Raw genomic sequence first — 112,752 nt, 5'->3', positions numbered from 1 at the left:
GACTTGCGAACTAAACGTGGTCTTGATCGCGGAATTTGGTTAGTATTACCGCCCGATTACGGAAGACGAGGCCGTCAGGCGTCGGCTTCCGTTAGCGCCGCGTTGTAGCCGGGCAGGTACCGGCGGGTCGACGGGCAGAGGGATACGACGGCAGTCACCCGGCTCCAGACTCCACACAACGATAACTACGATACCCGAGGAGACTCAGTCGATATGAAAATTCAGAATGTCCTGTCCAAGTTCGCCGCTTTGCTGGTTGCCGGTTCCTTGAGCTTCGGCGCTTTCGCCGCGGAAGACGCCGCCGGCGTGAAGAAAGCCACCGAAGAAGCACTCAAGGCATCCCAGGAGGCGCTGGAACAGGCCAAGAGCGGCCAGAAGGATGCAGCCATCGCGAGCGCGAAGCTCTACCGTCAGAAGGCTAAGGAAATCACCGGCGCCGGTGCAGGCATTTCGCTGCAGAAGGCCATGGGGTATGCCAAGGAAGCCGCGACGGATCTCGAAGCCGGCAACAACGCCGCTGCTGTCGAGAAGCTGACCGACGTCGTGAACCGCATGACGGCGATCAACAACGAGACGAAGTAAGCTCGTTGCATTTCGCTGGCGGCTTGCCCGCCGGAAATGGAAGGCGGGGCGGAGACGCTCCGCCTTTTTTCATTCCATTCGCGGCCGTATTCCTGGCGCTTACGGCGCGTCCCGCACCCCGGCACCGGGCAGGTAGTCGGGCGTGCCGGCTTCCGGGTGGGTTTCCATGTAGGCGCGGAAACCGGCGAATACCGGCCAGGTGACCGTCTCCATGCCGCTCGCGGCCAACAAGCCGATGCCGGCAAAGGTGCGCTCCACCCAAGTCGGATGGGTTTTCATCTGGAAGTCCCTTTGCAGGGTCTCCTCATCGTCGGTCATCAAGGCATAAGTCAGGCGCGTATTGTGGAACGCCATGGGCTGAGCCGGCCGGTCCGGCGTCGCGGGCTCCGTGCCGCAGCCGGCCAGAAGGGACATCAGCGCTGAAACCGCCAATTTCGAAGGCTTTTCCACGATAGTCTTCGGTAAAGAAGCCGCAATGTTCGGAAGCCTACCATGGATGGCATGGCGAGGGGCAGGTGCCCGTCGCATTCCAATGATTGATTGAGAATACCAGTACATCCGGCAAATGCTCGGTAGAGGAGGGCTCGATGCACCTGCCGTTCCCTTCGAAGGGACTTTACGCGATCACGCCTGATCGGTTGCGGGGCGATGCGCTGCTTGCCGCCGTGGAACTCGCCGTCCTTGGGGGCGTCGCGGTGCTGCAATACCGGCCCAAGTCGGGATCGGCGAAAGATCACTTGGCCGAAGGGGGCCGGTTACTCAACGCCTGTCGCGCCGCGGGCATTCCTTTGATCATCAACGACAGTCCGCGGCTGGCGGCGGAGATAGGCGCGGACGGAGTGCACCTGGGCAAGGACGACGGCGGGGTGGCCGCAGCGCGGAGCGTAATCGGCACCCGGGCAATCGTCGGTGTTTCCTGTTATGACTCGCTGGATCGGGCGCTCCGTGCGGAAGTCGATGGGGCGGATTACGTCGCCTTCGGGGCGTTTTTCCCGTCGTCGACCAAACCCGGCGCTCCGCGTGCCCGGCTGGAGACTCTGCGGGAGGCGAGAACCCGCTTGAGCGTCCCCGTCGTCGCCATCGGCGGCATAGACGCCGCTAAGGCCGGTCAAGTCATTGGGGCCGGCGCGGACCTGGTCGCGGTCGTCGAGGCCGTGTTCGGGGCATCGGATGTCGCACGTGCGGCATCCGAACTGCGCAGCCTTTTTCACTCTCCGCCGAAACGGCGACCGCTCCGTGACGGCGGGTGAAACAACCGTTTTGTACGATCCCATTGTCCTCGGGATAGAACGGCGGCATCATATCCGGTTAACGCTTTAATCAACCGAAGGGTCGAGAATCGCCATGATCGCAAGCAATCCATCCCTCAACTCCCAGTCCGCGGCCAACACGGATACCGATCCGGAGGAAACCAGGGAGTGGCTGGACGCGCTTGCAGCCGTCATCGAAGCGGAAGGCGTCGAGCGGGCGCATTTCCTGATAGAAAAACTTGTCGACAAGGCGCGCCGCTCCGGTGCGAATCTGCCTTACAAGGCTCACACCGCCTACATCAATACTATTCCGCCGCACGCCGAGGTTCGCAGCCCGGGTGATGCCGGCATCGAACACCGCATCCGCTGCTACCTGCGCTGGAACGCCATGGCCATGGTGGTGCGGGCGAACCAGAAATCCACCGAGTATGGCGGGCACATTTCCAGCTTCGCCTCCTCGGCCACGCTCTACGATGTCGGCTTCAACCATTTCTTCCATGCCCCCGACCGCGACCACGGCGGCGACCTGGTGTTTTTCCAGGGCCATTCCGCGCCCGGCATCTATGCCAGGGCCTTCCTGGAGGGGCGGCTGACGGAAGAGCATCTGGACCGGTTCCGTGCCGAAGTGGGCGGCGGCGGGCTGTCTTCCTACCCGCATCCCTGGCTGATGCCGGATTTCTGGCAATTCCCCACCGTCTCCATGGGCCTCGGGCCGCTGATGGCGATCTATCAGGCGCGGTTCATGAAATACCTGGCCGACCGCAAGATCCTGCTGAATGCCGAGGGCCGCAAGGTCTGGTGCTTCTGCGGCGACGGCGAGATGGACGAGCCGGAATCGATGGGCGCCATCGGCCTCGCCGGCCGGGAAAAGCTGGACAACCTGATCTTCGTGGTCAACTGCAACCTGCAGCGCCTGGACGGGCCGGTGCGCGGCGACGGCAAGATCATCCAGGATCTGGAAGCCGAATTCCGCGGCGCCGGCTGGAACGTCATCAAGGTGATCTGGGGTTCGCATTGGGATGCGCTGCTGGCGCGCGACACCAAGGGCCTCCTGCAGCAGCGCATGGAGGAGGTGGTGGATGGCGAATACCAGACCTACAAGGCAAAGGACGGCGCCTATGTCCGCAAGCATTTCTTCGGCAAATATCCCGAGTTACTGGAGATGGTCGCCAACATGTCCGACGAGGACATCTGGCACCTGAACCGGGGCGGCCACGACCCGCACAAGGTGTACGCCGCCTACGCCGCCGCGGTGGCGCACAAAGGACAGCCGACGGTGATCCTGGCCAAGACCATCAAGGGCTACGGCATGGGCCGGGCCGGCGAAGGCCAGATGGGCGCGCATCAGCAGAAAAAGCTGGACGCGGACGCGCTCAAGGCTTTCCGCGACCGTTTCAACATCCCGATTCCGGACGACAAGGTGCATGAGGCACCTTATTACAAGCCGGCCGAGGACAGCCCCGAGATGGTCTATCTGCAGGAGCGCCGCAAGGCCCTGGGCGGTTACCTGCCGCAAAGGCGGAAGGAGGCTCCCCATCTGCAGGTGCCCGAGCTGAGCATCTTCGAGACGATGCTGAAAAGCTCGGAAGATCGCGAGATGTCCACCACCATGGTCTTCGTCCGCCTGCTCTCGTCCCTGTTGCGCGACAAGGAGCTGGGCCGCTACGTGGTGCCGATCGTCCCCGACGAGGCCCGCACTTTCGGCATGGAGGGTCTGTTCCGGCAATACAGCATCTATTCCTCGGTCGGCCAGCTCTACGAGCCGCAGGATGCCGATACCGTGATGTTCTACCGCGAGGACAAATCCGGCCAGATTCTGGAGGAGGGCATCTGCGAAGCCGGTGCGATGTGCGACTGGATCGCCGCCGGCACGGCGTTCAGCAACCACAACGTGCAGATGATCCCGTTCTACATCTACTACTCGATGTTCGGCTTCCAGCGCGTCGGCGACCTCATGTGGGCGGCGGGCGACATGCAGGCCCGCGGCTTCCTCATGGGCGGCACCGCCGGACGCACCACCCTGGCCGGCGAAGGTCTGCAGCACCAGGACGGCCACAGCCACCTGATCATGGGCGCCATCCCCAACTGCATCACCTACGATCCGACCTTCGCCTACGAGCTGGCGATCATCGTGCACGACGGTCTGCGCCGGATGTATCAGGAGGGCGAAAACGTCTTCTACTACATCACCGTGATGAACGAGAACTACACCCATCCCGCCCTGCCGGAAGGGGTCGAGGACGGCATCATCAAAGGCTTGTACAAGTTCCGCGATGCCGGCAAGGACGAGGCGGTGCAGCTCCTCGGCAGCGGCACCATTCTGCGCGAAGTCATCAAGGCCGCGGAGCTGCTGGAAGCCGATTGCGGCATCAAGGCCGGCATCTGGAGCGCCACCAGCTTCAACCAGTTGCGCCGCGACGGCCTGGAAGTTTCGCGCTGGAACCTGCTGCATCCGGAACAGCCGCGGAAAACCAGCTACGTCGAGCAATGCCTGGCCGCAACCAACGGCCCCGTCGTCGCGGCGACGGACTACGTCAAGGCCTATCCGGACCTGATCCGTGAGTTCGTGCCCCGGCGTTACACCGTGCTGGGCACCGACGGCTTCGGCCGCAGCGACCGCCGTTCGGCGTTGCGCCAGTTCTTCGAGGTGGACAGCCGCCATATCGCCTTCGCGGCCCTGAAGTCGCTGGCCGACGAAGGCGGAATCGAAAAATCCAAGCTGGCGGATGCGATGACCCGCTGGGGCATCGATCCAGACAAGACCAACCCCATCGGGTGCTGAGGAGGATAAGAACAACATGGCCCAAGAACAAACCGTCGTCGTCCCCGATATCGGCGATTTCAAGGACGTCGAAATCATCGAGGTACTGGTCAAGCCGGGCGACAAGGTCGCGGCGAACGATTCGCTGATCACCCTGGAGAGCGACAAGGCGGCGATGGAGATTCCCTCGCCCTATGCCGGCACCGTCGCCGAACTGCATGTGAGCATCGGCAGCAAGGTCAGCATGGGTACACCGATTCTGCTGTTGCGGGCCGATGAGGGCGCGGAAGCCTCTGCGGCGGCCGCCGCCCCCGCCGAACCGGTGCCAGCCCCCGTACCGGCGGTGGCCGAGCCTGCTCCCCCGCCGCCGGCCGCACCCGTGCCTTCCTCCACTCCTCCTGCGTCGACGCCGGTCACCGAGGAGGGCTCGGGGCTGGCCCATGCCAGCCCCGCGGTCCGCCGTTTCGCCCGCGAACTCGGCGTCGACGTGGCAAAAGTCCGCGGCACCGGCCCCAAGGGCCGCATCTTGAGAACGGACATCCAGACCTTCGTGAAGGATGCCGTGGCAAAGGCGGAACGGCCCGGCGCCGGCGGTTTCGCCTTACCGGAGATGCCGGAAATCGATTTCGCCCAGTTCGGCCCGATCGAACGCCAGCCGCTGTCGCGGATCCAGAAGCTCTCTGCGGCCAATCTCCACCGGACCTGGATCACGATCCCGCAAGTCACCCAGCACGATGAGGCCGACATCACCGAGCTGGAAGCCTTCCGCAATGCACTCAAAGCCGAATCCGCCAAGCGCGGCGTCAAGCTGACCCCGCTGCCGTTCATCATCAAGGCCGTGGTCGCCGCCCTGAAAGCCTTCCCGCGCTTCAACGCATCGCTTGCGCCCAACGGCGAAGAACTGATCCTGAAGAGCTACTGCCACATCGGGTTCGCGGTGGACACGCCGGACGGCCTGGTGGTGCCGGTGATCCGCGATGCCGACACCAAAGGCATCTGGGACATCGCCGCCGAACTTGCCGCCATCGGCGACAAGGCCCGCGGCAAGAAGCTGCGCACCGCCGACCTGCAGGGCGGCACCTTCACCGTTTCCAGCTTGGGCGGCATCGGCGGCACAGCCTTTACGCCCATCATCAACGCCCCCGAGGTCGCCATCCTGGGCGTCTCCAAGGCGCAGCTGCGGCCGGTGTCCCAAGACGGCCAGTTCGTCCCGCGGCTGATGCTGCCCTTGTCGTTGTCCTACGACCACCGCGTGATCGACGGCGCCGACGGCGTCCGCTTCGTCACCTATGTCAGCGGCCTGCTCGCCGATATGCGGCGCGTCCTGCTCTAACTGAAGAAGGATATTCCCGATGGCTGAACCCAAGACGATTCACGCCGAGGTCCTGGTGCTGGGCGGCGGGCCGGGCGGTTACACCGCCGCTTTCCGCGCGGCGGACCTGGGCAAGCAAGTGGTCCTGGTCGAGCGCTACCCGACCCTGGGCGGCGTCTGTCTCAACGTGGGCTGCATCCCGTCCAAGGCTTTGCTGCACACCGCACAGATCATCCACGAGGCCAAGGAGGCCAGCGAGTTCGGCATCCGCTTCGGCGCCCCGGAAATCGATCTGGACCAGATCCGCGGCTTCAAGGACAAGGTGGTCAAGACCCTGACCGGCGGGCTCGACGCCCTCGCCAAACAGCGCAAGGTGACCGTTGTGCAGGGCACCGGCCGCTTCGCCGGCGACCACAGCATGCAGGTGGAAACGGCCGAAGGCCCGGTCACCGTGAGCTTCGACCACGCCATCATCGCCGCCGGCTCGCGCGCGGTGAAGATTCCGGGCTTCCCCAACGACGATCCGCGTCTGATGGATTCCACCGACGCCCTGGCGCTGCGGGAAGTGCCCAAGCGCCTCCTGATCGTCGGCGGCGGCATCATCGGCCTGGAAATGGCCACGGTTTATCACGCTTTGGGCGCCGCTATCACCGTGGTGGAACTGATGGACCAGTTGATCCCCGGCTGCGATGCCGACCTGGTGCGTCCTCTGCATCAGCACATCAAGAAGCAGTACGAGAACATCTATCTCAAGACCCGCGTCACCCGGATCGAACCCGAAGCGGCCGGTCTCAAGGTGTTCTTCGAAGGCGAAGGCGTGCCCGAGTCCGATGTATTCGATCGGGTGCTGGTCGCGGTGGGGCGCACCCCGAACGGCGGTCTGATCGGTGCGGAAAACGCGGGCGTCCAGGTCGATGCCAAGGGCTTCATCCCCGTCGACGAGCGCCAGCGCACCAACGTCCCGCATATCTACGCCATCGGCGACATCGTCGGCAACCCCATGCTGGCCCACAAGGCCACCCACGAGGCCAAGGTTGCCGCCGAAGTCATCGCCGGTCACCCTTCGGCGTTCCAGGCTCTGACCATTCCGTCGGTGGCCTATACCGATCCGGAAGTCGCCTGGATGGGCGTCACCGAAACCCAGGCCAAAGCCCAGGGCATCGAATACGAAAAAGCTGTGTTCCCCTGGGCCGCGAGCGGGCGCGCCTTGGGCATCGGCCGCAAGGAAGGCGCCACCAAGCTGCTGTGCGACAAGGCCACCAAGCGGGTGATCGGCGCCGGCATCGTCGGCCCCCACGCGGGTGAGCTCATCGCCGAAGCCGTGCTGGCCCTGGAAATGGGCGCCGACGCCGAGGACATCGGCCTCACCGTCCACGCCCACCCGACCTTGTCGGAAACCTTCGCCTTCGCTGCGGAAATGATCGAAGGGACGATCACCGATCTCTATATCCGCAAGCGCTGAGCGAGCGGGCCGCGGTCGAAGAGAAGGCGAATTCCCTATTTTGTCCACAGTTGCATCAAAGTTGGGGATCAAGCTAACGATCATGGCGACCGGCCGCCCTGGATGATGACAAATCGGCAGGAAGGCCGATTGACAGGTCCCGTCCTTGGGACCTGCCCTCCGGGCCATGCTCCGCATGTTCAAATTTGCTCCCTGCAAATTGGTGCACGCCTTGCGCCCGAAGGGTGCGATACAGGGGGTATCGCATGAGCGCGACTGCCCGCCATGATCGTTTCCCTCACCCCGGCCCTCTCCCAAGGGGGGGACAAGCTACTGCGACTTTCACGGTAACGTAAGCGTAGCCACGCGGCGGTTACGAAAGGGCTACGCTAAATCTTTCGGTTTACCCGTTCGCTCCAGTAGCCGGGCTCTCGACGACAATGCATTACCGCGACGATCAGCACGTTATCCGGCTCGATGGAATACAACACCGCGTACGGGAAAACCCGCGTCAGGTAGCGCCTGATTTCGCCATCGAAAACCCGCCAACGCTCCGGCGTCTCGGTAATCTGCTATATCGCATGTTCGACGGCCGCCATAAAGCGGAGCTCCAGGCCTTCCTGGCAACTCGCGTAATACCGCGCTGCGTCCTCGTACTCTGCCAGCGCCTCCGGATGAAACTCCAGCCTCATCGGGCCAAGTTCCGCCGCACTCGCTCTAGCGCTTCGTCGCCCGGAATCGTCTGTACGCGGCCTGCCCGCACATCACCCAGGCGTCGCTGTGCCTCCGCCGTCCAAAGTTGGCGAATGTAGCCGTCCTCGGCAGGGTCCAGGCTTTCGACAAGACGATCCGCCAGCAAGGCCCGCGCTTCGCTTGGCAAAGCAAGCGCCTCCTCAGCGATTTGTTCAACAGTCAAGGTCATTGTTTCGTTTCCTCGTAGTTCAGCTTTTGGAAGGTCTGCCAGTTCCTTCTGGGCACGTTTCAGAATGACGATGGAAAGGTCCGTCAATGGTTCCTTCACTTCATCCGGGCGATGCGTCTTCGCTGGAACCGGTTGTCCCTCCGTCAGTGCAATAGCCTCCTTCAGCCCCTGCGCGATGCTCTCGAAGCCTTGAGGCAAAGTCTTCTTGGATTCGGGTGATGAAGGTACGGCTATTGCCCGAACCTTCGCGGCGGGTTCGGTGGATTACCCCGGAAGAGGCTAGGCGGCTGTTGGAAGAATTGCCGGCGCATCTCTCAGCTATGGCGCGTTTCAGCCTGGAAAGGGGTCTCCGTCGAGCGAATGTAACCGGCCTGCAATGGTCTCAAGTCGACCTCGTGCGGCGTTGCGCATGGATACATCCAGATCAGGCCAAGGCCCGGAAAGCCATCGCGGTTCCCCTGTCGAATGGTGCGGTGGTCGTGATACGGGAGCAGGAAGGAAAGCATCCTACTCACGTCTTCACCTATCAGGGAAAGCCCATCCAGGAGGTGAATACCAAGGCTTGGCGTAATGCGCTCAAGCGTGCCGGGATCGAGGATTTCCGCTGGCACGATCTGCGGCACACCTGGGCATCTTGGCACGTTCAAGCCGGCACGCCTCTGCATGCGCTCCAGGAGTTGGGCGGCTGGGAGACGGTCGATATGGTGCGGCGCTACGCTCATCTATCCAGTGAGCATCTGGCCGGCTACGTCGACAGGGTGTCCGGCCTTCGGGTTGTCGAGGGAGAAAAACCGGCTACGATTCGGCTACGCAAGTAATCGGGGAGCCGCGGAAAATTGCCTTAAGCTATTGAATTTATGGAGCTGGTGACAGGATTCGAACCCGCGACCGGCTGATTACAAAATTCCTGCCCCACAATTAACGGTGTTTTACGAAAGACGATATGGTTTACTTTACAATGACTTAGCGTGATCCCTTATTCCCGTTCGATTGCTCAGAATTGCTCGAAATTGCTATCGCAGGGTGCAAATAGGGTGAAAAGCTGAAGCCATCGGTCAATCAGCCGACGTCAGTGGGTCCATGGAAAGCATCAAATTCACCAAGCGCAGCATCGAGGCGCTGACCTTCTCCGGCGATGCCGTCTACGTCGCCGACACCGAAACCAAGGGGCTCATGGTTCGCGTCGGCAAGACGTCCAAAGTGTTCTACCTCCGGCGCAAGGTCGACGGAAAAACCGAACGCATCAAGGTCGGACCGTTTCCAGATACGACCGTCGAGCAGGCCCGCCGACGTGCCGCGGAGCTGAATGCCGCGATCGCTACCGGCAAGAACCCGGCCGAGCTGAAGCGGGAGTTGCGACGAGAAACGGTCTTCGCGGATTTCTGGAAGGAGTACATGGAGCGATATTCCAGAATCCACAAGCGGCCGGCATCCGTGCATGAGGACGAGAAGATTTACAACAAGCACCTGTGTAGAGGGCACCTCTAAAAATTCCCCCTTGCACCGTCCCTTTGAGAAAATACCGGCATAGCCCTGCCACTGAGACTGCCGCATGAACTTCCACCGCCAGCCCGGCTTGTTTGATCTCGACGAACGTGCCGCCCAACTCACCGCCTTGGGCGATCCTTTGGTCAAGCTCAAGGCGGAAATCGACTTTGAGGATTTTCGGGCCGATCTCAACCGGGTTCGCGAGAAGGAGCGCAAGAGTAATGCCGGGGCCAAACCCTTTGACGTGGTGCTGATGTTCAAGGTACTGATCCTGCAACATCTCTACAACCTCTCCGACGACGGACTGGAATATCAGATCCGCGATCGGCTGAGCTTCATGCGTTTTCTGGGGCTGCGGATGGAACACCGGGTGCCGGATGCCAAGACCGTGTGGGTGTTCCGCGAACGGCTGAAAGCCTTGGGTCTGGTCGAGGTGCTGTTTGGCCGTTTTAACGAGCAACTGGCGCGGCGGGGCTATGTGGCCAAAACCGGACAGATGATCGACGCGACCTTCATCGAAGCGCCGCGCCAGCGCAACAGCCGGGAAGAGAACGCCCGGATCAAGGCTGGAGAGATTCCCGAGGGCTGGGACGATGACGAGAACGCCCCCATGCGGCGGCAAAAGGACACGGAGGCCCGCTGGACCAAGAAGAACCACGAGACCCATTACGGCTACAAGAACCCCATCCACGCCGACGCGGCCACCAAGCTGATCCAGGACTACAGCGTCACGCCCGCCCACGTCCACGACAGCCAGGTTTTCGAAGACCTGCTGGATACGGAAACCACCGACGCCGAAGGCCATAAGCGCCCGGTGTATGCGGACAGCGCCTACCGCTCGGAAAAACACGAAGAACGCTTGGCCGACGAGGGGATGGCCAGCCAAATCCACGAAAAAGGCACGCGCGCCGCCCCGCTGACGGAAGAACAAACCGCGTCGAACCGCAACAAATCCAAGGTACGGGCGCGGGTGGAACACATCTTCGGCGCCCAGGCCGCCATGGATGGCCACCGGGTCCGGACCATCGGCCTGGAGCGAGCGCGGGTGAAGGTGGGCCTGCTGAACCTGGCTTACAACATGAAGCGTCTGGTGCAGTTGACGGCGAACGAAGTCAGAAGGCAGGCCCGCCGGGCGGCAAGCCCGGACGGGATCGGTCTGCCCGCTGTGGCCTGAAACGGGGGAAATACCCCCGCAACAGGCCTTTGCGGACCGGATCAACCCCGAATTTTGCCGTCCTGGGCGCCGGAAACCAGGATTTTTTCCGGTACGAACGAACTGGAGAGCATGGAATTCGGATTTTTAGAGGTTCCCTAAGCCGGCGAAGCCGGAACCAAACAGGTTAAAGTTACCGTGAAAGCCCCTGATGTTTGAGGCGAGCAGGGTCCTTCCGTCGCAACGGAAATCTGGGTGTTACGCAGGCCGAGGCGAGTTACGCCGCTGCGGGAGCGGCCTTGTGCCAGAGGCCGAATTTCTTCAGTGCCTTGATCCAGCGCGGAGCGTTCTTGGCCACACTGGCCGCCTCGTAATCGAACCCCGAATCGCGATATGGCAGGCGGCGGGTCAGGACGAAGAAGATGGTGCGAATCAGCTTGTGCGCCAGCGCGACGATGGCCTTCTTGTGGCCGCGGCGAATGACCAGGCCGTTGTATTCGGAGGCGAAGACGCTCCGGGTTCGCCGGGCGGCGTTGGCCGCTTCGCAGAGCAGGTAACGGACGATGGTGTTGCCCTTGCGCGTCTTGCCACTTTTGCGCTTGCCGGCCGACTCGTTGTTGCCGGGACACAGGGCGGCCCAGGAAGCCAGCCGGTCGGCCGAGCCGAAGCGGGACAGGTCGTCCCCGATCTCGATCAGGATCATGGCGGCGGCGATCTCGTCAATGCCCGGAATCGTTTGCAGCAACTGATGCGCCCAGGCGTAAGGTTCCATTGCGGCCAAGAGATAGGCATCCAGTTTCGCCAATTCGGCCTCGAGATAGCGGACATGGTTGCGCAGGGATTCGAGCAGCAGGCGATGCCGGGCCGAGAGGTCGCCGTCGAGGCTGGCCTCCAGGATTTCGCGCTTGCCCTTGAGACTGCCCAAGCCCAGGGTGGCCAACTCTTCCGGGGACTGGCCGGCAATGAGACCTTCGATCATCCGCTGGGCCGAGACGCCGTTGATGTCCGAGACCACGCCACCGAGCCTGATGCCGGCATCGTCCAGGAGTTTGTGCATCCGGTTCTTCTCGCCGGCCAATACCCCGGCGAGTTTCTTCCGGTAGCGCGAGACCAGGCGCAGTTCGCGCAGGTCCTTGGGGGGAATGAAGCTGCCGCGCACTAGGCCGAAGCGGCCGAGCTGGGCCAGCCATTCCGCATCGGCGATGTCGGTCTTGCGGCCGGGCACGTGCTTGACGTGGTGGGCATTGACCACCCAGGCAGCAATGCCGCCAGCCTCCAGATGCGCGAAGACGCTCTTCCAGTAGATGCCGGTGCTCTCCAGGATCGCCAACTCGACCTTGAAGGCAAGCAGCCAGGCGACCAATTCCTTCATGTCCCGCTTGAAGCCACCGAATTCGCGGGTGTGTTTCGTGATCGTGCCATCCTCGTTCTCGGTGAGCACGGTGACGACGTGCTTCATGCGGTGCACGTCGATGCCGGCAACGCGTTTGTGGAGTGCTTCCATCATCGTTCTCCCGTGGTTACAGTAAACGACGGGAGGCAGGCGGCAACTTCGACCGGAGATGCCTCATGCTAAACGACCACATGGGCCACTTTACCGTGCGTTCTGCCACAACCACTGGCGATACAGTCGGGGGTGCGAGCCGGTCGGAACGGGTCCGGTTAAACAACGGGGTAAGAACCGCCAAACGTTTTGCGACCTCTCGCCGCATGCCTCCCATCCCATATACTGCGCCAACTCGCGCCGGCTTTCATGCTCAGGGGTGAGCGGGACGATCATGACTGGTTATCGTAACGATCGCCGGATTTCGCGGAGGACGACTACGATGACTACCACGCTTGTGACTGATCGTTATCATGACCGATTACACGGTGTGCTGAATTGCTATGACCGCATCGTTATCACCGGCACGGTACCGGGAGCCTGTTATGCTCAAGGCATGACGGCGTTTCTCAACAGCCGACACATCCGGATCTTCGATTACGCCCGATTCGCCGAACCCTTGCGCGAACGCATCCGGACCCGAGCCCAGGAACTCGCCGCCCAACACTGCGCTAGGATCGAGCACATCAATAAAGCCCATATCCGCAAGGAAGACGTGGTGGCTCAGGTGCTGGCTCAACGCGGCGATCACCCCGGCCTGGTCCATGTCATCTCCGCCATGGAGGCCTGTCCTTCCTATGAACCCTGGCACGACAAACAGACCCATCAGACCTTCCTGAGGTCCACCACCGGCAAGTGCCTGCATTATTACTTCTATTTCCTGGATGCCGAACTGGGGCTTTGTTATCTGCGGGTCCCGACCTGGTGCCCGTTCAAACTGCAGTTCTACTGCAACGGCCATTCCTGGCTGGCGCGCCAACTCTCGACCGCTGGGATCGGCTTTGCCATGGCCGACAATGGCTTTATCCGCATCGACGATTTTCCTCGCGCTCAACAATTGGCCGACACCTTCAAACCTGATGATCTCCATCGAATCCTCGATCATTACGCCAACCTGTGCTGCCCGGTTCTCGATGTGTTCGAGCAGCGCTACCATTGGAGTCTGATGCAGGTGGAGTATTCCACCGACCTGGTGTTTCGCTCCCAAGCCACACTCGCGCCCTGGTATGAGCAGTTGGCTCGCCAGGCCGTGCTCGCCGTCAAAGCCGAACAGGTCTCCACCTTCCTCGGCAAAAAACTCTCCCCGCAACTCGCCCAAGAAATCGGCTCCCGGTTATCCACCCGGATCGAAGGAACCTGTATCAAACATCGGATGGGGAGCGTGTCCCTCAAACTCTACGACAAGGCGGGCCGTATCCTGCGACTGGAAACCACCGCCAACGATGTCACCTTCTTCCAGCACCACCGCAAAGTGGAACAGCGCGACGGCACCACCGTCCGCAAGCTCGCCCCGGTCAAGAAAACCATCTATAGCCTGATCGATCTGCGCGACATCCTGCTCGGCTGCAATCGACGCTATCTCGAATTTCTCTCCGCCCTCGACGATCACTCCAGCGGCCAGCGCGATCTGGACCGGTTGACGACCCAAAGGCACACTCCCCAACAGACCTTCAAGGGTTTCAACTTCTTCGACAAAACCGAACAGGCCCTGCTGCGCGCCCTACAACGACCTGAATTCAATATCCACGGTTTGCGCCGCGCCGATCTCCAACCCCATTTGCCGGCGAAATCACCCGCCGCGCTGTCACGGCAAATCCGGCGACTACGCGAGTTCGGATTGATCAAGCGCGTCACCGGCACCTACCGCTATTATCTGACGCGACTTGGACGAGCCGCCATCGCCACCTGCTGTAAACTCACCGAGTTCCTTATCGTCCCAACACTGGCAACCGCCCAAGTTTGATCAGATTCTGTAAAGACTTGGTTGATAAGTGACTAACGGAGTTCTCGATGTCCGCGATGTGCAGCAGGAGATGCTCGATGACTTGGTACGGCGAGCGGCAAGAAGCGGTCTCACCAACATCTCGCCAAAGCAAGGGAACGCTCGGCAGCTCCCATATCCCGATCGAACCTTTGACGCTGCCTACCTGATCGGGGTACTCGGAGAAATCCCGGATGCCGTTATGGCCCTCCGTGAACTTCGGCGGGTGCTAAAGCCCGATGGCCGGCTGGTCATCAGCGAGTTCTTCATCGATCCGGACTTTATCTCGCTTCCGGCTCTCCAGAAGAAGGCCAGAGATGAAGGGTTTGTATTCGAGCGGAGTGCCGGCCCAAGTTTTGCGTACTCTGCTGTGTTCCGGCTTATAGTTGCTTAACCAGGGCATGCAGTGACGGCCTACAGTGTCCGCTGCATTCCCGCTTTCAGCCATGCCTGATGCCGGGGTTATTAATGGCCCCTGTTTATGATTTAGTTCTCGAACAAATTGATGGGTGATAAGCCGTAACCACTGGAGTTATTTGTGACCCGTTGGGTTACATGGTACTCCACTCCTTCGTTTCCTAATTGCCTGAATTCGGAGAGGATACCTAGTCCGGCGGTGCAGGCACGAAAATTCCATTCTTCATGGCAACACACGAAGTGGCAAAGGAAATGATATGGCACATGAATCGAATCGGCATGAACCACGGCAGTCGAGGCTGCGTCATCGCCTCGCCCTGTGGGGGTTTTTGGGGATCGCGCTGTTTTTTCTCTGGACCGAGCACCGGGCACATTTGCTCGGCGTGCTTCCCTACCTCTTGCTGTTGGCCTGCCCGCTGATGCACCTCTTCATGCACGGCGGACATAGGTCTGGTCACGGTACAGGAACTCCCGACGAGAAGGAAAATCATCCGTGAGTCACGAAGCCGCCTACGGCCTGTGGGGATTGGTCATCATCAATTCCCTGGTCTTCATCCTGTTCGCCTTCAGTTTTTTCAAACCCCGTACGTCCCGCGACTGGCGTTCGTTCGGCGCCTTCGCCGCGTTCGTCGTCGCCCTGTTCACGGAGATGTACGGTTTTCCGCTCACCATTTACCTTTTATCCGGTTGGCTGACGCGGCGCTATCCGGGCCTCGATTTGTTTTCCCACGAAACCGGACACCTTTGGCATACCCTGCTCGGTTTCAAGGGAGATCCGCACTTCGACCCGCTGCACATCCTGAGCATGGTATTCATCGCCGGCGGATTCTGGCTGCTTTCGTCCGCCTGGCGAGTGCTGTACGAGGCGCAGCGGGGGCATGCTCTGGCGCTCACCGGACCCTATGCCCGCCTGCGTCATCCCCAATATACGGCCTTCGTTCTGATCATGACGGGGTTCCTGCTCCAGTGGCCGACCCTGCCCACCCTCGTCATGTTCCCCATCCTGGTCGTCATGTACGTGCGCTTGGCGAAACGGGAGGAGCAGGATATCCGGAACGAGTACGGCGATATTTATGAGCAGTATCGGCGAAAAACGCCTGCGTTTATCCCGCGAATGCGGACTCGGGCGCATGGCACTCGCCAAGACACCGGTTGGCGATAAAGGGGAATGTCGAACTCGGCCGTTCCGGCGGCGGGTTTCCCACCGCATGGATTGTCGCGAGGCAACTCCGGGCTCGCTGTTGGAATCTCGAAGATCAAGACATGAATAACGACCGGGAGGATTGAGCGATGATGGAAACGTGGACGTATCTGATCGTGCTGGCTTTACTGGTCGGCGTGGGCATTATGTGTGCCTTGCTAAGGCGCATCTGTTTCGTCGGTGCAAATCCGACCCGGCCAACTTTCGCTCCGGCCGGAAGCACTCGGGGCGGTTCGGGAGGTAACGAACGGGCTGAAGCACTCCGAGAAAAGGTCTCCTTGGGAGACCAGCGGGCCATGCGGGCCGTAACGCGAGTGAACACTGAGCAGGCCTCGAAATGCCGTTGTGGAAGCCGACCCACCATAATGCCGGGGAAGGCCGTTGTCTTTGGGGAAGAGAGCGAAACGGGCACCCAAAGATTCCACCGGGGTAGTGGTGGCAGCACGCATGGGAGAGATCAGATGGGCAACAAGGGAAGTCCCCGCGGGTTTCCGGCGGCACCGGGCAACGGCGATCCCGTGAGGGATAGAGCCGGCCTGCGGGGATGGCGGATGGGCGCGTAGTAGTGCTGAGGCCGGGTAATGCCGGAAGAGCGAAGGCGCCCTGTTTCGAAACGAGATGGGGAAAGTGACAAGAACCAGGGGATTGACGTGAGTCTAGCAACTTCGAGTAGTACGGTTCAGACGTTACAGACCTCATTGCAGGCGAAAGCCAAGGCAGAACCGGCTTTCCGCTTCTACAGCCTGTGGGACAAGGTCTGCCGGACCGATGTGCTGTGGGTGGCTTATCGGCGTTGCCGCGCCAATCGCGGTGCGCCGGGCTACGACGACATCAGTTTCCAACAGATCGAAGACCAAGGTGTGGACGGATGGCTGGAAAGATTGCGGCAGGAGTTGATGGCGGGCGAATACCGACCTCAGCCCCTGCTGCGCGTATGGATACCCAAGGCCCAGGGCGGACAGCGTCCTTTGGGCATACCGACGATCCGGGATCGCGTGGTACAGATGGCGATGCTGCTGGTGATCGGCCCGATCTTCGAAGCGGACCTGTTGCCGCGGCAGTATGGATTTCGGCCAGGCTTAGACGCCAAGATGGCGATCAGGATGACCCACTTCGGCATTGCCCAACGAGGGAAGCGGGAGGTGGTGGATGCGGACTTGTCCGACTATTTCAACACCATTCCGCATGGCGAACTGATGCGCTGCATCAGCCGGCGGATTGCCGATGGCACGGTGCTGTCGGTGATTCGACAATGGCTGAAAGTGCCTGTGGTCGAGCGCTGCGAAGGCAGCGAGAAACGGACCACAGAAGCTAAGGACAAGAACCGAGGCACGCCCCAAGGGGGGATTGTCTCACCCTTGCTGAGTAATCTGTACTTCCGGCGTTTTCTCCTGGCCTGGCAGAAGTTGGGCTTCGGCCAAAGGCTCCGGGCGGAAGTGGTGAATTACGCTGATGACCTGGTGATCCTCTGCCCGAACGGGCGGGGGGAAGCGGCCATGGAGGCCATGCGCCAGATCATGTCCCGGCTGGGACTCACGATCAACGAGAAGAAGACTCGGCTGGTCAAGCTACCGGGTGAGCACTTCGACTTTCTCGGTTACACATTCGGCGAGTTCCATGGCAAGGATGGGCGCCCTTACTGGGGAACCCGTCCGTCCAAGAAAGCGATCAAACGGCTAAAACAGGGTATCCACGACGCCACGTCGTCACGGTGGAACGCCACCACGGTCGAAAGCCGGGTTGCCGAAATCAACCCCATGCTGCGCGGCTGGGCGAACTACTTCAATCAAGGACCGGTCACGAAAATCTATCGAGACCTGCAAGGCTACACGGACCGACGACTGCGAATCTGGTTGATGCGCCGGAGCGGAAAAAAGGGAACGGGGTATCGCCAGTATCCCGACGAGTATCTCTACGAAACCTTGAGGCTCTACCAACTGCCGCTAAAGCGTACTGACCTGCTGAATGCGAAGGCCTGAGGGTCGAAAGAAAGCCGGATGCGGGAAAGCCGCACGTCCGGTTTGACGAGCGGGATGTGGAAACGGGGTGATGGCCAGGCTAATGAGGCACCGCCAGACGAAAGGGGCGGCAACAGATAGGCCGAGCCTTAGACCACCGCGCCACATCTCGACTCTACCCTCATGCGCGTGTTCCGCGGCTCGCTGAGGATGCGCGCGAGGCAGACGGGCCCGTTTGTCGATCCGGTCTGCGGAATGGCAGTCGAGTCGGGCAAGGGCTACGTTAAACGACACCAGGGCCGCGAATTTCACCTGTGCTCGGAAATCCGTCTGGCCAAATTCGAAGCGAACCCCGAACGGTTTTTCCCTGATCAGGCTGAGTCATGAGCTTCGTCATGCTTGGACTGAAGACCAACGCGAAGTCGCGTCTTTGAAACGAATCAGGAAGGACGGATCGACGTGAAAATCCACTGCGCTCGGGCCATGAGGGTCACGGTATGCCTCGGCTTGCTACTCTGGAATTCCGCGGGGGGCGAGGAACTCGCGAGAAGCACGAAGCCTCCTCCGCAAAGGGCACTCACCCTCGCGGCGGCAATCGACTTGGCAGTACGGGACAACCCGGGGCTCGCCGACATGCGGGCGCGCGCCGAGGCGCTGGCGGCCGTGCCTTCCCAGGAAGGCACGCTGCCCGATCCCCTGCTCAGCTTCAACGCCTTGAATCTCCCGACCGATACTTTCCGGCTCAACCAGGAGCCGATGACCCAACTGCAGGTCGGCATCCGTCAGGCGATTCCCTTTCCCGGCAAGCTCGCCCTGCGCGAGGAGGCGGCGGGCCACGAGGCGGAGGCGGCCACGGACAGCGTCGCCGAGACCCGCCTGCGGCTCATTCGGGACGTCAAGGCCAGTTGGTGGCAGCTCTATTATCTCGATCGGGCGCTGCAGATCGTGCGCAGCAATCAGGACTTGCTGCGCCAGTTTATCGACATCGCCACGACCAAGTACAAGGTCGGCCAGGGCCTGCAACAGGACGTGCTCTTGGCCCAGGTGGAACTGTCCCGGTTGCTGGACCTGGAAGTGCAACTGGTGGGCGCGCGGCGTAACGAGGCGGCGCGCCTCAATGCCCTGCTCAACCGCGCCGCGGACAGCGACGTGCCACTGCCGGGAGATGTGGATAGAGGACTGCCGGACGTATTCCCCGAGGCGAAACTGTACCCCGTGGCCGAAGCGGTGCGGCCGCTCCTCGCCGAACAGCGGAGCCGGATCGACGCCGCGCGTTCCCGCGTGGCGCTGGCGGAGAAGGACTATTATCCCAATTTCGAATTGGGGGCCGCCTACGGCTTTCGCAGCGGCAAGAACACGGATGGCAGCCAGCGAGCCGACTTCGCCACCTTCGGGCTCTCATTGAACCTGCCCGTCTATGCCGGCACCAAGCAGTCCAAGGCCGTGGACCAGCGCCATTCGGAATTACTGGGCCGGACCTTCGCCCTGCAGGACACCTGGGCGCAGGTGCGCAAGGAGATCACGGCGGCGCGCGCCGACTACGAGCAGACCCGGCAGCAGGCCATCTTGTTCGACACCGGCATCATTCCCCAAGCCAGCCAAACCGTTGCGTCCATGCTTGCCGGCTATCAGGTCAACAAGGTGGATTTTCTGAATCTCGTGCAGGCTCAGATCACCCTTTACAACTACGAGATCCAGTACTGGAAGGTCGTTTCCGCCGCCAACCAGGCATTGGCGAGGCTGGCCGCCGCGGTGGGCGAGGAGGCGATCCATGAATAAGGGTATCTGGGTCGTGGGCATACTCGCCCTGCTGGTCGGTGCAGGCGGCGGCTACTGGTACGCCCAGCCAGGGGGAGAGCGCAGATGCCCTCGCTGCGTATTCCGGCCCAACGTGACCGCCGATTCCGTTTGATCGTGACCGCCCATGCCGGGTGAACGTGACCGGCGATTCCGTTTGATCGTGACCGATTTTGGCCTTCCGGCCGGAATCGGTGGTCACGATGCCGGAAATCGCGGTCACGTTCCCGGAATCACCTCAGCCGCGCTGGAATTTCTCAACCCCAACAGGCATAGAGCCGCCCTTTTACTTTCGAAGGGGGCGACATGCCGGCAAAGAGGAGTTCCATGCGACACATCACCGAGATTCTGCGCCTCAAGCACGAGGCGAAGCTCAGCCACGAGAAGATCGCCCGGGCGCTGGGCGTCTCCAAGGGCGTGGTCAGCAAGTACGTGAGCCTCGCCCAGGCGAAGGGCGTTGCTTGGCCGCTGCCCGGGGCGATGGACGAGGCGGCCCTGGAGCGGTTGCTGTTCCCCGCCCCCACGGCCCCGGCGCGCTTCGTGGAGCCGGACCTGCCGCGCCTTCACCACGAGCTCAAGCGCAAGGGGGTGACCCTGCAGCTGCTGTGGGCCGAGTACGTGGCGACCCACGGCGAGGCCGCTTACCGTTACAGCCAGTTCTGCCACCGTTACCGGCTCTGGCAGGGCCAGCAGCGGCGCAGCATGCGCCAGGTTCACCACGCCGGCGAGAAGCTCTTTCTCGACTACTGCGGCCCCACCGTTCCGGTGATCGACCCCGCCACCGGCGAGCTGCGCCAGGCGCAGGTGTTCGTCGCCGTGCTCGGCGCCTCCAGCTACACCTACGCCGAGGCCACCTGGACCCAGGCGCTGCCGGACTGGATCGCCTCCCATCAGCGCGCCCTGCGCTACTTCGGCGGCACCCCCGCGCTGTGGGTGCCGGACAACCTGCGCGCGGCGGTGAGCCAGCCCTGCCGCTACGCCCCCGAGCCCAACGCCACCTACGCCGAGCTGGCCCGCCACTACGGCGCCGCCATCCTGCCGGCGCGCCCTTACCAGCCGAAGGACAAGGCCAAGGTGGAGGTGGCCGTGCAAGTCGTGGAACGGTGGATTCTGGCCCGGCTGCGCCATCGCACCTTCCACTCCCTGGCGGCCCTCAACCAGGCCATACACGAGCTGCTGGAGTCACTCAACGGCCGCCCCTTCCAGCGCCAGCCCGACAGCCGCCGCGACCTGTTCGAGTCCCTCGACCGGCCGGCCCTCAAACCCCTGCCGCTGGTGCCTTACGAGTACGCCGAGTGGAAACAGGTCAAGCCCGGCATCGACTACCACGTCGAGTTCGGCGGTCGCCTCTACAGCGTGCCCCATGCGCTGGTCGGCCAGGTGCTGGAGCTGCGCGCCACCGCCACCAGCATCGAGGTGCTGCACCGGGGACACCGCGTCGCCGCGCACCCGCGCCAGGGCGCCGGCCGCTTCTCCACCCTCCCCGAGCACATGCCCAAGTCCCACCGCGAGCACCGCCAGTGGTCACCGGGGCGCTTCATGAACTGGGCCAAAGACATCGGCGTAGCGACGCTGCACGTGGTCGAACACCAGCTCAACAACCGGCCCCATCCCGAGCACGGCTACCGCGCCTGCCTGGGCCTGCTCAATCTCGCTCGGCGCTACAGCCGAGCGCGGCTGGAGGCGGCCTGTGCGCGGGCCTTGGCCATCCAATCACCGTCCTATCGCTCCGTCAGCTCCATCCTCGACAAGGGGCTCGACCGCCAGCCGCATGAGGCCCATGACGAGACCGCCGCGGCGCTGCCGGCCCACGGCAACGTGCGCGGTCCCGACTACTACAACTGAAACCCGTTACAACAGGAGACAAAACCATGCTCACCCAGCAAACCCTGGACAAGCTCCACACCCTGCGCCTCACCGGCATGCGCGAGGCCTTCGAACAACAGCTCGAACAGCCCGCCACCCACGATCTCTCCTTCGACGAGCGCTTCGCGCTGCTCGTCGACCGGGAGCTGCTCTACCGCGACAACCGCCGCCTCAGCCGTTTGCTCAAGGACGCCAAGCTGCGCCTTGCCGCCTGCATCGAGGATATCGACTATCGCCACCCCCGCGGCCTGCATCGTCCCCCAATGGCCGCGCTCGCCGAAGGCTCTTGGCTGCGCGCCCATCACAATCTCTGCCTCACCGGCCCCACCGGCACCGGCAAGACCTATCTCGCCTGCGCCCTCGGCAATCAGGCCTGCCGCCAGGGACTAGCCGTCCGTTACCTGCGCCTGCCTCGGCTGCTCGAACAGCTCGCCGTCGCCCGCGGCGACGGCTCCTATTCCCGGCTCATGAACCAGCTCGCCCGCACCGACCTGCTCATCCTCGACGACTGGGGCATCCAGCCGCTCACCGCCTCTCAGCGCAACGACCTCATGGAGTTGATCGAAGACCGCCACGGCCTGCGCTCCACCCTCATCGCCAGCCAGCTGCCGGTCGAGCACTGGCACGACTACCTCGGCGAGCCCACCCTCGCCGATGCCATCCTCGACCGCCTCCTGCACAACGCCCACCGGCTACCCCTGACCGGCGAGTCGATGCGCAAAACCACCGCCGGCTTGACCCAACGTGACCGGTCCAAGTAAAAAACCAACCTCCAGCGCGGCATGAGATCCCCGGCGGTCACGATCACCGGAATCAACGGTCACGTTCGCCGGAATGCGCAGGGTTCCCACCACCAGGCCCTTTTGGCAGTTTTGGCAGTGGGCAGAGTGCGCGATTTCAAAAATCAGCATGCCCACGCCTGGCGTCCGCTCGCCAATGGCGGATGGACAAGTCGCCCATCACCCGCACGTGGAGAATGTCGCCCCGTCGCCCGTGTCGCCCGGCACCCGGGGTGCGATTTCAAATCCAACCCCTCGCCCATCTGAGAATGTCGCCCAGCCATCGAGCTTTACCCCACCGGGGGAGAACCGGTCCAGCGGCCGCCATCGTCCAGATTGCAGAAGGTGCTCATCACCCCCAGAAGATGCCCACGTTTTTTGTTGGGCGCCTTCTGCATTTTTTGAGCACCTTCTGGGATGACCGAGCGGACGGCGTACCACCAGGATGCCCGGCTACGTCGGCAATGAGCATCGGATCCTCGACGTCACCATGGCGCACCGGATGGCGGATGAGGAGTTCGGGAGCGCTTTTCACCCCAGCTTTTCACCCTGGACGATGGATTTTCACCCTTGGGAGAGATGGCAATTTCTGCCGGAGGGTGCAAATAGGGTGAAAACGATTTCGAGATTTCCGCCGTCTTTCAGTAAGGCTTTGATTTTATGGAGCTGGTGACAGGATTCGAACCCGCGACCGGCTGATTACAAAATAGAAATCACGGGTTTTACGTACTTTTACCGACACGCACTAACCTTTACGATTCAATCGGATACGCCTACACTACCCACACCAAGACATACCGACATTTACCCAAAATGTAGCCCCGGTGTAGCCCCGGCGTAGCCCCGAGAGAAACGACATGGCGAATCCATTCACGAAACGCGGCATCGAAAGCCTGCCTTCTGCCCCGGCGGGAACCCGTACCACGATCCACGACCCGGCAACCCCTGGCTTGCAGCTCAGAGTGACCGATACCGGTGCGAAGTCGTTTTGCCTGATGCGGCGCATTGGCGGCAAGGTGGAGCGTGTCACGCTGGGCAGGTTCCCGGCAATGACCATCGAGCAGGCCCGCAAGATGGCGGCCGAGGTCAACGGGGCCGTAGCCAAAGGCCACAACCCGGCGGAAGTGAAGCGGGCGATCCGGCAAGAGCCGACATTCAGCGAAGCCCTGGAACACCTGATCCGGAACAAGCGGAACCGGGCCGGCCTGACATTGAGCCCGAAAACGATCCTGGACTATCGCAAGGTGGCGGGGCTGTATCTGCCCGGCATCCTGGGCGAGCGGCTTTCCAGTGTGACGGCTGAGCGCTTGCGGCGGATACACAAGGGCATCGAGTCCAAGGCCCAAGCCAACAACGTGAAGCGCATCGTGTCGAGCGTGTTCAACTACGCGGCCGAAGTCGGCATGACCGATGCGCCGAACCCGGCCGCCCGCATCAAGGAATACCTGATTCAGAGCCGCGAGCGGTTCATTCAGCCCGACGAGCTGCCGCGATTCTTCCAGGCCGTGGCCGAGTCGCCCTTGGGTGACTTCTTCCTTCTTGCGATCCTGACCGGGGCGCGGCGTTCGAATCTTCAGGCCATGCGCTGGCAGGACGTGAACCTTGAGCGGGCTGTTTGGACGATCCCCAAGACCAAGAACGGCCTACCGCAGACCATCCCCCTCCCGCCGGAAGCCGTGGCGATCCTGGAGCGACGGAAGGCCGAGGCGGTTCACAGGGAGACGTTCGTATTTCCAGGGCCGGGCAAAACCGGGCACCTGGTGGAGCCTAAGAGGGCATGGGATGCCATGCTCAAGGCGGCCGGCATCGAGAATCTACGCATTCACGATCTGCGCCGAACCCTGGGAAGCTGGCAGGCCCGCCAAGGGGCAAGCCTTGCCATCATCGGCAAGAGCCTGGGGCACAAGACCCACCAGGCCACGGCGATCTATGCCAGGCTGGACCTTGACCCTGTGCGCCAGTCCGTGGAATCCGCCACGGCGGCGATGTTCGAGGCCGGCGGGATCAAGGAGCCGGCGCAAATCATCCCGATTCGGCAGAAGGCGAGAGCATGAACTATCAGGACCGCATCACCATCGAGCCCGGCAAGCGGGGCGGAAAGCCTTGCATCCGGGGGTTACGGATCACCGTCTACGACGTGCTGGAGAATCTGGCGTCCGGCATGACGCAAGAGGAAATCCTTGACGACTTCCCGGAGCTGGAGCGTGATGACTTGCTGGCCTGCCTGAGCTTCGCGGCGGATCGGGAGCGCCATATCGAATCCCTCAAGGCCCTATGAAGCTGCTGCTGGATGAGAACCTTTCCCGGCGGCTCGTTCCCTTTCTCATCAACGATTACCCCGGCACCGAGCAAGTGGCGCTGCTGGGTATGGAGCGCGCCACGGACCGGGAAATCTGGGAATACGCCCGCGATCACGGCTACGTCATCGTCACTCGGGATTCCGACTACTACGAGCTGAGCACGCTTTACGGGCAACCGCCTAAGGTGATCTGGCTGCGCGCCGGTAACCAGACGAAAGCGGCGACCCTTGCGGCGCTGTTGAATCACCGGGCAGCCATCGAACAAGCCTTGCAGGCGGACGGGAAAGCCTGCATCGAGATTTACTGACAGTCTCCAAGGATCGGATAACATCGAGTTCAACCACGCCTAGCCCGGCCAGGCGACAAGCGGGACACCTTCACCCGCTGGCGTGGTTCCTATCTTGAAGGACTGCCTTTGAAGGAAGGCGAATGGACGACATACACGACGATTACATCTTCTCCGACCCTCGTTACAATCTTTGCAAGGCCGAATCAGACCCCGAGGCAGCGGTACAAATACTGACCGTAGCGGCTGAATATCTGAGGGAGTGCCAGGGCAAAGGGTTTCCCGCCGATCTGGCGGAATACCTTGCTCAAGCGTTCGAAGCGGCGGCGTCAGAAGACGGGGCGAAAAAGGGCCTTGCCACATTGGGCCGAAAGCTGAACTTAACAGCCGGACATAGGCGTAAAACAATTAACGCCGATTTGTTTGAAGTGGGTGAGGCTTTTCGATCTGAGCTTGATATTGGGAAGAAACAAGACGAGGCGAAGGAAACTGTTTCCAAGTCGTTAGGTATCTCAGAATCCACTGTTTTGCGCATGTGGAAGCAATACAAGGACGCGCTGGAGGAGCACGACCGAATATGCCGCGAAGAGTACGACCAATGACGCGGATCGCTAAAACAAGAATAGGAATAACGCAAACTCAAAAGCCACATGCCTTTTGAGTTTGCGGGCCATAAAACCATGCTATTGAATGTGTATCGCCCACCAACAACCATGAGGCGATACCATGACCCACCTTGTAAAAGGCGCGCCCTTCGACCTGGACGCGCTTCCCGATTCAACCCTCCTCAATGACGTCCAAGCCGCCGAAGCCGTGGGCGTTAAACCCACCACGCTGAGCGTCTGGCGCACCACCGGCCGCAACAACCTGCCGTACATCAAGTGCGGGCGGCTTGTCCGCTACAAGGCCGGAGACCTGAAAGAATGGCTGGCCCGGCATTCCCGCACCCATTCCGGCGAGGTGGCCGCATGAGCAGCGAATGCCTCAACCGATCGGCGTATCCGGTCAGCAAAATCAGTAACCTCCTCAAGGCCAAGTATGGCCTTGGGAATGTCCGCATTACCGAGGACGGCGCGATTTACGTATTCGCAGTACAGGCGAACGAGATCGCGCAGCGCTGGCTTCTTTTCGGAGACATGGGCGCGGCCGATACCGAGGCGCGGCTTGATGCGCTTGCAGCCGAGTACGGCGAGGAGGAGGCCGCATGATGCCAGCCTTCAACGACTACCCAGAAAAACCCGGCCGGCGGAGGACGCCGAAACGAAAGTGGAAACGTAAGAGACGACAAAGCCCGCGTGGCGGCGGGCTTCATCTGGGCGTTCTGAGCTTTGGGGACGGCTCAAGCGGAAGTCTAGGCCAGCCGTGGGCGGCAGGCAAGGAGGCGCGCCTATGCTGACCTCTGACCCCCTTGAGCAATTCCGCGACGCCATCCAGGCCGCCGGTCTGGAGCCACCGGACCACATCACACCCGGCAAGCTGCACCGCTTCCCCGGCGCTGGTAAACGCAACGGCGATGATGCCGGCTGGTGCAAGCTGTTCCCCGATGGCCGGGGCGGCGTGTTTGGCGACTGGTCGAGCGATCTTTCCGTCAACTGGATGGCTGGCCGATCCGGCGGCGACTGGACCGCCGAGGAACTGGCCGAGTTCAAGCGGCAAGTCGAGCAGGCCCGCAAGGAGCGCCAGGCTGACGAAGCCAAGCGCCGGAAGGATGCCGCACGCAAGGCGGGAAAGCTGGCCGCCGAGGCTGCCCCGGCCGCGGCCGATCACCCCTACCTGGTCCGTAAGAACATCGAGCCGGTTCCGGCGCTGCTGGAACTGCCGTTGGATCGGGTTAAGGCCATCCTGGGTTATGCGCCGGCATCGAGGGGTGAGGCGCTGGCCGGGCGCATCCTGATTGCCCCGGTCACCGTCGAAGGCGAGCTGTCCACCTGTGAGTTGATCGACGAGCAAGGCCGGAAGTCCGCCATTGCCGGAGGGCGGAAGGCCGGCGGCTGCTGGACGCCCGAGCCGATCCCGGAGGACGCCGAAATCATCGCCATCGGCGAAGGCATTGCGACGGTCCTATCCGTGCGGCAGGCCACCGGCTGGCCGGTACTGGCGGCGCTGTCGTCTGGAAACCTGGAAGCCGTGGCGCGGCAGATGCGGGAGCGCTACCCGGCGGCGCAGCTGGTCATTCTGGCCGATCTGGTTAAAGCGACCGGATGCCCCGACGAGCATGCGGCGGCAGCGGCGAGAGCCGTGGGCGGCGTGCTAGCGGTCCCGCAGTTCGGATACGAACGGGCACCAGGGCATACTGACTTCAACGACATGGCGACGGCGTGCGGGCTGGAATTCGTTCGGACATTGTTGAATTCAGGGGTTACCGAGGTTACCGGGGTTACGCCCACGGATGGCGCGGCTTCCAGCGGTAACCCCGAAAAATCGAATGAGGTTACCGGGGTTACCGCGACCGACAAGCCCACCATTCCCGACGAATACGATCGCCCGAAATTCGTGGCGCTGGACGACTGGACCAAACACGGAGGCCGACCGTATCGCCCCGGCGTGTGGCTGTTCGGTATCAAGGGAGGCAAGGACGACGGCCCGCAGATGCTGACCGAGCAATGGATATGTTCACCGCTGCACGTCGAGGCCATCACCCACGACGCGGCCGACGGCAATTTCGGCCTCTTGCTGCGGTTCAAGAATACCCTGGGCCGCTGGCGGGAATGGGCCATGCCGATGGAGTTGCTACGCGGATCGGGCGAGGAGCTGCGCGGCGAGCTGCTGGCGATGGGCGTGCGGATCGACCCCAGTTCCCACCGGCTTCTGGGGCAATACTTGCAGGCGGTAACCCCGAAGCGGCGCGTCACCTGCGCCTTGCAAACCGGCTGGTCTGGATCGTCGTTCGTGCTGCCGGACACCGTGATCGGCCAGGCGGCTTCCGGGGTGATCTTCCAATCCGGCGAGCGCGGGCACGACGAGTACACCACCGCCGGCACGCTGGACGGTTGGCAGGCCGAGATTGCCGGGCGGGCCGCCGGTAACCCCTTGCTGATGCTGGCGCTGTCCGCTGCTTTTGCCGGGCCGCTGCTGGCGAAGTGCAACGCCGAATCCGGCGGGCTGCACTTCGTTGGCGATTCGTCTACCGGAAAGACCACCTTGCTTGAGGCTGCCTGTTCCGTCTGGGGCGGGCCGAATTACCGCCGGAGCTGGCGCGCCACGGCGAACGGTATGGAAGGCGCGGCGGCGCTGTTCAATGATGGCCTGCTGGCGCTGGACGAAATCTCGGAATGCGATCCCCGAGAGGTGGGCGCAATCGTCTACGCCTTGGGTAACGGTCGGGGCAAACAGCGGGCCAGCCGGAGCGGCGGCGCGCGGGGCGTGGTCCGCTGGCGCTGCCTGGTCATGTCCAGCGGCGAGCGAACCATCGGCACCACGATGGCCGAGGGTGGGCACCGAGCCAAGGCGGGCCAGGGCGTGCGGTTGCTGGATGTTCCGGCAGCGCGGGAGTACGGCTGCTTCGACGATCTGCACGGCTACGAGTCCGGCGCGGCGCTGTCTGACGCCATCAAGCGGGCGGCGGCGGTTCACCATGGCCATGCCGGCCGCGCCTTCCTGGAACGGCTGACCCGAGACGACCGCGACTTCTGCGCCTTCCTGGAGCAAATCAAGGTAGCGCCGATCTGGGGCGATCCCGGCGAAGGCCAAGACAGGCGGGCGGTTGCGCGGTTCGCCTTGCTGGCGCTGGCCGGCGAGCTGGCGCGGGAGTACGGCGTCACTGGCCTGACGGAAGGCGCGGCGATTGAGGCGGCCGCCGAGGGATTCCGGCTATGGCGATCCGCGCGCGGCAGGGGTAACGACGAACGCCGGCAAGTGCTGGAGCAGGTTTCGGCGTTCATCGACCGCCATGGCGACGGCCGGTTTTCATCCGCCGATGGCGGTAATGATCCCTTGATCCGTGATCGGGCCGGCTGGTGGAAGGACGGGCCCGGCGGGCGAACCTATCTGTTCACGGCGGACGGGCTGCGCGAAGCGCTGAAGGGCTTCGACTTCAAGCAGGCGCTGGACGTGCTGGAGCAGGCTGGGGCGCTGCCGGCGGCCGGGGCGGATGGGAAGCGGGCGCGCGCCTACAAAATCGGTGGTCGCGTGGTGAAGCTATACCCGCTGGCTTCCGAAAAAGTGGGGGGCGACCATGAGCCTTGATGAGCTGTTATCCCGCCTGGAGTGGAAGGCCGCGAGCCAGGAGGTAACCCCGGTAACCCCAGCAAGAAATCAGGGGTTACCGCTGAAAGCCACGGATGGTGGGGCGGTAACCCTGGTAACCCCAGTAACCCCGAAAAAAATCGAAGCCGAGAGCAATGCACGAAACCGCCGGGCCGTGATCCGGTTCCGGCTGAAGGCGGGCCAGGGCGGCGGCGTTGCCGTCGGCGAGTGTTCCGCCGATGAACTGATGGGCGCTCTGCGGCAGCGGTACGGCCAGCGCTTAGGCTCATGCGAGGTGATCCGATGACCACACGAGCGAAGCGCCGAAAACAACGCCACGCCGATCTGCTGCGGCGAGGCCACAAGATCACCCTGGACCCGGTGGCATCCCGGCACTTGGACGCCATGACGGACCACGACCGCAAGGCGTTCGAGGATCACCCCGACCTTGCCGCGTTCGTCCGGCCGCCGTTTCCTTGCGAGCTGCCGGCCGTCGAGGTCAGCCGTACAAAATCGCCGCATGTGCGGTTGAGGAAATTTTTCTTCCGGTCGATCCGGCGCACAGGGGGTAAGCCATGCTGACGCCAGACCGCTTGCGGCGGCTACAGGGAGAGTTCCCGGAATGGCAGGCACGTATGCTGCCCGGCGGCGCTATCGCGGCCAGACCGCCACGGTACGCGGACTGGAGCGAATTCGGACGGCGGCTGGATGAGTTGGCAGCCTTGCCGATCTGGATACCCCCTGTGTTCCATGTGATCCAGCGACCCGCGAAGCCGAGGAAGTGCGGTAGCTGCCGATGGTTCGCCTTGAAGCCGGCACGGCGCTGGATGGCGCGTTGCCAGCTCCATGACTTCGACGTGACGGCCGGCCGGCGGCGATGCTGGCGGGCCGAGCACCCACCCACCGAAGGGCAGGAGTGAGCATGCCCACAACATCCGAAAAACCCACGCAACCCATTGAGGGCGAATTGATTACCGCCGACATGGGGGGGAGGTATCGGCGACGCCCCAGCTTGACCACGGCGCGAGGTATCCGCAAGGAGTTGGCGGCGCTGTACCTGGAGCACAGGCGCGGCGAAATCGACAACGACCACACCCGGACGGCCGGCTTCATCTTGCGTACCCTGCTGGAGTCGATCCGCACCGATGAACTTGAAGCACGCATTGAACAACTGGAGCAGGAGCAAAACCGATGAGTATCAAGAACCGCATAGCGAAACTGGAGGCTAAGCGCCGAGGCATATGCACGGAGTTCGACCGCGCACGGCTGGTGCTTGAGGGCATCCGGGACGATCCGCCGGAGCCTGGGGCGGTCATGCTTTCGTCGGGTGACGACATCGAGACTTGGCAGCTGGACGGGCGGCGCATCCGGGTTAAGGCGCTGCGCATCCGGTTCGTGAAGCCGGAGCCGATGCCAGGATGAGTAGGTGACCGGTTACGAAAAAGGCCCGCCATTGAGCGGGCTTTTTTTGTGGCCCCAAAGTGCCAAATTCCGTTCGAGCGTAGCCCCGGTGTAGCCCCGGAATTTTAGACACCCCGAGATATGGCAATAAGTTATTGAATTTATGGAGCTGGTGACAGGATTCGAACCCGCGACCGGCTGATTACAAATCAGCTGCTCTACCGACTGAGCTACACCAGCATGAGGACGGAGGCGATGCCTTGCAGGTGTCGCTGGGACGGGGCCTGCAGGGGGAGGTGATTATAACGCCCGGCTGAGCTATGGGAAACCGCGATGGCGCTTACCCGATTGCCGGCGTCTTGTCCGGAAATTCGCACAGGTCGGCGATGGGGCACTGCGGGCATTTGGGCTTGCGGGCGGTGCAGGTGTAGCGGCCGTGCAGGATGAGGAGGTGGTGGGCATCCTTCAGGAACTCGCGGGGGGTGTGTTTATCCAGCGCTTTTTCCACTGCCAGCACGGTTTTGCCCGGCGCCAGGCGGGTGCGGTTGGCGACGCGGAAGATGTGGGTGTCGACCGCGATGGTGTGCTGGCCGAAGGCGGTGTTGAGTATGACGTTGGCGGTCTTGCGGCCCACGCCGGGCAGGGCTTCCAAGGCTGCGCGGTCGCGCGGCACTTCGCCGCCGTGGCGCTCGATCAGCCGTTCGCAGAGGCCGATGATGTTCTTGGCCTTGCTGTTGAACAGGCCGATGGTCTTGATGTACTCGCGCAGGCCGTCTTCCCCCAGGGCCAGGATGGCCTCGGGGGTATTGGCGGCGGGGAAGAGCTTTTCGGTGGCCTTGTTGACGCCTTTGTCGGTGGCCTGGGCGGAAAGGACGACGGCGATCAGCAGCTCGAAAGGCGTGTCGTAGCGTAGTTCGGTGGTCGGTTCGGGGATGGCGGCGGCGAGGCGTTCGAAAATTTGCCGCCGCTTGCCGGCGTTCATGCTTTCCGCACGGCGGGCTCGAATGAGACTGGCTGCGGGGCTGCGGCCTGGGACCGCGCCTTGGCGCGGGCGTCGATCACGTTCTTCAGGGCGATGATGAGCCCCAGTCCGATGAAGGCGCCGGGCGGCAGGATGGCCAGCAGGAATCCGTCGTAGTCTTCGATGATCCGGAGGCTCCAGTTGCGAGCGGTCTCGCCGAACATCAGTTCGGCCCGGCTCAGCAGGGCGCCGGTGCCGACGATTTCGCGGAAGGCGCCGAGCGCGACCAGTGCCGCGGTGAACCCCAATCCCATGAACAGGCCGTCGAGGACGGCGCGATCGACCGTGTTCTTCGAGGCGAAGGCTTCGGCGCGGCCGATGATGGCGCAGTTGGTGACGATCAGCGGGATGAAGATGCCGAGGATCTTGTACAGGTCGTGGAAGAACGCGCTCATCAGCAACTCGATGACGGTGACGTTGGCGGCGATGACCAGCACGAATACCGGCAGGCGCACTTCCGTAGTGATGCGGTTGCGTACCAGCGAAACCACGCCGTTGGAGAATACCAGGGCGACGGTGGTGGCCAGCCCGAGGCCTAGGCTGTTGACCACGGTGCTGCTGACCGCGAGCAGCGGGCACAGGCCGAGCAGGGCGACCAGGGCCTGATTGTTGTGCCAGAGCCCATCCAGGGCGATCTTGCGGTAGGGGCCGAGGTTCACGGGGTCTCCTCCTGTTGCGGCGGGACGAACACGATTTCGCGGTTGTCGCGGAAGAATTGCAGCGTCTTGCGCACGGCTTTGACGACGGCGCGGGGTGTGATGGTGGCGCCGGTGAACTGGTCGAAGTCACCGCCGTCCTTCTTCACGCCCCAGCGTATCTCGGGCGGATCGAGTAGGGAAAGTCCTGCGAATTGGTGGATCCAGTCCGATTTGTTCTCGTCGATGGGGTCGCCGAGGCCGGGGGTTTCCTTGTGGCCCAGCACCCGCACGCCGGCCAGTTCGCCATCGTAGTGGACGGCGACCAGCAGGCGGATCGCACCGTTGTAGCCGTCCGGCGCGATGGGCGAGAGCACGGCGGTGACGGGTTTTCCGGCTTTGCGGGCGCGGTAGACCGGCAGCGGCTGGCTCGTGCCGAGCAGCGGGTCAGCGAGCTCGATGGCGTCTGCCAGCGGGTCGTTGTCGAAAGTCTCCGGCGGCACCAGCACTTCGATGGAGTGCAGCAGGGTGGCGCGCTCGTTGGCCTCGATCAGCGGTTCGGTGTGGCGGAAGACCGTGGACACCAGCCCGGTGCCGGCGACCGAAAACACGCCGAGGATGAAGCCGGCGACGATGACGGGGTGCTGTTTCAGGTGCATCCGGGATGCCCGTAAACCCTGGGGCGGGTGTAATGGTCGATGGTCGGGGCGGCCAGGTTGAGCAGCAGCACCGCGAAGGCCACGCCGTCCGGGTAACCACCCCACGAGCGGATCACGAATACCAGGCTGCCGATCAGCGCGCCATAGATCAGGCGTCCTTTCGGGGTGGTCGAGGCGGTCACGGGGTCGGTGGCGATGAAGAAGGCGCCGAGCATGGTGGCGCCGCCCAGCAGATGGAACAGCGGGGTCGGATAGGTCTCCGGCTCCAGCAGGAAGAAACCCAGGCTCAATGCGCCCAACGCGGCAAGGAAGCCCGCAGGGATCTGCCAGGCGATCAGCCCGCGGCGCAGCAGCCAGAGGCCACCGGCGAGGTAGCCCAGGTTCACCCACTGCCAGCCTTTGCCGGCGAGCGCGCCGAACAGGGCTCCGGACTGGATCTCGTCCATCGTCCGGCCCAGGCCGAGCTGGGTCTTGAGGGTGTCCAGCGGCGTCGCCATCGCCAGGGCGTCGAAGCTCGATCCGTCCGGCCCCGCGCGATGGACGATGGCGTTCCAGGCATCCAGCAGGCCCAGTGAGGCCGCTGCGAGGTCGGTCGGCGGCAGCCAGGCGGTCATCGCTTTCGGGAAGGAGATGAGCAAGACGGCATAGCCGACCATGGCCGGGTTGAACGGGTTGTAGCCCAGGCCGCCGTAGAGCTGCTTGCCGATGACGACGGCGAACAGGGTGCCGAAGACGGTGATCCACCAAGGCGCGATGGGCGGCAGCGATACCGCCAGCAGTGCCGCGGTCAGCACGGCGCTCCAGTCGGACAGGCCGGCGCGGCTGTGCCGGGCGCGCAGGCGCAGCATGGCGGATTCGGCCAGCAGGGCGATGGCGATCGCCAGCGCGAGGTTGATCAGCACGCCGGGGCCGAACTGCCAGAGCTGGGCGGCGACGCCGGGCGCCATGGCCAAGAGTACCCATTGCATGATGCGGCGGGTACTGGCGGTGGGTGCGAGATGGGGCGCGGGAGCGGTATTGAAGCGCATGGTCTAGTTCTCGGCCGGTTCCTGTGCCGGGGGAGATTCGTCAGGCGCGGCGTCCGTCGTTGGCGCGGATTCGGGCGGCCGCTTGCGGGCCTTGGCGCGGGCGATGGCGTCCTGGATCTCGGAAGTATCCGGCTTGGCCAGGGCGGTTTTCTTGCGTTGAGCGGCCTCGGCGCGTTCCTGCTTCTCGCGCTCCTTGCGGGCCTGCCGGGCCTCGAAGCGTTCCCGGGCATGGTCGGCCTTGGTGCGTTCGCGCTGCTTGGCGACGAGTTCGCTCTTGGCGGCGCGGAAATACTGCACCAGCGGAATGTGGCTGGGGCAGACGTAGTCGCAGCAGCCGCATTCGATGCAGTCGGCCAACTGGTATTCCTCGGCCCGCTGCAGATTGTCCGCGCGGCTGTACCAGTAGAGCTGCTGAGGCAGCAGGTTGATCGGGCAGGCCTCGGCGCAGGCGCCGCAGCGGATGCAGGGGAGGGCCTGTTTCGGGCCGGTGGTTTCGCCGCGCCCGGTCACCAGCACGCAGTTGGCGGCCTTGACCAGGGGCAGCGCGTCGGAGGGGAGGGATATGCCCATCATGGGGCCGCCCAGGATCAATCGCTCGGCCACGCCGGAATAGCCGCCGCTGTAGCGCACCAGATCGGCGATGGGGGTACCGATGCGGGTCAGCCAGTTGCCCGGATTCTTGATGCCCTTGCCGGTGACGGTGACGATGCGCTCGATCAGCGGTTCGCCCCGGCCCACCGCCTGGTACACCGCCGCCGCCGTGCCCACGTTCTGGCAGATCACGCCGGCATCGGCGGGGATGCCGCGGGTCGGCACTTCGCGCCCGGTGAGGATGCGGATGAGCTGCTTCTCGCCGCCGCTGGGATAGAGGGCCGGCACGGTGACGATGTCGATGTTCGAATAATCCCCGGCTTCTCGCGTTTCCCGCAGCGCCCGGATCGCTTCCGGCATGTCGTCCTCGATGCCGAGCAGGCATCGCTCCACCCCCAATACCCGCATCAGGATGCGCGCACCTTCCAGCACCTCGCGCGGGAAATTCCGCAGCAGGCTGTCGTCGCAGGTGATATAGGGTTCGCACTCTGCGCCGTTGAGGATCAGGGTGTCGATCGGTCGGTGGCCGGGATCGGTCTTGACCGCGGTCGAGAACGCCGCGCCGCCCAAGCCCACGATGCCCGCCTCGAAGATGACCCGGCGCAGTTCTTCCGGGGCAAGTTGGCCGTAATCGGGCCGCTCCTCGGGAGCTGGCGCGAGGTCTTCCCCGTCGGTGTCGATCACGATGGCCAGGTCGGTGAGGCCGGAAGGATGCGGCAGGGGGCGCGGCTCGATGGCGCTGACGATTCCTGAGCTGGAGGCATGGATCGGCGGATTCATCGGCCCGTCGCCGCGGGCGATGACCTGACCTTTGCGGACGTGGTCGCCGACCTGCACCACGCTTTGCGCGTTCTGCCCGCCGCGCTGCTGCAGCGGGAAGATCAGCCGCGGCGGCACCGGGGCCGTCGCCAGCGGAGCGAGGCTGGAATCTTCCTTGTGGGCGTCCAGATGGAGGCCGCCGTGGAATCGGTGTAGCGTGAACATCAGCGGGTTCCGTCGGGCTTGGGCCAGCGCCAGGTGCCGAGATTCTCCCGGACCGGCTCCAGCGCGATGCAATCGACCGGGCAGGGCGCTATGCAAAGTTCGCAGCCGGTGCATTCGGAGGCGATGACCGTGTGCATCAGCTTGGCCGCGCCGAGGATCGCGTCGACCGGGCAGGCCTGGATGCACAGGGTGCAGCCGATGCACTTGGTTTCGTCGATGACGGCGACGCTTTTCGGCTTCTCGGCGCCGTGTTCGTCGTTCAGCGGCTTGGGTTCGACCCCGAGCAGATCGGCCAGCGCCTGGACGCCGTCCTCGCCGCCCGGCGGGCACTGGTTGATGTCCGCCTCGCCCCGGGCGATGGCTTCGGCGTAAGGGCGGCAGCCGGGAAAACCGCACTGGCCGCACTGGGTCTGCGGCAGCAGGGCATCGATCTTCTCGGCCAGCGGATCGCCCTCCACCTTGAAGCGCCGCGAGGCGTAGCCCAGCAGCGCGCCGAACAGGGTGAACAAGACGCAGACCGCGAGAAACGCCAGCATCCCCACACCCCTTCAGCCTTTGACCAGGCCGGAGAAGCCCATGAAGGCGACGGACAGAAGACCCGCGGTTATCAGCGCGATGGCATTGCCGCGGAACGGCGCCGGCACGTCGGCGGCGTCGACCCGCTCCCGCAGGCCGGCGAACAGCACCAGCACCAGGGTGAAGCCGGCAGCGGCGCCGAAGCCGTACAGGAAAGATTCGACGAAATCGTGGCCGGCCTGGACGTTGAGCAGGGCCACGCCGAGCACGGCGCAGTTGGTGGTGATCAGCGGCAGGAATATCCCTAGCACCTGGTAAAGCAGTGGGCTGGTTTTCTTCACGACCATCTCGGTGAACTGGACCACCACGGCGATCACCACGATGAAGGCGATGGTGCGCAGGTATTGCAGCCCCATCGGCTCCAGCAGGAAATGGTTGACCAGGTAGCTGCTGACCGAGGACAACGTCAGCACGAAGGTCGTCGCCAGTCCCATGCCGATCGCCGTTTCCGATTTGCGCGAAACACCCATGAAGGGGCACAGCCCCAGGAACTTCACCAGGACGAAGTTGTTCACCAGGGTCGTGCTGACGAGGATCAACAGATAGTCTTTCATCTGAAGGGATGACGATGCGCCGGCGGGGGAACGGGAAATTATATAGTTGACCGCATTGCTCGGGAAATGGCCGTCAGCGCTTCTTCACATGGCGGATCATCCGCCGGCGCTTCTTGATCTGGCGCTCGGTAAGCTCGTTGCGGCGGCCCTGGAACGGGTTCTCGGCGCTTTTGAACACCAGCTTCAGTGGCACGCCCTGCAGCTTGAAAGCCTTGCGGAACTCGTTGCCGAGATAGCGCTTGTATGCGGCCGGCAGGTCCTCGGTCTGGTTGCCGTGGATCACGACGACCGGCGGGTTGTGGCCGCCCTGGTGGGCGTATTTGAGCTTGATGCGGCGGCCGCGGACCAGCGGAGGCTGGTGGGCGGTCAAACAGTCCTGGAGCACCTGGGTCAGGCGCGAGGCCGACAGATCCAGCATGGCGGACTGGTAGATCGGTTTGACCGCATCCATCAGCACGCCGACCCCGGTGCCGTGCAGGGCCGAGACGAAATATTTCTTGGCGAACTCGAGAAACGGCAGCTTGACGTCGATCTGGCGCTTGACCTTTTCGCGCTGGTCCGGGTCCAGCCCGTCCCATTTGTTGAAGCCGATCAGGAGGCCACGGCCGATTTCCAGTACCATCCCCAACAGGTTGGCGTCCTGGTCCGTGAGGCCCTCGCTGGCGTCCACCAGGTAGATCACTACGTGGGCCTTCTCGATGGCCTGGAAGCTCTTGATGACGCTGAATTTCTCCACGCCCTCGTTGACCCGGGCGCGGCGGCGGATGCCGGCGGTGTCGATCAGGGTATAACGCTCGCCGCGCCGCTCGAAGGGAATGTAGATGCTGTCGCGGGTGGTGCCGGGCTGGTCGTAGACGACCACCCGCTCCTCGCCCAGGATGCGGTTGACCAGGGTGGATTTGCCGACGTTGGGCCGGCCCACCACCGCGATGCGGATGCCGCCTTCGGCTTCCGTCTCCTCCGTTTCCTCGGCTTCCGGCAGCAGCGCTTCGACCCGCTCCAGCAGTGCCTGCACGCCGGTGCCGTGCGCCGCCGAAATGAGTTGCGGCTCGCCCAGTCCGAAGGCGTGGAATTCCGCACCGGCGATCAGCGCGTTGGTGCCGTCGATCTTGTTGGCTACCAGCAGCACCGGCTTGCTGATACGGCGGAGGCGCTCGGCGATGAGTTCGTCGCCTGCGGTCATGCCGGCGTGGACGTCGACCAGGAACAGGATGACGTCGGCCTCGTCGAGAACGTGGTCGACCTGCTTCATGGCCTTGTCGTCGATGCCCGCGGCCGCCTCGATGATGCCGCCGGTGTCGACCACGAAATAGTCGCGCTCGCCGCGCTGCACGCGGCCGTACTGGCGGTCCCGGGTCAGGCCGGGGTAGTCGGCCACCAGTGCGTCACGGCTCCGGGTCAGGTAGTTGAACAGGGTGGATTTGCCGACATTGGTGCGGCCGATCAGGGCGACGACGGGCAGCATGCTCAATCCACCGTGATCGCGGCCAGGGTGCCGTCAGTGGCGTAGACATAGACGATGTCTCCGTATACCACCGGAGGGTATTCGATGGGCTCGTCCGTGATCTGGACGCGTCCCACGATGCGTCCGTCCTCCTTGTTCAGCACGTGCACATAGCCTTCGAAATCGCCGACCACCAAGTAGTCCTTCACCAGGGCGGGCGCGGTCAGGCGGCGCTGGTGCAGCTCGGACTGCTTCCACTGGTCTTCGCCGCTCCGGATGGCGAGCTGCCAGAGATCGGCATTGGCGTCGGTGACGTACAGCTCTCTGCGGTCGGCCGTCATGCCGGCGGGAGAGGAAATGCTTTCGCGCTTCCACTGCACTTCCCCCGTGTTGAGTCCCAGCGAGGCGGTACCGCCCTGGTAGCCGGAGACGAACACCGAGTCGTTCCGCACCACTGGCGTGGCGCTGAGGTCGACCAGCCGTTCGATTTCGGAGCGGCCGTGCGGCAGGGAGACGTTGGCCTCCCAGTCCAGCCTGCCCTCCTTGAGCTGGACGGCGCTCACCTTGCCGCCCCCGAAACCGTCGATCACCAGGTCGCCGGCGATGATCGGAGCGCCCCGGCTGCGTATGGCCAGCGGCGGGGCATGGCGCTCGAAAGACCAGAGCGTGGCGCCGGATTTCCGGTCCAGGCCGGTCAGATGGCCGTTCGCACCGCGGACCACGACCACGTCGTCCGCGACGGCGGGGACGGAAAGGATCTCGCTGGCGAGCGTCGATTTCCAGATGAGCGCGCCGTCGGCCGCGTTCAGCACGATGATCGCCCCCTCCGCGGTGGCCAGGAACAGCTCGCCGTCGTCGAATACGGGGCCGGCGGACAGCTCCATTTCATGGTCGACCGACCACAGCTTCTCGCCGGTCAGGCGGTTGAAGGCCTGGACCGTGCCGTGCCGCTCCGCGGCGAACACACGGCCATCGTCCAGGGCGGGTCCGAGGTTGATGCTTTGGTCGTCGTAGCCGTTGCCGATCTCCGCCGTCCAGAGTTTGTCCGCCTTCACCTGCGGCGTGATTTCGGCCAGCGGCGCGGGCGGTTCGGCATTGTCCTTGCCGGTGAAGTAATCCTGGATTCCCTGGTAGGCGTTCTGGATGGCGTCCAGGCCGGCGCAGCCGGAAAGGGCGGCGAGCGAGGCGATGAGCAGTGCGCGGCGGATCATCGGGTGGCGGGCGTGCCGAGGTCGGTCAGCTTGAGTTCGAGCAGGGGCGAGGGCTGGCCTTCCCGGCGCGCCTTCAGATAGGCGGCGCGGGCTTCTTCGGGGCGGTTCATGGCGATATAAATGTCGCCCTTCAGCTCCTCGGCGAGCGCGGCGAATTCCGGGGCACCCTTGCCCGTTATGCTTTCCGCCAGTCTCAGCGCATCCTCCGTTTCGCCGAGCCCAAGCTGGACTTCGGCCAGCCGGAGCCGCGCGATCTGCAGGATCTTCTCGTCCTTGCCGGCCGCGATCAGCTGTTGCAGCAGCGTCTTGGCGCCGGCCAGATCGTCCGCTTCGACCTTGAGCCGCACCAGGAAAAGCTTGCCGTAAGTGGCATAGGCGGAGCCGGGGAACTGCTTGTCGATCCGTTCGCCCAACTGGATGGCGGCGTCGGCCTGCTTGTTCGCCACCGCATCGAGGAGCTGCTGGTACAGCGTTCCGCCGAGCATGGCTTTTTCGTCCTGGGAACGCTTCCAGGCGCCCCAGCCGACGATCACGGCAATCCCCAGCGCCACGCCCCAGACGACGGAGCTGGCGTTGGTTTTCCACCAGCGCTTGAGCGCCTCGAGGCGCTCTTCTTCGGTCAGATAAACTTCCATGGCAACCTCTTATTCAGATATGGACACAGGATTGGATGAGCCGTACCAGGTCGGCCTGCGCGACCGTTTGCTGGGCGCCGTCCGAGCGCAGGGGTTTCAGGCTGATGCTGTCGTCCCGCATTTCGTCCTCGCCCAGGATCAGGGCGAAGGCCGCCTCGCTCTTGTCGGCGCGCTTGAACTGGTTCTTGAAGCTGCCGCCGCCGCAATTGACCACGAGCCGGAGGCCGGGAAACGCGTCCCTCAGCATTTCCGCCAGCACGGCGCCGCGCCGCTCCGCGGCCGTGCCCGCCGCGATGAAATAGATATGCGGAGCGGTATCGGCGACGGCCTCGCCGGTCAGCTCGATCAGGCGCTCCAGCCCCAAGGCGAAGCCGATGGCGCTGGATTCGCGGCCGCCGAGCTGGGCCACCAGGCCGTCATAGCGGCCGCCGGCGCAGACGGTGCCCTGGGTGCCCAGTTCGTCCGTCACCCATTCGAACACCGTGTTGCAGTAGTAATCCAGGCCGCGTACCAGCCGCGGGTTGATCACGTACGGGATCTCGGCGGCATCGAGCAGCGCGGTCAGGCCTTCGAAGTGCGCACGCGAGGTCGCGCCCAGATAGTCGGCCAGCACCGGCGCTCCGGCGAGCAGATCCTTCATCTCCGGATTCTTGCTGTCGAGGACGCGCAGCGGATTGGTTTCCAGACGCCGCGCGCTGTCGGCATCCAGCGCGTCGTAATTCTCGCGCAGATAATCCACCAGAATCTGGCGGTAGGCCAGCCGTTCGTCGGGGGTGCCCAGGGAGTTCAGTTCCAGCCGCAGCTTGTGGGCTACCCCCAAGCGCTGCCAGAGCCGGCGGCTCATGAAGATCAGCTCCGCATCGATGTCCGGGCCGGGCATGCCGAAGACCTCGACGCCGACCTGGTGAAACTGGCGGTAACGCCCCTTCTGCGGGCGTTCGTGGCGGAACATGGGGCCGGCATACCACAGCCGATGGGTCTGGTTGTGCAGCAGGCCGTGCTCGAGGCAGGCGCGCAGGCACCCCGCGGTGCCTTCGGGGCGCAGGGTCAGCGAATCGCCGTTGCGGTCCTCGAAAACGTACATCTCCTTTTCGACGATGTCGGTGACTTCGCCGATGGATCGCTTGAACAGCTCGGTCTTTTCGACGATGGGCAGACGGATCTCGCGGTAGCCGTAGCAGGCCATGACGCCGCGGATCTGGTGTTCGACCTGCTGCCAGCGCGGCGTCATGTCCGGCAGGATGTCGTGCATGCCGCGGATGGCTTGGATTTTTTCGCTCATTGAGTCGATCTGTCTATCGGTGGGCAAACGCGGTCACGGCTTGCCGAACAGGCGCCGTGCTTGCACGGCTTCGCCGGAATCCGGGAAATCCGTGCCTATCCGGTCGGCCAGCCGCCGCGCTTCGGCGGCGTCGCCCAGGGCCAGTTCGGTCTGGACGCCGAGCCAGAGGGTTTCCGGCGTGTCTCCGGCGATGGCCTGGTAGCGCTGCAGGAAGGCGCGCGTGGACAGGTATTGCCGCGCTTCCAGGCTGACGTAGGCCATTTCCAGCAGCGCCGGAGGGTAGTTCGGACTCCTCTCCAGCGCCTGGCGCAGATACGGCTCGGCTTCCGCGGGCCGGCCCGCACGGCGCAGGCAGGCGCCGGCATTGGAGAGGGGAATCCAGGGCTGGGGGTACAGCGGAGTCGAGTACGCGACTTCGAATCTGGCCAAGGCGTCCTGGGTGTGCCCGGTGTTGCAGAGAAATCGCCCGTAATTGTTGAAGGCGCTGTAATTCTCCGGATTCAGCGACAAGGCTTCGCGGAAATGCCGGTCGGCTTCCTCGGTCTTGCCCAGCTTTTCGTACAGGATGGCCAGCGCATCGTGCGCATCGCTGTTGGCGGGGTCCAGCTCCACCGCATGCTTCAGGTCGTCCAGTGCCACCTCCAGTGCTCCCTGCGCCATGTAGCGGACGCCTTTCTGGACATAGACGTCCGCGGCGCTGAGTTCGCCATAGGGATCGTTGGCCGCGTGCGGCCTCCGTTCCGGGGCGGTGCAGGCGGCAACGGTTCCCAGCAACGCGCTCAAAGCCAGCCATCCTCTCATCGTCAATGCGCGGTGTGCAGGCGGAACTGGCGCCGGCTGCGGTCGTTGACCTTGCCCACCAATTGGCCGCAGGCCGCGTCGATGTCCCTGCCCCGGGTCTTCCGGGTGGTGGTGATGAGTCCGGCATCCTGGAGGGTCTGGGCGAAGCGGGCGATCGCCTCGGGGCGCGAGCAGCGGAACGCCGAGTTCGGGAACGGATTGAACGGGATCAGGTTGACCTTGGAGGGCACATGGCTCAGCAGACGGATCAGGGCGCGGGCATGTTCGGGACCGTCGTTCACGCCGTCCAGCATGACGTATTCGAAAGTGACTTTGCGGCGGTTCTCGGTACCGACATAGCGCTTGCAGGCGGCCAGCAGTTCCCTGATCGGATACTTTCGGTTGATCGGCACCAGTTCGTTGCGCAGCTCGTCGCTGGGCGCGTGCAGGGATACGGCCAGGCTGATGTCGCTGACCTCGGCCAGCCGGTCCAGCGCCGGCACGATGCCGGAGGTGCTGAGCGTGACCCGCCGTTTCGACAGGCCGTAGGTGAAGTCGTCCATCATCAGGCGGGTCGCGGCGACGACATTGCCGAAATTGAGCAGGGGCTCGCCCATCCCCATCAGCACCACGTTGCTAATGCGCTGTTCGTCGCCGAGACGGTGCTGCGCCACCCAGAGCTGGCCGATGATCTCGGCGGTGGTCAGGTTCCGGTTGAATCCCTGGCGGGCGGTGGAGCAGAACGAGCATTCGAGCGAGCAGCCCACCTGCGAGGACACGCACAGGGTGTTGCGCCCCTCGTCGGGGATCAGCACGGTCTCGACCCGGTTGACGGCGTCCACCTGCAGCACCCACTTGCGGGTGCCGTCGCCCGAGCGCTGCTCGAGCACCAGCTCGGGCGGCCGGATTTCGCTCACGGCTTCGAGCCGGCTGCGCAGCGCCTTGCTCAGGTTGGTCATCAGCGAAAAATCGGTGACGCCGCGCTGGTGGATCCACTGCAGCAATTGCGAAGCGCGGAACGGCTTCTCACCGATGCGGACGAAGAAGGCTTCCATGCCTTCCCGGTCCAGATCGAGCAGATTGACGCGGGCTGCCGTCTCAGCGGGTACGGGGGCAGAGTTCATCGCTCTCGAAGAAATAGGCGATCTCCTGGGCCGCCGTTTCCGGGCCGTCGGAGCCGTGCACCGCGTTTTCGTCGATGCTGACGGCGAAGTCGGCGCGGATGGTGCCGGGAGCGGCGTCCTTGGGATTGGTGGCGCCCATCAGGTCGCGGTTCTTGGCAATGGCATTCTCGCCTTCCAGCACCTGGATCATGACCGGGCCGCTGATCATGAACGACACCAGGTCGTTGAAGAACGGGCGCTCCCGGTGCACGGCATAGAAGCCTTCGGCCTCCTCGCGGGACAGTTGGGCCATCTTCGCGGCCACGATCTTGAGGCCGGCCTTCTCGAAGCGGGAATAAATCTCGCCAATGACGTTCTTGGCGACCGCGTCCGGCTTGATGATGGAAAGGGTGCGTTCTACCGCCATGGAATCTCCTTGCGTTCTCAGTGTTGATTGAAATCGTACAGGGGCTGGTCGCCCCTTCCGTTCGTGGCGATACCGCCAGGATGGAAAAATCCGTTGATTTTAACGGATTTTTGTAAGGTTTTGGAGTTTCGTGATTCGGTCGGCGCGATTTCAGACCGCGAAGCTTTCGCCGCAGCCGCAACTCGCGGTGGCCTTGGGGTTGTGGAAGCGGAAGGCCTCGTTCAGCCCTTCCCGCGCGTAGTCGATTTCGACGCCGTCGAGATAGGCCAGGTCCCCGGTTTTGACCACGACCTTGACGCCGTGCTGTTCGAAGACCGTGTCGTCCGCGGCGACTTCGTCGGCGTAATCCACGACGTAGGCATAGCCCGAGCATCCCGCCTGTCTGACGCCCAGGCGCAGTCCCACCCCATGCCCGCGGCGCTGGAGTTGCCTTGCGATCTGTACGGCGGCGTTTTCGGTCACTGTAACGGCCATGATGATGTCCTCAAGATGCGAGTGTGGGGTCTTGTTCTCAGGCCCGCAAATATCCTCCTGGTATTTCGGGCCGCCGCCCTGGCCGGTGCGTGCCCGGCCAGGGCTCACGCGGCTGATCGCCGCGCCGGGGCATCCCTGTCCCGGATTAACCAGGTCCAATTTATGGGCCGGGTTAACAGGATCGCGGGTCTGTACCGAGGATTCGACCGAGCACGGTCAGCAGTTGTTCCGCCTCCGCTTCGGTGTTGCCTCTGCCGAGGCTGATCCGTACCGCGCCGGTCGCCAGGGCCGGATCGACGCCCATGGCGAGCAGCACCGGGCTGGGTTCGCGCGCTCCGCTGGCGCACGCCGAGCCGCTGGAAACCGCAATGCCGTGCCGGTCCAGCAGCATGACGAGGGTCTCGCCGTCGTAGCCCGCCACGGCGAACTGCAGCGTGTTGGGCAGCCGTTCCGGGGTGCGGGCGAAGACCGTCGTGCCGGGCAGTTTTTCGATGCCCCGTTCCAACCGGTCCCGCAGGCGGCGAAGCCGCCGGCCATGCTCTTCCAGCTCCGCGGCGGCGAGTTCGGCGGCTTTGCCGAAGCCTACGATGGCGGCCACGTTTTCGGTGCCGCCGCGCAGGCCTTTTTCCTGCTCGCCGCCGTGGATGAGCGGTGTCAGCGGGACCGAAGGGGCGGCGATCAGGGCGCCGGTTCCCTTGGGGCCGTAAATCTTGTGTCCGGACAGCGACATCAGGTGGGCGCCGATCCGTGGGAAGCTCAAGGGGATTTTTCCCGCCGCCTGGACCGCGTCGCAATGGAGCCAGGCGCCGCTGTCCAAGGCGGCGATGCGGGCGACGTCCTGGATCACGCCGGTCTCGTTGTTGGCAAGCATCACCGAGACGATGTCGGGCGGATCTTCCGCGATTCCGGCAAGAACGGAATCTTCGATCAGGCCCTGGGCGTCCACCGCCAAGATTCGGCAGTCCCAGCCGTGCTTGGCCAGGAACCGCGCGGGTTCGGCGACCGAAGGGTGTTCGGTGGCGCCGATGCGGATGCGGCCGGGTTTCAGGCTCCAGGCCAGGCCCTTGATGGCGAGGTTGTTGGCTTCGCTGCCACCGCTGGTGAATATGACCTGGGCGGGCGCTGCGCCGGCCAGGGCGGCGACCTGGGCTCGGGCGGTTTCCACCGCGTCACGGGCGATGCGGCCCGGGCGGTGCAGGCTGGAGGGGTTGCCATGGCAGGATTTCAGGTAGGGCAGCATGGCCTCCAGCACCCGCTCGTCCAGGGGGGTGGTGGCGTTGTGATCGAAATAGATCATCCGGTCTTGGCCGGCTCCTGTCCCATCAGGAGTTCGACACGCCGCAGGCTCTGGCGGTCCTGCCGCTCGGCGACCTGCCGCACCGGCTGGCGGTTCAGCACTTCGCCCAGGCTGATGGAGGCGAGGTATTCGCGAATCTGTTCGCTCAGGCCCATCCACAGGTCGTGGGTCAGGCAGGGCTGGTTGTTCTGGCAGTTGGCCTTGCCGCCGCAGCGGGTGGAATCGATCGGCTCGTCAACGGCGGCGATGATTTCGGCGATGTTGATCTCGTTCGCGCAGCGGCTGAGCTGGTAGCCGCCGCCGGGGCCGCGGACGCCTTCCACCATGCCCGCCCGGCGCAGGCGGGAGAACAGTTGTTCGAGATAGGATAAGGATATATTCTGCCGCTTGGCGATATCGGTCAGCGTGACCGGATTCGTTTCGCTGTGATACGCAAGATCCAGCATGGCGGTGACCGCATAGCGGCCCTTCGTCGTCAGTCGCACGACATTTTTCCTCCCCAGTTGACGAAATTTCAGGATTCAGCCGATCAAGCGACGGTGGCCAGATATGCCCGAGCGATTTAGTAGATTATTCTGTGGTTTTTCCGCGCTCAATTCAACCGATCCGGGTATCGGCTCGAAAGTTTTTTCCGCTGGACGGTTCCGCGGCTCCACTGCGGGTCGATCGTACGCCGGGGCTTTTCGGCGTAGACAGCCCCAGCCGTTAATTGGACAATCAGAGACGGGACTCACAGAGTGAGGGAGGCGGAGTAAACGCAGATGGCCGATCATCACCACGCATCCGAGCTGGAGCACGGCGCCGCAGGCAGGAAGGCGGCTGCGATTGTGTTCATAGTCGGCATCACGGCGCTCATCGTCGCGCTGGATCGGTTTGGTGTGTTCGGTCCCGGCCACGAGGGCGGCGAGGAGCGGACGGAACAGGCCGCGGAGCAGACCGGCCGCCCGCTGCCGGAGCCTTCGGTTCGGGTGGACGAGGAAGCGCCAGCGGCCGGCGAAGGTGATGAAGCGCTGCTTCCCCTTTCCGTAACGGGCAATTATTCCGGCAGCGAAATCCGTACCGCCGGTTACAGCGAGGGCATGAGTTTTTCGCTGGAGATGTCCCTGGACCAGCGCGGCCGGGCGGTCTACGGGAATTATTCCAACAGCGCCGGCGATGCGGGAAATCTGAAGGGCTCGGTGGAGGGGGAGGTGTTTTCCGGGCGCACGGAATCGCTGATGCTGCCCGGCAATTTCTGCGATTTCGAGGCCGAAGCCAAGCAGGGTGGTGCGATCATCCAGGGCGAGTTCCGTTGCACCACGGGGCACCGGTCCAGGTTCACCCTCAAGCGCCGCTAGCGGACGCTCAGCGCCGGTGCGGCGGGAACAGGCGCGGGTTGCGGGCCACGAAGCGCCGCACCAGCCGGTCGGCGATGAGCGAGTCGCCGTTCTTGACGTAGTGATAGCCCATCCAGGCGGCCAGAAAAGCCCCTGCGGAGTCGACGATGAGGTCGGTCATGGTGTCGCGTGCCGACTTCTGCATGTTGAATCCGAAGCCCTGGTCCATCAGGAATTCGAAGATCTCCCACAAGGCGCCCACCGACATCGAATAACAGAATGCCGTGATCGCGACGTAGAACGGCGCCATTTTCACCCGATGGGTGCAGTGGAAGGCGTAAATCAGCAGGAAGCCCAGGAGTCCCATGACCAGCGCCGAAACGCTGTGCAGCAGCAGGTCCCACCACCAGAACCGTTCGTAGAACATCGCCACTTCGCCCAGGCCGAATGCCGCGTACAGGAACAGGCAGGTGAGGAAGGTGAACTCCACCGGCAACTGGACCTGGAACTGGCGGGCGATCATGGCGGGCAGGAAGGTCAGGGCGAGCACCGCGAGCGAAGTGAAGGCGACCAGCCATTGAGTCTCGTGCAGGGCGCCGATGAAGACGCCCAGGATCAGGGCCTGCAGGACCAGCGACAGCCAGATCTGCAGGCGGTCGGCCCAGTCTTCCGGGGCGAGCGCCGCCCGCAGGCGCGACGGTTTGCGGCGGCGCCGGTGTAGCGCTCCCATGGGGTCAGAGGGAGAGGATGTCCAGTCCGGCTCCGCGCTCCGGCGCCGCGTCCGCAGTGTCGCGGAGGGATTCGAGACCCGCGAAGTCGAACAGCTTGGCATCGGCGAGCTGCGAGGGGGCGACGTTCTGGAGCGCGGTGAACAGGGTTTCGACCCGGCCCGGATGGCGCTTTTCCCAATCCTTGAGCATGGCTTTCATGGCCTGGCGCTGGAGGTTTTCCTGCGAGCCGCACAGATTGCAGGGGATGATGGGGAAGGCGCGGATCCTGGCGTATTCGGCGATGTCTTCCTCCTTGCAATAGGCCAGCGGCCGGATCACGATGTGGCGGCGGTCGTCGCTGAGCAGCTTGGGCGGCATGGCTTTCAAGGTGCCGCCGTAGAACAGGTTCAGGAAGAACGTTTCCAGGATGTCGTCGCGATGGTGTCCCAGGGCGATCTTGGTGATGCCGTTGTCGGCCGCGTAGCGGTACAGCAGGCCGCGCCGCAGGCGGGAGCACAGTCCGCAGGTGGTCTTGCCTTCCGGGATGATGTTCTTGACGACGCTGTAGGTGTCCTGCTCGATGACGTGGAAGGGGATGTCCCGCTCCGACAGGTAGTTCGGCAGGACGTCGGCCGGAAACCCCGGCTGCTTCTGGTCCAGGTTGACCGCGATGAGGTCGAAGCTCACCGGCGCGTTGATCCGCAGTTTCAGTAGGATGTCCAGCAGGGTGAAGGAGTCCTTGCCTCCGGACAGGCAGACCATCACGCGGTCTCCCTCCCGGATCATCCCGTAGTCGGCGATGGCCTGTCCGGCGAGCCGCCGCAGCCGCTTTTGCAGCTTGTTGAACTCGTAGCGTTCCTTGGCGTAAAGAGAGGCTGCTGCGTTACCCGGCATGGCGTTGGAAGATCAGGGTCGCGTTGGTGCCCCCGAAACCGAAGCTGTTGGACATCACGGTATCGAGGTGGACCCCGTCGATTCGCTTGCGGGCGATGGGCACGCCTTCCGCGCCGGGGTCGAGGTTCCGTATGTTGGCGGAAGCGCTGATAAAGCCATGCTCGAGCATCAACAGGGAATAAATCGCCTCGTGCACGCCGGCGGCGCCCAATGCATGGCCGGTCAGGGATTTGGTGGAGCTCACCGGCGGAACATCATCGCCGAACACGGCCTTCATGGCCTCCAGTTCGCGGATGTCGCCTACCGGCGTGCTGGTGCCGTGGGCATTGACGTAGTCGACTTTCGCCGCGGACATGGTGGCCATCGCCTGCCGCATGCAGCGCACAGCGCCTTCGCCGGAAGGCTGCACCATGTCGTAGCCGTCGGAGGTGGCGCCGTAACCGGTGAGTTCCGCATAGATCCGGGCGCCGCGCGCCTTGGCGTGCTCCAGTTCCTCCATGACGAGGACGCCGCCGCCGCCGGAGATGACGAAGCCGTCGCGGTCCGCGTCGTAGGGCCGGGAGGCGCATTCCGGCGTGTCGTTGTACTTGGCCGACAGCGCGCCCATCGCGTCGAACAGCACGCTCATGGTCCAATGAATCTCTTCGCCTCCGCCGGCGAATACGATGTCCTGTTTGCCCAGTTGGATCTGTTCCGCGGCATTGCCGATGCAGTGGGCGCTGGTGGCGCAAGCCGAGCTGATCGAATAGTTGACGCCCTTGATCTGGAACGGCGTGGCCAGGCAGGCGGAGTTGGTGTTGGACATCGATCGCGGCACCATGTAAGGCCCGACCTTCTTGACGCCCTTTTCGCGGAAAGTGCTCCAGGCGGCCAGCATGTTGGAGGTCGACGGTCCGCCGGATCCCATGATCAGGCCGGTGCGCGGATCGGAAACCTCGCCGGTTTCGAGCCCCGCGTCGGCGATGGCTTCCTGCATGGCGAGATAGTTGAACGCGGCGCCGTCGCCCATGAAGCGGCGGACTTTGCGGTCGATGAGATCGTCGGGATTCAGCCGGATCGGGGCATAGACCTGGCTGCGGAAGCCGAGTTCGCCGTATTCCTCGGAGCGGCAGACGCCGGAGCGCCCGAGCCGCAGGGACTCGACGACCTCTGCTTTGTTGTTGCCGATGCTGGAAACGATGCCGATGCCGGTAACGACTACACGTCTCATGTCTGTGCTCCTTAGAAGTCGTCCGTGCTCGTGAAAAGACCGACTCGAAGGTCGTTGGCCTCATAGATGACCTTGCCGTCGCACTCCATCTCCGCGTCGGCGATACCCATGACCAGTTTGCGCAGGATCACCCGCTTGAGGTTGATGCGATAGGTCACGAGCCTGTGGTGCGGGAGGACCTGGCCGCGGAATTTGACCTCCCCGACGCCGAGTGCGCGGCCCCGCCCCTTGCCGCCGATCCAGCCCAGGTAGAATCCGACCATCTGCCACATGGCGTCCAGCCCCAGGCACCCCGGCATCACGGGGTCCGAGATGAAATGGCAATCGAAAAACCACAGTTCGGGTTTGACGTCCAGCTCGGCGACGATCATCCCCTTGTCGAAGGCGCCGCCCACCGAGTCGATGTGAGTGATGCGATCGAACATCAGCATGGGCGGGGCGGGCAGCTGGGCGTTGCCGGGCCCGAACATTTCACCTCGGGCGCATTGCAGCAACTCGTCCCACGTATAGCTGTTGTGTCTTGACATCGACTTTTCTTCTTATGGTTATGGTGGTCTGGGGAGGCAGAGAAATTTTTATATTATATCAAGAAAATACCGGTTCCAGGAATGGCGGTGTCGCTCGAGCGTCCGGGCTAGGAGTCTGTCGGACTTTCCGGTTCTGGTTCGAACCGGATTGGAGGGGCGGAAGTCCGCTGTTTCCGTTAACATAGCGGCCTATTCCGGATAGATCGCGACAAGGTGAGACCCGATGAGCCGCTTCATCCCCGTCAATCGCCACCAGCAGTATCTGCTACCGCCCTCGGTTGACGAATGGCTGCCAGCCAACCACCTGGCACGGTTCCTCGTCGAGGTCATCGATCAGCTGGATTTAAGTCGACTGACGAGCCGCTACTCGGGGCGCGGGTCGGCGGCGCACCATCCGTCGGTACTACTGGCCCTGCTGGTTTATGGTTATGCCACCGGGGTGTTCTCCAGCCGCAAGATTGAGCGGGCCACCTACGATTCGGTGGCCTTCCGCTTTCTGTCGGCGGAAACCCATCCCGATCATGACACCCTGGCCCACTTTCGCAAGACCTTTCTGGGGGAGCTGGAGGACCTGTTCGTTCAGGTCTTGAGCCTGGCGCAGGCGATGAAGCTGGTGAGGCTCGGGCAGATTTCCCTGGACGGGACCAAGATTAAGGCCAACGCCTCCAAGCACAAGGCCTTGTCTCATGGCCACATCGAGAAGTTGGAAGCGCAGTTGCGGGAGGAGGTGCAGGCCTTGTTGCAGAAGGCGGCGGAGGCCGACGGGGCGGAGGAGCCGGACGGCATCGACCTGCCAGAGGAGTTGGCGCGGCGGCAGGATCGGCTGAAGGCCCTGGCGGAGGCGAAGGCCAAGATCGTGGAGCGGGTCGCGGAGCGCGATGCCCGGGCGCAGCAGGACTATGAAGCCAAGGTAGCCCGTCGCGAAGGCCAGCGGCAGGCGGGCAAGAAGCCACGTGGGCAGGAGCCGAAGCCGCCGGAAACCGGGCCGAAGGCCAGCGACCAGATCAATCTGACCGACGAGGAATCCCGCATCATGCCGAGCCACGCGGGTTTCCTCCAGGGCTATAACAGCCAGGCTGCGGTGGATGTGGAGACGATGTTGATCGTCGCCACCACCGTCAGTCAGCAGACCAACGACAAGCAGCAGGTCGAACCGATGCTGGCCGAGATCGAGAAGCTGCCGGAAGCCTGGGGGAAGCCCGAAGCCCTGCTGGCCGACACGGGCTACTTCAGCGCCGGCAACGTGCACGCCTGCTGCGAACAGCAGATCGAACCGCTGATCGCGATGGGACGGGACAGCCATCACGTGCCGCTGGCGGAACGCCTGGCTCCGGATGCCCCGGAACCGGAAACCACCGATCCCGTGGAGAAGATGGCCTGGAAACTCAAAACGAAGGCAGGGAAGGCCCGCTACGCCAAGCGCAAATCCACGGTGGAGCCGGTGTTCGGCATCATCAAACAGGTCTTGGGATTCCGCCAGTTCTCTCTGCGCGGCTTGGAGGCAGTGGCCGGAGAATGGAAGCTGGTGGCGATGGCGTTCAATCTGAGGCGGATGCACGTGTTGGCGGCAGCGTGACAGGCTTCACGTAAAAACCAAGCGTTACACACCAATAGCGCCGCCATGGGGGAGGCGGGGCACATCTTGGTCTAGTTATCGACGCGAAACGCTGGTGACTACCCCGCCAATGCCCCCGAAAAATTCTCGATTCCAAGAATCCCGACCCGAGTAAATCCATAGTCCGACAGACTCCTAGCGGTAGAGGAGCACCGTTTCCCGCTCCTCGAGCCACGAGGTTTCGTCCGGGCGGGCGAGCGCGTCGAGGTCGGCCGGTGTTGCGGCGGGATCGTCCACCCAGAGGCGCAGCAGTTCCGAGCCGTTGATCAGGTCGATGGCGAGACGGTCGAATTCGTATTCGTAAGGGAAGTCCCGCCAGATCGGATAATCCGGTTGCAGCTCGCGCAGCGACTTGAACGCCAGCGCCATGAGCCGCCAGGGGCGGAAGCTCTCATGCCGGTAAGCGGCGGTTTCGGCGTGGATCTGGATGCCCGAGCACAGCCGGCCGGCATGCTTGTGGAATGTCGGCTCGAACCAGCAGTCCCGCAGGATGCAGCCGTCGAGCCAGTGGGGCGCCAGCGAGTGCATGGTGGTCATGAGTTTTCGCGCGTCGATGTCCGGCGCTCCGAACAGTTCTAGGGGGCGGGTGGTTCCCCGCCCCTCGGAGAGAGTCGTGCCTTCCAGCAGGACGGTCCCGGCATAGCAGCGCGCCATCGAAAGATTGGGGGCGTTCGGGCTGGGGTTCACCCAGGCGTATTCGCCCGCCGGCCAGCCGTAGCCGGGGTCCTCGGAGGGCCTCCATCCTTCCATGGCGACCACTTCCAGGTCCAGGTCGAGGCGCAGCGTGCGTACGAACCACTGGGCGAGTTCGCCCATCGTCAGGCCGTGGCGCATGGGAAGCGGGCCCGCGCCGACGAAGCTCTCCCATCCCTGCCGTAACCGCAGGCCTTCCACCGGTCGACCGGCCGGGTTGGGGCGGTCGAGTATCCATACCGCCTTGCCGCCGTCGGCGGCGGCTTCCAGGACGTAGCGCAGGGTGGTGATGAATGTGTAGATGCGGCAGCCGAGGTCCTGCAGATCGATCAGCAGCACATCGAAACTGTCCAGCATCGCTCGAGTCGGCCGGCGGGTTTCCCCATAGAGGCTGAACACCGGGATGCGGTGGCGGGGGTCGAGGAAGTCCGGGGATTCGACCATGTTGTCCTGTTTGTCGCCGCGCAAGCCGTGCTGGGGGCCGAAGGCCGCGGTCAGATCGATTCCGCCCGCCGCGGCGAGGGCGTCCAGCGTGTGGGTCAGGTCGCGGGTGACGGATGCGGGATGCGCCAGCACGGCGATCCGGCGGCCTTTCAATGGGGCGCGCAGCCCCGGGTCCTGCAGCAGGCGTTCGATGCCGAGCTTCATGCGATGTCCTGGTTTTTCAGTTGCTGTCTCGTTCCCGGGCGGTGTGCAAGCGTGAGTGCGAAGCTGTCCGGATGGTGGAAGTCGGGCGTTTCCGCCGGATGGCGGAGGGCCCAGTAGGAGAGCGCCCTCCCCGCGTCTTCGATGACTGCGCACAACGCGATCCGCAAGCTTGTATGGACACCGATGCCGGCGAGAAGTTCGGGGCTTAGGGTTGCGTCCAGCTCGAGCCGGCTTTCGGTCTGGCGGCGGGTCAGCGCGGGCTGCGGCCCTTGTCCGAATTCTTGCCCGTTGCGATAGCCGGAAAAAACGAATGCGGCCCACTCGCCCGATGGCGAAAAATTGAATTCAAGATACCGCGCGCCGTCGTCCGGCCTGAGGAAAGCTTCGAAGCAGGTATGCTCCCACAGGCCGCGGGTCCAGCGCCCGTGCGAGGGGGGAGGAAGGGAGAGTGCCGCCAGATCGCCTTCGAGCACGAAGCGCAGTTCGAGGGCGCCATCTGCTGGCCGGCGCACGCTCGCTTCGATCCGGTGGACCGGCGGACAGGATTGGGAGCGGTGGCAGACCAGGTCCGCGGTGCAAAAGCGGGAAGCCTTCATCGTGTGGGCTGCGTCAGTTTTCACCGGCCGGTTGCGTTTCTGCATCATCGGGAACGAAGCCTGGCGGAATGTGCGGCTGGCCGGAGTTTTCCTGGCGTCCTCGCATCAGCAGGGCGCGGATGCGTTCGGACAGCTCGTGCCGGGTCTTGGCCTTTTCGGCCTCGATTTTTTCCGACGCCGTCCGGGCAGCCTGTTCCTGGTAGAGCCGCCAGGTCTCGACGGTGAATTGGGACGCCAGAGTGCCCAGGAATACGCCGATCGCGATTTGCAGTACCAGTTTCATTGTGCTCGTTAAAGACGGAATCCGCGGGAATTGTTGCCAATCCGTTAATGCTACCGCGGGGAGGGGGGTCGTGAATATTTTTCCGGTGTGCTCCGCGGTGCTGGACGGTGTGGTGGTTTTCCCACAAAATAGTCGCACATGACGCATTTCACAGTCCGCCAGGCTCTGATGATCGATTTGCTGCCGATGCGCTTTCCCTCAGACCGGGGCGATTCGATCCGGAATTGGCATGGGCTTTCATCCGGGCAGGCTTCATCCCGGTTCCTCAGATATCCCGAGTACGGCAAGCCGCGATCTTGAACGCTCAATACGAGGAAAGCATCGGAGAGGTGCCCGGCGGGGTGGCGCAGCGCGCCCGCGCGGCCATGAAGCATCTGCTTTCGCTGCAGCGGCCTGCCGGTGACTGGGAAGGGGAAATGGTGTGGTGCACGATGATCCTCGCCCAGGCGGTGATCGTGCGCGCAGTCGTCGGGCGTCCCTATTCGGAACGGGAACGGGCGGAAATCGTCAAGCATTTCGAGGTTTCCCAGCTTCCCGACGGCGCCTGGGGCATGCATCCGGAAAGCCCGGGCTATGTCTTTTTCACCGCCTTGGCCTATGTCGCGTTGCGCCTTCTGGGTCTTCGGCCGGATACGCCTCTGCTCGTCAGAGCGCGAGCGTGGCTTCACGTTCGGCCGGAGGGCGTCAAGGCGGTTCCCACCTGGGGCAAGTTCTGGCTGGCGCTGCTCGGCCTGTACGGACGGGAAGGCGTCAACGCCGTGCCGCCGGAGCTGTTCCTCCTGCCGCGCTGGCTGCCTTTTCATCCGAGCCGGTTCTACTGCCATACGCGCCTGATCTATCTGGGCATCGCCTACCTTTCCGGGGGCCGGTTCGCCGCGTCCCTCCCGGAGCCGCTGCGGGATGCGCTAAGGGCGGAGCTGTATGCCGAGCCGTACGAGTCTATCGATTTTGGGGCTTACCGCCATGCCGTCGCCCGGACCGATCTCTATGTGCCGATCAGCCGCGTCCTGAGGCTGGTTTACGATCTCCTGGCGCGTTACGAGCATCGGCCCTGGAAGGCGCTGCGGCGGAGGGCGTTGGCCGTCTGCTTCGAGCAGATATTGAGAGAGCAGCGCTCCACGCGTTACCAGAGTATCTCCCCGGTCAGCGGCTTGCTGAACTGCCTGGCGATCTTCGCGCACGATCCGCGCCATCCCGATCTCGCGCCCAGCCTCGAAGGTGTCGAAGCCTGGCGCTGGGAGGACGAAGCCGAAGGGCTGCGCTATGTGGGCGCGCGTTCCAACTCCTGGGACACGGCTTTCGCCGTGCAGGCCTTGGCCGAACTGCCGCAGTTGGACGAGGAGGCGGAGCGCGCGCTGAACCGGGCTCAGGGTTTTCTCGACAAGGCGCAGATGACCGAGGAACTGGCCGATTACCGCGAGGCATGGCGCGATCCCGCGCTTGGGGGTTGGTGCTTTTCCGATGGCCGGCACCGCTGGCCGGTGAGCGATTGCGCGGCGGAGGCGGTGAGCGCCCTGTTTGCGCTGTACGAGCGCGGGGATGTCCGGATTGCGGCGCGCCTGGGAGCCGACCGCTTGCGTCTGGGCGTGGAATTCATCCTGTCCCGCCAGAACGCGGATGGCGGTTTCGGTACCTACGAGCGGCGGCGGGGCGGACGGCTGCTGGAGCTGGTCAACCCTTCCGAAATGTTCGGCCAATGCATGACCGAGCTGTCCTATATCGAGTGCACGGGATCTTCCCTCGGGGCATTGGCGCATTATTTACGGCATTATCCGGACCTTCCGGGAGGAAGGATCGCAACGGCGATCCGGAAAGCGGAGAGCTTCCTGAGAAGCCGGCAGCTCGACGACGGTTCGTTTCCGGGCTTCTGGGGCATCAACTACACCTATGCGGTGTTCCATGTGGTCAAGGGTTTGCGCATGGCCGGTGCCGAACCGGCGGACCCGGTTCTGCAATCGGCCGCCGGCTGGCTGCTAGCGAAGCAGCGGCCCGATGGTGGCTGGGGCGAACACTATTCGAGCTGTCTCGAAGGGCGCTACGTCGAAAGCGGGCGCAGCCAGACCGTGATGACCGCCTGGGCGCTGCTCGCGCTCATGGAGGTTTATCCGGCCGCGCACGAGGCCATCGAGCGAGGCATTGCCTGGCTGTCCTCTCAACAGCGGGACGACGGCGGCTGGCCCCGGCAAGGGGTGAACGGCGTGTTTTTCGGGGCAGCCATGCTGGACTATCGGCTCTATCATATTTATTTCCCGGTCTGGGCGCTGGCGCGCTACGTCCGGCTGGAAGGCGCGAAAGCTTCGCCGAGCGCTGGTTTGAACAACGCCGGTCCGGCCTATGCCGGAGCCGAAGGACATCATGACACGGGTTATCGCAGATGAGTTCGATTGAATTGGGGGAGTGGGACGTTCTGATCGCCGGCGGCAGCGTTGCCGGTTCCGCGGCCGCGGCAGCATTGTCGGGGCTGGGCTTGCGGGTCCTGATCGTCGAGCCCGATCCTGACCCCGGCCGCAGGTTGGCGGGTGAGCTGATCCATCCTCCCGGCATCGACGGGCTGCGCGAGCTCGGATTGATCCGGGACGATTCGCCACGGGGAAGCGTGGTCAACGGCTTTGCCATATTTCCCTTCAACGATGGCGAGGGCTCGCCTGCGACACTGCTGCCATACGGCGAGATCCATGGACGCCGGCGTTGCGGCCGCGTGATCGAGCACAGTCTGCTCAAGAGCCATCTGCTGAAGACGGTGCACGGTTTCGAGCGGGTCTCCGTCTGGCTCGGCGCCAGGGTGACGGGGATGGAGCACGAAGACGGCAAGGGCTATGTCGCCACCGTGACTCACGAAGGCGCCGACACGCGGGTGGAGGCTCGGCTGATCATCGGGGCGGACGGCCCGATGTCCCAGTTGCGGAAAATGGTCGGCATTTCCCACGTAACCCAGCGCTATTCCGGCATGATCGGTCTCGAGGTCGACGACGCCCATCTGCCGAACCCCGGCTACGGCAACATCTTTCTGAACCCGGCTGGCGTGTCCTATGCCTATGGCATCGGCGGCGGGCGGGCGCGGGTCATGTTCGAGGTGCTCAAAGGGGCGGATTCGAAGGAGTCCATCCGTGAGCATCTGCGTCTGTTCCCCGAGCCCTTCCGGGGCGACATCGAGGCGGTACTGGCCCAGGGCAAGCCCTTGGCGGCGGCGAACTACTGCATCGTTCCGGAGGCGAGCGTCAAGGCGAACGTCGCCCTGATCGGGGATGCGCGGGGCTGCTGCCATCCGCTGACCGCTTCCGGCATCACCGCTGCGGTCAAGGATGCCTTCGTCATGCGGGATGCCCTCCAGGCGACCGGACTGAACTTCGAGGCGGCGCTCAAGCGCTATTCGGTCCAGTGCGGCCGCTTGCAACTCACCCGCCGCACGTTGGCGGAAGAACTGCGCGAGGCGTTTCTGGCGCAGACGCCGGAAGCCGAGCTGCTCAGCCAGTGCATCTTTTCCTATTGGCGCAACAGCCCCAAGGGGCGGCAGGCATCCATGGCCCTGTTGTCGACCCTCGACAGCAGCATCTTCTCGCTGGCTTCGCAGTATGCCCTGGTGGGTCTCCAGGCTTTCCGCCTGCTGCCGCAGTGGCTGAGCGCCAAGACGGCGGGCGACTGGCTCCGCGGCGTGGCGCAGCTCGTTTCCAAGAGCCTCAAGTTCCAGCAGGACGCGCTGAGCCAAGCGCTGCGGGCGAAATGACTTCGGGCCGTTTTCGCAAGTCTACGCGGCGACCCGCGTAAACACGTCCGCCGGTGCCCGGAGCGCGGCCGCGAACTCTTCGTGGTGGTCGCGATGGCAGAGCCAGACACGGGTCTTTCCCGCCCGCAAAAAGCGTCCGAAGGCCTGATCGACCAGGCCTGAAGCCTGTGCGGCGCCGACGCTCGCTTCGACCGGCGGCAGCGGTGCGGATTTGATCAGCACGAGGTCACCGGCGCCGATTTTCCCGGCGAGCCACACGGCCAGGCTGTCCGAGGTCACTTCCCATCCCGGATTCACGGCGATGTCGTCGGGGTGGGGGAGCCATACCGCGGATTTTCCTCCCTCGAGCACCGTTCGCACCGCCGCCGGATCCCGGGCGGTTTCCAGGGCCGGCTCCAGTCCTTTCAGCATCAGGCCGTATTGTGCCATCGCCAGGATGGCCATGGCGTGAGCGGCCTCATCGCCGAAAGCTCGACGCTCCTGGGCCCGGCGCACCGTATCCGCGAATTCCCCGCCGCCGGGGACGATCGCTACCCCGGAACTTTTCAGGGTTCGCAGCCAGGGGACCAGCGTAGGGGAATCGCCAAGGCTGCCGCCGAGCTTAACGACCCACATGGTCGCCGGTACGGGCGATGCGGAAGCGCTCCAGAAGGTTCAGCAGTGCGGCGGCCTTGTCGAAGCATTCCTGGTATTCCGAGGCGGCCGAGGAGTCCGCCACGATGCCGCCGCCGGCCCAGAAGCGGATCGTGCTGTCCGACTGCACCAGGGTGCGGATGGCGATGTTGGTGTCCATGTTGCCGTCGAAGCCGAGATAGCCGATGGCGCCGCAATAGACGCCGCGCCGGTTGGGTTCGAGTTCCTCGATGATTTCCATGGAACGGATCTTGGGAGCCCCGGTGATCGAGCCGCCGGGAAAGCTGTCGCGCAGCAGGCTGATGGCGTCGTGGCCGGGCGCCAGCGTGCCGGTGACGGTGCTGACCAGATGATGGACGGTGGCGTAGCTTTCGACGTCGAAAAGCTTGGGTACCCGTACCGAGCCGGGCTGGCAATGTTTGCCGATGTCGTTGCGGAGCAGGTCCACGATCATCAGGTTCTCCGCCCGGTCCTTTTCGCTGTGCCGCAGGGCTTCCTCCTGGCGGCGATCCTCCAGCGGATCGGCGGAGCGCGGCCGGGTGCCCTTGATGGGCTTGGTCTCCACCCTGCCGTCGAGCACTCGCAGGAAGCGTTCCGGAGACGAACTGAGTATGCGTGCCTGCGGTCCGTTGATGAATGCGCTGAAAGGCGCCGGATTGGCCTGGCGCAGGGTCTGGTACAGCGTCCAGGCGTTGCCGCGGCAGGGCGCGGCGAAGCGCTGCGCCAGGTTCACCTGATAGCAGTCGCCTTCGCGGATGTAATGCTGGATGCGCTCGAAGGCGGCGACGTATTCCCGCCGGCTCATGTTCGCCCGCACCGGTGCCAGCACGTCGAAGCCGGTGCGCTGCCAGCCCAGCGTCTGGATCTGGCTGAACGACCGCACCAGATGCGGCCAGCGGGCGGAGGTGGCGGGCGAGCGGCCCTGGCTCACCAGCCAGCTGCGGCCTTGCAGATGGTCCACGACGACCGCCCAGTCGTAGATGCCGACGGCCATGTCCCCGATGTTTTCGGCATCGGCCGCGTGCTCCGGCAGTTTCTCCAGGCGCCGGCCCAGGTCGTAGCCGAAATAGCCCAAGGCGCCCCCGGCGAACGGCAGTTCGCCGAAAGGATTGGCGGTGGCGCCCAGTTCCCGCCGCAGGAGGGAAAACGGATCTTCCGGCGACAGGGCGACCTCGCCGCCCTGCCGGCGGATCTCGCTGATGTGGCCGCGGGTGACCAGCGTGGCGAGCGGGTCGGCGGCGATGATGTCATAGCGGCCGTGCCTGCAGTGCGGAAAGCCGCTGTCGAGGAATACCGCCCAGCGCCGGTCCGCCCACGGCCCGAACAGGGCGGCGCTGTCTTGGAAATAGGGAAGTTCGGCGATTCGGGGGGTCATGCTTTTTTCACGAGCGGGAACGCCAGGCAGGCCACGGCCGCCGCCGGCAGACAGTCGGAAACCGGGAGCGCCGTGACGGTGGCTGGGCGGGGAAGGATGTCGATCGCATCCAGATAATGCCGGCCCGAGCGTGCGGCGACGGCGCGAGCCAGGAAACGCCCCGCGCCGGCCCCGACCAGCGGGCTCTCCGCCGGCAGCAGGTTTCGGGAGAACTGCCGCTCGACCGCGCTGCCTATGCGCGAAAGCTGTCGCTCCCTTAAGCAAAGTGCCAAGTGTCGCCATTGCTCGGGGCTGCCGTCGTCCCGGTCTCGCCCCAGCAGCCGCGCAAGGCGCCGTTCGCTGCCTGCGACGCTCTTCTCGCCGCCGTCCGCCGCGGGCATCTGGTCGGTGTGTTCTGCGAGTTCGCCGGTGAGGCGATAGATGTCGGCGGTGGTCGCGAAGTGTTCCGCCATGAGGTTGACCCATTCTCCTTCGAAGGGAAGCTTGTCGGCCAGCGCCATGGCGGAGGTGCGCACGACGCCGGTGTAAATGAGTTCATCGTATCGCAATCTGTCATAATCGGTATAGCCTCGGCTATGGACCTCCCCACCGGCCAGTGCGATCAGATCGGTCGTCGTGCTGCCGATGTCGACGAGCAAGGCCGGCTGCCGCAGGCGGTTGGCGATGAGCGATGCGCTCGCCAGCCAGTTGGCCGATGCCACGTCGATCGCATGCGCAGGCCCGACGGCGTCGGCGCGGAGGAAGCCGGCACGTCCGGCGAAAACCATTATTCCTTCCGCGCCGAAACGCCGGAGCATCGTCGCAATCAGGGCCTGGACCCCCGCAGTGCGGTCCTCGAAATGGTCGGCCAGTTCGCCGGTCATCGTGACGGCGTGGCGGCAGGATGGGGGGATGCCGAGATCGCTCACGGCTTCGGAAAGGGCGCTTTCGAGCCTGTCCAGCCCCAGCCAGAGCGGGCAGGGGTATTGCCGGACGTCGGCGATGGCGCCGGTGTCCGTGAGGGCGACGGCCTTGAGGTGGGCCCCGCCGATGTCCCAGCCGACCAGTTCAACGCGCATCGGAGCGCTCCAGGTTCAGGGCAACCGGCGTTCCCCGTTGAGTCCGGGGCGGCGGCAGGCGGCCGGTCCGGTGGAGTTCGAGCGTCATGGCGGCGGGATTTTCGCCGGTGGCCGCCTTCAGGCCGGCATAGGACGTGGTCAGCCGGGGGTTGATTTCGAGGATGACGGGGCCGCCGGCTGTCCGGATCAGGTCTATTCCCGCATAGCCCCAGAGTTCGGGCAGTGCGGCGGCCACGCCGCAGGCGAGCGTTTGCCAGCGGCCGTCCGGATCGTCCAGGGCATTGACGGTGCAGCCGCGGAGGGTGAATCCGTCGCCGGTTTTTTCCACGTGCTGGCGGTTGCAGCTCAGCAAACGGGCGCGGCCATCGGAAAACAGTGCGCTGAGGCTGAAGGAATCGCCTTCGAGCAGGGGTTGCGCGACCCAGCGTCCCGGCCCCGGGATGACAACGCATCCGGAACGGATGATCCTGGCGCCTGCGCAGCCGGCGCCGTCATCGGGCTTGACGACGAGGGCGGATGACGCATCGTCTTGCCGTGCCTGCCAGGGCGAAGTCGGTACGGCCGGCAGACGGTGGCGCTCCAGAGTCTTAGCCGTGGCGAGTTTGCTCGCCGCGACCGCGACGGCGCTCGCGGGACTGTTCAGCAGCGGGGTTGCCGTGCGCTCCACTTCCCGGCACAGCCGTTCGAGCACGCCGCCGGTTTCCGGAGCGATGGGCCAGACCGCGTCGCAGCGTCCGATGGCGTCCTGCCAAATCCGGTCGGGATCGTCTCCCGCCGCGATGGGCGTGGCCGTGACGCCGCGCGGCAGGCAACCGAAATCCAGGCGGTCGTCCCGGAGGATGAACGGCCTGACGCCCGGTATCTCGAGCAGGTCCTCGATCAGGGCGCGCAGCATGAGTTCGCCTTCGGCGGCAAGGCCCGGCGGCAGAGGTTCCCGCCGCAGGCCGCCGCCGGTGATGAATTCGAAAACCAATATGTCCATGCGCCCGATTTCTTAAGGAGGGGCGGACAACGCCATTGAATCAATGAAGATCATTCCCGTGCTCGATCTCATGCGGGGACTTGTCGTTCATGCCGTCAAAGGGCGACGCGAGAGCTACCAGCCGCTCAGCAGTCCCCTGTGCCGGGACGCCGATCCCTTTGCGGTGGTCGAAGCCTTCCTGAATCTCCATCCGTTCGACACCTTTTATATTGCCGATCTGGACGCCCTCATGGGCTTCGGCCGCCAGAACAGGCTCGTTGCAGCGCTGCGGACGGCGTTTCCCGGTGTCGTCTTTTGGCTGGATCAGGGGGTGCCCGAAGTGAACGATGCGGCGCGGGACGCCATCGTCCCGGTCATCGGCAGTGAATCGCTCCCGACGGTGGAGCGGCTGCAGCGAATTGCGGTTCACGATTGGATATTGTCGCTGGATTTTTTCGAGGGGGGGCTGAAAGGGTGTTCCGAAATCCTGGACAAGCCGCAGAGCTGGCCGGAGAGGGTGATCGTCATGACTCTGAACCGGGTCGGCAGTTTCGACGGTCCCGATCTGGGTCTCCTCGACCGTGTCCGTCAACTGGCGCCGGACAGGGCGCTGATCGTGGCGGGAGGAGTGCGCCACGGCGGAGACCTGGAGGCTCTGGAGAGCCGGGGTGTTCATGCCGTCCTGATGGCGAGCGCTTTGCATTCCGGATCGCTCGAATTGAGTCGGCTCGGCAGTGCAAGGTCCTGAAAAAGGAAAAGCGCCAAAAAACAGCGCTTTTCCCTTTGCCGTCGCGGGACCGGCGCCAAGGCGGCGGTCCCGGCCGCGCGCAATTAGTTGTGAGCTGCGAACGGATGAGCTTCGCTGCCCTTGCGAGCAACCACGTCGGCAGCCTTCGGCTCGCCGGCAACGGCGCGCTTGATGGACAGCTTGGTCGCTTCGTAGTTGTAATCCTGGATCTTGGCGTCGTCTTCGGCCAGCCAGTGGATGAATACGCCCACGCAGATGAACAGGTCGTCGGCTTCGTCGGCCGGAATGGTGCCGTCTTCCACGCAATCGGCAACGGCCATGGCGACACCGCGCTGCGCGGGTCCGAACATCTGCGTGGCCTGCTTGCCGTTCTTGATGGTGACTTTGTTGAACATGACGGTGTTCGGCTTGCACAGCAGGTTGGGTGCAACCACTGCCAGCAGGGAGGTGAAGCCGTCTTTGTTGTTGGTCAGGGTGTTGGCGAAAGCAGCTTCCGCTGCGCTGCCGCGGGGACCCATGATCAGGTCGATGTGAGCGATTTCGTTGCCGCCGCCGCACAGTGCTTCGCCGACCAACAACTTGTTTACTTTACCCATCTGAATTTCCTCTTGTGAAAAAAACGAAAAAAACTTTTTTAATAAGGACATGGTTACTTCCCCGGGAGAGGTTCTCGAGACCGAAGTTTCTCGCGGAGTGTCCGCATCGGTCCCACGTGTCCGAAGGTTTAACCCCGGCGTGTCCCGGCAAAAATCGCCTCCAGGCGCACGGCTAGCAGACCGGCGACCGTCAGGTCGGCAGTCGTGCCAGGGTTTATCCCGCACGTCTTGAAATCGGCATCCACGTCCCGTAGAAGCCCCAAAACCGATTCAGGTCGCGCGGTATAGGACAGCGTTTTCTCGATGAGCACCATCTTCTCCGATACCCACGGGGAGTAGCGGGGCCCGAATTTGCGTTCGATGTGGCTGTCCGGTATGCGTGCGAGCACGCCGGAAAACGCAGCCACCGCCGCCCAGCCTTCATTGTCCCATCGGGACAGCGCACTATGATAACGTGGAATTATGAAATCAAAAACATCCGTATAGTCGCAGGTGTATTGATAGGCAATGCGGTCCCGGCCGGCGGCCAGCCGCATCGCATCGCGCAGCGGGATGCTCGGCGGGGTGCGCACGTCATGCTCCGGGGCTTCACCCAGTCCGCCGGGTCGGGCCAGGCAGATGGCCCGGTAGACCCATTCGGCGTCTTCGACGGTAGTGGCATGCAGCACTCGCCCGAGGCTCTCCCGCAGCGTTTCCCCGGCCCGCCCGGCCCGGGCCGCTGCGATCAGTGGCGCGGCCAGCAGGACGATGCCCAGATTGGTGTTGCACTCCACGGCGTGCCGGGTGGCCTCGACCGCCCGGTAAATGCGTTCGCCCAGGCACGGTTCCGCCCGGCACAGCTCCGGCGCGCTGACCAGAGCGCTCCGCCGGAAATGTTCCACGGTCATGCCGTGGCCTTCGGAGTGCACGCTGACGTTGCCGGGCTTGAATGCCCCCAGCTCGGTCTCGCAGGCCCAGCGGTAGGCGGCTTCGAGTGATGCGGCGGAGACGGTCATTTCGCGGTGCAACGTGCGGATTCGTCGCGTTGGCAGCGGCCGAGAAAATCGTCCGCGAGCAGATCGGCGATGACGACTTCGCTGACGCTCTGAAGGCCCTTCCACGCCGGTACGCTGTTGACCTCCAGCACGGTGTACCGTCCGTGCTGGTCGCGGATGATGTCGATGCCGGCATAGGCGATGTCCAGCGTCCGGGCGGCATCTTCGGCCAGGCGGCACAGGAGGATGTCGTCGAGCCGGGCGGGTTCGCAGCGCGCGCCTTGTGCCACGTTGTTCAGCCAGGTCACGCCGCAGCGGCGCATCGCCGCCACGGTGCGCCCGCGGATGACGAAAACGCGCCAGTCGTGAGGGGCGTTCTCGTCGCAGCAGACGTAACGCTGGAGATAGTAGATCCCGTTGGCCGAGGCCAGGCTTGCCAAGTCTTCCGGGCGGTCGTGGCGTTGCAGGCCGGTGCCTTGGGAGCCGAACAGCGGCTTGGAAACGAGGCGATGCCCGGCCGCCAGTTCGCGGCGGGCGATTTCCATGGCGGCTTCGGGATCGCCGAGCACCCAGGTCGGCGGTGTCGGAATCCCGGCCCGCTGCAGCAGGAAGCTGGTCATACCCTTGTCCACGGTGCGTTCGATGGCCCGGGCATCGTTGTAGACGGGGACGCCGAGCAGGTTGAGCCCGTGCAGGATGTCGAGGTAGAAGGTCACCTGTTCCAGCGAGCCGCCGGGAATGCCCCGTACGAACACCCCCGCCGGCAGGTGTTCGGGGAAGCCTGACAGGCGGACCGGCAGCGCCGGGTCTTCCAGGTCCAGCCGGCAGCCGGTCAACGACACGTAGGCGCAGCCGAAACCGCGCGCGGCGAAAGCCTGTTTCAGCCGCGCCCCGTGCCAGCCGGGGTCGTCCGTGATGATGGCGATACGCCCCGGTTCAGCCACCGAACGAGCGCTCCAGGAGTTCCACGTCCACTTCCCCGGCATGGAAGCTGCGGCCGGAGTCCACGGTCGTGACGATCACGCCGGCCGGGCTGAACAGCATGGCATCGACCTTGAAGAAGTCGTATTTGTATTCCTTGAATACTTCGGCGAACGGCTTGCCGTAATCGCGCGAGACCGAGCTCGGCAGCTCGTTGGCCAGGGTTTCGGCGGCTTCGTCGCTGCCCTTGACGAACAGATGCACGCGTCCGCCGAACAGGATGGCGTCGTTGGTGCGGCCCATGGCCTTGATGAAGTTCGGGTGCGGCGGCGGGACCGGGGCGCAGCCGGTGCCGTCGATGATGTTCTCCAACGGGAAGTGGAGGGCATGCGCCTTGTGCAGGGCGACTTCGAGCACCCGTGCCACCACCTGCATGCCGCCCGCCAGGCTGCTGGTCGGCGTGAGGATGACGGTGAGATGAGAGGGATCCAGCTTGCAGGCGCGGGCGATCTTGTCGGTGACCTCGACCGGCGGGATCTTGTCGACTTCCATCACGATCGCCGTTTCGGTATGGCTGTCGCGGTAGTCCAGTTCCTTGTACAGCTCCTCCACCGGCTCTTCGTTGCCGTCCTTGATCTTGGTGGCCATGGCGCGCGCGGGTCCCGAGCCGAGGGCATAGAAGCCGTCCTTGCCTTCGCCATGCGAAAGGCTCCAGCCGGCGTATTGGCTGCCCAGACAGGCGATCACCGGGTTGGAAGTGTGGACGTTGACCATCAGCGGCCATTTGGTGAAGGTGTCGGTATGGGTGAGGGTGACGCGCCCGAGCCCGCCCATGCAGATTTCGCCGATGAGGCGGCCGGCTTCCAGGCTGCCCGGCACCCTGATGCCGGCGTCGATGATGGTGCAGCCGTTGGGCAGCCGGTCGATCTGGAGGCGCAGCTTGTCGGCATAGGTGATCAGGTATTTGACGATAGGCTGGCTGTGAGCATTGACGCTGACGCGATTCTGCATGATGGTCCTCTTGAAAATAGGGAGTTACGGGTCTCTCGCGGGTCGGGTGCCGGGCGCGCAGGTGGCCGCGAGCTCGCCTGCGGCGGTCATCGTTCGCATGAGGGAGGTTTTCCGCGCGGCGAGGCTCAGAAGCACTTCGCTTTCGTCCGCTCCTTCGGCCGTAATCGTGCACAGCGGTGCGCCTTTCTCGATGCTGCATCCTGGGCTGGGCCGGTCCCGGCACCACACTGGCCATTCTAGTGTCCCAGGAGGTTCCACGTCATGAGGGGCGTAGATGATTTGGAACGCGCGGGCCGGGAATGCGGGGAGGGCAAATTCGGGCAGCCCCTCGAGACAGGCGCGGATATGAAGCCCGGCCAGACCGGATGGGAACTCGTCGTCGTAAAGCGCCATGGTGGCGCTGGGGCGCGGATTGAGTTCGAGCACACGGATTCCGCCATCCTCGTCCGTCATGAAGTCGAGGCTGTTCAGGCCGCGCAACCGCAGGGCCGGGACGAGCCCGGCCACAATCCCACGCACGACCTCCCGCTGGGGCCCACTCAGCGATGTCCGGTTGATCGCTCCGGCAAACCGGAACGGCAGGTGCGGATCGGCTGCCGAGGTCCACAGGGTATTGAAACCGATGATTCTCGATTCCGCGCCATCGGCCAGAAACAAGGCCGACATGGGAGGCGTTTCCAGGCGACGCTGGAAGTATCCATCCGGCCTCGAGATTTCCGTATCGCGGGCGAAATTCACGGCGCCTCCACCCTCGCTGCCGCCATGCTTGACCAGCCAACCGCGAACGTCGCGGGGCGCGTCGAAGCGCGTTTCCGGGAAAGATATGCCCAGGCTGGAAAGGAGTGGAAAAAACAGGCGGGGCGTCTTTGCGAGGCGGACGGTTTCCGGGGCGTTGCCGGCGAGGACGCGTCCGCGGGCGAGGCATTCGATCACGCCGGGCAGGGAATCCAGGCCGCCACCGTAAAACGCGACGTCGGTGGGTTCCATCCGCTCGATGGCCGATCGCAGGGCGGAGGCGTCGAAGCCGCTCTTGCCGAGCGGCACGACCCGGCATTCGCGGCAGTGTTCCCGGGTGTCCAGGTCACCGAATCCGTCGATCGCGAACGGCGTCCATCCTCCCCGCTTCAGCGAGCGGCCGAGGGTGGAGGCGGATGCCGCGACCACCAGGGCGGAGCCGGCTTCCTGCATCTAGACGCTAGGCTTGGACGGGATCCGGCTCGGTGGCCGGTATCGCAAGCGTCACGTCGGCCCCCCGGTTGCGGGGCCGGGCGATCTTGAAATCGAGATACGCCGCGGTGTCCAGCGCGCCGGCCGCCGTCGTCAGCCGGCGCGCTTCCTGTTCGGAAGCGGCGAGACAAAAGCCCGTAGGCCCCCATGAGCTCTGGCCGACGCCCACCGCGCCTTGCGTCGCGAGCCAGTCGAGAGCGGCGGCGACGTCGGGGCTGGTGAAGCGCCCGCCTTGCGCGGGGGCGAAATAATCGCCCACGGATCGCTGGATTTCGGCGATGCCGGCGCCGAAGGTCTCGAGCCGGTTTTCCGCCAGGGCGGGCAGCGTCTGCATCAGGATCAGATGGCTCAGGCGGGCGGCCTCCTGCTCCGGGAACGGTGGCAAAGCCCGGAACGCGTCGATTTCCTGCTTGCCGTGGAGTCCTTGCCCCCGGGAGTCGAACACCAGGATGAAGCGCCAGTCCTCCGGCACCGGCAACCGGGCGATCACCGGCGGACTGACGGTCTCCGGGCCGCGCCCGCCGTCGACGATGAGTCCGCCCTGTTCGAACGATGCCAGGCCGATGCCCGATCTCGCGCCCCTTTCGATGCGCGAAGCGAGATCCCTGGGCGTGAGCGGCAGCCCATAGGCCCGGATGAGCGCGCTGCCCAAGGCAAGAGCCATTTGCGTGCCGGATCCCAGACCGACATGCTCCGGAATCGCGGATTCGATTTCGACCGTGGCCGAGCCCGGCAGGCTCAAGGCGGCTTCGAGCTTTTCCAGGATGGCCAGTGCTTTTTCCGCCGACGGTCCGACAGCGCGCGGCTCTCGGCTCGGCCAAAGACTCAGACGCGTCGATATGTCCTCGATCGCGACGCCGATGCTGCCGAATCTGCGCCCGAACGTGCCGGAGATGTCGATGAACCCGAGATGCAGGCGGGCGGGGGCGTGGACACGGACGCGGGGAGACGGTTTCGGCATGGCGTTCGGAGGGTGATGCAGGGGCGATATCTGCGCCGGTCGGAGGGCTTGGCCCGTTCGGTCGACACGGCGCGGCAAAAGGTCTCTAGCCTAGAGGAATGGGACCGTTTTGTCGATTGTTCGCTCCCGTTCGGCAGGTTGGGGGGTCAAGTTGAAAAACGGGTCTGGATTCCCTATTCTTGCCAGCCACGCGGATGGCTGCCTGTCCCCCGCCCACGATGACGGTGGACTCGGAACCACTTCAGACTCTCCATCAGAGCATATTAAGGAAAGGGCATGACCGACAACACCTCGGCCAAGGTCTGGGACAACGTTCCCAGTCCGTTCTGCGGTATCGCCTCCGACGACCTGAAAATCGAGGTTTCCGGCTCGAGCGTGCGGGTGCTGGCGAATGGCGATGCCGTCACGATTCCCGGTTTCGAGCAGCCCGTGACCGATACCGCTCCCCGTATTGCCGGCAAGCCGGCTTCCCTGGACGAAGCGGTGCGGCGGGCGGCGGCGATACTGAAGGATGCCAGGCTGCCGGTATTCAGCGGCTTCGGAACCGACGTTAACGATACTCGTGCCGCGCTCGCGCTGATCGACAAGGCCTGCGGCGTGTTCGATCAGGCCCGCGCCGGCGGCGGCGTCCGCAACCTGCTGGTGCTGGCCGATTCGGGTTGGATCGCGACGACGCTGGCCGAGGTGAAGAACCGGGTCGAAGTCCTCCTGGTTTTCGGCAGCGATGTCGAGGCCGCCTTCCCCCGCTTTTTCGAGCGCTTCGTCTGGAACAAGGAGACCCTGTTCGGGCAGGATCCCGCCAAGCGGGAAGTGATCTGTCTCGGCCGGGCTCCAACCGGCGATGCGGCTGTATCGCCCGACGGGCGTCGTCCGCAGGTGATCGAATGCGCCCCTCAACATCTGCCGGAGCTCGCCGCTGCGCTGTCGGCCCTTGCGCGGGGCGCATCGCTCCAGGCCGAATCGGTGGGCGGCGTGCCGGTCGAGGTGCTGCAGGGCGTCGTGGACCGGCTGAAGCGGTCGAGCTACAGCATCGTGACCTGGGTGGCGGGGCAGCTCGATTTCCCCCATGCCGATCTGACGGTGCAGCAGGTTTGCCAGACGGTGACCGCGCTCAACAAGGAAACCCGCGCCGCGGTCCTGCCTCTGGGCGGACAGGACGGCGACAGGACCGCCAGCCAGGTCTGCGCCTGGCTGACCGGCTATCCCACCCGGGTGAGTTTCGCCCGCGGCTTCCCCGAATACGACCCGTACCTCAACGATGCCGCCCGTTTGCTGCAGGAGGGTGAGGCCGATGCGCTGGTCTGGGTGTCGAGCCTCTCGGTGGCGCCGCCGCCGGCGGCAGAGGTGCCGACCGTGGTGATCGGCCGCTCCGGCATGCAGTTCGACAAGGAGCCGGAGGTGTTCATTCCCGTGGGTGTTCCGGGTATCGACCATGCCGGCCACATGTACCGCTGCGACAACGTCGTGGCCATGCCGCTCTATCCGCTGCGCGACTGCGGGCTGACGAGCGCTGCCGCCGTGCTGGCGGCGATCGAGCAGTCGCTCTAGCGCGCCTGCTTCCTTGGGAGACTCGAAATCATGCTGATCAAGCTTACGGGCGGCACCGTCTACGATCCGGCGAACGGCGTCAACGGCCAGGTGCGCAACCTTTTCATCCGCGACGGCAGGATCGTCCACTCACTGAACGGCGCCACGCCGGATCAGGAGTACGACCTGCGCGGCAAGGTGGTGTTGGCCGGCGCCATCGACATGCACACCCACATCGGCGGCGGCAAGGTGACCATCGCCCGCAACCTCCTGCCGGAAGACCACCGCGCCGACCCCGAGCCGCGCCGGGGCCTGATGCGGGCGGGCTGCGGCCATGCCGCGCCTTCGACCCTGACCACCGGTTACCGCTACGCCGAGATGGGCTACACCGCCGGTTTCGAACCCGCCGTGCTGCCGATCAACGCGCGCCAGGCGCACATGGAAATGGCCGATGTCCCATTACTGGACGTCGGCGGCTACGTGATGCTGGGGAGCGACGATTTCTTCCTGCGGCTCTTGTCCTCGGGCAGCGACCAGCAACTCATCAACGACTACGTCGCCTGGACGATCCGTTCCGCCAAGGCGATCGGCATCAAGGTCGTCAATCCCGGCGGCATCAGCGCCTTCAAGTTCAACCAGCGCATGCTCGATCTGGACGAAAAGCACGTGTACTACGGCGTGACGCCCCGGCAGATTCTGAAGTCGCTGGCGCGCGCCGTGCACGAGCTGGGCGTGCCGCATCCGCTGCACGTCCACGGCTGCAACCTCGGCGTGCCGGGCAACGTCGAGACCACGCTGAACACCATCAACGGCATCGAAGGCTTGCCGATGCACCTGACCCACATCCAGTTCCACAGCTACGGCGTCGAGGGCGACCGCAAGTTCTCCTCCGGCGCGGCGCGCATCGCCGAGGCCATCAACGCCAACAGGAACATCACGATCGACGTCGGGCAGATTCTGTTCGGCCAGACCGTCACGGCTTCGGGCGATTCGATGCGTCAGCATGCCAACGCGGGCCATGCCCACCCCGACAAATGGGTCTGCATGGACATCGAATGCGATGCCGGCTGCGGCGTGGTGCCGTTCAAATACCGTGACAAGAACTTCGTCAACGCGCTGCAGTGGTGTATCGGCCTGGAAACCTTCCTGCTGATCGACGATCCCTGGCGCGTGTTCCTGACCACGGACCATCCCAATGGCGCACCGTTCACCACCTATCCGCATCTGATCCGGCTGCTGATGGACAAGAGCTTCCGCAATGACATGCTGGCCACGGTCAATCCGGAAGCGGCGGCGCTGAGTACGCTTGGCTCGATCGACCGTGAATATTCCTTATATGAGATCGCCATCATGACCCGGGCCGGTGCGGCCAGGCTGCTGGGGCTGACCGACCGCGGCCATCTCGGGGCGGGTGCGGCGGCGGACATCACCGTCTACACCGACCAGGCCGACAAGGAAAAGATGTTCACCCGGCCGGATTACGTCTTCAAGGACGGCGAACTGGTCGTGCGCAACGGCGAGGTCGTCAAGGTCGTGTGGGGCAATCTGCACATCGTCCAGCCGGAATTCGACAGCGGCGTCGAGGCGCGGTTGCGCGATTACTTCGACCGCTACCACACCATGAAGCTCGACAATTTCGTCATCAACGATTGGGAAATCGAGGGCGATGGCCGCAGCAAGATCCTCGTCCATCCCTGCCATCAGGGGGCACGGTCATGATCATCAACGGCGTACACATCGACGAGACTTTCGCCGAGGCCTTCCCGATGCGCGCCACGCGCGTGATCGTCACGGCCCAGAATCTCAAATGGGCCCAGCACGCGGCCCAGGCCATGACGGGCTTCGCGACCTCGGTCATCGCCTGCGGCTGCGAAGCCGGCATCGAGCGGGAGCTCGATCCCGCCGAAACTCCGGATGGACGTCCTGGCGTATCGGCGCTGCTGTTCGCCATGGGCGGCAAGGGGCTGGCGAAGCAGCTCGAGACCCGGGCCGGGCAGTGCGTGCTGACCTCGCCCACCTCCGCGCTGTTCGCCGGTTTAGATGAAGGCGAACAGATTCCTTTGGGGAAGAATCTGCGTTATTTCGGCGACGGCTTCCAGATTTCCAAGCGGATCGGCGGCAAGCGCTATTGGCGCGTGCCGGTCATGGACGGCGAGTTCCTCTGCCAGGAAACCACCGGGATGATCAAGGCGGTCGGCGGCGGCAATTTCCTCATCCTGGCCGAATCGCAGCCCCAGGCGCTGGCGGCGTGCGAGGCGGCGATCGATGCCATGCGCAGGATACCCAACGTCATCATGCCGTTCCCCGGAGGCATCGTCCGTTCGGGTTCCAAGGTCGGCTCCAAGTACAAGACCTTGCCGGCATCGACCAACGACGCCTTCTGCCCGACCTTGAAGGGACAAACGCGGACGGAGCTGTCGCCGGAAATCGAGTCGGTGATGGAGATCGTGATCGACGGCTTGAGCGATGCCGATATCGCCAAGGCGATGCGCGCAGGCATCGAGGCAGCCTGCGGACTGGGTGCGGCCAACGGCATCCGGCGCATCAGCGCCGGCAACTACGGCGGCAAGCTCGGGCCGTTCCTGTTCCACCTCCGCGAAATCATGGCTTGAACGCCGTCCGGCCCCGGCCAACAAGGAATCGACTATGACTGCTTTGACCTTTACGCTGAAGTCGCCGCTGCAGCAGCGGCTCGACGTCTCTCCGCTCGTTCCGGACCTTCTGTTGGGCAAGTCGCAAAAGGAAGTCGCCGCGCTGACCCTGCAATACGGCAATCGCCGGATCGCCGCGGGGGAACTGTTCGCTGTCGAAGGAGACGATGCGGAGTCGGTCCGTATTTCCGGCTCGCCGAAACTCGACTTCGCCGGCAGGGGGATGACGCGGGGTTCCCTCATCATAGAAGGCGATGCCGGGGCTTATCTCGGCATGCACATGAAAGGAGGGCGTCTGTGCGTTTCAGGTTCGGCCGGCCTGTACGCGGCGTGCGAGCTCAAGGGCGGCATCGTCGAGATATCCGGAAACGCCGGCGACCTGCTCGGGGGCGCTCTTCCCGGCAACAAGAAGGGTATGTCGGAAGGTGTCGTGATCGTCCGTGGCGATGCCGGAGATCGTGTCGGCGACCACATGCGACGCGGCTCGATCCTGATCGAAGGCAATGCCGGGACGTATCTCGGGGCCCGGATGATGGCCGGCACGATCGCCGTACAGGGGCGCATCGGCGCCTGTGCCGGCTATGCCATGAAGCGCGGAACCCTGTTGCTATACGGTTCCCCGGCGGCCATCGGCGCCACCTTCAACGACTGCGGCCTGCATACCCTGGGTTTCCTGCCTTTGCTCCTCAAGGGTTACCAGGGTTTGAACACCTGCTTCTCCGACCCTCAGGCACGCCGGGCGCGCGTGCGGCGTTTGGCCGGAGACCTGTCGGTCCAGGGCAAGGGCGAAATCCTCCTGGTCGCTTGACCCTCGCGGTCCTGTCCGGCCGCGCCGGACTTCCAGGCGCCCTGTCGCAAGCCGCCAGGAGGCCCTGGCTCCCGCCAGTCCGGATGGCGGCGGGGCGTTTCGTCCCACGCCGCCCGTTACCTTTTCCCATCCATGGGCGCAGATTCATGAAGTTAGCTCACGGCGGCGAACCTGCGTCAAAATGCCGCAGATTTTTCTTGACAGCCTCGGGGCGGGTGATAGACTGCGACGCACCAAAAGGGCCGGGCAGCCTGAGGGCTGCGGTTCTGAGGGGTGGCAAGGATGCATGAACCAAGCAGGGAAGTGAGAGAAGATTCACCGGGCAATGCGCCGGTGTTTACATCGATATAACAGTTGGAGGTAAAAATGGCAGCAACAACCATTGGTGGTGCAGCCGCGGCCGAAGCGCCGATGCTGGACAAGAAGTGGCTCACATTCGCGTTGGCGATCTACACCGTGTTCTACATGTGGGTGCGCTGGTACGAAGGCGTCTACGGCTGGTCCGCCGGCCTGGACTCGTTCGCGCCGGAGTTCGAAACCTACTGGATGAACTTCCTGTACACCGAGATCGTCCTGGAAATCGTGACGGCTTCGATCCTGTGGGGTTACCTCTGGAAGACCCGCGACCGCAACCTGGCCGCGCTGACCCCGCGTGAAGAACTGCGCCGCAACTTCACCCACCTGACCTGGCTGGTGGCCTACGCCTGGGCCCTCTACTGGGGCGCTTCCTACTTCACCGAGCAGGACGGCACCTGGCATCAGACGATCGTGCGCGACACCGACTTCACCCCGTCGCACATCATCGAGTTCTATCTGAGCTACCCGATCTACATCATCACCGGCTTTGCGGCGTTCATCTATGCCAAGACGCGTCTGCCGTTCTTCGCGAAGGGCATTTCGCTGCCGTACCTGGTGCTGGTGGTGGGTCCGTTCATGATTCTGCCGAACGTGGGTCTGAACGAATGGGGCCACACCTTCTGGTTCATGGAAGAGCTGTTCGTGGCGCCGCTGCACTACGGCTTCGTGATCTTCGGCTGGCTGGCGCTGGCCGTCATGGGCACGCTGACCCAGACCTTCTACAGCTTCGCTCAGGGCGGACTGGGACAGTCCCTCTGTGAAGCCGTGGACGAAGGCTTGATCGCGAAATAAGGAACTGTCAGGCCGGCGGGCCGGTTTTTTGGGGTTCTGGCGACAGGCTCCGTGCCGGTCCGGCGGCCGGAAAGGACTCGCGGCGATGGGTGTCCGGGGTTTTCCCGGGCACCGTCGAAAATAAGAAACGACAAATTTGGAGGTAACTTTAATGAGTGCTGCGCAATCTGCGGTTCGTTCGCACGCCGAAGCGGTCCAGTTGTCCCGGACCATCGACTGGATGGCGTTGTTCGTGGTGTTCTTCGTGATCGTGGGCTCGTACCACATTCACGCCATGCTCACCATGGGCGACTGGGACTTCTGGTCGGACTGGAAAGACCGTCGACTGTGGGTCACCGTGACCCCGATCGTGCTGATCACCTTCCCGGCGGCCGTCCAATCCTACCTGTGGGAACGGTATCGTCTGCCCTGGGGCGCCACCGTCTGCGTACTCGGCCTGCTGCTGGGTGAGTGGATCAACCGCTACTTCAACTTCTGGGGCTGGACCTACTTCCCGATCAACTTCGTCTTCCCCGCCTCGCTGGTACCGGGCGCCATCATCCTGGACACCGTCCTGATGCTGTCGGGCAGCTACCTGTTCACCGCCATCGTCGGCGCCATGGGCTGGGGTCTGATCTTCTACCCGGGCAACTGGCCGATCATCGCGCCGCTGCACGTCCCGGTGGAATACAACGGCATGCTGATGTCGATCGCCGACATCCAGGGCTACAACTACGTCCGCACGGGCACCCCGGAATACATCCGCATGGTAGAGAAGGGCACCCTGCGTACCTTCGGTAAGGACGTCGCCCCGGTATCGGCATTCTTCTCCGCGTTCATGTCGATCCTGATCTACTTCATGTGGCACTTCATCGGTCGCTGGTTCTCCAACGAACGGTTCCTGCAGAGCACCTGATCCTGACAGATCGGGCCGACGCAAGACCCATGTGAAAGACCGCCGTCCGGCTTGGCGACAGGCCGGCGAGTGACCCAACAGCAAGAACTCGAAAGAGGAGAGATCATGAAAACAATAAAGGACCGGATTGCAAAATGGTCTGCAATCGGACTGCTGTCCGCCGTGGCAGCGACCAGTTTCTACGCCCCGAACGCCGCCGCCCACGGTGAGAAATCGCAGGCCGCGTTCATGCGTATGCGTACCATCCACTGGTACGACCTGAGCTGGTCGAAAGAGAAAGTCAAAGTCAACGAAACCGTGGAAATCAAAGGCAAGTTCCACGTGTTCGAAGGCTGGCCGGAGACGGTCGACGAACCGGATGTCGCGTTCCTCAACGTCGGCATGCCGGGCCCCGTGTTCGTCCGCAAGGAATCGTACATCGGGGGTCAGCTGGTGCCGCGTTCGGTACGTCTGGAAATCGGCAAGACCTACGACTTCCGGGTCGTCCTCAAAGCCCGGCGTCCGGGTGACTGGCACGTACACACCATGATGAACGTCCAGGGCGGTGGACCGATCATCGGCCCCGGCAAGTGGATCACCGTGGAAGGCTCCATGAGCGAATTCCGGAACCCCGTCACCACCCTGACCGGGCAGACGGTGGACCTGGAGAACTACAACGAAGGCAACACCTACTTCTGGCACGCCTTCTGGTACGCCATCGGCCTCGCCTGGATCGGCTACTGGTCGCGTCGTCCGATCTTCATCCCCCGTCTGCTGATGGTGGATGCGGGCCGTGGGGACGAACTGGTGTCCACCACCGACCGCAAGGTGGCGATGGGCTTCCTGGCCGCCACCATCCTGATCGTGGTCATGGCCATGTCCAGCGCCAACAGCAAGTACCCGATCACCATCCCGCTGCAGGCCGGTACCATGCGTGGCATGAAGCCGATCGACCTGCCGGCGCCGACGGTGGCGGTGAAAGTGGAAGACGCCACCTACCGGGTACCGGGCCGCGCCATGCGGATGAAGCTGACCGTGACCAACCACGGCAACAGCCCGATCCGGCTGGGTGAGTTCTACACCGCCTCGGTGCGTTTCCTGGATTCCAACGTCTACAAGGACACCACCGGCTATCCGGAAGACCTGCTGGCCGAAGACGGTCTGAGCGTCAGCGACAACAGCCCGCTGGCCCCGGGTGAGACCCGCACGGTCGACGTGACGGCGTCCGACGCGGCGTGGGAAGTGTATCGTCTGTCCGACATCATCTACGATCCGGACAGCCGTTTCGCCGGTCTGCTGTTCTTCTTCGACGCTGAAGGCAACCGTCAGATCGTGCAGATCGACGCACCGCTGATCCCGTCGTTCATGTAATCGTCCAAGGGGAGTCCTTCGGGACTCCCCTTCCGGCGGTGAAAGCAAAAACCCCCGGCCGGTGACGGTCGGGGGTTTTTGTTTGTCCAGGGGTTTTGGGCGTCAGGCTCAAAGCAAAGGCCCCGGATCACCGAGGCCTCGTGCCGCCGGGGGCTGCGGGGCCGCTGTCAGGCCTCGGCGCTTCGGGAAGCCTTCTTGCGCTCGTGTTCCTGCAAGAGTTTCTTGCGGATACGAATGGTCTGGGGGGTCACTTCCACGAGTTCATCGTCATCAATGAATTCTATCGCCTGCTCAAGACTGAACTTGATCGCGGGCGTCAGCAGGATGTTCTCGTCACTGCCGGCCGCCCGGATGTTGGTGAGCTGTTTGGCTTTCGTGGGGTTGACCACCAGATCGTTTCCCCGAGTATGCACGCCGACCACCATGCCTTCGTACACTTCGTCGCCATGCTCCACGAATAGACGTCCCCGTTCCTGGAGATTGAACAACGAGAATGCCAACGCCTTGCCCGCCGTGTTGGAAATCAGCGCCCCATTCGTTCTCTGTCCGATCGCTCCTTTCTTGATCGGTCCGTAGTGATCGAACACGTGATACAGCAGGCCGGTTCCGGATGTGGTGGTGAGGAACTCCGTCTGAAATCCGATGAGTCCGCGGGATGGGATGACGTACTCGAGACGCACACGTCCTTGACCATCCGGCACCATGTTCTGGAGGTCGCCCTTGCGCTCGCCGAGTTTTTCCATGACGGCGCCCTGATGTGCCTCCTCGAGTTCGATCGTCACGAATTCATAGGGCTCGCAAGGTTCTCCGTCGATTTCGCGGATGATGACCTCGGGTCTGGAAACGGCCAGCTCGTAACCTTCCCGCCGCATGTTTTCGATCAGAATGGAAAGATGCAGCTCGCCTCGGCCGGAAACCGCAAATTTATCGGGGTCTGCCGTGTCCTCCACCCGCAGCGCGACATTGTGGATCAGCTCCCGATTCAACCGGTCGCGAATCTGCCTTGACGTCAGAAACTTGCCTTCCCTTCCTGCGAAAGGCGAATTGTTTACCTGAAAAGGTCATGCTTACCGTGGGCTCGTCCACGGTGAGCGGGGGAAGCTGTTCGGCAAATCCAACCGCACAGAGCGTATCCGAAATCTCGAGCCCTTCGATACCGGTGAAAGCGATGATGTCGCCGGCGCTTGCCTCGTCTCTTTCTATGCGCTCCAGGCCATGGAACGCCAGGACCTGAAGAATGCGGGCGGCGCTTTGCCTGCCATCGCGTTTGATCAGCGTGACGGGGGTATTCCTTTTGACGGTGCCTCGGGTGATTCTTCCGATGCCGATGACCCCTACGTAGGAATTGTAATCGAGGCTGCTGACCTGCATCTGAAACGGGCCGTCGATATCCACGTCGGGCGGTGAGACGTGATTCACGATGGCTTCGAACAGCGGTTCCAGCGTCCCTCCGGTGATATCCGGGCTCAGCCCGGCATAGCCGTTCAACGCCGAGCAGTAGATGACCGGAAAGTCGAGCTGGGCTTCGGTGGCGCCGAGGCGGTCGAACAGGTCGAAGGTCTGGTCCAGCACCCAGTCGGGGCGGGCGCCGGGCCGGTCGATCTTGTTGATCACGACGATGGGATGCAATCCCATGGCGAAGGCCTTTTGAGTGACGAAGCGGGTTTGCGGCATGGGGCCGTCCACGGCGTCGACCAGAAGCAAAACCGAATCGACCATGGAAAGGACCCGCTCGACTTCACCGCCGAAGTCGGCATGGCCAGGAGTATCCACGATGTTGATACGGTAATCCCGCCACTTGATCGCGGTATTTTTCGCTAGGATGGTGATGCCTCGCTCTTTCTCGAGGTCGTTGGAGTCCATGACGCGCTCACCCACCCGCTCGTGAGCGGCGAAAGTGCCGCTTTGCTGGAGCAGTTTGTCTACCAGGGTGGTTTTGCCGTGGTCGACATGGGCGATGATCGCTATGTTACGTAACTTGTCTACCATGATTCTCAAAGGGGTCGTGTGGGAAAAAAGAAAGCACCCCGCTTCACGGTGAAGCGGGGTGCTTTTTGGAAAATTAGACCGCGATTCAGCTCAGCGGTTTCATGGGGGCCTACGGGCCGCCTTTAGCTTTGTTCCCAGGGGAGGCCGCGATAACGCCATCCTCCTCTCGAGCTGCGATGGCGGCTGTCATCCAGAGGGCCTTCGAAACCTTCGCATATATTGTACAGTTTCGAATAGCCGGCGGATGCTAGCTGCTCCGCGGCTTCCTGGGAGCGCTGGCCGCTTCTGCACAGGAGCAGGATCGGAGTCGTGCCGTCGGGGGCGAGCTGCTTGACCCCATCGAGGAAATCCGGATTGATTCGCCAGGTCGGCGCAAATTTCCACGGAACGTTGCATGCCCCCGGCGGGTGTCCGATCATGGCGAACTCGATGGGGTCGCGCACGTCGAGAAGAACGTGATCGGGATGGTCCAGTATTAACTGCCAGGCGGCAGCGGGGTCGATTTGCTCGATCATGAATCGGGTCTCTGGGCTATAAGAAAAGCTTCGTCACGTTGGCCGGCATCCGGTTTGCCCGTCAGCGCTTCATCCCGGTAATAACGGATCAGCAGCCCGTCAAAGAGCCGGATGAGTTCGTTGTCGCGCAGCAGAAAGCGGGGGTTGCCGGGGCCGGAACCGCTGGTCTTGGTTTCCACGAAAGTCTGATAGAACAACAAACCGCCAGGTTCGAGCGCGTCCGCGATGTCCCGCGCCAGCGTCCGCTCCAGGAATCTGGCGACGACGATCACGTCATAACGTTCGGCGGCCCAATGGCGTTCCATGACATCTGCGACGCGGGCGTTGATGGACAGCCCTTCCACGCACGCGGTATCGGTCAACGCCTCGATTCCCGCCTCCGAAATGTCGATGGCGTCCACCTCGAACCCGCGGCGGGCCAGAAAGACGGCATTGCCGCCGAGCCCGCAGGCGAGGTCCAGAGCTTTGCCGCCGGCCGGAAGGAGATGCTCATTCTCGGACAGTACCGTTGCAGCTCCAGGGAAGGGAGCCTTCCAGCCCCGATAGATCCGGTCCCATTTTTGCCGGGGCGTTTCAACGTCCATCGTCAGCTCCTCGAGGCATCCCCCTGGAACATCTGCTCGATGATCGGGATCACCTTCTTGTCGAGCAGGAACATGATGACATGATCCCCGTCCTCTATGACGGTGTCGTGATGGACTTGTATCACCTCTTGATCCCTGACCAGGGCACCCATGACCACGCCCGGCGGAATCGGAATGCGGTCTATCGGTATGCCGATCACCTTCGATTTTCCCGGAGTTCCGTGCGCGACGGCTTCGAGCGCTTCGGCGGCACCATGCCGCAGCGAATGGACCTGGACCACGTCGCCTTTGCGGATATGACGAAGGAGGGCGCCTATGGTGGATTGCTGCGGCGAAATGACCAGATCGATCTGGTTGGGATCGACGATGTCCGCGTAAGCGGCTTTGTTGACCAGGCTGATGACGCGCCGTGCACCCAGCCGCTTGGCCAGCATCGCGGAGAGGATGTTGGCTTCGTCGTCGTTGGTGATGGCGCAGAAGATGTCGGTGTTTTCGATGTTCTCACTCAGCAGCAGCTCCTTGTCGGAAGCGTCTCCCAGCAACACCACGGTATTGGTCAGGTCTCCCGCGATCTTCTTGGCGCGGTCGGCGTTCTTCTCGATGACCTTGACCTGATAACGGTGTTCCAACGCTTGCGCCACCCGCTTGCCGATATGTCCGCCCCCGGCGAACATGAGCCGCTTGTAGGGTTTGTCGAGCTCGCGCAGTTCACTCATCACGTCGCTGATCTCCTCGGACGAGGCCATGAAGAACACTTCGTCGCCGTGTTCTATCGTCTGCCGTCCATTCGGGATGATGGGGCGAGCATTGCGGAAAATGGCGGCGATCCGGGCATGGACGTTCGGCATGTGCTGATGAAGCTCGCGAATTTCCCGGCCGACCAAGGGTCCTCCCGTCAGCGCCCGGACCGATACCAGCCGGACCCGTCCTTCGGCGAAATCCAGAACCTGGGAGGCGCCTGGATATTGCAGCAACCGTTCGATCATCTGGGTGACGATCTGTTCGGGGCTGATGACCACGTCTATGGGCACGCCCTCCTTCGAGAATATCTCCGGATAGCTCAGATATTCGATGGCGCGCACCCGCGCGATCTTCTTGGGAATATTAAACAAGGTGTGCGAGATCTGGCAGGCCAGCATGTTGGTTTCATCGTCGCTGGTCACCGCGATGAGCATGTCGGTGTCGTCGGCGCCCGCGCGCTTCAGCACCGTGGGATGCGCCGCATTGCCCTGGACGGTGCCGATGTCGAAGCGGTCGTGCAGCTCCCGCAGGACACTGGTCTGTTTGTCCACGACTACGATGTCGTTGTCCTCGCTGCAAAGGCTGGCCAGTACGCTCGAGCCGACCTGGCCGGCACCCAGGATGATGATCTTCATGTGAAACTGTTGGATTTGCCTGCTTAGCGCTTGTCTTTGAACTTGATGCCCAACGCGTTGAGCTTCCGGTATAGATGCGTACGTTCCAGGCCGATGGCCTGGGACAGCCGGGCGACGCTGCCGCCGTACTTGTCCAGATGGTATTCGAGATAAGTCTTCTCGAAGCGTTCGCGGGCTTCCTTCAGCGGTAGCTCGAAAAAGTCGGACTTGCCTTCCGCTTTCAGCGTGTCGGTCGTGCCGCCGAGTATGGATTTGACCTCATCCAGCGAGACGTCTTCGCCGCTGCCCAGAATCAAGAGCCGCTGGACCAGGTTTTTCAGCTCCCGGATGTTGCCGTTCCAGACGTAGTGACGCAAAAAGTTCTGTACCGAGACCGGAAAACGCCGGAACGGGAGCTTTTCCCGGCTGACGAAATAGTCCACGTAAAACCGGAGCAATTCAGGCACGTCCTCGCTGTGCTCCCGAAGCGGCGGAATTTTGAGCGTCACGGCGTTCAGCAAATAAAACAGCTCCCGGCGGAAAAGTCCGGCGCGGACTGCGTCGTCCAGGGGCACATGCGTCGATGCGACCAGACGGAAATCCGTGTGGATGGGTTCGGTGCCGCCGACGCGGTAAAACGCACCGGTCTCCAGCGCTCCCAGGAGGCGCACCTGGGTTTCCGGCTCGAGATCGGAGACGTCCTCGAGAAAAAGCGTGCCTCCACGGGCCTGTTCCAGCAGCCCCCTCCGGATCTTGCCGTTGTTTTCGCTGCCGAAGAATTCGATGGCGGACGCCGCGGGCGAAATGGTGCCGGCGGCGACCTCCAGGAAAGGCCCGGAGCGGCGTGAGCTGTGGGTATGCAGGTAACGTGCGGCGGTCTCCTTGCCGCTGCCGGCCTCTCCGACCAGCAGGACACGTGCGTCATGCTGCGCGAGGCGTTTGATCTGCTCCCGCAGCAGCTCCATCGAAGCGCTCTTGCCGACCAGTTCCACCGGCGCCGTTTCGGCCGCGCGTCTCACCCCCGCGGTTTCGCGTGTCAGCCGGACCGACTCCAGCGCCCGCTCCACGGTGATCAGGAGTTTCGCCATCGAGATGGGCTTTTCCAGTACGTCGTGGGCGCCCAGGCGGGTGGCTTCTATGGCGGTTTCCACCGTGGCGTGGCCGGACATCATGATGACGGGGCAGTCTATCGCTCCGCTTTCCAGCCATTCCCGGAGCAGCGAAATGCCGTCCTCGTCCGGCATCCAGATATCCAGCAGGACCAGGTCCGGCCGATGTTCCCGGACGGCCTGGCGGGCGGCGGCCCCGTTTTCGGCGCCTACCACCGTGTAGCCTTCGTCGGTGAGGATGTCCTGCACCAGTCCGCGGATGTCGGGCTCGTCATCGACGACCAATATGCAGCCTTGATTCATGATCTCGCTCCAGAGCTCCCGCCATTCGCTTCGGCTCGCATGTCTGTTTCTGGGATCGGGAACCGGATGATGAAGCCGGCGCCCTGCTGGTGCCCGTTTTCCACGCGGATGGTCCCGCCGTGTTCCTCGATGATTTTCTTGACGATCGCAAGTCCCAGGCCGGTGCCCTTGGTCTTGGTGGTGACGTAGGGTTCGAAAATCCGATCCACCTGGTCCTTCGGAATGCCGGGCCCGTTGTCCCGGACCGTCAGTTGCACGAAGGTCTCTCCCTGGTCGACCGTCTTGCTAAGAACAAAGCACATATTACCTTGTGTGGACGGTGCCAGGGCTTCCTGGGAATTCTTGATGAGATTGTGCAGGACCTGTCGCAGCTGCAGCGGGTCGGCGGAAATCCTGGGCAGGTTCGGTTCTTCGTCGATTTCGAACGCGATGCCGGATTGCGGCGGGTACAACGCCACCACCTCTTCCACGATTTCGGCCAGCGCAACCCGCCGGAGCTGGATGGTCGAAGATCTCGCGTATTCGGCGAAGGCATTGACCATGGCTTTCAGGGCCTCGACCTGATGCACGATGGTGCGGGTCGAACGGTCCAGGACTTCCGCGTCGCGGGCATCGAGCCGGCTGGCAAGCTTGTGATGCAGGCGTTCGGCGGAGAGCTGGATCGGCGTGAGCGGATTCTTGATCTCGTGGGCAAGGCGCCGGGCGACCTCGCTCCACGCCGCTTGGCGCTGGGCAAAGATGAGTGCCGTGATGTCGTCGAATACCACCACGGCGCCGAGTTTTTCGCCGCTGCCATTGAACAGCGGGGTGCCATGGCAGTACAGTTCACGCCGGCCCATGGGGCCGAGGAAGGATATCTCGTCCTGCCAGGTGCCGGCGCCCTTTTCCAGCCAGCGTTCGATACGGTCCAGCGGCTCGGCGAGATAGGGATGTTCGGCTTTGAGCTGGCTGACGGGGAGGCCCAGGTAGTAGTGGGCGGGAACGTGCAGAATGTCGTCCACGGCACGGTTCGCGGTGAGGAGCCGCGAGGCGTTGTCGAAGCTGAGCACGCCGGACGAGAGATTGGACAGCACGGTTTCGAGGTAGGTGCGCTGGCGCTCGACTTCGAGCCGCGACAGCCGGGCCTCTTCGCTGGCCTGGGCGAGTTTTTCGGTCATCGTGTTGAACGACTCGACCAGGAAGCCGAGTTCGTCTTTCGCCCGCACCGCGAGGCGCTGGCCGTAGCGGCCCTCGGCGACCGCGCGCGTGCCCTGGGCCAGCCGCCGCACCGGCGCGACGATTCGGCGGATGCTCACGAACGCTACCCAGATGGCTGCCAGGAGGCTGAGCAGCAGCACCAGCGACAGTGTGAGAATGAATGTGTGCTTGAGGGAACTGCGGAGGAAGCCGAGTTCCTTGTAGTGCACATAGGCCGATTCGACGGTGCTGGCAAGCTGGGATATCCGCAGCGGTACGGGGAACACGGCTTGCAGGAAAAGGGGGTCGTCGGAGGGGATGGCCACGACGGCACGGATCTGCAGATTGCCGTCCTGGTTGGGTTCCAGGCGGATATAGGACTTGCCTTGCTTCACCCGGAGCAGAACCCCGGCATCCGGCAGATCGGGGAGGATGAAGCCGAGCTGAGAGCCGCCGGCCGCGATGATCCGCCCTTGCCTGGAAAACACCGTGAATTCGCCTTCCCCCACCTCGTCCCGGAGTTCGGTCAGGCGCAATGGATATTCCATGATCGGGACAAGCTGCAACTTGGCTGCCGCCTGTTCGGTCTGGTGCAGCATGGTGCGCATCCGCTCGTCGAGTGCTGCCTGCCCCAACTCCAGCGCATCCTCCATGGCCTGGTCGATGCGGACGTCGAACCAACTGTCGATGCTTTGTTTGAGGAACTGCATGGAGTAGTAGAACACGATGGATGCCGGCGCCAGGCTGAGCAGGACGAAGAGAAACGCCATGCGGGCCGTCAGATGGGAGCCGGCCGCCCGCTTGGCGAGCTGCCGGAGGAGTCCGTACACATTGACGACGACCAGCGTCAGCAGCAGGATCGAACCGACCGAGTTGATGAGGACCAGCAGCGAGTACATGCTGCCGAGCTGCGGCGAACTCTGCGTGGCGGAGCTCATCAGGTGCAGCGAGGCGACAATGGCCGTGAACAGCGCGATCACGACCAGGCTGAGCGGCAGGCGGATTCTCAGTTTGCGAATGACCATCGGAACCAGGGGCTGTTCAGATGCCACTGGGGGGAGAGATAGGCCGTGGGGCGCAACGGCAGGGGGAGCGATTCGATGTCCAGCGTCACCGAGAGGGAGGCGCGATATTCGCCGTCGACCAGCGTTCTAGGGGCTTCGACCGGCAGGTTTCTTATCCTGCCCAGTTCCTCCAGGAGAGTGCGCAGACTGGCGAAGTTCTCGGTCACGCCGGATTCCGCCACCGTCAGTTGATAGGCGCGAGCCAGAGGGTGAAAACGTATGGTCCGCCGATGGTTTTCGGAGATCATGGTCTCATCCCACCACCAAGGCCTGACCCGCTTCACCCGAAGACGCATGACCAGGGTCAAGGGGACGCCGTTGTGCATGGCTTCGATGGCGGTGTCGCTGAAATGGTAGTCGATGTCGGCATCGAGTCCCCAGGAGCGGTCCTCGTGCCGGAACAGCTCGGCGCGGCGCACGGTGAACCCCGCTTCGGCGTTCCAGCCCGCGATGGGGGCGAGGAGGCAGAAGAGGGCCAGCCAGCCGGCAAACCTGTTCATCCCGTCTTGCGCAAACGGGCATAGAAGAAGCCGTCCATGCCGGACTCCCCCGTGAGAATCTGGCGTCCATGGCGCAAGGGGATGCCCCAGTCCGCGGTCAGCGGCAGTTCGGCCGCATCGCCGCGGGTCTCCAGAAAGCGGCGTATCTGCAGTTCGTTCTCGGCACGGATGACCGAACAGGTGGCGTAGACGAGGATGCCGCCCGGTTTGAGCAGGGGCCAGGCGGCGTCGAGGATGGCTGCCTGCAGCTCATTCAGTGTGTCGAGATCGCGCGCCTGCCGTAGCAGCTTGATGTCGGGGTGGCGCCGGATGACCCCGGTCGCCGAACAGGGCGCATCGAGCAGGATACGGTCGAAGGGCCGGCCGTCCCACCATGCTTCCGGCGCGCGGGCGTCGCCGGTGACCACGGTGGCGGACAGTCTTTCCCGCTCCAGGTTTTCGCGGATACGCGCGCACCGTTCGGCATCGATGTCCACCGCGACGGCTTCGACGCTTCCCCGGCAGAGTTCGAGCATGTGCAGCGTCTTTCCGCCGGGGGCGGCGCACAGGTCCAGAATCCTTTCGCCCGGTTCGGCGCCCACCAGCGGCGCCGCCAGCTGGGCGGCTTCGTCCTGGACCGACACCCGCCCGTCGGTGAAACCCGGCAATGCTTCGATCGGGACCGGCGATTCGAGGGTCAGCCCCCAGGGCGAATGGAGGCAGGGGCGGGCGGCGATGCCGGCTTCGGCCAGCCGCGCGAGGTAGCCTGCGCGGTCCTCCATGAGGGGGTTGACGCGGATCGTCATCGGCGGCGGCAGGTTGTTCTGCTGCACGAGAGTTTCCCACCGCTCGGGCCAGTCGGCGGCGAGCCGGTCGCGCAACCAGGCGGGATGGGCGTCCCGGCTCGCGGGGTCCTGCAGGGCCCGGTTTTCCAGTTCCTCCTTGCGCCGCAGATAGTTCCTCAGAATGGCGTTGAGCAAGGGTTTCGCCCAGCTTTTCCGGCCGGCCGCCTCGACCGTTTCCGAAACCGCGGCATGAGGTTTGACGTTCATACTGCGCAACTGGTGGAGGCCGATCAGAGCGAGCAGCCGGACTTCCGGGTCGCGGATCGGCTTGGTCGCGAGTTTGCCGAGCAGGAAGTCCAGCGGCTCGAAGGCGCGAAGTACGCCGTAGCACAGCGATTGCACGAATGCCCGGTCCCGGGCGTCCGGCAATGAGGGAAGGCGTCTTCCCAGCGCCCAGGTCAGCGAATGGCGGTCGACGACGACATCATGAAGCGCCGCGGCAGCCAGCGTGCGGGTTTTAGTCGTCATGTCCCCAGCCGTTTTCCGTCCATCGCATGAGCGTTGAGGAAATCCGCGGCGCTCATCCGCCGCTTCCCTGGGGCCTGGATTTCAAGGATTCGCAAAGTGCCCCGCCCGCAGGCCACGTCGAGGTTTTTCGCGGACGCGGCGACGGTGCCGGGCTGGGCGTCCGGCGGGGTATCCAGAGCTTGCGCCGACCAGATCCGCAGTGCCGTTCCAGCCAGCGTCGTTTCCGCCACCGGCCAGGGATTGAACGCGCGCACCCGGCGGCAGATATGGGGCGCATCCTGCCGCCAGTCGATGCGGGCCTCGGATTTTTCGATCTTCTCGGCGTAGGTGACCAGGCTCTCGTCCTGGACTTCACCGGGCAGGCTGCCGGCCGCCAGGCCGGGCAGCAGCTCGATCAGCAGTTCGGCCCCGAGGCCGGCGAGGCGGTCATGCAAGGCGGCGGCGGTATCGTCGCCGCCGATCGGACAGCTCCGCTTACCGAGCATCGGGCCGGCGTCCAGGCGCGGCTCGATGCGCATGAGGGTGACGCCGGTTTCCCGATCGCCGGCGAGGATGGCCCGCTGGATCGGGGCCGCGCCGCGCCAGCGGGGGAGCAGGGATGCGTGGATGTTGACGCAGCCGAGCCGCGGAACGGCCAGGATGGGCGTCGGCAGGATCAGGCCGTAGGCCACCACGACCATCAGGTCCGGCGCCAGGTCGCGCAGCCGTTCGAGTTCCTCCGGCCCTTTCAGGGATTCCGGCTGGAACACGGGGAGGTCGTGGTCGGCCGCGAGTTGCTTGACCGGGCTGGCCGCGATTTTGCGGCCGCGGCCGGCCGGCCGGTCGGGCTGAGTGTAGACGGCGCACGGTGGGTTGCCCGATGCGATCAGGGCGCGCAAGGCAGGGACGGCGAACTCTGGGGTGCCGGCGAATACGATTCTCATGAAGCCGTTGCTGCGGTTGGGCGGATGCGGCGGCTCTGCCGCAGTCGGGTGATCAGCGTTTTCCGCTCCGGCTTCGGGCGGTCAAACGGCCGCCGCGGCACGTGGCGCCTTGTTGATTTCCTTCAGGCGCCGCTCCTTCTGGAGTTTCTTGCGGGCCATCTGGCGTTTCAGGGCGGAAAGGTGGTCGAGGAAGAGCTTGCCCTGCAGGTGGTCCATCTCGTGCTGGATGCAGACGGCCAACAGCCCCTCCGCCGACATCTCGAAGAATTCGCCGTTGCGGTCCTGGGCGCGGATGCTGACCGACTCCGCCCGGCACACTTTTTCGAAAATCCCGGGCACCGACAGGCAGCCTTCCTCCATCTCCCCGTTCCCGTTCTTTTCGAGCAGCTCCGGGTTGATCAGGCAAAGCGGCGCGTTTTTTTCCTCGGAAACGTCGATGACGAGGATGCGCTTGTGCACGTTGACCTGGGTGGCCGCCAGGCCGACACCGGGCGCCGCGTACATGGTCTCGAACATGTCGTCGACGGTCCGGCGCAGGGCGTCGTCGAACACTTCGACGGGCGCGGCTTTCTTGCGCAAACGTTCGTCAGGAAATTCGAGAATGGATAGAATGGTCACGGTGGCCTCTTCCGCCGGGCGCGCGGGAAACAATAGCTGCTCAAGCATGGAGAATTCTAACGAATTCCGCCGGGAGAATGAATCTAAAGCCTGATGCAGCGGGAAACGCATCGTCTGTGAACGGTAAGACAAGCAAACTTCACTCCAGTTTCCTCGCGATGCCACGAGAATGCCCATGAGCGCCAAGTTCGCAACCGGCTTGGCGCTGCTCTTCGCCTGTGCGCGGATCTTGGCGGCCGAGGTCGCCCTCAATCCGGACCCTCCGGAGCGCTACCTGGTGCAGGCGAACGATACCCTCTGGGACGTCGCCTCCCGTTTTCTGCGGAATCCGGCACAGTGGTCGCAGGTGTGGTACCGGAACCCGGCGTTGGGTAACCCCGGCCAGATCTACCCGGGCGACGTGCTCGTGCTGCGCCGGGGGGGCGGCGGGCCCAGGATCGAGCTCGAGACCGCCCCGGCCGTCCCGTTGAGCCCCGTCATCCGGGTGACGCCGCTGGTGCGGGAGATCCCGGTCATTCCGGCGGACGCCATCCGGGCATTCCTGACCCGGCCCAGAGTCCTGGACAGCGCCGACGCCGACACCCTCCCTTACATCGTCGGGTTTCCGGACGAACACATCTCCGGCGGCGCCGGTTACGGCATCTATGCGCGAGGGGTCAAAGCGGCCAAGGGCGGCGTTCTGGCGGTCGTGCGTCCCGGCCCCGCCTATCGCGACGGGGTGACCGAAGAGGTGCTCGGCCATGAAGCCTTGTATATCGGGGACGCCCAGGTCCGCAGCGCCGGCGAGCCGTCGGAGCTTCTCCTGGTCCGGGCCGAGCGGGAGGCCGTGATCGGTGACCGCCTGCTGGCCGTCGAACCGCAAGAGCTTACGACTTCGTACACGCTTCACGCTCCGGAGAAGCCGGTCTCCGGCAGGATCATCGGTGTGCTCGACGGCGTGACCCAGATCGGGCAATACCAGGTGATCGTCCTGGACCGGGGCGGCAGGGACGGCCTGGAGGTCGGGCACGTGCTCGACATCTACCGTGAAGCCGACACGATCAAAGACTACGTCGCCGGCGGTTTCGGCAACGTCGTCGAGACGCCGCCGGACTGGTCGGGTTCGCTGGTGGTCTTCCGGCCCTTCGATCGCGTCAGTTATGCGCTTGTAATGAAGGCCGTCAGGGCGATGCACATCGGTGACACCGTCAGGTCTCCGTGATGTCCGGCCGATGACGGACGCCGCTTTGCGCTATTGGCTGGCCCTGGCGCGGCTACCCGGTGTCGGGCCGCGCCGCGCGGCGTCGCTGCTGGACCGGTTCGGCTCGGCCAGCGCGGTGTTCGCACAGCCGCGGGAGGCCTACGAGGGGCTGCGCTTGAGCGGGGATGCGCTGCACCGCCTGATGCGCCCCCGATGGGAGGACGTCGAGGCGGATCTCGCCTGGCTGTCGCAGCCGGGACATGGTTGCCTCACGCTGCACGACCACGAATATCCTTCCTTGTTGCGCGAGATCGTCGATCCGCCGGTGGTGCTTTTCACGAGCGGGGATGCGGCCGTGCTGCGGAGCAAGCAGATCGCCATCGTCGGCAGCCGCAACCCCACGGCGACGGGGGAGCGGACGGCAAGACGGTTTGCCGCGGCCTTGTCTCGAGCCGGGTTGACGGTCACCAGCGGCCTGGCTTCGGGGATAGACGCCGCCGGACATGAGGGGGCACTGGAGGCCGGAGGCCCGACCGTCGCCGTGTTCGGATGCGGGCCGGACCGCATCTATCCGCCCCGGCACCAGACCCTGGCCGACGCCATCGCCGCCAGCGGCGGGGTGCTGGTGTCCGAGTTTCCGCCCGGCACTCCGCCGAGCCGGGAGGGGTTCCCGCGCCGCAACCGCATCATCAGCGGCCTCAGCCTCGGCGTCCTGGTGGTCGAGGCGGCGCTGAAATCGGGTTCGCTCATCACCGCGCGCCAGGCGATGGAACAGGGGCGCGAGGTCTTCGCCATTCCCGGTTCGATCCTCGATCCCCTGGCTCGGGGCTGCAATGCCCTGATCCGCGAGGGCGCCAAACTGGTGGAATCGGTGCCGGACATCCTCGAGGAGCTCGGCGCGTTGGCGGGTTTCGTGGATCGCCAGGGAGTTTCTCCCGCCGTCCCGCCGGCGGACGCGGAGGCCGCGCGGATTCTGGCGCATATTGCCTATGCGCCGACGTCCGTGGATACTCTAGTCGCGGCAACAGGTTATACAGCGAACCTCATCGCCTCGAAACTCGTCCTGCTCGAGATGGAGGGCCATGTGGCGGCTGCGCCGGGCGGCGGATACTGCCGTGTAAAGTAGGGAGCGTCCCGACGTTCCCCCACTCGAGAGGGCCAATGAAAGAAAACGTGTTTGATGTGTTGATCTACCTGTTCGAAAACTATCTGGACCGCGATGCGGAGCAGGCGCCGGATCCCGACGAGATGCGGACCGAGCTGCTGGAAGCGGGTTTTCCGCAGCAGGAGATCAATCGGGCGTTCGACTGGCTGGAGACGCTGGGCGCCCAACAGCCGATGCGTGCCGCCTCCCTCCCGGCTTTCCGTATCTTTTCGTCGGAAGAGCTGGCCAAGCTGGATGTGGAATGCCGCGGTTTCCTGATGTTTCTGGAGCAGAGCGGCATCCTGACCGCGGCGAGCAGGGAAATGGTCATCGATCGCCTCATGGCTTTGAACGAGGAACCCATCTCGCTCGAAAATCTGAAATGGGTCGTCTTGATGGTGCTGTTCAGCCAGCCCAGCGAGGAAGTCGCGTTCGCGCGCATGGAAAATCTCGTTTATGAAAGTTTTCCCGGCTATATCCACTAGAGCCCGGGTGGCAGCTCCGGCCGGGACTGCAGGCGCGAAGCCGCGGCCCGCCCCCAGAGCCGTCGCCTGAGGCAGGTCTCATTCATTCATGGCTCAACACCTCGTCATCGTCGAATCGCCGGCCAAAGCCCGGACGATCGAAAAATATCTCGGCAAGTCTTTCCAGGTCTATGCCTCCTACGGGCATGTGAGGGACCTGATCCCCAAGGAAGGCGCGGTCGATCCCGACCACGACTTTTCGATGAAGTACGAAATCATCGAGAAGAACAAGAAGCACGTGCAGGCGATTTCCAAGGCCATGGAAAAAGCCGATGCGCTGTACCTGGCGACTGACCCCGACCGCGAGGGCGAGGCGATTTCCTGGCATCTTTACGAACTGCTGAAGGAGCAGCAGGTCCTCGACAGCAAGCCGGTGCACCGCGTGGTGTTTCACGAAATCACCAAGCGCGCAATCACCGAAGCCGTCGAAAACCCCAAAGCGCTCTCGGCCGATTTGATCCATGCCCAGCAGGCCCGACGGGCGCTCGATTACCTGGTCGGTTTCAAGCTTTCTCCCCTGCTGTGGAAGAAGATCCGCCGCGGGTTGTCGGCGGGCCGTGTGCAAAGCCCGGCCTTGCGGATGATCGTGGAGCGCGAACTCGAGATCGAGCGCTTCGAGGTCCAGGAGTATTGGACGATCGAGGCGGCGATCCAATCCGAGACCTGCGCGCTTTCGGCCCGCCTGACCCATCTGGCCGGCAAGAAGCTGGAGCAGTTCAGCATCGCCAACGAAGAGCAGGCGCAAGCCGCTCGGCAGAGCTTGCTGGAGCAGGCCCGCGGCAAATTGCGGGTGGTCAAGGTCGAAGAGAAGGAGCGCAAGCGCAATCCGGCAGCGCCCTTCACGACCTCGACTCTGCAGCAGGAAGCCGCCAGGAAGCTGGGCTTCACCACCCGCCGGACCATGACGGTGGCGCAGCAGCTCTACGAAGGCATCGACCTCGGCGGCGAGGCGGTCGGGCTCATCACCTACATGCGTACCGATTCGGTGAACCTCGCCCAAGAGGCCATCCAGGAATTGCGTGCGCTGATCGAGTCCCGCTACGGCAAGGACAACGTGCCGGAGCAGCCGCGCATGTACAAGACCAAGAGCAAGAATGCCCAGGAGGCGCACGAGGCGATCCGTCCGACCTCGGCGTTCCGCAGCCCGGAGTCGGTCAAGGCTCACCTGACGCCCGACCAGTTCAAGCTCTACAGCCTGATCTGGAAGCGCAGCGTGGCCTGCCAGATGATCCATGCGACCTTGAACACCGTCACGGTCGATTTCGCCTGCGGCAGTACCGACAACCTGTTCCGCGCCACCGGTTCGACCGTGATCCATCCGGGCTTCATGTCGGTGTACCGGGAAGGACGGGACGACGTGCCGGAGGAAAGCGACGAAATCTATCTGCCCAAACTGGCGGAGGGGCAGGAGGTCGACCTGAGGGACGTGATCCCCTCGCAGCATTTCACCGAGCCGCCGCCGCGCTACACCGAGGCCAGCCTGGTCAAGGCGCTGGAAGAGTACGGCATCGGCCGGCCGTCGACCTACGCGACCATCATTTCGACGCTGCAGCAGCGGCATTACGTCGAGCTGGAGAATAAGCGCTTCCATCCCACCGATCTGGGGCGGGTGGTGAACAAGTTCCTGACGGAGCATTTCAACCGTTACGTCGACTACAACTTCACCGCCGATCTCGAAGACGATCTGGATGCGGTGTCGCGGGGCGAGAAGGACTGGATTCCGCTGATGCGGGAATTCTGGGGCCCCTTCCATACCCTGATCGGTGAGAAGGACGAAAGCCTGAAACGGGCCGACGTGACGCATGAGGCGATCGACGAGAAATGCCCGGAATGCGGGAGTCCGCTTTCGATCCGGCTGGGGCGCAACGGCCGGTTCATCGGCTGCACCAACTATCCCCAGTGCAAGTACACGCGGAATCTGGCCGGCAAGGAATCGGAGCAGGCCGAGCCCGATGTCGTGGAAGGGCGGCAGTGCCCCAAGTGCAACTCGCCGCTGGTCATCAAGACCGGCCGCTACGGCCGTTTCATAGGCTGCAGCGGCTATCCCGCCTGCCGCCACATCGAGCCGCTGGAGAAGCCCACCGATACCGGCGTGACCTGCCCGGAGTGCGGCCAGGGCACCTTGATCAAGCGCAAGTCCCGCTTCGGCAAGCTGTTCTATTCCTGCTCGACCTATCCCAAATGCAGCTATGCGGTGTGGAATCCCCCGATCGCCGAGGCCTGCCCCGCCTGCCAGTGGCCGGTGCTCACCCTGAAGACCACCAAGCGCCGCGGCACCGAGAAAGTCTGTCCGCGCAAGGAGTGCGGTTATGCGGCGCCGTACGAAGGTGAGCCGCTGACCGATTCCGCCGCCTGAGCGTCGGTTCGGCGCGCGTGGCTTGGGTTTCCGGGTTCCGTGTCGGCCTTGCCGCGGACGCCCTGCGCCGGGGCCGGATAGTGGCCTATCCCACCGAGGCGGTCTACGGGCTGGGATGCGATCCCTTCAACGAAGACGCCGTTCGCCGGCTGCTGGCGCTCAAGCGCCGCAGCGAGACCAAGGGCCTGATCCTGATCGCGGCGGACGTGGAAGCCGTCGAAGCCCTGGTCGACCTCCCCCGCGTCCCGCGCAGCGACGAAGTGCGCGCGGGCTGGCCCGGGCCCATGACCTGGCTGATCCCGGCTCGCCCCGGCATTCCCGACTGGCTGCGCGGTGCCCATGATTCCCTGGCGGTCCGGGTCACCGCCCATCCCGTGGCGGCCGCCCTGTGCCGCGCCTTCGGCGGCGCGATCGTCTCGACCAGCGCCAATCTGTCCGGACACCGGCCCGCTCGAACCCCCGTGCGGCTGTGGTGCCAGTTTTCCCGGCAGGCGATCCATTTCCTGCCCGGCCGCCTCGGCGGCGCCGTTCGTCCCACCGCCATCTTCGACGCAATGAGCGGGCAGCGCATCCGCTGAAGCGGCGCGTGTCGCAAATCCGACAAAGGCGGGCCCAGTCCGCTTCTATGTGGGAGAACCACCCTGCGGAGATGCCGCCGGCAGGCCCCCCGGAGCCGATAAACCCTCGGGAAACCGCGGTCTTCCGGGCTCCCTGTGCACCCGCCGAGGCGATGGAACGCTGTTTGCTGGGAATCGTCAAACGATCCCGGAATGTGAGGAGCCCCCCATGCTCGAAATTGCCATTGTCGGAGGCGGCCTGTGCGGCCTGGCGCTCGCGCAGGGCCTGCAGGCCAGGCGGTGCGACTTTGTCCTGTTCGAGGCGCGCGGCCGGTTGGGCGGACGCATCCTGTCGGTGCATAGCGAAAAGGCCGGGATGGTGCTGGACCTCGGGCCCACCTGGTTCTGGCCGGAAATCCAGCCGCGCATGCTCAAGCTGGTGACCGATCTCGGATTGCGCAGCTTTCCCCAGCACGATACGGGCGAAGTCCTGTACCTGACCGACCACGACAAGGCGCCGGACACGCTGAGCCGGCCCGGTCTGCACGGCGGCGCCCACCGCCTCGAAGGCGGAATGGCGAGCCTGGTGGAGGCGTTGAGCCGGAGCCTTGCTCCCGGCGCATTGAGGCTCGGCCATGAGCTGACCGCCGTGACCGACCGCGGCGATCACGTGGAACTGAGCTTCGCCCACGGCGCGGAAAACATCGTCGTCGCGGCGCGGCGCGCGGTGCTGGCGTTGCCGCCGCGCCTGGTCGAGGAACGTGTTCGCTTCGAACCGGCCCTGGAAGGCAAGGTACTCGAAGCCCTGGGCGACACCTACACCTGGATGGCCGACCAGGCCAAGGCGCTGGTCGCCTACGACAAACCCTTCTGGCGCGAGGTCGGCCAGTCGGGAAATGCCTTCGTCCAGCATGAACATGTGGTTCTCGGCGAGATCTTCGATGCCTGCGACACGAATGGCGAGCGGGCCGCCCTGGGCGGCTTCTTCGCGCTATCTCCGGAGGCGCGGGCCGCGTTGCTGCCAGGCATGCCGATGCTGGTCTCCAGCCAGCTGGTGCAGGTCTTCGGCGTCGCGGCGGAGCGGGGCGAGGCGCGCTTTCAGGATTGGGCGGCGGAGCCCTATACCTGCAGCCGGAGGGATCAGGTGCCGCCGGACAATCACCCGGAATATGGCCATCCGCTGCTGCGGCGGCCGCAATGGGGCGGGCGGCTGCATTTCGGCGGTTCGGAGACCGCGAGCTACGGCGGCGGCTACCTCGAAGGCGCCCTCGAGGCGGCTGCCCGGCTCCAAAGGGCGCTCATCGTGGATCGGCCCCCGGTCGTGCCGGGTGTCGCGCGGAACGAGCAAGGCATCGCCGGCTTCGGCGAGTGGGTGGCCGCTCGGCGTGGGGGCGTTCTCGAACGCTACAAGCGATTGCTCCACCAGAATCTGGCGAGCCAGCGCACCGAGCAGCTTACCCAGCGGGCCGTGCTCGGCGTCATGGAACAGGTCTACAGCGAAGCCTTGGCAAGGCTCGGCGAGCTTTCCTTCGATCCCCCCGCCGGGAGCATCGAAGCCGGAGTCGCGGCGCTGGCGCAAGACCTGCTGGCCCCCTTCGTCGGCTTCAACAAGTTCCTGCTCGACGAGGCGATCGCGTTCAACGGCAGTTCCTGCGCGCTGTCCAATTTCCCGTCCGAGCACCGGCCTTCGTCCGAATATCTGGAAACCACGGCTCGCGACCTGGCCGCCGCCTGGCGCGAGTTCGCCTACAACGTCAACGCCCTTCTGGCGGGCCGCCTGGCCGTGCGGGCGGCGGCGTGACGAAAGCGCGCAGCTTCACAGGAGCACTCGATGCTTGAATTGGACGTAAGACTGAGCCGGGGCCATTTCGATCTGTCCGCCCGGCTCGCCATAGACAGCCCGATGACCGCGTGTTTCGGACCGCCGGGCGCCGGCAAGAGCACGCTGTTGGGCATGATCGCCGGGGTCGTGAGCCCGCATCGGGGCTGGATCCGGCTGGGCGACGAGACGGTTTTCGACAGCCGCCAGGGCGTGCGCGTGCCCGCCGCCCGCCGCCGGGTCGGCCTCGTGCGTTTCGACCCGGCCAGCCATCCAAGGCAGACGGTGGGCGAGCTGCTCCGGGACACGCACCGGAATTCGGTTCGGACCGGCGCCTTCGGATTCGCCGAGGTGGTCGACCTCCTGGAACTGGAACCTGTGCTCGAAAGCGGCGTTCAAGCCTTGTCGGCTGGCGACAGGCAGCGGGTCGCGTTGGCCCACGCGCTGATTCCGTCCCCGCGCCTGCTGCTGCTCGACGATCAGCTCGAAGTTTCGGGCGTCTCCAACTCGGCCCTGCTGCCCTATCTCACGCGGGTCCGCGATGAGCTGAACGTCCCCGTCATTTACGTCAGCCATTCGCTGGGCGAAGTATTACAGCTCACCAACCGCATGGTGCTGATGGTCAACGGCCGCGTCCTGGGGGTCGGGGATCCGCATGAAATCATCACCGACAAAATCCTTTCCACCGTCTCGGCCCTGCAGGGCATAGAGAGCGTGCTCCCCGTGACCGTGCTGGGCCATGAGGCCGAGAATGGCTGCACCATCGCCTACTACCACGGCACCGAGCTGGTGCTGCCGATGGCCGCGCATCTGGCGCCGGGCGATTCCACCCACGTCTCCATCCGCTCCAGCGACATCGCGCTGTCGAAGCAGTACCTGCGGGGAACGTCGATCCAGAATCAGATCAAGGGGCGGGTGTGCGCGGTCATCCGTACACCGGGGCATGCCGTGGTACAAATCGACTGCGGCGTCACCCTGCTGGCGGGCATCTCCCTGAAAGCGCTCCACGACATGGCTTTGCAGGAAGGAGACACGGTCTATTGCCTGATCAAGGTGCATGCGTTCTCCTACGTGGGCAACCCGTCACGGGACCGGTGTCCCGCGGATAGCGTGGAAGTACCAGCCATCCATTGAAGAATCGAGCTAATTCCCAAGGCAGACATCGATGAGTACCTATATCAAAACCACGCAGGACGGCCGCAAGGTCGAAGTCATCGGACTGGCCGTTTGCCTCGACGGCCACAAGGAAGCCACCCGCCTGGTTTCCGTCAGCGAGCACCCCAACCGGGACGCCATCCTGGCGGCGATGCCGTCGGCTACCCACATGGCGGGCCGGCTGCCGCTCACGGCGGAAGAGGCCGCCGCCGCCCAGGCGGCTTTGGATGCGGCGCGGGAGGCCTATGCGCGCAGCCCCAAAGGGCTTTCGGAACGCATTCGCGCGGTTCAGAACCAAGCCTTGGCCAACCGCGACGGCTGACCCGGCCGCGTTCGCGGATGACGAATCCTTACGAAATCTACGACCTGCTGCAGGACTATGCCGGTGCCCCGGTGCCGGTGGGCGCAGTAGCTATCGGCCTGGTCTGGACGCTTTGCGAAGCCGATGCCGTCGGGCTCTCGATGAGCCCGGGCGTTCAGACCCGTACGCTTCCCTGGGCCGGCACGCTGCGCGGCAAGACCTTGTCCGAACTGGCCGCCTGGGTGCGGGAGTTCGATCCGTACCGGGCCACGGTCGGCATGGCGGCGGTCAACGCCGGCATCGGCCGGCTCGGCCTGCTCCCGGACGGGGAGACGCTGGCGCCCAAAGCCGGCGCGAACAACAACCTTGCCGTGTTCGAACACTTCCTTGCCGAAATGCGCGGCAAGCGGGTCGTGGTGATCGGCCGTTACCCCGGACTGGACCGGTTCGCCGAAACCCACGCCCTCGAACTGACGGTCCTGGAGCGTCGGCCCGGTCCCGAAGACCTACCGGATTCCGCCTGCGAGTACCTGCTTCCGGAAGCGGACTGGGTATTCCTCACCGCCACGTCGATTCCGAACAAGACCTTTCCGCGTCTCGCCACCCTGGCGCGCGATGCCGCCACGGTGTTGATGGGACCCACCGCCCCCTGGTTGCCGGAACTCCGGCATTTCGGCATCGACTATCTGGCCGGCGTGGAGATCGCCGATCCCGGCACCCTGAAGGATACCGTGTGCGAGGGCGGCGGCGTGCGGATTTTCGACGCCGGGGTGCGCTACCGGATCGCGCCCATCGGCATGGAAGCCAGCAAGGCATGGGCGCGCCGCATGATCGCCGCGGCGGTGGCGGAGCGGGAGCGCCTCAAGCAGGACATGGAGGCATGGTATGGCCGGGGCGGCTCCATGCGTTTTCCGGAGTACGCGCAACTGGAAGCGGTCGACCGCCGCCTGTCGCGTCTCGACACCTGCTTCAAGCGGCTCTGGGACGCCTCGCCCGATCCGCTGCCGGAACGGTTTTCCGGCGTCTCCCGCTGATCCGGCGCCAATGGCCGGCGGTCATCGGACGCCCCAATAACCCTGCTGTTTGACGGGTTTTGCCGGGACAGTACAATGCGGTCGGAATCAAATCTTTCTGGAGACGGTCTCGATGGTTGCTGAAGTCAGAGTTTCGCCCGAACACCATGCGGATCCTCCGGCCCGGTTCGACGGCCATCTGCTGGACAAGCTCTGCAAGGAGACTTTGGCGTCTTCCGGCGACGCCGGCCTGCTGGACCGGCTGCGCCAGGCCTATCCAGGGTATCCGCTGCACCTTGCCCGGCTGGGACACGAGTGGTACCGCCTGGGCGGCATCGTCAAGGCGAACGGCGTGAGGATCGCGGCGGACATCGGCGAGTGGGCGGAGCGCTCCTACATCGAATGCGGTCAGAATTTCAACACGCTGCTCGCGTACTGCGAGGAAGGCGGCTTCCTGGCTACCCAACACACCGGCGTCACCCTCTATATCGTCGCCCAGACTGGGTCCCGCGCGGAGGATTTCGTCCAGATCGAAGTGGACCGGACCCAGGAAACCGCGGACCGCTACCTGATCGACGCCGAAAATCCGCCGGACGACCTGGAAGGGCTGATCGATCCCATCGAGCCGGTCGAAGTCGAGCCTTTCGCGGTGGGCGCCGCCCGCTACACCTACCGCCGCAAGACCGAGGTGGCCCTGTTCATGCGCGAACTGGGGCGCCATCGTGCGGACCGCCACCCCGCCCAGCGTTTCATGGACGACTGGAACGACAGCAGCGCAGGCCAGCAAAGAGCCTTCTGCGAGGACTGGAGCCTGCGTCTGTTCCAGCACATCGGCCGCCATGGTGAGCAGATCATGAACGTCGAGATCGTCCACAACCGCACCCGCGAAGTGCCGCGCCTGGAAGGGCCGGACGGCAAGAAAGGCAAGGCCCTGGCGGCGCTTCTCAACCGCTTCGATGCGCAGGCGGGCTACCCCTTCGCCTGGTACTTCCACATGCTCAAGGGGCTGGTTTCGCCGCATGTGGGCGAAGCGGTGCAGCGCGACCTGTCCAAGGACTATGCCTATCTGCCCGACCGCGACGCCGCCGTGCTGAAGCGGTGGGCCGCGGCGCCTTACTGTTTGTGAGCCGGGGCCCGCTCGTCGGAGCGGCCCGGTAGGCTTGCCCGCGGAGGTGCGGCGGATGTTCCGCCCGCATTGGGCGGCGGTCCGGACCTGTGGTAGAAAGCGCGGGAGGAAATCCGAAACGCAGGCAGACGAGAATGAAATCCCTCCCGCATTGGGTGCGCATGCCGTGGTTCAAGGCGCTCGCGGTGGTGCTGGCGCTGACCGGGTTGTACGCGGTGCTGGGGTTCGTCCTGCTGCCCCGGCTGGCCGAACGTTTTGCTCCGGAGCTGGCTGCCAGGTACCTCAAACGGCACCTGTCGATTGCCGAAGTCCGCTTCGATCCGTTCCGCTTCAGCCTCGACCTGCAGGGTTTCGCGCTCGACGAGGTTTCGGGCGAGCCCCTGCTGAGCTTCGCCCGCCTTTCGCTCAATCTCGACCCGGTCGGCTTGCTGGACAACACCTTGACGTTTTCCGAGGCTCTGGTCGAAAAGCCTTCGGTCGACCTGGTGGTCGACGCGGAGGGGCGGCTGAATCTCGCAAAGCTCGCGGACGAGTTGCCCGAATCGGCGGAACCGGGGAAGCGGGACGGCCAGCCCCTGGCGGTGACCTTCAAACATCTCTCGATGGTGGGCGGCAAAGTCAGGTTCGCCGACCGGTCGAGGACGGCGCCTTTCGAGGAGACGTTCGATTCCATCGATCTCGAAGTCGCCGATCTTTCCACCTTGCCCGAGGTCCAGGGAACCCACCACGTGACCGCGAAATTCCGTGAGCGCGGCATCCTGGACTGGCGGGGCGGGATTTCGATCAATCCGCCCTATTCCGAAGGCGACTTGCGAGTCGGAAATGTCCCCCTTGCGGCCCTCTGGCCTTTCGTGAAGGAACGGATCGCTCTGGCCGAACCGGGAGGGGAGCTGGGGGCCGTCGCGCATTACAGGCTGGCCGAAGGGCCTGCCGGACTCGATCTGAGCGTGAGCGGCCTGACCGCGGAAATCGAAAGTTTGAAGCTGATTCCGGAGGGAGGTTCCGAACCGATCCTGACCCTGGCCCGCCTCGAAGCGAGGGATGCCGGATTCGACCCGGCAAACCGCCTGGTCCGCGTGCCGAAGTTCGAAATCCGGGAAGGCCGCTTGCGCGCGGCCGTCGACGAAGCCGGCGAAATCGACTGGCTGAAACTGTCGAGGCCGGATGCACCGGCCGCCGCCCCTCCCGTTTCGAAGGATCAGCCGGAGCCGCCGTGGCGGGTCGAGGTCGGTGCTTTCAGTATGGCCAAGATCGGCGTCGATTATGCCGATGCCAGCCGGCGTGCTCCGGTCTGCCTCGGCGTCGGCGCGCTCGAGCTTTCGTTTGCCGCCGCCATGGAGGTCGGGGCGGAGGATTTGAAGGCGGCGATAAGCCGCCTGGCAATCCGGATGGACAACATCGCGCTGACCGCGGCCGGCGCCTCGGGGCAGCGGGAAGACCTGGCGACGCTGGAATCGCTCACGGTCGAGGACGGAAATCTGGACCTGGCCAAACGCGAAATCGCCATCGGCCGGATCGCCCTGAAAGGCGGCGGCACCCGCATCGTCCGCGAGGCGGCGGGCGGCATCCTCCCGGCGGAGGCGCTGGCGCCCAAGGCCAGCGCGGGCCGTCCTCCGGAGCCGCCGGAGGCGGGGGCATGGCGCTACGCCTTGCAGCAGTTCGTCCTCGAGGATTTCGGCGTGGCAATGGCCGACCGGACTTTCGTCCCGGCGATCGCTTACGACCTGGACAGGCTGCGGCTGAGCTTGGGGCCGGTCGCCAGCGGCGCGGTTACGCCCATGACGTTCGACGCGGCATTCGCGGTCAGGCAGGGCGGGGAGTTCAAGGCGTCGGGTTCGCTGTCCCAAAGCCTGGACCAGGCCGATGGCGAGGTCCGGTTGGAGCGGATCGATCTCAAGTCCCTGCATCCCCTGGTGGCCCGCTTCTCCCGCCTGCGGCTCGAAAGCGGGGATTTGTCGGCGCAGCTCGAATTCGGCTACCGGCAGGATTCCGGCACGGCCTTGAAGGCCAAGGGCGATCTGAGCGTGGGCGGGCTGCTCTTGAAAGAGACCGCCAGCGGCAAGCGGTTCCTGTCGTGGAAGAATCTGTCCGCGGAAGCGCTCGACTTCGGACTGGCGGAAGGGCGGCTGGCGGTCAAACAGGTGCGCATCGCCGAGCCGGGCTGGAATATGGAGATCTTCGAGGACCGCTCGACCAACATCGAGAGGATTTTCGCCGGCGACCGGCCGCCCGGCGCGGCACCGAAAGCCGTCGAGGGCCGGCGCCGGACGGAAAAGTCCAAGCCGTTGCTCGTGACGGTGGAAGCCGTTCGTGTCGAGAAGGGCGACATCGATTTCAGCGACATGTCGCTCGTCCTCCCCTTCGCCACCCGTATCCATGATTTCTTCGGTACGGCGGCGGGCCTTTCGACCCGGCCCGAGGCGCGGACGATGCTCCAATTCCACGGGCAGGTCGACCGCTACGGCGCGGTCAACGTCTACGGTCAGTTGAGCCCCCTGGCGCCGAAACATTTCGGCGACGTCAGCGTGGCGTTCCGCAATGTGGACATGCCGTCTCTGTCACCCTACAGCGCGACCTTTGCCGGCCGGGAAATCACCTCGGGCAAGCTCAACCTGGACATCCGTTACCAGATCGACGACGGCCGGCTGAGGAACGACAACAGGATCGTGCTGGAACGGTTCGCGCTGGGCGAGCGGATCGAGAGCCCCAAGGCGGTCTCGCTGCCGCTCGACCTGGCGGTCGCGCTGCTGACCGACGGCGACGGCAAGATCGAGGTATCGGTTCCCGTCGAGGGCGATCTCGGCAATCCCAGGTTCGATTATGGAAAAGTGATCTGGGAGGCTTTCGTCAACGTGATCACCAGGACGGTGACCGCGCCGTTCAGGGCCTTGGGCGGGCTGTTCGGGGGCAACGGCGAAGAGATGGGGGGCGTGTTGTTCGAGCCCGGCAGGGCCGACATCGGGCCGCCCGAGCTGGAGAAGCTCCACAAGGTCATGGTCGCTTTGGCCCAGCGTCCTCGGCTCAGCCTGGAGGTGCGGGGCGGCGTCGATCCGGACCTGGACGGGCGTGCGCTGAAATCCTTGCAGGTACGGCGGGCACTCGCTGCGAAGCTGGGTTTCCGGTGGTCGCCGGAGGAGGAGCCGGGGCCGGTTCCGTTCGACAGTGCCGCCAGCCAGTCGGCGCTCGAGGAGCTGGCCGACGAGCGCGGCGGTCCGAACGCAGTGGATAAGCTTCAGGCCGCTTTCGAAAAGAAGGAAGGCAGAAAGGTCGGGCGCATCGGCCGCGTTTCCGCCCTGGTGGGCCGCCCCAGTCCGGATTCGGCGTTCTATCGGGCGTTGTTCGAGCATCTGGTCGAAACCGCGCCGCTGGCTGCCCAGGATCTGGAGGCTTTGGCCGGCCGCCGTGCCCAGGCGGTGGCCGTAGAGTTGACGCGGCGGGGCGCACTGGACCCTGGCCGCGTCAAAGTCGGCGATACCACGTCCGGCGATGTCAGGGACCGGCGGATCGTCACCACGCTGGACCTGAGACCGGCGGGGGGCTGACTTCTCCCGCGCGATATCAGTGCGGGAACGAGGGGAGCATGCGACGCCAGGCGATGGAATCGCCCGCGAAATTTGGGTACTCTCCGATTGGCAATGGCCCCGCCCCCTTGTGCTCATCAAAGGTGGCGGGGCCGCAACGCCGAGGTGACGCTGCATGACGATACCGCTGATCGAGGTTCGCCCTCCGGTTTCCGCCGGGGGAAGGTGTGGCAGCCGGCCACTCGCCATCGTACTCCTGCTCGGCGGCCTGTTCGCTCTCGCGACGGTGCCCCTCGGCTGCGCTCTTGCCCAGCCGGACGACTACGCGGCGGCCCGCGGACGCATGGTCGAGCTGCAGCTCAAGGGGGCCGGGCGCGACATCAGTGATCCGGGGGTGCTCAAGGCGATGGCCGAGGTGCCTCGGCACGAATTCGTGCCCCAGCCGCTGCGGGAATACGCCTACAGCGACAGCCCGCTGCCCATCGGCTTCGGACAGACGATTTCCCAGCCCTACATCGTCGCCTTCATGACCGAGCGGCTCGAGCCCAAGCCCTCCGACAAGGTGCTGGAAATCGGGACCGGATCGGGTTACCAGGCGGCCGTGCTGTCGAAGCTGGTGGCGGAGGTTTACACCATCGAGATCGTCGAGCCGCTGGGGCAAAGGGCCAAGGCCGACCTTCAGCGCCTGGGCTTCGGCAACGTGAGGGTCCGGATCGGAGACGGCTACCGGGGCTGGCCGGAAGCCGCGCCTTTCGATGCGATCATCCTGACCAGCGCTGTGAGCGACGTGCCGGAGCCTCTCATCGGACAGCTCAAGGAGGGCGGCCGGATGATCGCGCCGCTCGGCCCGTCGTATTACCAGGATCTGTATCTGCTGAAAAAGCAGGGCGGAAAACTGGAACGGCGGGCGGTCCTTCCGGTCCGGTTCGTCCCCATGACCGGCGAGGTCTTGAGGGGGACGAAGCCGTGATGCGGCATTGAGCGTCGACGATGCAGGAAGTACGCCGATTCGGCCTGCCTTCCGCCACCTTGCTGGTAGTGGCCAGCATGGTCGGTTCCGGCGTTTTCACGACCGGCGGCTTCCTGCTGGAAGCGTTGCGATCGCCCTGGCTGGTCTTGCTGGCCTGGCTGGCCGGCGGAGCGATCGCCGCCTGCGGCGCCCTGAGTTACGGCGCGCTGGCGCAGCGTTTTCCGGAATCGGGGGGAGAATACCTGTTCCTGTCCCGTACCCTGCATCCCGCCGCCGGCAATGTCGCCGGCTGGGTGTCCCTGGTGGTGGGTTTTTCCGCGCCCATGGCTGCCGCCGCTTACGGTTTCGGCGAGTACCTGGCGCCCTGGACGCCCTGGCATGCGCCTCAACTGACCGGAACACTGCTGCTGGCCGCCTTCGCCTTGCTCCACGGCGCGCACGGCCCGGTGGGTACCGGGGTGCAGAACTTCGCCGTCGCGTTCAAGCTCGTGCTCATCACGGGCTTCGTTGTGCTGGCCTGGCCGCGGCTGGCCATCGCGCCGCTTGCCACCGGATCGAGCGAGGGCGCCGGCTTCGGCGCCTTCTTTTCCTCGCTCATCTGGGTCTCGTTCAGTTATTCCGGCTGGAACGCCGCCGTCTACCTCGGCGGCGAAGTGCGCGATCCCGAACGCAGCCTGCCGCGGGCGCTGCTGCTGGGCACCGGCCTGGTCACCGTGCTCTATCTGGCGCTGAACACCGCGTTCATGTTTTCCGCCGCTCCCGAGGCACTGGCGGGCAAGGCGGACATCGGCCGTGCCGCGGCGCTCGCGCTGGGCGGCCCCGTCTGGGGGGATTTTCTGACCCTGCTGGTGGCTTTCGCCCTGTCCCTCTCTGTTTCGGCCATGATGATGGCCGGTCCCCGCGTCAGCGCGTGCATGGCGCGGGACGGGTATCTCCCGCCCTGGTTGTCGCTGCATGAAGACGGCGCGCCCAAACGGGCGACGTTCCTGCAATGCGCCCTGTCTTTGGCGCTGCTATGGAGCGCGGGCTTCAAGGATTTGCTGACCTACACCGGCTTTACCCTCGGGTTGAGCACCGCGGCGACGGTCTTCGGCCTGATCCGGCTGCGGCTCAAGGAGGGTGATGCCTGCCCGGTCATCGGCTGGCCGTGGGCGCCGCTGGTCTACCTGCTGGCGGTCCTCGCCATGACCGCCGCCGCCTTGGTCCGCCAGCCCCAGGCTGCTTTTTGGGGGCTTGCCACGCTGCCGGCGGTTTGGGCGCTTTGGCGCATGGGCGCCATCTGGTCCGGAAACGCCCGCACCGGCTCCGGTTGACGGACTTCCCGGGTAAAATGGCGGCACCGAAACCAAAAATCGCGCAGCCGTCGCCGAAAGACATGCCAAGAAAGACCAACCCCGATCCCAGCAAACTCGACCGCATCGTCGCCGAAGCCCGCCGTAGCCAGGCGGAGCGGGAGCGCGGCTACCGCGAGCGGGCGCTCAAGATGTACCCCTGGGTTTGCGGACGCTGCGCCCGCGAATTCAACCACAAGAATCTGCGGGAACTCACGGTACATCACCGCGACCACAATCACGACAACAATCCGGCCGACGGCAGCAACTGGGAGTTGTTGTGCCTGTACTGTCACGACAACGAGCACCAGCGCTACCTCAGCGCCGACATGACCGGCAAGGTCGAGGCCGGGGCACGGCAGGCTACCACGCTGACCCACAATGCCTTCGCCGGCCTGGCCGATCTGCTGAAGGCGAAAAAGTAAACCATGACGGTGGAAAACGAGGCGCGGCTGGTCGACATCGAAACCAAGCTCGCTTATCTGGAGGACACCGTTCTCGCCTTGAACGAAGTGCTCGCTCGGCAGCAGAAACAGATCGATCGGCTCGAATCCAAAATCCGGCTGGTGGTCGAGCGCGTGCAGCAGATGTCGGCGCTGGCCGAGCCGGCTGCTCCGGCGGCGGACGAAAAGCCGCCTCATTATTGAGCCAGGCCCCAGACGGGACGGGAGCACTGTAGCGCCGGGACCGGTAGAGGCGAAGCCGCATTCCGCGAATGCACCGCGTGCCGGAAAGGCGAGCCATGAAGAATCAGGAAGATCACCCATGCCCTTGACCCTCCCTCAACTCGAACGCCACCTCTTCAAAGCCGCCGACATCCTGCGCGGCAAGATGGACGCCTCCGAGTTCAAGGAATACATCTTCGGGATGCTGTTCTTGAAGCGCTGTTCCGACGTGTTCGACCAGCGCCGCGAGGAGGTAATCCGCCTCGAAACGAGCGCCGGCAAGACCGAGGCCGAAGCGCGGCTCGCCGCCGAAAACCCCCGCTGGTACAAAACCGAGGGCACCTTCTGGGTGCCGCCCCAGTCGCGCTATGAGACCCTGGTCAACGACGCCCACCACAACGTCGGCGACTATCTGAACAAGGCGCTCACCGGCATCGAGACGGCCAACACCAGCCTGTACGACGTGCTGGAGCACATCGACTTTACCCGCAAGGTCGGTCAGAGCAAGATCCCCGACATCAAGCTGCGCCAGCTCATCACCCACTTCGGCACCTACCGCCTGCGCAACGAGGACTTCGAGTTCCCCGACCTGCTGGGCGCCGCCTACGAATACCTGATCGGCGAGTTCGCCGACTCGGCCGGCAAGAAGGGCGGCGAGTTCTACACACCGCGTTCCGTGGTGCGGATGATGGCGCGGCTGATCAAGCCGACGCTGGCCCACGACATCTACGACCCCTGCTGCGGCTCCGGCGGCATGCTGATCGCGGCCAAGGAGTACATCGACGAGCACGGCGAGGACGGCCGCAAGGCCAACCTCTTCGGGCAGGAGTTCAACGGCACCTGTGGTCCATCGCCAAGATGAACATGCTGCTGCACGGCATCAGCACCGCCGACCTGCAGAACGAGGACACCCTGGCCGATCCGCAGCACGTCGAAGGCGGGGAGCTGATGCGCTTCGACCGCGTGCTCACCAACCCGCCCTTCTCCATCAACTGGGGCAACACCGAGAAAAACGCCGTCGGCACGCCCGCCTGGGCACCAAGGTTCCCCGAACGCTTCCGCTACGGCCAGGTGCCGCTGGGCGCCAAGAAGGCCGACCTGATGTTCCTGCAGCACATGCTGGCCGTCACGCGCGACGGCGGCATGGTCGCCACCGTCATGCCGCACGGCGTGCTGTTCCGGGGCGGCGAGGAAAAGACCATCCGCGCCGGCATCATCGACGCCGACCTGCTCGAAGCCGTGATCGGCGTCGCGCCCAACCTGTTCTACGGCACCGGCATCCCCGCCTGCATCCTGGTGCTGCGCCAGCAGGTGCAGAACGGCGCCAATCGCGTCAGCGGCAAGCCGCCGGAGCGGCAGAACAAGGTGCTGTTCATCAACGCCGACCGCGAGTTCTTCGAAGGCCGGGCGCAGAACCATCTGCTGCCCGAGCACATCGAGAAGATCGTCACCACCTTCGACGAATTCAAGGCCGTGCCAGGTTTCTCCGCCATCGTGGACAACGCCACCCTGAAGGCCAACGACTACAACCTCAACCTCCGCCGCTACGCCGACAACGCCCCGCCGCCCGAGCCGCACGACGTGCGCGCCCACCTGGTGGGCGGCGTGCCCAAGGCCGAGGTCGATGCGAAGGCCGCGCTGTTTGCCGCGCATGGCCTGAACCCGCTGGACCTGTTCATCGTTCGCCCTGAGCCTGTCGAAGGGCAAGCCGGGCTTCGACAAGCTCAGCCCGAACGGCAGTATTACGATTTCAAACCCGAACTGTCCCGGCGCCAGGACCTCAAGCCCGCCATCGAAGGCAATGCCGGGCTGGTTGCCAAGGAGACCGCCGTCCGCGCCGCCTTCGAGGACTGGTGGCGGCAGCACGGCGCGCGCATCACGGCGCTGGCGGGGCAGATGGACAACGCCGCCAGCCTCGTCGCTCTACGCAACGACCTGCTGGCCAGCTTCAGCGAATCGCTCGAAGCCATCGGCCTGCTCGACCCCTTCCAGGTGCGCGGCATCGTCGGCGGCTTCTGGTACCAGACCAAGTACGACTTCCTCACCTTGCAAGCGCGCGGCGCCAAGGGCGTGGCCGACGCCTGGCGCACCAGCATCGTCACCGCGCTGGAGGACAAGGTTGCCAAGGAAAGCCCGCTGGAGCACAAGCTGGTCAAGTTCCTGATGAGCGACTTCGTCGAGGCCATCACCGAGCTGGAGGCGAAGAAGGCCGAGCTGGACAGCCAGATCAAGGCGGCCAGTCCCAAGGATGCCGACGCCGAGGAAAGCGAAGCCGCGGAGGCCGCGGACGAGGACGCCGACGACGAAACCGCGGTGGACGAAGCCCAGATCAAGGCCTGGAAGAAGGAGCTCGCCGCCGTCAAGAAGCAGCTCAAGGCCAAGAAGGAGAGCTTCGCCGTCCACATCACCCGCGAGGTCGACGGCCTCACGCCCGAAGCCGCCGCCGACCTGCTGCTGACCATCCTGCACGACGACATGCGCGCCATCGTCGAGCGCTACATCGCCGCCCAGCGCAAGGCCATCGTCGCCGCCTTCGAGAACTGGTGGGACAAGTACCGGGTGACGCTGACCGAGATCGAAGGCAAGCGGGATGCGGCGGCGCGGGCGCTGCAAGGGTTCTTGAAGGGCTTGGGGTATGTCTGACGTCGATTGGATAGAATGCCAAGTAAGAGACCTAATTGAACGGCACTTCTGCGGCCCGAGTCCTGATTGCGAGGAGCGTCCGATTTTTGAAGATAACGAGTGGGGCGTCCTAAAGACAACCGCAATTACTTGGGCTGGATGGGATGAAACTGCGCACAAGGTGCTACCTAAGGCTTTCTGGAATCAGCCCCAACTAGTGTTTAATTGCGTAAATTAGCGATAGTATTGCGCAGCTGGGAGCCTTTGACTTCCCGCTCGCGCCATCCTTCCCTCCGTTCCTGTGGGTAACGGAGACATGATATTACAGTCGCTTAATAATGCAATTAGACACTAGTACGCCCAGACCTTGATGCAGTTAATTCGCGATTCGTTGGCCAATACCTGGCCGGACCAATTGCACAAACCTACATTAGCAAACTGAACGATGCGGGCGCAAAAGCGGGCCTGAACCTGCCAACGATCCGGGGCTTGGTGACGGCAAAGCCGCTTCGTGCTGAACAGGCTCTGATTGCCACGCGCTTAGACGAGATCGACAACCGCATAGTGAACGCGACGACCGAGTCCGCCAAGCTGCGAGAGATCAAGGCCGGCCTCATGGACGACCTACTCACCGGCCGCGTCCGCGTCACGCCCTTGCTGAAGAGCGCCACCGCATGACCCACCCGCTGCCGCCCGCCGAATCGCTGACGGTCGAGTTCAAGAGCGACCGCAAGCGCCTGTCCGACGCTGAACTGGTCGAGGCGGTGGTCTGCCTGGCCAATGCCGAGGGCGGCGAGTTGTGGCTGGGCGTGGAAGACGACGGCACGCCCACCGGCCTGCACCCCGAGCATGCGCTGCTGGCCGGGCTGCCGGGCCTCGTTGCCGCGCGCACCTCGCCCGCCGTGGCGGTGCAGGTGCAGGCGGTCGAGGTGGGCGGTGTGCGGGTGGCGCGCATTGCGGTGCCCAAGGGGGCGACCGAGGTGGCCACGGCATCCGGCGTGTATTTGCGGCGTCGCATCCGGCATGATGGCCGGCCGGAATGCGTGCCCATGTTGCCGCACGACCGCGCCAGTCGGCTCGCGCATCTGGGCCTGGTGGACGCTTCGGCCCAGGCGGTGGCTGGCGCCACGCTGGCAGACTTCGACCCATTGGAGCGCGAGCGGCTGCGCCAGACCGTGCAGCAATACGGCGGAGACCGGGTGCTGCTGGAGTTGGATGACGATGCGCTGGACGGCGCGCTGGGCTTCACCGCGCGCCAGCCCGACGGCAGCCGCGTGCCCACGCTGTGCGGCTTGCTATTGGTGGGGCGCGAGTCGGCCCTGCGCGAGCTGGTGGCCACGCACGAGCTGGCTTTCCAGGTGCTGGAACGCGAAGCGGTGCGCTTCAACGAATTCAGGCGCTTTCCGCTGCTCAAGGCGCTGGACTGGCTGGAAACCAACTTCCGCCCCTACAACCCCGAGGAGGAGTTGCAGGTGGGGCTGTTCCGCGTGCCGGTCCCGATGGTGGACATGGCGGCCTTCCGCGAGGCCGTGGCCAACGCGCTGATCCACCGCGATTACCACCGCCTGGGCGCTGTGCGTGTGCGGCTGGACGATCAGGGCCTGACCATCAGCAACCCCGGCGGTCTGGTGGAAGGCGTGACCCTGGCCAACTTGCTGACCACCGAGCCGCGCCCGCGCAACCGCGCGCTGGCCGATGCGATGAAGCGCATCGGCGTGGTCGAGCGCTCGGGCCGGGGTGTGGACACGATCTACCGCGGCATGCTCAAGTTCGGCCGCCCGGCGCCGGATTACTCGCGCACCGATGCGCACAACGTGGTGGTGCGCCTGCCCACCGAGCCGGCCGATCTGGATTTCCGCCGTCTGGTGGTGGAGGAGGAGCGGCGGCGAGGCGGCGACCTGCCCATCGACAGCCTGATCGCACTGGCGGCGGTGCGGGAACTCAAGCGGGTGACGGCGGAAGAGCTGGCTGGGCGCATCCAGCGCGATGCCGCCAGCGCCAAGCGCACGCTGGAGGCGCTGACCGAGGCGGGCCTGGTGGAAGCCCACGGCAGCACGCGGGGACGCAGCTACACCCTTTCAGCGGCCGTCTACCGGGTGGCGGGTGACAAGGCGGGCTACACCCGGCAGGCTGGCTTCGCGCCGATCCAGAACGAACAAATGGTGCTGAGTTACGTCCGCCAGCACGGCCAGATCCGGCGCGCCGAGGTGATGGATCTTTGCCATTTGAGCGAGGGTCAAGCCAAGGAATTGATCCGCAAGCTGAAGGAGCGAGGCGCTTTGATCCAGCATGGCGAGCGGCGAGCTGCGTATTACACGGCTGGTTCTTGATCGAGGACAGGGGGCTGCGCTATGGCGGTTTTTGGATGGTTTTGGATGGTTTTGGATGCATTCCGCCAAATGCCCAGCCGGAGGGCGCTCTGATGGGCTGGGAACTCGAAGACGTCGAAAAGCCTTTCGTCGCCCAGTTGCAGGCGCTGGGCTGGGCTCACACCGAAGGCAACCTCGACACCCCGGCGCTCACCGGCCGCAGCAGCTTCTCCGAGGTGATCCAGGAGGGCGTGCTGCGCGAGCGTCTGCGCGCCCTGAACCCCGGCCCCGATGGCCAGCCGTGGCTGGACGATGCGCGGCTGTCGGAAGCCGTGGCCGCCATCACCCGGCTGGGCACGCACAAGCTGATGGAGGCCAACCGGAAGGCCACCGAGACCTTGATCCGCGGCCTGACCGTCGAGGGCCTGCCCGGTTGGGATGGCGGGCGTGGCCAAACGATACGCTACATCGACTGGGACACGCCGGCGAACAACCGCTTCACGGTCGTCAACCAATACCGCGTGGATTGCCCGCCCGGCTTCAACAGCGCCAAGGCGTTCATCGTGCCCGATCTGGTGCTGCTGGTGAACGGCATCCCGCTGGTGGTGGCGGAATGTAAGAGCCCGTCCATCCCCGAGCCGCTGGCCGAGGCCGTCGACCAACTGCGCCGCTACAGCAACCAGCGCAAGGCCGCCTTCGAAATCGACGACAACGAAGGCAACGAGGCGCTGTTCGCCACCAACCAGTTGCTGGTGGCCACCAGTTTCGACGAGGCGCGGGTGGGCAGCGTGGGCTCGGCTTTCGAGCACTTTGCCCAGTGGAAAACGGTGGTCGGCCCCGATGGCACCGGCAGCGAGATCGAGGTGGCCGAACGCTTAAGCAAGCCCAGCCTGTCGGAGCAGGAGCGCCTGATCGCCGGCATGCTGACGCCGGTGCACCTGCTGGATGTGGTGAAGCACTTCCTGCTGTTCATGCAGGTGGGCGGCCAGACCATCAAGTCGGTGTGCCGGTACCAGCAGTACCGGGCGGTGAACCGCGCCATCGCCCGCTCAAGACCGGCCAAACCCGCCTTCAGCACGGCGAGCACGATCAGCGCGGCGGCATCATCTGGCACACCCAGGGCTCGGGCAAATCACTCACGATGGTGTTCCTGGTGCGCAAGATGCGTGCGGAGGCGCAACTGCGGCGCTTCAAGGTCATCGTCGTCACCGATCGCAAGGACCTGCAGACCCAGCTCTCCGTCACCGCCACGCTCACCGGCGAGGTGGTGGAAGTGGCGGACAGCACGGCCGGCGTGAAAGCGCTGGCTCGGCGCAAGGGGCCGGGGCTGATCTTCGCCACCATCCAGAAATACCGCGACAGCGACACGGCGGGCGATGCGCCGCTGACGGTGGACGACTTGCCGAAAGCGAAAGAGCCGAAAGCCGGCTACAAGGCCGGCGAGGCTACTTCCAATGGCGCGTTTGCCAAGGCAAACGCTTTCGAGGTGCTGAACGAGGACGACGGCATCCTCGTGCTGGTGGACGAGGCGCACCGCACCCAGGCGGGCGACCTGCACGCCAACCTGCTGGCCGGCTTGCCCAACTGCGCGCGCATCGGCTTCACCGGCACGCCGATCATCATGGCCGAGAAAGACCGCCTGCAACGACAGGTGCCGCGCAAGGCGTTTGTCGGTGGCGAGGGCTTTCTTTACCTCGGGCGCAGCCACCGGCTGAAGCTGGTTGACGCGCAGGACGCGCCCCTCAAGCTGGCCGGCGGGCGCTTCTGCCTGCGCCATGATGCCTTGCCCGGTGCGCGCGAGCACTTCATCCGGTGGTACAGCGAGCGCGCCAAGGCTTGGCTGTCGAGCCGCGTGGCCGACTACCAGAGCCGGATGGAGGTGAGACCGGCCGGCGTGAAAGTGCAGGACCTGGGCTACCGCTGGGGCTCGTGTGGCAAGGGCGACTGGCTGTACTTCCACTGGAAGGCGATCTTGCTGCCGGCGCGTATCGCCGAGTACGTGGTGGTGCACGAGATCGCCCATCTGCACGAGCCGCACCACACCCCGGCGTTCTGGCGGAGAGTGGAGCGCACGATGCCGGATTACGCCCAGCGCAAGGCCTGGCTGGCCGAGCACGGAATCGACGTCGAAGGAATCTGAAACCGGTTTTGCCTCGCGATTTCCTTCCCCGGATAGAGGCCATCGATGTGCGCGCGCCGGAGATCGTTCGGTCCGGCCGTCAGAGCCATTGCCGCTCGGCTTCGGCGCGCAGCCGGCCCCACAACGCGCCCGGCGGCAGGTCGAACAGAGAGTAGGCGCGGGCCTTGAGTCCCGGCAGGGCGCGCGCGGCAGCCGCCATGCACTGCGCGCTGAGCGCCAGTTCCGAAACGCGGGCCTCGAACAGCAGCATCTGGTGGGCCGTGCGTGCCGCCGTGCCGTAACGCTTGAGCAGGATGCCCTGTCCCTCGTCCTCCAGGGCGGAAACGTCGTCCACCTGGAATACCAGCGTTTCCTCCCCCAGGAAC

The 112,752-nt window shown here is 64.3% G+C and carries 106 protein-coding genes, 1 tRNA gene and 3 pseudogenes (1 of these 110 cut by a window edge); 61 read left to right on the top strand and 49 right to left on the bottom strand.

Annotated elements, in window-relative coordinates; translation table 11 throughout:
- Positions 1–213: 213 nt before the first annotated feature.
- On the top strand, positions 214–582 hold the full coding sequence (locus ABZN20_RS12285; protein WP_367025445.1) for a hypothetical protein: 369 nt from the start codon (positions 214–216) through the stop codon (positions 580–582).
- A 99-nt stretch (positions 583–681) separates the two neighbouring features.
- Here ABZN20_RS12285 and ABZN20_RS12280 read toward each other — a convergent pair whose 3' ends face one another.
- Positions 682–1,032 carry a hypothetical protein gene (locus ABZN20_RS12280; RefSeq protein ID WP_367025444.1) on the bottom strand — a complete coding sequence of 117 codons (351 nt, stop codon included), beginning with the start codon at positions 1,030–1,032 and terminating at the stop codon, positions 682–684.
- Positions 1,033–1,169: 137 nt separating this feature from the next.
- On the opposite strand from ABZN20_RS12280, the gene thiE reads away from it, so the two are divergent.
- The 4 genes from thiE (at position 1,170) to lpdA (ending at position 7,367) form a co-directional block, all read left to right on the top strand.
- Positions 1,170–1,832, top strand: coding sequence for a thiamine phosphate synthase (gene thiE, locus ABZN20_RS12275; protein ID WP_367025443.1), 663 nt, complete (start codon positions 1,170–1,172; stop codon positions 1,830–1,832).
- A gap of 94 nt (positions 1,833–1,926) precedes the next feature.
- Positions 1,927–4,614 (top strand): pyruvate dehydrogenase (acetyl-transferring), homodimeric type, encoded by a 2,688-nt coding sequence (gene aceE, locus ABZN20_RS12270; protein WP_367025442.1) that lies wholly within the window; start codon positions 1,927–1,929, stop codon positions 4,612–4,614.
- 16 nt (positions 4,615–4,630) lie between these two features.
- Positions 4,631–5,926, top strand: a complete 1,296-nt coding sequence (gene aceF, locus ABZN20_RS12265; protein ID WP_367025441.1) for a dihydrolipoyllysine-residue acetyltransferase — start codon at positions 4,631–4,633, stop codon at positions 5,924–5,926.
- 19 nt (positions 5,927–5,945) lie between these two features.
- Positions 5,946–7,367: a dihydrolipoyl dehydrogenase gene (gene lpdA / locus ABZN20_RS12260; protein WP_367025440.1), complete on the top strand. Its 1,422-nt coding sequence runs from the start codon at positions 5,946–5,948 to the stop codon at positions 7,365–7,367.
- Positions 7,368–8,034: 667 nt separating this feature from the next.
- Here the strand turns inward: lpdA and ABZN20_RS12255 are convergent.
- Positions 8,035–8,466 carry an addiction module protein gene (locus ABZN20_RS12255; RefSeq protein WP_367025439.1) on the bottom strand — a complete coding sequence of 144 codons (432 nt, stop codon included), beginning with the start codon at positions 8,464–8,466 and terminating at the stop codon, positions 8,035–8,037.
- A 20-nt stretch (positions 8,467–8,486) separates the two neighbouring features.
- On the opposite strand from ABZN20_RS12255, the gene ABZN20_RS12250 reads away from it, so the two are divergent.
- The 3 genes from ABZN20_RS12250 to ABZN20_RS12240 all read left to right on the top strand — a co-directional run bounded on the left by ABZN20_RS12250 (position 8,487) and on the right by ABZN20_RS12240 (position 10,930).
- Positions 8,487–9,086, top strand: coding sequence for a site-specific integrase (locus tag ABZN20_RS12250; RefSeq protein ID WP_367025438.1), 600 nt, complete (start codon positions 8,487–8,489; stop codon positions 9,084–9,086).
- A 262-nt stretch (positions 9,087–9,348) separates the two neighbouring features.
- Positions 9,349–9,756, top strand: coding sequence for an Arm DNA-binding domain-containing protein (locus ABZN20_RS12245; protein WP_367025437.1), 408 nt, complete (start codon positions 9,349–9,351; stop codon positions 9,754–9,756).
- A gap of 64 nt (positions 9,757–9,820) precedes the next feature.
- On the top strand, positions 9,821–10,930 hold the full coding sequence (locus ABZN20_RS12240) for an IS5 family transposase (RefSeq protein ID WP_367025436.1): 1,110 nt from the start codon (positions 9,821–9,823) through the stop codon (positions 10,928–10,930).
- Between the two features lie 256 nt (positions 10,931–11,186).
- On the opposite strand, the gene ABZN20_RS12235 is transcribed toward ABZN20_RS12240, so the two are convergent.
- Positions 11,187–12,416, bottom strand: coding sequence for an IS110 family transposase (locus ABZN20_RS12235; RefSeq protein ID WP_367025435.1), 1,230 nt, complete (start codon positions 12,414–12,416; stop codon positions 11,187–11,189).
- A 271-nt stretch (positions 12,417–12,687) separates the two neighbouring features.
- Between ABZN20_RS12235 and ABZN20_RS12230 the strand changes: the two genes are divergently transcribed.
- From ABZN20_RS12230 to ABZN20_RS12125, 22 genes are all read left to right on the top strand, one after another.
- Positions 12,688–14,256: a MarR family transcriptional regulator gene (locus ABZN20_RS12230; protein ID WP_367025434.1), complete on the top strand. Its 1,569-nt coding sequence runs from the start codon at positions 12,688–12,690 to the stop codon at positions 14,254–14,256.
- Between the two features lie 28 nt (positions 14,257–14,284).
- A complete protein-coding gene (locus ABZN20_RS12225; RefSeq protein ID WP_367025433.1) occupies positions 14,285–14,668 on the top strand; it encodes a class I SAM-dependent methyltransferase in 384 nt (127 codons plus the stop codon).
- A gap of 280 nt (positions 14,669–14,948) precedes the next feature.
- Complete coding sequence (locus ABZN20_RS12220) at positions 14,949–15,188, top strand: DUF2933 domain-containing protein (protein WP_423246405.1); 240 nt, start codon at positions 14,949–14,951, stop codon at positions 15,186–15,188.
- The gene (locus tag ABZN20_RS12215; protein WP_367025432.1) at positions 15,185–15,853 is read left to right on the top strand and encodes a methyltransferase family protein; all 669 of its coding nucleotides are present in this window, start codon (positions 15,185–15,187) and stop codon (positions 15,851–15,853) included. The genes ABZN20_RS12220 and ABZN20_RS12215 overlap by 4 nt, the downstream gene beginning before the upstream one ends.
- A gap of 689 nt (positions 15,854–16,542) precedes the next feature.
- Positions 16,543–17,871 (top strand): group II intron reverse transcriptase/maturase, encoded by a 1,329-nt coding sequence (gene ltrA, locus ABZN20_RS12210; protein WP_367025431.1) that lies wholly within the window; start codon positions 16,543–16,545, stop codon positions 17,869–17,871.
- 162 nt (positions 17,872–18,033) lie between these two features.
- Positions 18,034–18,237 carry a YHS domain-containing protein gene (locus tag ABZN20_RS12205; protein WP_367025430.1) on the top strand — a complete coding sequence of 68 codons (204 nt, stop codon included), beginning with the start codon at positions 18,034–18,036 and terminating at the stop codon, positions 18,235–18,237.
- A 120-nt stretch (positions 18,238–18,357) separates the two neighbouring features.
- Positions 18,358–19,629, top strand: coding sequence for a TolC family protein (locus ABZN20_RS12200; RefSeq protein ID WP_423246445.1), 1,272 nt, complete (start codon positions 18,358–18,360; stop codon positions 19,627–19,629).
- Positions 19,622–19,762 (top strand): hypothetical protein, encoded by a 141-nt coding sequence (locus tag ABZN20_RS12195; RefSeq protein ID WP_367025428.1) that lies wholly within the window; start codon positions 19,622–19,624, stop codon positions 19,760–19,762. The genes ABZN20_RS12200 and ABZN20_RS12195 overlap by 8 nt, the downstream gene beginning before the upstream one ends.
- A 191-nt stretch (positions 19,763–19,953) precedes the next feature.
- On the top strand, positions 19,954–21,492 hold the full coding sequence (istA, locus tag ABZN20_RS12190) for an IS21 family transposase (protein WP_367025277.1): 1,539 nt from the start codon (positions 19,954–19,956) through the stop codon (positions 21,490–21,492).
- 26 nt (positions 21,493–21,518) lie between these two features.
- A complete protein-coding gene (gene istB / locus ABZN20_RS12185) occupies positions 21,519–22,274 on the top strand; it encodes an IS21-like element helper ATPase IstB (protein WP_367025276.1) in 756 nt (251 codons plus the stop codon).
- Between the two features lie 875 nt (positions 22,275–23,149).
- Entirely contained in the window at positions 23,150–24,346 is a 1,197-nt protein-coding gene (locus ABZN20_RS12180; protein ID WP_367025427.1) for a tyrosine-type recombinase/integrase, read from the top strand.
- A complete protein-coding gene (locus ABZN20_RS12175) occupies positions 24,343–24,570 on the top strand; it encodes a DUF433 domain-containing protein (protein ID WP_367025426.1) in 228 nt (75 codons plus the stop codon). The genes ABZN20_RS12180 and ABZN20_RS12175 overlap by 4 nt, the downstream gene beginning before the upstream one ends.
- Positions 24,567–24,899 (top strand): DUF5615 family PIN-like protein, encoded by a 333-nt coding sequence (locus tag ABZN20_RS12170; protein ID WP_367025425.1) that lies wholly within the window; start codon positions 24,567–24,569, stop codon positions 24,897–24,899. Before ABZN20_RS12175 ends, ABZN20_RS12170 begins: the two co-directional genes overlap by 4 nt.
- Positions 24,900–25,021: 122 nt before the next feature.
- Positions 25,022–25,480, top strand: coding sequence for a hypothetical protein (locus tag ABZN20_RS12165; RefSeq protein WP_367025424.1), 459 nt, complete (start codon positions 25,022–25,024; stop codon positions 25,478–25,480).
- A 124-nt stretch (positions 25,481–25,604) separates the two neighbouring features.
- Positions 25,605–25,850 (top strand): helix-turn-helix domain-containing protein, encoded by a 246-nt coding sequence (locus ABZN20_RS12160; RefSeq protein WP_367025423.1) that lies wholly within the window; start codon positions 25,605–25,607, stop codon positions 25,848–25,850.
- Positions 25,847–26,086, top strand: a complete 240-nt coding sequence (locus ABZN20_RS12155) for a hypothetical protein (protein ID WP_367025422.1) — start codon at positions 25,847–25,849, stop codon at positions 26,084–26,086. Before ABZN20_RS12160 ends, ABZN20_RS12155 begins: the two co-directional genes overlap by 4 nt.
- 181 nt (positions 26,087–26,267) lie before the next feature.
- Positions 26,268–29,063: a DUF927 domain-containing protein gene (locus tag ABZN20_RS12150; RefSeq protein WP_367025421.1), complete on the top strand. Its 2,796-nt coding sequence runs from the start codon at positions 26,268–26,270 to the stop codon at positions 29,061–29,063.
- The gene (locus tag ABZN20_RS12145; protein WP_367025420.1) at positions 29,053–29,370 is read left to right on the top strand and encodes a hypothetical protein; all 318 of its coding nucleotides are present in this window, start codon (positions 29,053–29,055) and stop codon (positions 29,368–29,370) included. The genes ABZN20_RS12150 and ABZN20_RS12145 overlap by 11 nt, the downstream gene beginning before the upstream one ends.
- Positions 29,367–29,645, top strand: coding sequence for a hypothetical protein (locus tag ABZN20_RS12140; protein WP_367025419.1), 279 nt, complete (start codon positions 29,367–29,369; stop codon positions 29,643–29,645). Before ABZN20_RS12145 ends, ABZN20_RS12140 begins: the two co-directional genes overlap by 4 nt.
- Complete coding sequence (locus tag ABZN20_RS12135) at positions 29,639–29,983, top strand: hypothetical protein (protein ID WP_367025418.1); 345 nt, start codon at positions 29,639–29,641, stop codon at positions 29,981–29,983. Before ABZN20_RS12140 ends, ABZN20_RS12135 begins: the two co-directional genes overlap by 7 nt.
- A gap of 2 nt (positions 29,984–29,985) precedes the next feature.
- Entirely contained in the window at positions 29,986–30,258 is a 273-nt protein-coding gene (locus ABZN20_RS12130) for a hypothetical protein (protein ID WP_367025417.1), read from the top strand.
- Positions 30,255–30,485, top strand: a complete 231-nt coding sequence (locus ABZN20_RS12125) for a hypothetical protein (protein ID WP_367025416.1) — start codon at positions 30,255–30,257, stop codon at positions 30,483–30,485. Before ABZN20_RS12130 ends, ABZN20_RS12125 begins: the two co-directional genes overlap by 4 nt.
- Before the next feature lie 143 nt (positions 30,486–30,628).
- Here ABZN20_RS12125 and ABZN20_RS12120 read toward each other — a convergent pair.
- The 18 genes from ABZN20_RS12120 to iscR all read right to left on the bottom strand — a co-directional run bounded on the left by ABZN20_RS12120 (position 30,629) and on the right by iscR (position 45,650).
- Positions 30,629–30,704, bottom strand: a tRNA-Thr gene (locus ABZN20_RS12120).
- 100 nt (positions 30,705–30,804) lie between these two features.
- Positions 30,805–31,446 carry an endonuclease III gene (gene nth / locus ABZN20_RS12115; RefSeq protein ID WP_218808477.1) on the bottom strand — a complete coding sequence of 214 codons (642 nt, stop codon included), beginning with the start codon at positions 31,444–31,446 and terminating at the stop codon, positions 30,805–30,807.
- A complete protein-coding gene (locus tag ABZN20_RS12110) occupies positions 31,443–32,144 on the bottom strand; it encodes an electron transport complex subunit E (RefSeq protein ID WP_218808478.1) in 702 nt (233 codons plus the stop codon). The genes nth and ABZN20_RS12110 overlap by 4 nt, the downstream gene beginning before the upstream one ends.
- Positions 32,141–32,779, bottom strand: coding sequence for an electron transport complex subunit RsxG (gene rsxG / locus ABZN20_RS12105; RefSeq protein WP_367025415.1), 639 nt, complete (start codon positions 32,777–32,779; stop codon positions 32,141–32,143). Before rsxG ends, ABZN20_RS12110 begins: the two co-directional genes overlap by 4 nt.
- Entirely contained in the window at positions 32,770–33,807 is a 1,038-nt protein-coding gene (gene rsxD, locus ABZN20_RS12100) for an electron transport complex subunit RsxD (RefSeq protein ID WP_367025414.1), read from the bottom strand. The genes rsxG and rsxD overlap by 10 nt, the downstream gene beginning before the upstream one ends.
- Before the next feature lie 3 nt (positions 33,808–33,810).
- Positions 33,811–35,382, bottom strand: a complete 1,572-nt coding sequence (rsxC, locus tag ABZN20_RS12095) for an electron transport complex subunit RsxC (RefSeq protein WP_367025413.1) — start codon at positions 35,380–35,382, stop codon at positions 33,811–33,813.
- Positions 35,382–35,918, bottom strand: coding sequence for an electron transport complex subunit RsxB (rsxB, locus tag ABZN20_RS12090; protein WP_367025412.1), 537 nt, complete (start codon positions 35,916–35,918; stop codon positions 35,382–35,384). The genes rsxC and rsxB overlap by 1 nt, the downstream gene beginning before the upstream one ends.
- A gap of 12 nt (positions 35,919–35,930) precedes the next feature.
- On the bottom strand, positions 35,931–36,512 hold the full coding sequence (rsxA, locus tag ABZN20_RS12085) for an electron transport complex subunit RsxA (RefSeq protein ID WP_218808483.1): 582 nt from the start codon (positions 36,510–36,512) through the stop codon (positions 35,931–35,933).
- Between the two features lie 73 nt (positions 36,513–36,585).
- Positions 36,586–37,977, bottom strand: coding sequence for a ribosome biogenesis GTPase Der (gene der / locus ABZN20_RS12080; protein WP_367025411.1), 1,392 nt, complete (start codon positions 37,975–37,977; stop codon positions 36,586–36,588).
- A 2-nt stretch (positions 37,978–37,979) separates the two neighbouring features.
- Positions 37,980–39,167 carry an outer membrane protein assembly factor BamB gene (bamB, locus tag ABZN20_RS12075; protein WP_218808485.1) on the bottom strand — a complete coding sequence of 396 codons (1,188 nt, stop codon included), beginning with the start codon at positions 39,165–39,167 and terminating at the stop codon, positions 37,980–37,982.
- On the bottom strand, positions 39,164–39,802 hold the full coding sequence (locus ABZN20_RS12070) for a YfgM family protein (protein WP_367025410.1): 639 nt from the start codon (positions 39,800–39,802) through the stop codon (positions 39,164–39,166). The genes bamB and ABZN20_RS12070 overlap by 4 nt, the downstream gene beginning before the upstream one ends.
- A 13-nt stretch (positions 39,803–39,815) precedes the next feature.
- A complete protein-coding gene (hisS, locus tag ABZN20_RS12065; RefSeq protein WP_218808487.1) occupies positions 39,816–41,084 on the bottom strand; it encodes a histidine--tRNA ligase in 1,269 nt (422 codons plus the stop codon).
- Positions 41,085–41,117: 33 nt separating this feature from the next.
- Complete coding sequence (pilW, locus tag ABZN20_RS12060; protein WP_367025409.1) at positions 41,118–41,867, bottom strand: type IV pilus biogenesis/stability protein PilW; 750 nt, start codon at positions 41,865–41,867, stop codon at positions 41,118–41,120.
- A gap of 20 nt (positions 41,868–41,887) precedes the next feature.
- The gene (gene rlmN, locus ABZN20_RS12055) at positions 41,888–42,988 is read right to left on the bottom strand and encodes a 23S rRNA (adenine(2503)-C(2))-methyltransferase RlmN (protein ID WP_367025408.1); all 1,101 of its coding nucleotides are present in this window, start codon (positions 42,986–42,988) and stop codon (positions 41,888–41,890) included.
- Positions 42,963–43,394 (bottom strand): nucleoside-diphosphate kinase, encoded by a 432-nt coding sequence (gene ndk, locus ABZN20_RS12050; protein ID WP_218808490.1) that lies wholly within the window; start codon positions 43,392–43,394, stop codon positions 42,963–42,965. The genes rlmN and ndk overlap by 26 nt, the downstream gene beginning before the upstream one ends.
- A gap of 150 nt (positions 43,395–43,544) precedes the next feature.
- Positions 43,545–43,868, bottom strand: coding sequence for a HesB/IscA family protein (locus ABZN20_RS12045; protein WP_218808491.1), 324 nt, complete (start codon positions 43,866–43,868; stop codon positions 43,545–43,547).
- A 172-nt stretch (positions 43,869–44,040) separates the two neighbouring features.
- On the bottom strand, positions 44,041–45,165 hold the full coding sequence (locus tag ABZN20_RS12040; RefSeq protein ID WP_218808492.1) for a cysteine desulfurase family protein: 1,125 nt from the start codon (positions 45,163–45,165) through the stop codon (positions 44,041–44,043).
- Positions 45,162–45,650 carry a Fe-S cluster assembly transcriptional regulator IscR gene (gene iscR / locus ABZN20_RS12035; RefSeq protein WP_367025407.1) on the bottom strand — a complete coding sequence of 163 codons (489 nt, stop codon included), beginning with the start codon at positions 45,648–45,650 and terminating at the stop codon, positions 45,162–45,164. The genes ABZN20_RS12040 and iscR overlap by 4 nt, the downstream gene beginning before the upstream one ends.
- A gap of 276 nt (positions 45,651–45,926) precedes the next feature.
- Here iscR and ABZN20_RS12030 point away from each other — a divergent pair, with 276 nt between their 5' ends.
- Positions 45,927–46,502: a hypothetical protein gene (locus ABZN20_RS12030; RefSeq protein WP_218808494.1), complete on the top strand. Its 576-nt coding sequence runs from the start codon at positions 45,927–45,929 to the stop codon at positions 46,500–46,502.
- 7 nt (positions 46,503–46,509) lie between these two features.
- Here the strand turns inward: ABZN20_RS12030 and ABZN20_RS12025 are convergent, their stop codons facing one another.
- Genes ABZN20_RS12025 through fabA form a run of 4 tightly spaced genes read right to left on the bottom strand, consistent with a single transcriptional unit; the run spans position 46,510 to position 49,822 of the window.
- Positions 46,510–47,211: a hypothetical protein gene (locus tag ABZN20_RS12025; RefSeq protein ID WP_218808495.1), complete on the bottom strand. Its 702-nt coding sequence runs from the start codon at positions 47,209–47,211 to the stop codon at positions 46,510–46,512.
- 4 nt (positions 47,212–47,215) lie between these two features.
- Positions 47,216–48,085 carry a tRNA 2-thiocytidine(32) synthetase TtcA gene (gene ttcA, locus ABZN20_RS12020; RefSeq protein WP_218808496.1) on the bottom strand — a complete coding sequence of 290 codons (870 nt, stop codon included), beginning with the start codon at positions 48,083–48,085 and terminating at the stop codon, positions 47,216–47,218.
- Positions 48,075–49,295 (bottom strand): beta-ketoacyl-ACP synthase I, encoded by a 1,221-nt coding sequence (fabB, locus tag ABZN20_RS12015; RefSeq protein WP_367025406.1) that lies wholly within the window; start codon positions 49,293–49,295, stop codon positions 48,075–48,077. The genes ttcA and fabB overlap by 11 nt, the downstream gene beginning before the upstream one ends.
- 11 nt (positions 49,296–49,306) lie before the next feature.
- Positions 49,307–49,822: a 3-hydroxyacyl-[acyl-carrier-protein] dehydratase FabA gene (gene fabA, locus ABZN20_RS12010; protein WP_218808498.1), complete on the bottom strand. Its 516-nt coding sequence runs from the start codon at positions 49,820–49,822 to the stop codon at positions 49,307–49,309.
- 223 nt (positions 49,823–50,045) lie between these two features.
- Between fabA and ABZN20_RS12005 the strand changes: the two genes are divergently transcribed.
- Entirely contained in the window at positions 50,046–51,398 is a 1,353-nt protein-coding gene (locus ABZN20_RS12005; protein ID WP_218806980.1) for an IS1182 family transposase, read from the top strand.
- Between the two features lie 174 nt (positions 51,399–51,572).
- On the opposite strand, the gene ABZN20_RS12000 is transcribed toward ABZN20_RS12005, so the two are convergent.
- Genes ABZN20_RS12000 through ABZN20_RS11990 form a run of 3 tightly spaced genes read right to left on the bottom strand, consistent with a single transcriptional unit; the run spans position 51,573 to position 53,657 of the window.
- The gene (locus tag ABZN20_RS12000) at positions 51,573–52,778 is read right to left on the bottom strand and encodes an exo-beta-N-acetylmuramidase NamZ family protein (protein WP_367025405.1); all 1,206 of its coding nucleotides are present in this window, start codon (positions 52,776–52,778) and stop codon (positions 51,573–51,575) included.
- Positions 52,775–53,398 carry a DOMON-like domain-containing protein gene (locus ABZN20_RS11995; protein WP_367025404.1) on the bottom strand — a complete coding sequence of 208 codons (624 nt, stop codon included), beginning with the start codon at positions 53,396–53,398 and terminating at the stop codon, positions 52,775–52,777. Before ABZN20_RS11995 ends, ABZN20_RS12000 begins: the two co-directional genes overlap by 4 nt.
- A complete protein-coding gene (locus ABZN20_RS11990; protein ID WP_218808500.1) occupies positions 53,388–53,657 on the bottom strand; it encodes a hypothetical protein in 270 nt (89 codons plus the stop codon). The genes ABZN20_RS11995 and ABZN20_RS11990 overlap by 11 nt, the downstream gene beginning before the upstream one ends.
- 296 nt (positions 53,658–53,953) lie before the next feature.
- Here ABZN20_RS11990 and ABZN20_RS11985 point away from each other — a divergent pair, with 296 nt between their 5' ends.
- On the top strand, positions 53,954–56,035 hold the full coding sequence (locus ABZN20_RS11985) for a 2,3-oxidosqualene cyclase (RefSeq protein WP_367025403.1): 2,082 nt from the start codon (positions 53,954–53,956) through the stop codon (positions 56,033–56,035).
- Positions 56,032–57,381: a squalene monooxygenase gene (locus ABZN20_RS11980; protein ID WP_367025402.1), complete on the top strand. Its 1,350-nt coding sequence runs from the start codon at positions 56,032–56,034 to the stop codon at positions 57,379–57,381. Before ABZN20_RS11985 ends, ABZN20_RS11980 begins: the two co-directional genes overlap by 4 nt.
- Before the next feature lie 21 nt (positions 57,382–57,402).
- Here ABZN20_RS11980 and ABZN20_RS11975 read toward each other — a convergent pair whose 3' ends face one another.
- From ABZN20_RS11975 to ABZN20_RS11960, 4 genes are read right to left on the bottom strand one after another with little or no spacing between them, the layout of a single operon-like run.
- Complete coding sequence (locus ABZN20_RS11975) at positions 57,403–57,996, bottom strand: amino acid kinase (RefSeq protein WP_367025401.1); 594 nt, start codon at positions 57,994–57,996, stop codon at positions 57,403–57,405.
- Complete coding sequence (gene pabB, locus ABZN20_RS11970) at positions 57,983–59,389, bottom strand: aminodeoxychorismate synthase component I (protein ID WP_218808504.1); 1,407 nt, start codon at positions 59,387–59,389, stop codon at positions 57,983–57,985. Before pabB ends, ABZN20_RS11975 begins: the two co-directional genes overlap by 14 nt.
- Entirely contained in the window at positions 59,386–60,447 is a 1,062-nt protein-coding gene (locus ABZN20_RS11965; protein WP_367025400.1) for a hydantoinase/oxoprolinase family protein, read from the bottom strand. Before ABZN20_RS11965 ends, pabB begins: the two co-directional genes overlap by 4 nt.
- On the bottom strand, positions 60,437–61,429 hold the full coding sequence (locus ABZN20_RS11960; RefSeq protein WP_367025399.1) for an ATP-grasp domain-containing protein: 993 nt from the start codon (positions 61,427–61,429) through the stop codon (positions 60,437–60,439). Before ABZN20_RS11960 ends, ABZN20_RS11965 begins: the two co-directional genes overlap by 11 nt.
- A 43-nt stretch (positions 61,430–61,472) precedes the next feature.
- On the opposite strand from ABZN20_RS11960, the gene ABZN20_RS11955 reads away from it, so the two are divergent.
- Positions 61,473–62,156 carry a HisA/HisF-related TIM barrel protein gene (locus ABZN20_RS11955; protein WP_218808507.1) on the top strand — a complete coding sequence of 228 codons (684 nt, stop codon included), beginning with the start codon at positions 61,473–61,475 and terminating at the stop codon, positions 62,154–62,156.
- Between the two features lie 83 nt (positions 62,157–62,239).
- On the opposite strand, the gene fae is transcribed toward ABZN20_RS11955, so the two are convergent.
- From fae to ABZN20_RS11925, 6 genes are all read right to left on the bottom strand, one after another.
- Complete coding sequence (fae, locus tag ABZN20_RS11950; protein WP_218809003.1) at positions 62,240–62,752, bottom strand: formaldehyde-activating enzyme; 513 nt, start codon at positions 62,750–62,752, stop codon at positions 62,240–62,242.
- A 128-nt stretch (positions 62,753–62,880) separates the two neighbouring features.
- Entirely contained in the window at positions 62,881–63,747 is an 867-nt protein-coding gene (locus tag ABZN20_RS11945) for a triphosphoribosyl-dephospho-CoA synthase (RefSeq protein ID WP_218809004.1), read from the bottom strand.
- Positions 63,744–64,670, bottom strand: coding sequence for an ATP-grasp domain-containing protein (locus ABZN20_RS11940; RefSeq protein WP_218808508.1), 927 nt, complete (start codon positions 64,668–64,670; stop codon positions 63,744–63,746). The genes ABZN20_RS11945 and ABZN20_RS11940 overlap by 4 nt, the downstream gene beginning before the upstream one ends.
- Complete coding sequence (mch, locus tag ABZN20_RS11935; protein WP_218808509.1) at positions 64,663–65,658, bottom strand: methenyltetrahydromethanopterin cyclohydrolase; 996 nt, start codon at positions 65,656–65,658, stop codon at positions 64,663–64,665. The genes ABZN20_RS11940 and mch overlap by 8 nt, the downstream gene beginning before the upstream one ends.
- A gap of 24 nt (positions 65,659–65,682) precedes the next feature.
- Positions 65,683–66,846 (bottom strand): ATP-grasp domain-containing protein, encoded by a 1,164-nt coding sequence (locus tag ABZN20_RS11930; RefSeq protein ID WP_367025398.1) that lies wholly within the window; start codon positions 66,844–66,846, stop codon positions 65,683–65,685.
- A 7-nt stretch (positions 66,847–66,853) separates the two neighbouring features.
- On the bottom strand, positions 66,854–67,846 hold the full coding sequence (locus ABZN20_RS11925; RefSeq protein ID WP_367025397.1) for a beta-ribofuranosylaminobenzene 5'-phosphate synthase family protein: 993 nt from the start codon (positions 67,844–67,846) through the stop codon (positions 66,854–66,856).
- A 276-nt stretch (positions 67,847–68,122) separates the two neighbouring features.
- Here ABZN20_RS11925 and ABZN20_RS11920 point away from each other — a divergent pair, with 276 nt between their 5' ends.
- From ABZN20_RS11920 to amoB, 7 genes are all read left to right on the top strand, one after another.
- Positions 68,123–69,394: a formylmethanofuran dehydrogenase subunit B gene (locus tag ABZN20_RS11920; protein ID WP_367025396.1), complete on the top strand. Its 1,272-nt coding sequence runs from the start codon at positions 68,123–68,125 to the stop codon at positions 69,392–69,394.
- 30 nt (positions 69,395–69,424) lie between these two features.
- On the top strand, positions 69,425–71,092 hold the full coding sequence (locus ABZN20_RS11915) for a formylmethanofuran dehydrogenase subunit A (protein WP_367025395.1): 1,668 nt from the start codon (positions 69,425–69,427) through the stop codon (positions 71,090–71,092).
- Positions 71,089–71,985 carry a formylmethanofuran--tetrahydromethanopterin N-formyltransferase gene (gene fhcD / locus ABZN20_RS11910; RefSeq protein WP_367025394.1) on the top strand — a complete coding sequence of 299 codons (897 nt, stop codon included), beginning with the start codon at positions 71,089–71,091 and terminating at the stop codon, positions 71,983–71,985. The genes ABZN20_RS11915 and fhcD overlap by 4 nt, the downstream gene beginning before the upstream one ends.
- Before the next feature lie 34 nt (positions 71,986–72,019).
- Entirely contained in the window at positions 72,020–72,832 is an 813-nt protein-coding gene (locus ABZN20_RS11905; protein ID WP_367025393.1) for a formylmethanofuran dehydrogenase subunit C, read from the top strand.
- Positions 72,833–73,198: 366 nt separating this feature from the next.
- Positions 73,199–73,981: a bacterial ammonia monooxygenase, subunit AmoC gene (amoC, locus tag ABZN20_RS11900; RefSeq protein ID WP_218806403.1), complete on the top strand. Its 783-nt coding sequence runs from the start codon at positions 73,199–73,201 to the stop codon at positions 73,979–73,981.
- Positions 73,982–74,132: 151 nt separating this feature from the next.
- A complete protein-coding gene (gene amoA / locus ABZN20_RS11895) occupies positions 74,133–74,876 on the top strand; it encodes a bacterial ammonia monooxygenase, subunit AmoA (protein ID WP_218806404.1) in 744 nt (247 codons plus the stop codon).
- 105 nt (positions 74,877–74,981) lie between these two features.
- Positions 74,982–76,226 carry a bacterial ammonia monooxygenase, subunit AmoB gene (amoB, locus tag ABZN20_RS11890; protein ID WP_218806405.1) on the top strand — a complete coding sequence of 415 codons (1,245 nt, stop codon included), beginning with the start codon at positions 74,982–74,984 and terminating at the stop codon, positions 76,224–76,226.
- Positions 76,227–76,393: 167 nt separating this feature from the next.
- Here amoB and typA read toward each other — a convergent pair.
- The 10 genes and pseudogenes from typA to def all read right to left on the bottom strand — a co-directional run bounded on the left by typA (position 76,394) and on the right by def (position 87,654).
- Positions 76,394–78,215, bottom strand: a pseudogene (gene typA / locus ABZN20_RS11885) (translational GTPase TypA).
- A 122-nt stretch (positions 78,216–78,337) separates the two neighbouring features.
- Positions 78,338–78,730 carry a rhodanese-like domain-containing protein gene (locus ABZN20_RS11880; RefSeq protein WP_367025392.1) on the bottom strand — a complete coding sequence of 131 codons (393 nt, stop codon included), beginning with the start codon at positions 78,728–78,730 and terminating at the stop codon, positions 78,338–78,340.
- Positions 78,727–79,314, bottom strand: coding sequence for a class I SAM-dependent methyltransferase (locus ABZN20_RS11875; RefSeq protein WP_367025391.1), 588 nt, complete (start codon positions 79,312–79,314; stop codon positions 78,727–78,729). The genes ABZN20_RS11880 and ABZN20_RS11875 overlap by 4 nt, the downstream gene beginning before the upstream one ends.
- Positions 79,315–79,316: 2 nt before the next feature.
- Entirely contained in the window at positions 79,317–80,690 is a 1,374-nt protein-coding gene (trkA, locus tag ABZN20_RS11870) for a Trk system potassium transporter TrkA (protein ID WP_367025390.1), read from the bottom strand.
- Positions 80,691–80,713: 23 nt separating this feature from the next.
- Positions 80,714–82,081: a sigma-54-dependent transcriptional regulator gene (locus tag ABZN20_RS11865; RefSeq protein ID WP_218808521.1), complete on the bottom strand. Its 1,368-nt coding sequence runs from the start codon at positions 82,079–82,081 to the stop codon at positions 80,714–80,716.
- Positions 82,078–84,282, bottom strand: a complete 2,205-nt coding sequence (locus ABZN20_RS11860; protein WP_367025389.1) for a sensor histidine kinase — start codon at positions 84,280–84,282, stop codon at positions 82,078–82,080. Before ABZN20_RS11860 ends, ABZN20_RS11865 begins: the two co-directional genes overlap by 4 nt.
- Entirely contained in the window at positions 84,264–84,821 is a 558-nt protein-coding gene (locus ABZN20_RS11855; RefSeq protein ID WP_218808523.1) for a DUF4390 domain-containing protein, read from the bottom strand. The genes ABZN20_RS11860 and ABZN20_RS11855 overlap by 19 nt, the downstream gene beginning before the upstream one ends.
- Entirely contained in the window at positions 84,818–86,113 is a 1,296-nt protein-coding gene (gene rsmB / locus ABZN20_RS11850; RefSeq protein WP_218808524.1) for a 16S rRNA (cytosine(967)-C(5))-methyltransferase RsmB, read from the bottom strand. Before rsmB ends, ABZN20_RS11855 begins: the two co-directional genes overlap by 4 nt.
- Entirely contained in the window at positions 86,110–87,036 is a 927-nt protein-coding gene (gene fmt / locus ABZN20_RS11845; RefSeq protein WP_367025388.1) for a methionyl-tRNA formyltransferase, read from the bottom strand. Before fmt ends, rsmB begins: the two co-directional genes overlap by 4 nt.
- A gap of 81 nt (positions 87,037–87,117) precedes the next feature.
- Entirely contained in the window at positions 87,118–87,654 is a 537-nt protein-coding gene (gene def, locus ABZN20_RS11840; protein WP_218809005.1) for a peptide deformylase, read from the bottom strand.
- Between the two features lie 175 nt (positions 87,655–87,829).
- Between def and ABZN20_RS11835 the strand changes: the two genes are divergently transcribed.
- The 19 genes and pseudogenes from ABZN20_RS11835 (at position 87,830) to ABZN20_RS11745 (ending at position 112,387) form a co-directional block, all read left to right on the top strand.
- Positions 87,830–88,855 (top strand): LysM peptidoglycan-binding domain-containing protein, encoded by a 1,026-nt coding sequence (locus ABZN20_RS11835; RefSeq protein WP_367025387.1) that lies wholly within the window; start codon positions 87,830–87,832, stop codon positions 88,853–88,855.
- 10 nt (positions 88,856–88,865) lie between these two features.
- Positions 88,866–89,960, top strand: coding sequence for a DNA-processing protein DprA (dprA, locus tag ABZN20_RS11830; RefSeq protein WP_367025386.1), 1,095 nt, complete (start codon positions 88,866–88,868; stop codon positions 89,958–89,960).
- A gap of 35 nt (positions 89,961–89,995) precedes the next feature.
- Positions 89,996–90,463 carry a DUF494 family protein gene (locus ABZN20_RS11825; RefSeq protein ID WP_218808528.1) on the top strand — a complete coding sequence of 156 codons (468 nt, stop codon included), beginning with the start codon at positions 89,996–89,998 and terminating at the stop codon, positions 90,461–90,463.
- Between the two features lie 88 nt (positions 90,464–90,551).
- Positions 90,552–92,858: a type I DNA topoisomerase gene (topA, locus tag ABZN20_RS11820; protein ID WP_367025385.1), complete on the top strand. Its 2,307-nt coding sequence runs from the start codon at positions 90,552–90,554 to the stop codon at positions 92,856–92,858.
- Positions 92,859–92,875: 17 nt separating this feature from the next.
- Positions 92,876–93,436, top strand: a complete 561-nt coding sequence (locus ABZN20_RS11815) for an L-threonylcarbamoyladenylate synthase (protein ID WP_367025384.1) — start codon at positions 92,876–92,878, stop codon at positions 93,434–93,436.
- Positions 93,437–93,644: 208 nt separating this feature from the next.
- A complete protein-coding gene (locus tag ABZN20_RS11810) occupies positions 93,645–95,216 on the top strand; it encodes a flavin monoamine oxidase family protein (protein ID WP_367025383.1) in 1,572 nt (523 codons plus the stop codon).
- 30 nt (positions 95,217–95,246) lie between these two features.
- Positions 95,247–96,368 (top strand): molybdenum ABC transporter ATP-binding protein, encoded by a 1,122-nt coding sequence (locus tag ABZN20_RS11805; protein WP_367025382.1) that lies wholly within the window; start codon positions 95,247–95,249, stop codon positions 96,366–96,368.
- A 31-nt stretch (positions 96,369–96,399) separates the two neighbouring features.
- Complete coding sequence (locus ABZN20_RS11800) at positions 96,400–96,711, top strand: hypothetical protein (protein ID WP_367025381.1); 312 nt, start codon at positions 96,400–96,402, stop codon at positions 96,709–96,711.
- A 17-nt stretch (positions 96,712–96,728) separates the two neighbouring features.
- Positions 96,729–97,724, top strand: a complete 996-nt coding sequence (locus ABZN20_RS11795; protein ID WP_367025380.1) for a DUF364 domain-containing protein — start codon at positions 96,729–96,731, stop codon at positions 97,722–97,724.
- Between the two features lie 112 nt (positions 97,725–97,836).
- Complete coding sequence (locus ABZN20_RS11790; RefSeq protein ID WP_367025379.1) at positions 97,837–98,829, top strand: hypothetical protein; 993 nt, start codon at positions 97,837–97,839, stop codon at positions 98,827–98,829.
- A 134-nt stretch (positions 98,830–98,963) separates the two neighbouring features.
- Positions 98,964–102,371, top strand: coding sequence for a DUF748 domain-containing protein (locus tag ABZN20_RS11785; protein ID WP_367025378.1), 3,408 nt, complete (start codon positions 98,964–98,966; stop codon positions 102,369–102,371).
- 154 nt (positions 102,372–102,525) lie between these two features.
- Positions 102,526–103,320, top strand: coding sequence for a protein-L-isoaspartate(D-aspartate) O-methyltransferase (locus ABZN20_RS11780; RefSeq protein ID WP_218808537.1), 795 nt, complete (start codon positions 102,526–102,528; stop codon positions 103,318–103,320).
- Between the two features lie 20 nt (positions 103,321–103,340).
- A complete protein-coding gene (locus tag ABZN20_RS11775) occupies positions 103,341–104,633 on the top strand; it encodes an APC family permease (protein WP_218808538.1) in 1,293 nt (430 codons plus the stop codon).
- A gap of 62 nt (positions 104,634–104,695) precedes the next feature.
- Positions 104,696–105,076 carry a YajD family HNH nuclease gene (locus ABZN20_RS11770; RefSeq protein WP_367025377.1) on the top strand — a complete coding sequence of 127 codons (381 nt, stop codon included), beginning with the start codon at positions 104,696–104,698 and terminating at the stop codon, positions 105,074–105,076.
- A gap of 3 nt (positions 105,077–105,079) precedes the next feature.
- A complete protein-coding gene (locus ABZN20_RS11765) occupies positions 105,080–105,298 on the top strand; it encodes a SlyX family protein (protein WP_218808540.1) in 219 nt (72 codons plus the stop codon).
- 118 nt (positions 105,299–105,416) lie between these two features.
- Positions 105,417–107,959, top strand: a pseudogene (locus tag ABZN20_RS11760) (N-6 DNA methylase).
- A 653-nt stretch (positions 107,960–108,612) separates the two neighbouring features.
- The gene (locus tag ABZN20_RS11755) at positions 108,613–110,268 is read left to right on the top strand and encodes an ATP-binding protein (protein WP_367025376.1); all 1,656 of its coding nucleotides are present in this window, start codon (positions 108,613–108,615) and stop codon (positions 110,266–110,268) included.
- A 35-nt stretch (positions 110,269–110,303) separates the two neighbouring features.
- Positions 110,304–111,032: pseudogene (locus tag ABZN20_RS11750) on the top strand (type I restriction endonuclease); the annotation flags it as partial.
- A gap of 32 nt (positions 111,033–111,064) precedes the next feature.
- On the top strand, positions 111,065–112,387 hold the full coding sequence (locus ABZN20_RS11745; RefSeq protein ID WP_367025375.1) for a YgjP-like metallopeptidase domain-containing protein: 1,323 nt from the start codon (positions 111,065–111,067) through the stop codon (positions 112,385–112,387).
- 79 nt (positions 112,388–112,466) lie between these two features.
- Here the strand turns inward: ABZN20_RS11745 and ABZN20_RS11740 are convergent, their stop codons facing one another.
- A protein-coding gene (locus ABZN20_RS11740; protein ID WP_367025374.1) for a hypothetical protein crosses the window boundary here: on the bottom strand, positions 112,467–112,752 show its end. Its footprint extends 644 nt past the window's final position; only the last 286 of its 930 coding nucleotides appear in the window; its start codon lies beyond the right edge, outside the window — the gene reads right to left on this strand; its stop codon occupies positions 112,467–112,469.

It is taken from the genome of Methylococcus sp. ANG, from assembly GCF_040730495.1.
Taxonomy (GTDB): Bacteria; Pseudomonadota; Gammaproteobacteria; order Methylococcales; family Methylococcaceae; genus Methylococcus.
This window is presented reverse-complemented; position numbering and strand designations above follow the sequence as displayed.

Bases quoted from the DNA above. Each gene is read 5' to 3' on its own strand.
- ABZN20_RS12285 (WP_367025445.1), top strand. From the start codon at position 214: ATGAAAATTCAGAATGTCCTGTCCAAGTTCGCCGCTTTGCTGGTTGCC.
- thiE (WP_367025443.1), top strand. From the start codon at position 1,170: ATGCACCTGCCGTTCCCTTCGAAGGGACTTTACGCGATCACGCCTGAT.
- aceE (WP_367025442.1), top strand. From the start codon at position 1,927: ATGATCGCAAGCAATCCATCCCTCAACTCCCAGTCCGCGGCCAACACG.
- aceF (WP_367025441.1), top strand. From the start codon at position 4,631: ATGGCCCAAGAACAAACCGTCGTCGTCCCCGATATCGGCGATTTCAAG.
- lpdA (WP_367025440.1), top strand. From the start codon at position 5,946: ATGGCTGAACCCAAGACGATTCACGCCGAGGTCCTGGTGCTGGGCGGC.
- ABZN20_RS12250 (WP_367025438.1), top strand. From the start codon at position 8,487: ATGAAGGTACGGCTATTGCCCGAACCTTCGCGGCGGGTTCGGTGGATT.
- ABZN20_RS12245 (WP_367025437.1), top strand. From the start codon at position 9,349: ATGGAAAGCATCAAATTCACCAAGCGCAGCATCGAGGCGCTGACCTTC.
- ABZN20_RS12240 (WP_367025436.1), top strand. From the start codon at position 9,821: ATGAACTTCCACCGCCAGCCCGGCTTGTTTGATCTCGACGAACGTGCC.
- ABZN20_RS12235 (WP_367025435.1), bottom strand. From the start codon at position 12,416: ATGATGGAAGCACTCCACAAACGCGTTGCCGGCATCGACGTGCACCGC.
- ABZN20_RS12230 (WP_367025434.1), top strand. From the start codon at position 12,688: ATGACTGGTTATCGTAACGATCGCCGGATTTCGCGGAGGACGACTACG.
- ABZN20_RS12220 (WP_423246405.1), top strand. From the start codon at position 14,949: ATGGCACATGAATCGAATCGGCATGAACCACGGCAGTCGAGGCTGCGT.
- ABZN20_RS12205 (WP_367025430.1), top strand. From the start codon at position 18,034: ATGCGCGTGTTCCGCGGCTCGCTGAGGATGCGCGCGAGGCAGACGGGC.
- ABZN20_RS12195 (WP_367025428.1), top strand. From the start codon at position 19,622: ATGAATAAGGGTATCTGGGTCGTGGGCATACTCGCCCTGCTGGTCGGT.
- istA (WP_367025277.1), top strand. From the start codon at position 19,954: ATGCCGGCAAAGAGGAGTTCCATGCGACACATCACCGAGATTCTGCGC.
- istB (WP_367025276.1), top strand. From the start codon at position 21,519: ATGCTCACCCAGCAAACCCTGGACAAGCTCCACACCCTGCGCCTCACC.
- ABZN20_RS12180 (WP_367025427.1), top strand. From the start codon at position 23,150: ATGGCGAATCCATTCACGAAACGCGGCATCGAAAGCCTGCCTTCTGCC.
- ABZN20_RS12175 (WP_367025426.1), top strand. From the start codon at position 24,343: ATGAACTATCAGGACCGCATCACCATCGAGCCCGGCAAGCGGGGCGGA.
- ABZN20_RS12170 (WP_367025425.1), top strand. From the start codon at position 24,567: ATGAAGCTGCTGCTGGATGAGAACCTTTCCCGGCGGCTCGTTCCCTTT.
- ABZN20_RS12165 (WP_367025424.1), top strand. From the start codon at position 25,022: ATGGACGACATACACGACGATTACATCTTCTCCGACCCTCGTTACAAT.
- ABZN20_RS12160 (WP_367025423.1), top strand. From the start codon at position 25,605: ATGACCCACCTTGTAAAAGGCGCGCCCTTCGACCTGGACGCGCTTCCC.
- ABZN20_RS12155 (WP_367025422.1), top strand. From the start codon at position 25,847: ATGAGCAGCGAATGCCTCAACCGATCGGCGTATCCGGTCAGCAAAATC.
- ABZN20_RS12150 (WP_367025421.1), top strand. From the start codon at position 26,268: ATGCTGACCTCTGACCCCCTTGAGCAATTCCGCGACGCCATCCAGGCC.
- ABZN20_RS12145 (WP_367025420.1), top strand. From the start codon at position 29,053: ATGAGCCTTGATGAGCTGTTATCCCGCCTGGAGTGGAAGGCCGCGAGC.
- ABZN20_RS12140 (WP_367025419.1), top strand. From the start codon at position 29,367: ATGACCACACGAGCGAAGCGCCGAAAACAACGCCACGCCGATCTGCTG.
- ABZN20_RS12135 (WP_367025418.1), top strand. From the start codon at position 29,639: ATGCTGACGCCAGACCGCTTGCGGCGGCTACAGGGAGAGTTCCCGGAA.
- ABZN20_RS12130 (WP_367025417.1), top strand. From the start codon at position 29,986: ATGCCCACAACATCCGAAAAACCCACGCAACCCATTGAGGGCGAATTG.
- ABZN20_RS12125 (WP_367025416.1), top strand. From the start codon at position 30,255: ATGAGTATCAAGAACCGCATAGCGAAACTGGAGGCTAAGCGCCGAGGC.
- nth (WP_218808477.1), bottom strand. From the start codon at position 31,446: ATGAACGCCGGCAAGCGGCGGCAAATTTTCGAACGCCTCGCCGCCGCC.
- rsxG (WP_367025415.1), bottom strand. From the start codon at position 32,779: ATGCACCTGAAACAGCACCCCGTCATCGTCGCCGGCTTCATCCTCGGC.
- rsxD (WP_367025414.1), bottom strand. From the start codon at position 33,807: ATGCGCTTCAATACCGCTCCCGCGCCCCATCTCGCACCCACCGCCAGT.
- rsxC (WP_367025413.1), bottom strand. From the start codon at position 35,382: ATGTTCACGCTACACCGATTCCACGGCGGCCTCCATCTGGACGCCCAC.
- rsxB (WP_367025412.1), bottom strand. From the start codon at position 35,918: ATGCTGGCGTTTCTCGCGGTCTGCGTCTTGTTCACCCTGTTCGGCGCG.
- rsxA (WP_218808483.1), bottom strand. From the start codon at position 36,512: ATGAAAGACTATCTGTTGATCCTCGTCAGCACGACCCTGGTGAACAAC.
- der (WP_367025411.1), bottom strand. From the start codon at position 37,977: ATGCTGCCCGTCGTCGCCCTGATCGGCCGCACCAATGTCGGCAAATCC.
- bamB (WP_218808485.1), bottom strand. From the start codon at position 39,167: ATGATCCGCCGCGCACTGCTCATCGCCTCGCTCGCCGCCCTTTCCGGC.
- ABZN20_RS12070 (WP_367025410.1), bottom strand. From the start codon at position 39,802: ATGGAAGTTTATCTGACCGAAGAAGAGCGCCTCGAGGCGCTCAAGCGC.
- hisS (WP_218808487.1), bottom strand. From the start codon at position 41,084: ATGAGCGAAAAAATCCAAGCCATCCGCGGCATGCACGACATCCTGCCG.
- rlmN (WP_367025408.1), bottom strand. From the start codon at position 42,988: ATGAACTCTGCCCCCGTACCCGCTGAGACGGCAGCCCGCGTCAATCTG.
- ndk (WP_218808490.1), bottom strand. From the start codon at position 43,394: ATGGCGGTAGAACGCACCCTTTCCATCATCAAGCCGGACGCGGTCGCC.
- ABZN20_RS12045 (WP_218808491.1), bottom strand. From the start codon at position 43,868: ATGGCCGTTACAGTGACCGAAAACGCCGCCGTACAGATCGCAAGGCAA.
- ABZN20_RS12040 (WP_218808492.1), bottom strand. From the start codon at position 45,165: ATGATCTATTTCGATCACAACGCCACCACCCCCCTGGACGAGCGGGTG.
- ABZN20_RS12030 (WP_218808494.1), top strand. From the start codon at position 45,927: ATGGCCGATCATCACCACGCATCCGAGCTGGAGCACGGCGCCGCAGGC.
- ABZN20_RS12025 (WP_218808495.1), bottom strand. From the start codon at position 47,211: ATGGGAGCGCTACACCGGCGCCGCCGCAAACCGTCGCGCCTGCGGGCG.
- ttcA (WP_218808496.1), bottom strand. From the start codon at position 48,085: ATGCCGGGTAACGCAGCAGCCTCTCTTTACGCCAAGGAACGCTACGAG.
- fabB (WP_367025406.1), bottom strand. From the start codon at position 49,295: ATGAGACGTGTAGTCGTTACCGGCATCGGCATCGTTTCCAGCATCGGC.
- fabA (WP_218808498.1), bottom strand. From the start codon at position 49,822: ATGTCAAGACACAACAGCTATACGTGGGACGAGTTGCTGCAATGCGCC.
- ABZN20_RS12005 (WP_218806980.1), top strand. From the start codon at position 50,046: ATGAGCCGCTTCATCCCCGTCAATCGCCACCAGCAGTATCTGCTACCG.
- ABZN20_RS12000 (WP_367025405.1), bottom strand. From the start codon at position 52,778: ATGAAGCTCGGCATCGAACGCCTGCTGCAGGACCCGGGGCTGCGCGCC.
- ABZN20_RS11990 (WP_218808500.1), bottom strand. From the start codon at position 53,657: ATGAAACTGGTACTGCAAATCGCGATCGGCGTATTCCTGGGCACTCTG.
- ABZN20_RS11980 (WP_367025402.1), top strand. From the start codon at position 56,032: ATGAGTTCGATTGAATTGGGGGAGTGGGACGTTCTGATCGCCGGCGGC.
- ABZN20_RS11975 (WP_367025401.1), bottom strand. From the start codon at position 57,996: ATGTGGGTCGTTAAGCTCGGCGGCAGCCTTGGCGATTCCCCTACGCTG.
- pabB (WP_218808504.1), bottom strand. From the start codon at position 59,389: ATGACCCCCCGAATCGCCGAACTTCCCTATTTCCAAGACAGCGCCGCC.
- ABZN20_RS11965 (WP_367025400.1), bottom strand. From the start codon at position 60,447: ATGCGCGTTGAACTGGTCGGCTGGGACATCGGCGGGGCCCACCTCAAG.
- ABZN20_RS11960 (WP_367025399.1), bottom strand. From the start codon at position 61,429: ATGGACATATTGGTTTTCGAATTCATCACCGGCGGCGGCCTGCGGCGG.
- ABZN20_RS11955 (WP_218808507.1), top strand. From the start codon at position 61,473: ATGAAGATCATTCCCGTGCTCGATCTCATGCGGGGACTTGTCGTTCAT.
- fae (WP_218809003.1), bottom strand. From the start codon at position 62,752: ATGGGTAAAGTAAACAAGTTGTTGGTCGGCGAAGCACTGTGCGGCGGC.
- ABZN20_RS11945 (WP_218809004.1), bottom strand. From the start codon at position 63,747: ATGACCGTCTCCGCCGCATCACTCGAAGCCGCCTACCGCTGGGCCTGC.
- mch (WP_218808509.1), bottom strand. From the start codon at position 65,658: ATGCAGAATCGCGTCAGCGTCAATGCTCACAGCCAGCCTATCGTCAAA.
- ABZN20_RS11930 (WP_367025398.1), bottom strand. From the start codon at position 66,846: ATGCAGGAAGCCGGCTCCGCCCTGGTGGTCGCGGCATCCGCCTCCACC.
- ABZN20_RS11925 (WP_367025397.1), bottom strand. From the start codon at position 67,846: ATGCCGAAACCGTCTCCCCGCGTCCGTGTCCACGCCCCCGCCCGCCTG.
- ABZN20_RS11920 (WP_367025396.1), top strand. From the start codon at position 68,123: ATGACCGACAACACCTCGGCCAAGGTCTGGGACAACGTTCCCAGTCCG.
- ABZN20_RS11915 (WP_367025395.1), top strand. From the start codon at position 69,425: ATGCTGATCAAGCTTACGGGCGGCACCGTCTACGATCCGGCGAACGGC.
- fhcD (WP_367025394.1), top strand. From the start codon at position 71,089: ATGATCATCAACGGCGTACACATCGACGAGACTTTCGCCGAGGCCTTC.
- ABZN20_RS11905 (WP_367025393.1), top strand. From the start codon at position 72,020: ATGACTGCTTTGACCTTTACGCTGAAGTCGCCGCTGCAGCAGCGGCTC.
- amoC (WP_218806403.1), top strand. From the start codon at position 73,199: ATGGCAGCAACAACCATTGGTGGTGCAGCCGCGGCCGAAGCGCCGATG.
- amoA (WP_218806404.1), top strand. From the start codon at position 74,133: ATGAGTGCTGCGCAATCTGCGGTTCGTTCGCACGCCGAAGCGGTCCAG.
- amoB (WP_218806405.1), top strand. From the start codon at position 74,982: ATGAAAACAATAAAGGACCGGATTGCAAAATGGTCTGCAATCGGACTG.
- ABZN20_RS11880 (WP_367025392.1), bottom strand. From the start codon at position 78,730: ATGATCGAGCAAATCGACCCCGCTGCCGCCTGGCAGTTAATACTGGAC.
- ABZN20_RS11875 (WP_367025391.1), bottom strand. From the start codon at position 79,314: ATGGACGTTGAAACGCCCCGGCAAAAATGGGACCGGATCTATCGGGGC.
- trkA (WP_367025390.1), bottom strand. From the start codon at position 80,690: ATGAAGATCATCATCCTGGGTGCCGGCCAGGTCGGCTCGAGCGTACTG.
- ABZN20_RS11865 (WP_218808521.1), bottom strand. From the start codon at position 82,081: ATGAATCAAGGCTGCATATTGGTCGTCGATGACGAGCCCGACATCCGC.
- ABZN20_RS11860 (WP_367025389.1), bottom strand. From the start codon at position 84,282: ATGGTCATTCGCAAACTGAGAATCCGCCTGCCGCTCAGCCTGGTCGTG.
- ABZN20_RS11855 (WP_218808523.1), bottom strand. From the start codon at position 84,821: ATGAACAGGTTTGCCGGCTGGCTGGCCCTCTTCTGCCTCCTCGCCCCC.
- rsmB (WP_218808524.1), bottom strand. From the start codon at position 86,113: ATGACGACTAAAACCCGCACGCTGGCTGCCGCGGCGCTTCATGATGTC.
- fmt (WP_367025388.1), bottom strand. From the start codon at position 87,036: ATGAGAATCGTATTCGCCGGCACCCCAGAGTTCGCCGTCCCTGCCTTG.
- ABZN20_RS11835 (WP_367025387.1), top strand. From the start codon at position 87,830: ATGAGCGCCAAGTTCGCAACCGGCTTGGCGCTGCTCTTCGCCTGTGCG.
- dprA (WP_367025386.1), top strand. From the start codon at position 88,866: ATGACGGACGCCGCTTTGCGCTATTGGCTGGCCCTGGCGCGGCTACCC.
- ABZN20_RS11825 (WP_218808528.1), top strand. From the start codon at position 89,996: ATGAAAGAAAACGTGTTTGATGTGTTGATCTACCTGTTCGAAAACTAT.
- topA (WP_367025385.1), top strand. From the start codon at position 90,552: ATGGCTCAACACCTCGTCATCGTCGAATCGCCGGCCAAAGCCCGGACG.
- ABZN20_RS11810 (WP_367025383.1), top strand. From the start codon at position 93,645: ATGCTCGAAATTGCCATTGTCGGAGGCGGCCTGTGCGGCCTGGCGCTC.
- ABZN20_RS11805 (WP_367025382.1), top strand. From the start codon at position 95,247: ATGCTTGAATTGGACGTAAGACTGAGCCGGGGCCATTTCGATCTGTCC.
- ABZN20_RS11800 (WP_367025381.1), top strand. From the start codon at position 96,400: ATGAGTACCTATATCAAAACCACGCAGGACGGCCGCAAGGTCGAAGTC.
- ABZN20_RS11795 (WP_367025380.1), top strand. From the start codon at position 96,729: ATGACGAATCCTTACGAAATCTACGACCTGCTGCAGGACTATGCCGGT.
- ABZN20_RS11790 (WP_367025379.1), top strand. From the start codon at position 97,837: ATGGTTGCTGAAGTCAGAGTTTCGCCCGAACACCATGCGGATCCTCCG.
- ABZN20_RS11785 (WP_367025378.1), top strand. From the start codon at position 98,964: ATGAAATCCCTCCCGCATTGGGTGCGCATGCCGTGGTTCAAGGCGCTC.
- ABZN20_RS11780 (WP_218808537.1), top strand. From the start codon at position 102,526: ATGACGATACCGCTGATCGAGGTTCGCCCTCCGGTTTCCGCCGGGGGA.
- ABZN20_RS11775 (WP_218808538.1), top strand. From the start codon at position 103,341: ATGCAGGAAGTACGCCGATTCGGCCTGCCTTCCGCCACCTTGCTGGTA.
- ABZN20_RS11770 (WP_367025377.1), top strand. From the start codon at position 104,696: ATGCCAAGAAAGACCAACCCCGATCCCAGCAAACTCGACCGCATCGTC.
- ABZN20_RS11765 (WP_218808540.1), top strand. From the start codon at position 105,080: ATGACGGTGGAAAACGAGGCGCGGCTGGTCGACATCGAAACCAAGCTC.
- ABZN20_RS11755 (WP_367025376.1), top strand. From the start codon at position 108,613: ATGACCCACCCGCTGCCGCCCGCCGAATCGCTGACGGTCGAGTTCAAG.